The 96,504-nt window shown below is 69.5% G+C and carries 94 protein-coding genes and 1 pseudogene; 55 read left to right on the top strand and 40 right to left on the bottom strand.

Annotated features, from left to right (window positions below; genetic code table 11):
• Together ABZX12_RS21660 and ABZX12_RS21655 are read right to left on the bottom strand one after the other, a co-directional pair.
• A partial coding sequence (locus tag ABZX12_RS21660; protein WP_355695633.1) for a DUF222 domain-containing protein occupies positions 1 to 1,578 on the bottom strand: 1,578 nt, incomplete at its 3' end.
• A 433-nt stretch (positions 1,579 to 2,011) separates the two neighbouring features.
• Positions 2,012 to 3,427 (bottom strand): hypothetical protein, encoded by a 1,416-nt coding sequence (locus ABZX12_RS21655; RefSeq protein ID WP_355695631.1) that lies wholly within the window; start codon positions 3,425 to 3,427, stop codon positions 2,012 to 2,014.
• Between the two features lie 127 nt (positions 3,428 to 3,554).
• Between ABZX12_RS21655 and ddaH the strand changes: the two genes are divergently transcribed.
• The 6 genes from ddaH to ABZX12_RS21625 are packed head-to-tail and all read left to right on the top strand — an operon-like array spanning position 3,555 to position 8,933.
• Complete coding sequence (gene ddaH, locus ABZX12_RS21650) at positions 3,555 to 4,433, top strand: dimethylargininase (protein ID WP_355695629.1); 879 nt, start codon at positions 3,555 to 3,557, stop codon at positions 4,431 to 4,433.
• Positions 4,433 to 4,774 carry a hypothetical protein gene (locus tag ABZX12_RS21645; RefSeq protein ID WP_355695627.1) on the top strand — a complete coding sequence of 114 codons (342 nt, stop codon included), beginning with the start codon at positions 4,433 to 4,435 and terminating at the stop codon, positions 4,772 to 4,774. The genes ddaH and ABZX12_RS21645 overlap by 1 nt, the downstream gene beginning before the upstream one ends.
• Before the next feature lie 45 nt (positions 4,775 to 4,819).
• The gene (locus ABZX12_RS21640; protein WP_355695625.1) at positions 4,820 to 5,272 is read left to right on the top strand and encodes a cobalamin-dependent protein; all 453 of its coding nucleotides are present in this window, start codon (positions 4,820 to 4,822) and stop codon (positions 5,270 to 5,272) included.
• Complete coding sequence (locus tag ABZX12_RS21635) at positions 5,269 to 6,669, top strand: methylaspartate mutase (protein WP_355695623.1); 1,401 nt, start codon at positions 5,269 to 5,271, stop codon at positions 6,667 to 6,669. Before ABZX12_RS21640 ends, ABZX12_RS21635 begins: the two co-directional genes overlap by 4 nt.
• Positions 6,614 to 7,621, top strand: a complete 1,008-nt coding sequence (locus ABZX12_RS21630; protein ID WP_355695621.1) for an asparagine synthetase A — start codon at positions 6,614 to 6,616, stop codon at positions 7,619 to 7,621. Before ABZX12_RS21635 ends, ABZX12_RS21630 begins: the two co-directional genes overlap by 56 nt.
• Before the next feature lie 28 nt (positions 7,622 to 7,649).
• A complete protein-coding gene (locus ABZX12_RS21625) occupies positions 7,650 to 8,933 on the top strand; it encodes an amino acid permease (RefSeq protein WP_355695619.1) in 1,284 nt (427 codons plus the stop codon).
• Here the strand turns inward: ABZX12_RS21625 and ABZX12_RS21620 are convergent.
• A complete protein-coding gene (locus ABZX12_RS21620; protein ID WP_355695618.1) occupies positions 8,901 to 9,917 on the bottom strand; it encodes a matrixin family metalloprotease in 1,017 nt (338 codons plus the stop codon). The two genes, ABZX12_RS21625 and ABZX12_RS21620, sit on opposite strands and share 33 nt — an antisense overlap.
• Positions 9,918 to 9,977: 60 nt before the next feature.
• Between ABZX12_RS21620 and ABZX12_RS21615 the strand changes: the two genes are divergently transcribed.
• The gene (locus ABZX12_RS21615) at positions 9,978 to 11,300 is read left to right on the top strand and encodes a glutamate synthase-related protein (protein ID WP_355695616.1); all 1,323 of its coding nucleotides are present in this window, start codon (positions 9,978 to 9,980) and stop codon (positions 11,298 to 11,300) included.
• A 36-nt stretch (positions 11,301 to 11,336) separates the two neighbouring features.
• On the opposite strand, the gene ABZX12_RS21610 is transcribed toward ABZX12_RS21615, so the two are convergent.
• Positions 11,337 to 12,107, bottom strand: coding sequence for a BTAD domain-containing putative transcriptional regulator (locus tag ABZX12_RS21610; protein ID WP_355695614.1), 771 nt, complete (start codon positions 12,105 to 12,107; stop codon positions 11,337 to 11,339).
• Between the two features lie 349 nt (positions 12,108 to 12,456).
• On the opposite strand from ABZX12_RS21610, the gene ABZX12_RS21605 reads away from it, so the two are divergent.
• From ABZX12_RS21605 to ABZX12_RS21580, 6 genes are all read left to right on the top strand, one after another.
• Positions 12,457 to 13,740 carry an ATP-grasp domain-containing protein gene (locus ABZX12_RS21605; protein ID WP_355695612.1) on the top strand — a complete coding sequence of 428 codons (1,284 nt, stop codon included), beginning with the start codon at positions 12,457 to 12,459 and terminating at the stop codon, positions 13,738 to 13,740.
• A 24-nt stretch (positions 13,741 to 13,764) separates the two neighbouring features.
• Complete coding sequence (locus ABZX12_RS21600; RefSeq protein ID WP_355695611.1) at positions 13,765 to 15,108, top strand: SidA/IucD/PvdA family monooxygenase; 1,344 nt, start codon at positions 13,765 to 13,767, stop codon at positions 15,106 to 15,108.
• Positions 15,109 to 15,154: 46 nt separating this feature from the next.
• Complete coding sequence (locus ABZX12_RS21595) at positions 15,155 to 16,588, top strand: cation:proton antiporter (protein ID WP_355695609.1); 1,434 nt, start codon at positions 15,155 to 15,157, stop codon at positions 16,586 to 16,588.
• A gap of 240 nt (positions 16,589 to 16,828) precedes the next feature.
• Positions 16,829 to 17,455: a sigma-70 family RNA polymerase sigma factor gene (locus ABZX12_RS21590; RefSeq protein ID WP_355695607.1), complete on the top strand. Its 627-nt coding sequence runs from the start codon at positions 16,829 to 16,831 to the stop codon at positions 17,453 to 17,455.
• A gap of 147 nt (positions 17,456 to 17,602) precedes the next feature.
• Complete coding sequence (gene mgrA / locus ABZX12_RS21585; RefSeq protein ID WP_355695605.1) at positions 17,603 to 18,637, top strand: L-glyceraldehyde 3-phosphate reductase; 1,035 nt, start codon at positions 17,603 to 17,605, stop codon at positions 18,635 to 18,637.
• A gap of 173 nt (positions 18,638 to 18,810) precedes the next feature.
• A complete protein-coding gene (locus ABZX12_RS21580) occupies positions 18,811 to 19,464 on the top strand; it encodes a hypothetical protein (protein ID WP_355695603.1) in 654 nt (217 codons plus the stop codon).
• A gap of 206 nt (positions 19,465 to 19,670) precedes the next feature.
• Here ABZX12_RS21580 and ABZX12_RS21575 read toward each other — a convergent pair whose 3' ends face one another.
• Positions 19,671 to 20,639 carry a TAXI family TRAP transporter solute-binding subunit gene (locus ABZX12_RS21575; RefSeq protein ID WP_355695602.1) on the bottom strand — a complete coding sequence of 323 codons (969 nt, stop codon included), beginning with the start codon at positions 20,637 to 20,639 and terminating at the stop codon, positions 19,671 to 19,673.
• Entirely contained in the window at positions 20,636 to 22,660 is a 2,025-nt protein-coding gene (locus tag ABZX12_RS21570) for a TRAP transporter fused permease subunit (RefSeq protein WP_355695600.1), read from the bottom strand. Before ABZX12_RS21570 ends, ABZX12_RS21575 begins: the two co-directional genes overlap by 4 nt.
• 118 nt (positions 22,661 to 22,778) lie before the next feature.
• On the opposite strand from ABZX12_RS21570, the gene ABZX12_RS21565 reads away from it, so the two are divergent.
• On the top strand, positions 22,779 to 23,444 hold the full coding sequence (locus tag ABZX12_RS21565; RefSeq protein ID WP_012918592.1) for a response regulator transcription factor: 666 nt from the start codon (positions 22,779 to 22,781) through the stop codon (positions 23,442 to 23,444).
• Between the two features lie 36 nt (positions 23,445 to 23,480).
• The gene (locus ABZX12_RS21560) at positions 23,481 to 24,821 is read left to right on the top strand and encodes a HAMP domain-containing sensor histidine kinase (RefSeq protein ID WP_355695598.1); all 1,341 of its coding nucleotides are present in this window, start codon (positions 23,481 to 23,483) and stop codon (positions 24,819 to 24,821) included.
• Between the two features lie 172 nt (positions 24,822 to 24,993).
• On the opposite strand, the gene ABZX12_RS21555 is transcribed toward ABZX12_RS21560, so the two are convergent.
• The gene (locus tag ABZX12_RS21555) at positions 24,994 to 26,112 is read right to left on the bottom strand and encodes a TAXI family TRAP transporter solute-binding subunit (RefSeq protein WP_355695596.1); all 1,119 of its coding nucleotides are present in this window, start codon (positions 26,110 to 26,112) and stop codon (positions 24,994 to 24,996) included.
• 190 nt (positions 26,113 to 26,302) lie between these two features.
• On the opposite strand from ABZX12_RS21555, the gene ABZX12_RS21550 reads away from it, so the two are divergent.
• Complete coding sequence (locus ABZX12_RS21550; protein WP_355695595.1) at positions 26,303 to 29,317, top strand: glycoside hydrolase family 38 C-terminal domain-containing protein; 3,015 nt, start codon at positions 26,303 to 26,305, stop codon at positions 29,315 to 29,317.
• Positions 29,318 to 29,548: 231 nt separating this feature from the next.
• Positions 29,549 to 30,874: a cytochrome P450 gene (locus ABZX12_RS21545; RefSeq protein ID WP_355695593.1), complete on the top strand. Its 1,326-nt coding sequence runs from the start codon at positions 29,549 to 29,551 to the stop codon at positions 30,872 to 30,874.
• A 10-nt stretch (positions 30,875 to 30,884) separates the two neighbouring features.
• On the opposite strand, the gene ABZX12_RS21540 is transcribed toward ABZX12_RS21545, so the two are convergent.
• Entirely contained in the window at positions 30,885 to 31,388 is a 504-nt protein-coding gene (locus ABZX12_RS21540; RefSeq protein WP_355695591.1) for a DUF5709 domain-containing protein, read from the bottom strand.
• Positions 31,389 to 31,456: 68 nt separating this feature from the next.
• Between ABZX12_RS21540 and ABZX12_RS21535 the strand changes: the two genes are divergently transcribed.
• Positions 31,457 to 32,611, top strand: a complete 1,155-nt coding sequence (locus ABZX12_RS21535; RefSeq protein WP_355695590.1) for an FUSC family protein — start codon at positions 31,457 to 31,459, stop codon at positions 32,609 to 32,611.
• Between the two features lie 472 nt (positions 32,612 to 33,083).
• Here ABZX12_RS21535 and ABZX12_RS21530 read toward each other — a convergent pair whose 3' ends face one another.
• The 4 genes from ABZX12_RS21530 to ABZX12_RS21515 form a co-directional block, all read right to left on the bottom strand.
• The gene (locus tag ABZX12_RS21530; RefSeq protein ID WP_355695588.1) at positions 33,084 to 33,494 is read right to left on the bottom strand and encodes a type II toxin-antitoxin system VapC family toxin; all 411 of its coding nucleotides are present in this window, start codon (positions 33,492 to 33,494) and stop codon (positions 33,084 to 33,086) included.
• Positions 33,494 to 33,763 carry a hypothetical protein gene (locus ABZX12_RS21525; protein ID WP_355695587.1) on the bottom strand — a complete coding sequence of 90 codons (270 nt, stop codon included), beginning with the start codon at positions 33,761 to 33,763 and terminating at the stop codon, positions 33,494 to 33,496. Before ABZX12_RS21525 ends, ABZX12_RS21530 begins: the two co-directional genes overlap by 1 nt.
• Positions 33,764 to 33,894: 131 nt before the next feature.
• Positions 33,895 to 34,338, bottom strand: coding sequence for an OsmC family protein (locus ABZX12_RS21520; RefSeq protein WP_355695586.1), 444 nt, complete (start codon positions 34,336 to 34,338; stop codon positions 33,895 to 33,897).
• A gap of 7 nt (positions 34,339 to 34,345) precedes the next feature.
• Positions 34,346 to 35,500, bottom strand: coding sequence for a phosphatidylinositol-specific phospholipase C1-like protein (locus tag ABZX12_RS21515; protein ID WP_355695585.1), 1,155 nt, complete (start codon positions 35,498 to 35,500; stop codon positions 34,346 to 34,348).
• A gap of 87 nt (positions 35,501 to 35,587) precedes the next feature.
• On the opposite strand from ABZX12_RS21515, the gene ABZX12_RS21510 reads away from it, so the two are divergent.
• Complete coding sequence (locus tag ABZX12_RS21510; protein WP_355695583.1) at positions 35,588 to 36,205, top strand: TetR/AcrR family transcriptional regulator; 618 nt, start codon at positions 35,588 to 35,590, stop codon at positions 36,203 to 36,205.
• A gap of 31 nt (positions 36,206 to 36,236) precedes the next feature.
• On the opposite strand, the gene ABZX12_RS21505 is transcribed toward ABZX12_RS21510, so the two are convergent.
• Together ABZX12_RS21505 and ABZX12_RS21500 are read right to left on the bottom strand one after the other, a co-directional pair.
• Positions 36,237 to 36,629, bottom strand: coding sequence for a DUF3592 domain-containing protein (locus ABZX12_RS21505; protein WP_355695581.1), 393 nt, complete (start codon positions 36,627 to 36,629; stop codon positions 36,237 to 36,239).
• Positions 36,630 to 36,821: 192 nt separating this feature from the next.
• Positions 36,822 to 38,681, bottom strand: a complete 1,860-nt coding sequence (locus ABZX12_RS21500) for a DUF5107 domain-containing protein (protein WP_355695580.1) — start codon at positions 38,679 to 38,681, stop codon at positions 36,822 to 36,824.
• A 36-nt stretch (positions 38,682 to 38,717) separates the two neighbouring features.
• Between ABZX12_RS21500 and ABZX12_RS21495 the strand changes: the two genes are divergently transcribed.
• From ABZX12_RS21495 to ABZX12_RS21485, 3 genes are all read left to right on the top strand, one after another.
• Positions 38,718 to 40,373, top strand: coding sequence for an FAD-binding dehydrogenase (locus ABZX12_RS21495; RefSeq protein ID WP_355695578.1), 1,656 nt, complete (start codon positions 38,718 to 38,720; stop codon positions 40,371 to 40,373).
• A gap of 75 nt (positions 40,374 to 40,448) precedes the next feature.
• Positions 40,449 to 41,096, top strand: a complete 648-nt coding sequence (locus ABZX12_RS21490; protein WP_355695576.1) for a tannase/feruloyl esterase family alpha/beta hydrolase — start codon at positions 40,449 to 40,451, stop codon at positions 41,094 to 41,096.
• Between the two features lie 9 nt (positions 41,097 to 41,105).
• Positions 41,106 to 41,615: a hypothetical protein gene (locus ABZX12_RS21485; RefSeq protein ID WP_355695574.1), complete on the top strand. Its 510-nt coding sequence runs from the start codon at positions 41,106 to 41,108 to the stop codon at positions 41,613 to 41,615.
• Here ABZX12_RS21485 and ABZX12_RS21480 read toward each other — a convergent pair.
• The gene (locus ABZX12_RS21480) at positions 41,599 to 42,480 is read right to left on the bottom strand and encodes an RIO1 family regulatory kinase/ATPase (RefSeq protein WP_355695572.1); all 882 of its coding nucleotides are present in this window, start codon (positions 42,478 to 42,480) and stop codon (positions 41,599 to 41,601) included. The genes ABZX12_RS21485 and ABZX12_RS21480 overlap by 17 nt on opposite strands.
• A 150-nt stretch (positions 42,481 to 42,630) precedes the next feature.
• Positions 42,631 to 43,344 (bottom strand): NIPSNAP family protein, encoded by a 714-nt coding sequence (locus ABZX12_RS21475; RefSeq protein ID WP_355695570.1) that lies wholly within the window; start codon positions 43,342 to 43,344, stop codon positions 42,631 to 42,633.
• Between the two features lie 169 nt (positions 43,345 to 43,513).
• Between ABZX12_RS21475 and ABZX12_RS21470 the strand changes: the two genes are divergently transcribed.
• From ABZX12_RS21470 to ABZX12_RS21455, 4 genes are read left to right on the top strand one after another with little or no spacing between them, the layout of a single operon-like run.
• A complete protein-coding gene (locus tag ABZX12_RS21470) occupies positions 43,514 to 44,308 on the top strand; it encodes a sigma-70 family RNA polymerase sigma factor (RefSeq protein WP_355695568.1) in 795 nt (264 codons plus the stop codon).
• An 18-nt stretch (positions 44,309 to 44,326) separates the two neighbouring features.
• Positions 44,327 to 45,190: a hypothetical protein gene (locus tag ABZX12_RS21465; protein WP_355695566.1), complete on the top strand. Its 864-nt coding sequence runs from the start codon at positions 44,327 to 44,329 to the stop codon at positions 45,188 to 45,190.
• 36 nt (positions 45,191 to 45,226) lie between these two features.
• Entirely contained in the window at positions 45,227 to 46,147 is a 921-nt protein-coding gene (locus tag ABZX12_RS21460) for a Ku protein (RefSeq protein ID WP_355695565.1), read from the top strand.
• A 24-nt stretch (positions 46,148 to 46,171) separates the two neighbouring features.
• Positions 46,172 to 46,897, top strand: a complete 726-nt coding sequence (locus ABZX12_RS21455; RefSeq protein WP_355695563.1) for a sulfite exporter TauE/SafE family protein — start codon at positions 46,172 to 46,174, stop codon at positions 46,895 to 46,897.
• Here the strand turns inward: ABZX12_RS21455 and ABZX12_RS21450 are convergent.
• Positions 46,866 to 47,528, bottom strand: a complete 663-nt coding sequence (locus ABZX12_RS21450) for a hypothetical protein (protein WP_355695561.1) — start codon at positions 47,526 to 47,528, stop codon at positions 46,866 to 46,868. The genes ABZX12_RS21455 and ABZX12_RS21450 overlap by 32 nt on opposite strands.
• 164 nt (positions 47,529 to 47,692) lie before the next feature.
• On the opposite strand from ABZX12_RS21450, the gene ABZX12_RS21445 reads away from it, so the two are divergent.
• Positions 47,693 to 49,783, top strand: a complete 2,091-nt coding sequence (locus ABZX12_RS21445; protein ID WP_355695560.1) for a thiamine pyrophosphate-dependent enzyme — start codon at positions 47,693 to 47,695, stop codon at positions 49,781 to 49,783.
• Here the strand turns inward: ABZX12_RS21445 and ABZX12_RS21440 are convergent.
• Positions 49,776 to 50,252, bottom strand: coding sequence for a DUF1992 domain-containing protein (locus tag ABZX12_RS21440; protein ID WP_355695558.1), 477 nt, complete (start codon positions 50,250 to 50,252; stop codon positions 49,776 to 49,778). The two genes, ABZX12_RS21445 and ABZX12_RS21440, sit on opposite strands and share 8 nt — an antisense overlap.
• An 87-nt stretch (positions 50,253 to 50,339) precedes the next feature.
• Here ABZX12_RS21440 and ABZX12_RS21435 point away from each other — a divergent pair, with 87 nt between their 5' ends.
• The 4 genes from ABZX12_RS21435 to ABZX12_RS21420 are packed head-to-tail and all read left to right on the top strand — an operon-like array spanning position 50,340 to position 54,675.
• Complete coding sequence (locus ABZX12_RS21435) at positions 50,340 to 50,921, top strand: hypothetical protein (protein WP_355695556.1); 582 nt, start codon at positions 50,340 to 50,342, stop codon at positions 50,919 to 50,921.
• 33 nt (positions 50,922 to 50,954) lie between these two features.
• On the top strand, positions 50,955 to 52,496 hold the full coding sequence (locus tag ABZX12_RS21430) for an aldehyde dehydrogenase family protein (protein ID WP_355695554.1): 1,542 nt from the start codon (positions 50,955 to 50,957) through the stop codon (positions 52,494 to 52,496).
• A complete protein-coding gene (locus ABZX12_RS21425) occupies positions 52,493 to 53,665 on the top strand; it encodes an FAD-binding oxidoreductase (protein WP_355695552.1) in 1,173 nt (390 codons plus the stop codon). Before ABZX12_RS21430 ends, ABZX12_RS21425 begins: the two co-directional genes overlap by 4 nt.
• Complete coding sequence (locus ABZX12_RS21420) at positions 53,665 to 54,675, top strand: ornithine cyclodeaminase family protein (RefSeq protein WP_355695550.1); 1,011 nt, start codon at positions 53,665 to 53,667, stop codon at positions 54,673 to 54,675. Before ABZX12_RS21425 ends, ABZX12_RS21420 begins: the two co-directional genes overlap by 1 nt.
• A 611-nt stretch (positions 54,676 to 55,286) precedes the next feature.
• On the opposite strand, the gene ABZX12_RS21415 is transcribed toward ABZX12_RS21420, so the two are convergent.
• The 7 genes and pseudogenes from ABZX12_RS21415 to ABZX12_RS21385 form a co-directional block, all read right to left on the bottom strand.
• Positions 55,287 to 56,030, bottom strand: a complete 744-nt coding sequence (locus ABZX12_RS21415; protein ID WP_355695548.1) for an SDR family oxidoreductase — start codon at positions 56,028 to 56,030, stop codon at positions 55,287 to 55,289.
• Positions 56,027 to 56,506 (bottom strand): SRPBCC family protein, encoded by a 480-nt coding sequence (locus ABZX12_RS21410; RefSeq protein ID WP_355695547.1) that lies wholly within the window; start codon positions 56,504 to 56,506, stop codon positions 56,027 to 56,029. The genes ABZX12_RS21415 and ABZX12_RS21410 overlap by 4 nt, the downstream gene beginning before the upstream one ends.
• Positions 56,503 to 56,817 (bottom strand): metalloregulator ArsR/SmtB family transcription factor, encoded by a 315-nt coding sequence (locus tag ABZX12_RS21405; RefSeq protein WP_355695545.1) that lies wholly within the window; start codon positions 56,815 to 56,817, stop codon positions 56,503 to 56,505. Before ABZX12_RS21405 ends, ABZX12_RS21410 begins: the two co-directional genes overlap by 4 nt.
• A gap of 66 nt (positions 56,818 to 56,883) precedes the next feature.
• The gene (locus ABZX12_RS21400; protein ID WP_355695544.1) at positions 56,884 to 57,516 is read right to left on the bottom strand and encodes a hypothetical protein; all 633 of its coding nucleotides are present in this window, start codon (positions 57,514 to 57,516) and stop codon (positions 56,884 to 56,886) included.
• A gap of 113 nt (positions 57,517 to 57,629) precedes the next feature.
• Positions 57,630 to 58,339: pseudogene (locus tag ABZX12_RS21395) on the bottom strand (class I SAM-dependent methyltransferase).
• A 56-nt stretch (positions 58,340 to 58,395) separates the two neighbouring features.
• Positions 58,396 to 59,808, bottom strand: a complete 1,413-nt coding sequence (locus ABZX12_RS21390) for an aromatic amino acid lyase (protein ID WP_355695542.1) — start codon at positions 59,806 to 59,808, stop codon at positions 58,396 to 58,398.
• Complete coding sequence (locus ABZX12_RS21385) at positions 59,808 to 60,821, bottom strand: ornithine cyclodeaminase family protein (protein WP_355695540.1); 1,014 nt, start codon at positions 60,819 to 60,821, stop codon at positions 59,808 to 59,810. The genes ABZX12_RS21390 and ABZX12_RS21385 overlap by 1 nt, the downstream gene beginning before the upstream one ends.
• 63 nt (positions 60,822 to 60,884) lie before the next feature.
• Here ABZX12_RS21385 and ABZX12_RS21380 point away from each other — a divergent pair, with 63 nt between their 5' ends.
• On the top strand, positions 60,885 to 61,589 hold the full coding sequence (locus ABZX12_RS21380) for a hypothetical protein (protein ID WP_355695538.1): 705 nt from the start codon (positions 60,885 to 60,887) through the stop codon (positions 61,587 to 61,589).
• Here the strand turns inward: ABZX12_RS21380 and ABZX12_RS21375 are convergent.
• The 3 genes from ABZX12_RS21375 to ABZX12_RS21365 form a co-directional block, all read right to left on the bottom strand.
• Positions 61,586 to 61,972 (bottom strand): pilus assembly protein CpaE, encoded by a 387-nt coding sequence (locus tag ABZX12_RS21375; RefSeq protein ID WP_355695536.1) that lies wholly within the window; start codon positions 61,970 to 61,972, stop codon positions 61,586 to 61,588. The genes ABZX12_RS21380 and ABZX12_RS21375 overlap by 4 nt on opposite strands.
• 85 nt (positions 61,973 to 62,057) lie before the next feature.
• Entirely contained in the window at positions 62,058 to 62,426 is a 369-nt protein-coding gene (locus ABZX12_RS21370) for a hypothetical protein (RefSeq protein WP_355695534.1), read from the bottom strand.
• A gap of 19 nt (positions 62,427 to 62,445) precedes the next feature.
• Positions 62,446 to 63,183: a M15 family metallopeptidase gene (locus ABZX12_RS21365; protein ID WP_355695532.1), complete on the bottom strand. Its 738-nt coding sequence runs from the start codon at positions 63,181 to 63,183 to the stop codon at positions 62,446 to 62,448.
• A gap of 176 nt (positions 63,184 to 63,359) precedes the next feature.
• On the opposite strand from ABZX12_RS21365, the gene ABZX12_RS21360 reads away from it, so the two are divergent.
• Together ABZX12_RS21360 and ABZX12_RS21355 are read left to right on the top strand one after the other, a co-directional pair.
• Positions 63,360 to 64,718: a histidine kinase gene (locus ABZX12_RS21360; RefSeq protein ID WP_355695531.1), complete on the top strand. Its 1,359-nt coding sequence runs from the start codon at positions 63,360 to 63,362 to the stop codon at positions 64,716 to 64,718.
• Complete coding sequence (locus tag ABZX12_RS21355; protein ID WP_355695529.1) at positions 64,697 to 65,464, top strand: response regulator transcription factor; 768 nt, start codon at positions 64,697 to 64,699, stop codon at positions 65,462 to 65,464. Before ABZX12_RS21360 ends, ABZX12_RS21355 begins: the two co-directional genes overlap by 22 nt.
• A gap of 148 nt (positions 65,465 to 65,612) precedes the next feature.
• Here ABZX12_RS21355 and ABZX12_RS21350 read toward each other — a convergent pair whose 3' ends face one another.
• The gene (locus ABZX12_RS21350; RefSeq protein ID WP_355695527.1) at positions 65,613 to 66,617 is read right to left on the bottom strand and encodes a transcriptional regulator; all 1,005 of its coding nucleotides are present in this window, start codon (positions 66,615 to 66,617) and stop codon (positions 65,613 to 65,615) included.
• Positions 66,618 to 66,678: 61 nt separating this feature from the next.
• Between ABZX12_RS21350 and ABZX12_RS21345 the strand changes: the two genes are divergently transcribed.
• Both ABZX12_RS21345 and ABZX12_RS21340 read left to right on the top strand, forming a co-directional pair.
• Complete coding sequence (locus tag ABZX12_RS21345; protein WP_355695525.1) at positions 66,679 to 67,845, top strand: epoxide hydrolase family protein; 1,167 nt, start codon at positions 66,679 to 66,681, stop codon at positions 67,843 to 67,845.
• Positions 67,842 to 68,939: a winged helix DNA-binding domain-containing protein gene (locus ABZX12_RS21340; RefSeq protein WP_355695523.1), complete on the top strand. Its 1,098-nt coding sequence runs from the start codon at positions 67,842 to 67,844 to the stop codon at positions 68,937 to 68,939. The genes ABZX12_RS21345 and ABZX12_RS21340 overlap by 4 nt, the downstream gene beginning before the upstream one ends.
• On the opposite strand, the gene ABZX12_RS21335 is transcribed toward ABZX12_RS21340, so the two are convergent.
• Complete coding sequence (locus ABZX12_RS21335; RefSeq protein ID WP_355695521.1) at positions 68,936 to 69,298, bottom strand: MmcQ/YjbR family DNA-binding protein; 363 nt, start codon at positions 69,296 to 69,298, stop codon at positions 68,936 to 68,938. The two genes, ABZX12_RS21340 and ABZX12_RS21335, sit on opposite strands and share 4 nt — an antisense overlap.
• 43 nt (positions 69,299 to 69,341) lie before the next feature.
• Here ABZX12_RS21335 and ABZX12_RS21330 point away from each other — a divergent pair, with 43 nt between their 5' ends.
• From ABZX12_RS21330 to ABZX12_RS21305, 6 genes are all read left to right on the top strand, one after another.
• Entirely contained in the window at positions 69,342 to 70,412 is a 1,071-nt protein-coding gene (locus ABZX12_RS21330; RefSeq protein ID WP_355695519.1) for an alpha/beta hydrolase-fold protein, read from the top strand.
• A complete protein-coding gene (locus ABZX12_RS21325) occupies positions 70,372 to 71,118 on the top strand; it encodes an alpha/beta hydrolase-fold protein (RefSeq protein ID WP_355695517.1) in 747 nt (248 codons plus the stop codon). The genes ABZX12_RS21330 and ABZX12_RS21325 overlap by 41 nt, the downstream gene beginning before the upstream one ends.
• Positions 71,119 to 71,128: 10 nt before the next feature.
• Positions 71,129 to 72,364 (top strand): hypothetical protein, encoded by a 1,236-nt coding sequence (locus ABZX12_RS21320; RefSeq protein ID WP_355695516.1) that lies wholly within the window; start codon positions 71,129 to 71,131, stop codon positions 72,362 to 72,364.
• A 5-nt stretch (positions 72,365 to 72,369) separates the two neighbouring features.
• Positions 72,370 to 73,245: an amidohydrolase family protein gene (locus tag ABZX12_RS21315; protein ID WP_355695513.1), complete on the top strand. Its 876-nt coding sequence runs from the start codon at positions 72,370 to 72,372 to the stop codon at positions 73,243 to 73,245.
• 9 nt (positions 73,246 to 73,254) lie between these two features.
• Positions 73,255 to 73,707, top strand: a complete 453-nt coding sequence (locus ABZX12_RS21310; RefSeq protein ID WP_355695511.1) for a GNAT family N-acetyltransferase — start codon at positions 73,255 to 73,257, stop codon at positions 73,705 to 73,707.
• A gap of 162 nt (positions 73,708 to 73,869) precedes the next feature.
• Positions 73,870 to 75,678, top strand: coding sequence for a sugar-binding domain-containing protein (locus ABZX12_RS21305; protein WP_355695509.1), 1,809 nt, complete (start codon positions 73,870 to 73,872; stop codon positions 75,676 to 75,678).
• On the opposite strand, the gene ABZX12_RS21300 is transcribed toward ABZX12_RS21305, so the two are convergent.
• Complete coding sequence (locus ABZX12_RS21300) at positions 75,663 to 76,769, bottom strand: putative sulfate exporter family transporter (protein ID WP_355695507.1); 1,107 nt, start codon at positions 76,767 to 76,769, stop codon at positions 75,663 to 75,665. The genes ABZX12_RS21305 and ABZX12_RS21300 overlap by 16 nt on opposite strands.
• 86 nt (positions 76,770 to 76,855) lie before the next feature.
• On the opposite strand from ABZX12_RS21300, the gene ABZX12_RS21295 reads away from it, so the two are divergent.
• Positions 76,856 to 77,635, top strand: coding sequence for a GntR family transcriptional regulator (locus ABZX12_RS21295; protein ID WP_355695505.1), 780 nt, complete (start codon positions 76,856 to 76,858; stop codon positions 77,633 to 77,635).
• Here the strand turns inward: ABZX12_RS21295 and ABZX12_RS21290 are convergent, their stop codons facing one another.
• Positions 77,636 to 78,538, bottom strand: coding sequence for a LysR family transcriptional regulator (locus ABZX12_RS21290; RefSeq protein WP_355695503.1), 903 nt, complete (start codon positions 78,536 to 78,538; stop codon positions 77,636 to 77,638).
• 116 nt (positions 78,539 to 78,654) lie between these two features.
• Between ABZX12_RS21290 and ABZX12_RS21285 the strand changes: the two genes are divergently transcribed.
• Genes ABZX12_RS21285 through ABZX12_RS21265 form a run of 5 tightly spaced genes read left to right on the top strand, consistent with a single transcriptional unit; the run spans position 78,655 to position 82,019 of the window.
• Positions 78,655 to 79,365 (top strand): SDR family oxidoreductase, encoded by a 711-nt coding sequence (locus ABZX12_RS21285; RefSeq protein ID WP_355695501.1) that lies wholly within the window; start codon positions 78,655 to 78,657, stop codon positions 79,363 to 79,365.
• 1 nt (position 79,366) lies between these two features.
• Positions 79,367 to 80,443: a YbfB/YjiJ family MFS transporter gene (locus tag ABZX12_RS21280; RefSeq protein WP_355695499.1), complete on the top strand. Its 1,077-nt coding sequence runs from the start codon at positions 79,367 to 79,369 to the stop codon at positions 80,441 to 80,443.
• Positions 80,440 to 80,802 carry an SgcJ/EcaC family oxidoreductase gene (locus ABZX12_RS21275; protein ID WP_355695498.1) on the top strand — a complete coding sequence of 121 codons (363 nt, stop codon included), beginning with the start codon at positions 80,440 to 80,442 and terminating at the stop codon, positions 80,800 to 80,802. The genes ABZX12_RS21280 and ABZX12_RS21275 overlap by 4 nt, the downstream gene beginning before the upstream one ends.
• Before the next feature lie 11 nt (positions 80,803 to 80,813).
• The gene (locus tag ABZX12_RS21270) at positions 80,814 to 81,209 is read left to right on the top strand and encodes a VOC family protein (protein WP_355695496.1); all 396 of its coding nucleotides are present in this window, start codon (positions 80,814 to 80,816) and stop codon (positions 81,207 to 81,209) included.
• Positions 81,210 to 81,233: 24 nt separating this feature from the next.
• Positions 81,234 to 82,019: an arylamine N-acetyltransferase gene (locus ABZX12_RS21265; RefSeq protein ID WP_355695494.1), complete on the top strand. Its 786-nt coding sequence runs from the start codon at positions 81,234 to 81,236 to the stop codon at positions 82,017 to 82,019.
• A gap of 100 nt (positions 82,020 to 82,119) precedes the next feature.
• Here the strand turns inward: ABZX12_RS21265 and ABZX12_RS21260 are convergent, their stop codons facing one another.
• A complete protein-coding gene (locus ABZX12_RS21260; RefSeq protein ID WP_355695492.1) occupies positions 82,120 to 82,728 on the bottom strand; it encodes a flavin reductase family protein in 609 nt (202 codons plus the stop codon).
• A gap of 672 nt (positions 82,729 to 83,400) precedes the next feature.
• On the opposite strand from ABZX12_RS21260, the gene ABZX12_RS21255 reads away from it, so the two are divergent.
• Both ABZX12_RS21255 and ABZX12_RS21250 read left to right on the top strand, forming a co-directional pair.
• Positions 83,401 to 84,066 (top strand): helix-turn-helix domain-containing protein, encoded by a 666-nt coding sequence (locus tag ABZX12_RS21255; RefSeq protein ID WP_355695490.1) that lies wholly within the window; start codon positions 83,401 to 83,403, stop codon positions 84,064 to 84,066.
• 63 nt (positions 84,067 to 84,129) lie between these two features.
• Positions 84,130 to 84,369 carry a hypothetical protein gene (locus ABZX12_RS21250; RefSeq protein ID WP_355695488.1) on the top strand — a complete coding sequence of 80 codons (240 nt, stop codon included), beginning with the start codon at positions 84,130 to 84,132 and terminating at the stop codon, positions 84,367 to 84,369.
• Positions 84,370 to 84,700: 331 nt separating this feature from the next.
• Here ABZX12_RS21250 and ABZX12_RS21245 read toward each other — a convergent pair whose 3' ends face one another.
• The 5 genes from ABZX12_RS21245 to ABZX12_RS21225 all read right to left on the bottom strand — a co-directional run bounded on the left by ABZX12_RS21245 (position 84,701) and on the right by ABZX12_RS21225 (position 87,693).
• On the bottom strand, positions 84,701 to 85,363 hold the full coding sequence (locus tag ABZX12_RS21245; RefSeq protein ID WP_355695486.1) for a zf-HC2 domain-containing protein: 663 nt from the start codon (positions 85,361 to 85,363) through the stop codon (positions 84,701 to 84,703).
• Positions 85,360 to 85,869, bottom strand: a complete 510-nt coding sequence (locus ABZX12_RS21240) for a sigma-70 family RNA polymerase sigma factor (RefSeq protein WP_355474656.1) — start codon at positions 85,867 to 85,869, stop codon at positions 85,360 to 85,362. Before ABZX12_RS21240 ends, ABZX12_RS21245 begins: the two co-directional genes overlap by 4 nt.
• A gap of 49 nt (positions 85,870 to 85,918) precedes the next feature.
• Positions 85,919 to 86,293 (bottom strand): DoxX family protein, encoded by a 375-nt coding sequence (locus ABZX12_RS21235; RefSeq protein ID WP_355695484.1) that lies wholly within the window; start codon positions 86,291 to 86,293, stop codon positions 85,919 to 85,921.
• A gap of 98 nt (positions 86,294 to 86,391) precedes the next feature.
• Positions 86,392 to 87,219 carry a hypothetical protein gene (locus ABZX12_RS21230; protein ID WP_355695482.1) on the bottom strand — a complete coding sequence of 276 codons (828 nt, stop codon included), beginning with the start codon at positions 87,217 to 87,219 and terminating at the stop codon, positions 86,392 to 86,394.
• A gap of 63 nt (positions 87,220 to 87,282) precedes the next feature.
• Positions 87,283 to 87,693, bottom strand: coding sequence for a MarR family transcriptional regulator (locus ABZX12_RS21225; RefSeq protein WP_355695480.1), 411 nt, complete (start codon positions 87,691 to 87,693; stop codon positions 87,283 to 87,285).
• A gap of 52 nt (positions 87,694 to 87,745) precedes the next feature.
• Here ABZX12_RS21225 and ABZX12_RS21220 point away from each other — a divergent pair, with 52 nt between their 5' ends.
• The 3 genes from ABZX12_RS21220 (at position 87,746) to ABZX12_RS21210 (ending at position 89,357) form a co-directional block, all read left to right on the top strand.
• Entirely contained in the window at positions 87,746 to 88,333 is a 588-nt protein-coding gene (locus tag ABZX12_RS21220; protein ID WP_355695478.1) for a TIGR03086 family metal-binding protein, read from the top strand.
• A 68-nt stretch (positions 88,334 to 88,401) separates the two neighbouring features.
• Positions 88,402 to 88,788, top strand: a complete 387-nt coding sequence (locus ABZX12_RS21215) for a PASTA domain-containing protein (RefSeq protein ID WP_355695476.1) — start codon at positions 88,402 to 88,404, stop codon at positions 88,786 to 88,788.
• Positions 88,789 to 89,024: 236 nt separating this feature from the next.
• Positions 89,025 to 89,357 (top strand): hypothetical protein, encoded by a 333-nt coding sequence (locus tag ABZX12_RS21210; RefSeq protein ID WP_355695474.1) that lies wholly within the window; start codon positions 89,025 to 89,027, stop codon positions 89,355 to 89,357.
• A 661-nt stretch (positions 89,358 to 90,018) separates the two neighbouring features.
• Here the strand turns inward: ABZX12_RS21210 and ABZX12_RS21205 are convergent.
• Both ABZX12_RS21205 and ABZX12_RS21200 read right to left on the bottom strand, forming a co-directional pair.
• Positions 90,019 to 92,544, bottom strand: a complete 2,526-nt coding sequence (locus ABZX12_RS21205) for a S8 family peptidase (RefSeq protein ID WP_355695472.1) — start codon at positions 92,542 to 92,544, stop codon at positions 90,019 to 90,021.
• Positions 92,537 to 93,505: an ATP-binding protein gene (locus tag ABZX12_RS21200; RefSeq protein ID WP_355695470.1), complete on the bottom strand. Its 969-nt coding sequence runs from the start codon at positions 93,503 to 93,505 to the stop codon at positions 92,537 to 92,539. Before ABZX12_RS21200 ends, ABZX12_RS21205 begins: the two co-directional genes overlap by 8 nt.
• 533 nt (positions 93,506 to 94,038) lie before the next feature.
• On the opposite strand from ABZX12_RS21200, the gene ABZX12_RS21195 reads away from it, so the two are divergent.
• Together ABZX12_RS21195 and ABZX12_RS21190 are read left to right on the top strand one after the other, a co-directional pair.
• Positions 94,039 to 95,499, top strand: a complete 1,461-nt coding sequence (locus ABZX12_RS21195) for a helix-turn-helix domain-containing protein (RefSeq protein ID WP_355695468.1) — start codon at positions 94,039 to 94,041, stop codon at positions 95,497 to 95,499.
• A 327-nt stretch (positions 95,500 to 95,826) separates the two neighbouring features.
• A complete protein-coding gene (locus ABZX12_RS21190) occupies positions 95,827 to 96,432 on the top strand; it encodes a hypothetical protein (RefSeq protein ID WP_355695466.1) in 606 nt (201 codons plus the stop codon).
• The last annotated feature ends 72 nt before the right edge of the window (positions 96,433 to 96,504 follow it).

Here is a 96,504-nt window from a genome sequence, read left to right as displayed (position 1 = left end):
CGTGAGCTCCGTGAGCTCCGTGGGCTCGGTGAACTCGCCGGGCGCGGTCGGCTCGGTGGGCTCGGTGGGCTCGGTGGGCTCGGCGGGCTCGGCGGGCTCGGCGGGCTCGGACTCGCGTGAGCCTGTCCCGCTGCCTGGTGGCCGGGCGCGCGGAGGCGCGGTGCGTCGGGCTGTGGCGGGGGTGGGTGCGGGTTCGGCCCAGGTGGGGCGGGCGACGTGGACTTCGCCGTTGGTGATGGTGATGTGCCAGTGACCCTTGTGGAGGTCGGTGTGGTGCCGGCGGCAGAGCAGGGCCAGGTTCGAGACCTTGGTGTCGCCGCCGTCGATCCAGGAGATCAGGTGATGGGCGTCGCACATGACCGGCGGGGCTCCGCAGACCACGCAGCCACGGTCACGGACCTCCAAGGCGCGGCGCATCGCCTTGGTGACCAGCCGCACGCGCCGCCCGACGTCCAGCGGTTCGGAGTTCGAGCCCAGTACCAGCGGGATGATGTTCGCGTCGCAGGCCAGCCGACGGATCGTGGCCGCGGACAGCCCGCCGCTGTAGACGGTGCGCCCGACGGCGTCCGCGGTGGCGGCTTTGAGGTCGTCGAAGTCGATCGTGACCGTGATCGTCGCCTTCGCGCCGAACCCGGCCACCCGACCACCCGTGCCCCCGCTCCCGGTATTCCCGGTACTCCCCGCACTCCCCGCACTGCCCGCACTGCCCGCACTGCCGGCATTGCCGGCGCTGCCCGCGGCGGCCGTGGCTGCCGCTGCGGGTCCGGTAGGTCCGGTGGGCGCGGTGGGCGGGGTGGGGCTGGTGGTGTCCCACGCGGCGGCGGCGATGCCCAGGGCGGTGGACAGGGCGTCGGCCTGGCGCTTGTCGCGTGGGCGCGGGTCGTGTTCGCCGTCGACGGTCTTGTGCGGGCGAGCCCCGGCATGCACGACCGCGCGCAGCAGTTCGGCGTTCTCGTTGGCCAGGAAGCCCTTGAACTTCACGCCGTTGTCCGCGGCCGACAGCGTCAACGACTCCCGTTCATACGCCTTGTGCTCGTCGGGTTCGGGGCCGTCGGAGTCCAGCAGGTCGGCGATCTCCTTCGCGGCCGTGCGCAGCTCGCCGGGCGACAGGTGACCGGCCAGCCCGACCAGCTGCTCCGCGGCCGCGTCCAGATGCTCCACCGGCACCCGGGAGCGGACCCGGTCCAGCCCGAACACGATCGCGGCCGCCTGCGCCGGCCGCACCAACCACCCGCCGTCAGATCCGTCGTCGCCCGATCCGCTGTCGTCGGGGGCGTCGGTTGGTGCGGAGGATGCCGTGCGGTCCAGGGCGGCCGCCACGGCCGGGTAGTGCGGGGCGGTCTGGGCCAGCCGGAGGGTGCGGCGGGCGGCCGGGGCGTCCAGGCGGTACCGGAAGCGTAGGAGTTCGGCGGTGTCGCGGGCGCCGAGCTCTTCGGCGTACCCGGTGGACTCGATCGCGGCGATCACGCTCAGCCGGTACGCCTCCCGGCGGGCCAGCTCGGCCTCCAGCGTGTCGAGAGTGGACAGCAGTTCGCTGCCGCTCATCGACCACACCGGCCGCTCGCCCAGAAGTTCCATACCGCCGACTCTAGACGGCGCCACCGACAGTTTCCGAGCGGGAATCCCCTTATTTTGTGGGCTGTTCGTGGGCCCACACCAGCAAACACCACTCGCCGTACGAGGGCACCCGCTTCGTCCACTCATCAACCCAGCCATGCTCCGCACCGACTTGCCACGGGAGGAGGATTGCGGGCCGGCGGGCGCGCTACCGTCTGACCGCTGCGGCTACCGCCCCGGCGCCTTCAATCCGTTCGAGATGGCGACGCCGCGGGGAAGTTGTCGTCGGCCACTGCGACGAACTGGATGTTGCGGCCTTGCTCCCGGCCCGCCGCACGGAGGCGGCAATGCAAACCGCACCTGCACGCCGAGGCGACCACGCACCCAGCCGCTTCCATCGGAGCACGACGAACCGGCGCGGCGCCCAGCAGGCACCGCGCCGGTTCGATGTAGGTCAGCCTCGGCGGACCGGGAGTGCCGTGCCGGGCTCGACGTCGGAGTCCTCGGGCAGGACGTGCAGGCAGCAGCCCGCGGATGCGCCGGCGAACAGCCGGATGACCTCGAGATCGGACTCGACGGTCGCGGCCCGGGTGAAGACGCCGCCGTACCCGTTGACGACGGTGAAGACGCCCCAGTTGACGATCCACGGCACCGGGTCGCCGTCGGGCATCGGGAACAGCTCCGGCACCGGGCGGATCCGGCGCTGCACGATCCACGGTTCGTCCAGGGCCTCCCGGACCCGCTCCTCCCACAGCTCGGCGCTCGTGTCGTCGCGCCAGCCGAGCAGCACTCCTTCGCCGCTGTGGCGTGAGGTCGGCTTGAGCACCAGGTCCTCCTGGTGGCTCAGCACGTAGTCGAGCAGTTCGACCTGCGAGCCGTCCTCCAGCGTCACCGGGCCGGAGCGCACCATCCGCGTCCACGGCAGGATCCGGTCCAGGCTGACCAGGGTCTCCTGGTCGAAGTACTTGCGGTTCTCCTCGTCGGACAGCATCGCGAGCGCCGCCTTGCTGGCGAACATCTCCGAGTCCATCGGCGTGAAGATCTTCACCTCGCCGCGGGCGGCGGCGTCCAGGATCGGATCCATCAGCGCGTGCGCGTCCGGGTCCTCCAGCAGGTCCTGCAGCATGAACAGCCGCTGGATGATGTCGATCTTCAGGTCGCCCAGCCAGACGCCGCCGTCGCGGACCTCCAGTTGGCCGATGTGCCCGACGTGAGCGTCGACGCCCATCTCGTGCAGCCGCGTCGCGAAGTGGTGCATGTACGGCTCGAGGGTCTCGTAGCTGCTCGGCCAGTCGATGGTCGCCAGCACCGGCCGCGACCCGTACTCGAAGCCGCACTCGACGAACATGTTGTTCACCTGCTCGCGCATGGTGTCGACATAGCCGAGCCGGTGCGTCTGCGCGAACTCCGCGAGCACCGGCTGGTCCAGCAGAGCCCGGGCCATGTCGGACTGGTCGATGCCGCCGAGCGCGCTGCCCATGTTGAACTCGAGCAGCTTGAAGCCGGACTCGTCCATGTACAGGTCGGCGCGGCTCTGCTTCGTCACGGTCGTCCCGCGGCTGCGCAGGACCGCGGAGACCTGTACGTCGGTCAGCCCGACGGCGCGGCCGAACGCGGCCAGGTCGCCGCCGTACAGCTTGTCGGGCAGGCTGATCAGCGCGGCGTGCATGGTCAGGATGTCGTTCGCCAGCTGTTCGCACTCCTCGGCCCCGAGGAAGACCGGCCGAGGCAGGTAGCGTCCGCCGTAGAACGACTGCAGCCCGACGGACTCGGGCTGGGTGCTGACGAGTTCGGCGGCGGAGATCCCGCGTCGCTTGATCTCGTCCAGGTACTGTGCTGTGAGTTCAGCTCGGCTCAAGCCGGTCTGCATGATCGGGACCTCCGGGGGTCGACGCGGAATCAGAGCGCTCCTGCTCGGTCAGAGGCAGCCACCGGCGGCCGGAAATACACTCATGTTCGGAGGTATCTGATCGCGGCACCCGCGCGCTCTTGTCGGCATGAACCTCATTTCCGACGCCGGCACCGCGACCGCCACCGCCGACCTGCCGAGCAACGCCGCGATCCGGCGAAGCACCCACCGCCGGTACCTGATGTGCCCGCCGACCTACTTCGACGTCACCTACTCGATCAACCCCTGGATGAATCCGGCCAAGCCCACCGATCAGCCGATCGCGATGGCGCAGTGGCAGCGGATCCACGACCAGCTCGTCGACCTCGGCCACACCGTCGACCTGATCCCCCCGGCGCCGGGGCTGCCGGACATGGTGTTCGCCGCGAACGGCGCCACCGTCTGGGGCGACCGAGCGCTGGTGGCCCGCTTCCGGCACGCCGAGCGCGACGCGGAGTCGGCGTCGTACCTGGAATGGTTCCGCAGCCGTGGTCTGCAGGTCCAGCAGGCCGCGACGGCGAACGAGGGCGAGGGTGACTACCTGACCGCCGGCCGCTGGCTGCTGGCCGGTAGTGGTTTCCGTACCGACCGCCGGGCGCATCTGGAGAGCGAGCAGTACTTCGATCGCCCGGTGATCGGCCTGACCCTCGTGGACGACCGGTACTACCACCTGGACACCGCGCTGGCGGTGCTGGACGCGGAAACGGTCATGTACTACCCCGGCGCCTTCACCGCGGGCAGTCAGGCGATCCTGCGGGAGCTCTTCCCGTCCGCAATCATCGCTGACGCCGACGACGCCGGTGTGTTCGGCCTGAACGCCGTGTCCGACGGCCGTCACGTGGTGATGCCCGCCGGTGCGACCAACCTGGTCGCGAAGCTGCGCGAGGCCGGCTTCGAACCGATCGGCATGGACGTCTCGGAACTGCTGCGGGCCGGCGGCGGCGTGAAGTGCTGCACCCTGGAGCTCCACGATCCGGCGGGTGGCTGATGATCGACTACAACGGCAGACAGTTCTCCCCGGCCGGCCACGAGGCCGGGGACGGCGAGGCGACGGTCGCGTCGTACCGCCAGCACGGCGACCTGCTCTGGGCGGACTTCAGCGGCGGCCGGGTACGGCGTGGTGCGCTCACCGGCCTGTGCCGCCCGGACGACACGCTGGAGTTCAGCTACACCATGGTGCTGTCCGACGGCGAACTCGTCGTCGGACGGTGCGAGAGCACGCCCGAGGTGCTGCCCGACGGCCGGATCCGGTTGCACGAACGCTGGGAGCGGTACGGTCCGCAGGCCGCGACCGGTGTGTCCGAACTGGAAGAGATCGACCCGGGCTGATCGCCGGGATGTATCAGACCGGCGCGGATCGCCGCTCTGTTCGTCATGGATCACGCCGCGGGGAAGGAGATCAGTGTCGACGGCTTGTCCGTCGTACTGACCAGCGTGTCGTCGGACTCGCACACCTGGAATCTTGTCGTCCTGCAGTTGCTGCTCGAGGAGCTCGGCCATCAGGTCCGCAACCTCGGCGCCTGCGTCCCGGACGACCTGATGGTCTCGGAATGCCTGCGGCTGCGGCCCGACCTGATCGTCGTGAGCACGGTGAACGGGCACGGCTTTCACGACGGGCTGCGGCTGATCGGTCAGGTCCGCAACCACCCGGAGCTGGCCGGCACCCCGATGGTGATCGGCGGGAAGCTGGGGATCTCCGGGCCCGGGAGCGAGCGCAGCCGGGCCCAGCTGAAGGCCGCCGGATACGGGGCGGTCTTCGAGGACGGCACCGGACTGACCGCCTTCCGGTCGTACGTCGGTCGACTGACCACCGGCCGGGCTTCGTGAGCGGCCCGGGCACCGGCTCGTTCGGTGACTTCGTCGCCCGCGCGCATCGGTCCGGCCGGCTGGTGGTGCAGCCGCGGATGGGGGTGAGCGATCCGGTCGCGATGCGGGCCGGCCTGCTGGCCACCAAGAGCGCGGCGGCCACCACCGTCGGGACGATCACGCTGGACAGCTACACCCGGATGGGTGACAACGTGAACGCGCAGGCGGCGCTGGCGAGCGGCATCGAGCTCAACGGCTATCCGATCGTCGCGCACGATCCGGCCACCACCCGCAGGGTCCTGGACGGTGTCGTAGAACCCGACTTCCCGGTCCAGGTCCGGCACGGTTCGCCCTGCCCCGAGCCGATCGTGGCCGCGCTGATCCGCGCCGGGCTGCACGCGACCGAGGGCGGCCCGGTCTCGTACTGCCTGCCGTACAGCCGGATGCCGTTGTCGGAGTCGATCCCGAACTGGGCCCGCAGCTGCGATCTGCTGGCCGAGGTCAGGTCCACCGGAGCCGAACCGCACGTCGAGAGCTTCGGCGGCTGCATGATGGGCCAGCTCTGCCCGCCCAGCCTGCTGGTGGCGTTGAGCGTGCTCGAGTGCTTGTTCTTCCGACAGCACGGGATCCGCAGCGTCTCACTGAGCTACGCCCAGCAGACCAACCCGGACCAGGACGTCGAGGCGCTGCTGGCCCTGCGCCGGCTGGCCGCCCAGTGGCTGCCGGACATCGAGTGGCACATCGTCGTCTACACCTACATGGGCGTGTATCCCAGGACGCCGGACGGCGCCTCGCGGCTGCTCGAGGAGGCCGCACGGCTGGCAGTCCGGACGGGCGCGGGCCGGCTGATCGTGAAAACAGTTGCCGAAGGCTACCGAATTCCCACCTTCGCGGAGAACATCGCCGCCCTGGAGACCGCGGCGCTGGCCGCCGAGCACTGCCTCACGATCGCCGGCGAGACCGACGACACCGGCATCCACGCCGAGGCGAGCACCTTGATCGGGGCTGTGCTGGACCTCAGCCCGGACATCGGGACCGCGCTGGCCACCGCCTTCCGCCGCGGCTACCTGGACGTGCCGTACTGCCTGCACCCGGACAACGCCGGCCGGGCCCGCAGCTACCTCGACAGCGCGGGCCGGTTGCAGTGGTCCTCCGTCGGGTCGATGCCGATCCGCGGTGCGGTCGGCCCGACCGACCCGGCAGACCTGACGGCGGCGGGGCTGCTGGCCTCGTTGTCGTACGTCGAACGCACCTACGACAGCGCCAGCCTGGAGCACGAGTATCGCGCCGCACCCGCGGCCACGCACCTTCCGACACCGACCGCACCGCCCCTACCGGGCGCCTCAGCAGGGAGCACAGGAGATGACCGAGACCCGGATCCCGGAGACCGAAGCCCGGCTGCCCGCCAGTCCGCGTGAGCACCTCACCTCGCCGGTCACCCGGTCGGTGCTGAAGATCCAGCACCGGATGCTGACCGCGGCCCGGCAGTACCTCGGCGCCCAGGGCTTCATCGAGTTGCTGCCGCCCGTCATCGGTCCGGTCACCGACCCCGGCGCCCGCGGCGCCAAGCAGGTCGACGTGGACTACTACGGGCACCGCTACAAGCTGATGACGAGCGCGATCCTCTACAAGCAGGCCGTGCTGACCTCGTTCGACAAGATCTTCTTCATCGCGCCCAACATCCGGCTGGAACCGCTCGAGACCGCGTCGACGAGCAGGCATCTGGCCGAGTTCCACCAGATCGACATCGAGATGGCGAACGCGTCCCGGGACGACGCGATGACGGTCGCGGAGGAACTCGTCCGCCACATCGTGCAGCAGGCGGTGGAGCACCTGCCCGGTGAGTTCGAGGCGCTCGGCCGGGACACCTCCGAGTTCACCGAACTGCTCACCGAGCCGTTCCGGCGCCGGACGCACGCCGACGCGGTCGCGGACCTGCAGGCCATGGGGCACGACCAGAGTCCGGACGCCGAGCTCGACTGGGAAGGCGAGGCGAAGCTGTCGGCGAAGGCGAGCAGGCCGTTCTTCGTCACCGACTACCCGAAGGGGTCGCGCGGCTTCTACGACCGGGAGAACCAGGACCTGCCCGGGATGCTGCGGAACTTCGACCTGATCGCGGCGGAGGGGTACGGCGAGCTGTGCAGCGGCAGCGAACGCGAGCAGGACTACGCGACGATCATCGCGCGGATGCGGGAGACCGCGGAGAACCCGGCGAAGTACGCGTGGTACCTGCAGATGCTCAAGGACGGCGTCCCGCCGAGCGCGGGTTTCGGACTCGGCCTCGAGCGGTTCACCCGGTACGTCGCGGGGCTGGATTCGGTCTGGCAGGCGAGCGCGTTCCCGAAGGTGCCGGGGATCGCCTCGCCGTGACCGCCCGGTTGCCGCGAAGATGTCGCCCATGACAGAAACCTCGTCGGCGCCGGGCGGCCGGCTCAGTCTCGGACAAGGTACGGCGTTGTACGTCGGCGCCGTGCTGGCGACCGGCGTCATCGCGCTGCCGGCGCTCGCTGCCGACGTGGCGGGCCCGGCCTCGCTGCTGGCCTGGCTGGGACTCGCGGTCGTGTCCGCGCCGCTGGCCGCCACCTTCGCCGCGCTCGGCGCTCGCTACCCGGATGCGGGCGGGATCGCGACGTACGCGCGGCTGGCCTTCGGCGACCGGGCCGCGGCGATCGTCGGCTGGTGCTTCTACCTGTCCGTTCCGGTCGGCGGGCCGGCCGCCGCGCTGTGGGCGGGCGGCTATGTCGAAGGGGCGCTGGGCGGCGGACGGAGCACCGTCGTCGCCACCATGGTGGCGCTGTTGGTGATCGTGCCGGGTGCGAACGCCTTCGGCATCCAGGTGACGGGACGCGTCCAGATCGCCCTGGCCGGATTGCTGACGGTCTTCCTGGGTCTCGCGGTCGCGCTGTCGCTGCCGCACGCCGATCTGTCCAACCTGGAGCCGTTCGCACCGCATGGCTGGCAGGCGATCGGACCGGCCGCCGCTTTGCTGGTCTGGAGTTTCGTCGGCTGGGAAACAGTCACCTACCTGACCGCGGAGTTCCGGCGGCCGGCCCGCGACGTCCCGCGTGCCACCGCCTTCGCGGTGATCGTCGTCGGCGTGATCTACCTCAGCGTCGCCTTCGCCACGATCACCGTCCTGGGCCCGCGGGCCGGCGACACCGCGGCGCCGCTGGGCGATCTCCTGGCCATCGGCCTCGGCGGCAACGCCCGGGTACTGGCCGCGATCGCCGCGCTGCTGCTCACCTTCGGCGCGATGAACGCGTACTACGCGGGCGCCGCCAAGCTCGGCGCCGCCCTGGCCCGCGACGGCGCGCTGCCCGCCTGGCTGGACCGCGGCAGCTCAGCAGGTGAGGTTCCCCGACGCAGCCTCGCCGTCCTGAGCGCGATGTCGATGACGACGGCCGCGATCGTGGTGGCGGCACGGCTGGAGCCGCAATCCCTTGTCCTGCTCACCACCGGGCTCTTCGTGACCGTGTACGCCGTGGGCGTCGCGGCAGCGGTGAAGTTGCTGCCGCGACGCAGCGGAGCACGGTTCGCCGCGCTCGTGGCGCAAGGAGCTGTTGTGGTGCTGCTCCTGATGGCCGGGGTCTACCTCATTTGGCCGTTGGTCGTCACCATCGGCGCGTTGCTCTATCTGCGACTGACGCGTTCAGCGAGACCCGTAGAGCGCCCGCAGCCCTAGGACGTCGCCGCGGCCGAGGGTGCGCATGTGGCCGGTGCAGCGTCGGACGCCTGGGTACATCGTCAGATTGACGTCCTCGGCCGCGCTGAGGTTGACCAGTCCGTAGACGTGGCCGATCTCGTGGGTCAGCACCGACTCCACGTCGTACCGCCAGCGATCCTGATCGGGCGGCAGCGCCGGCCGGCAGGCGGGGTCGTTGACCGGATCGTAGGTCCACTTGTAGTCGGTGTCGTTCATCCTGATGTCCGCCGAGACGGCCATCGTGACGCCGTGCCGGGTCTCGGCCCAGGTGCACGTCCAGGCCAGTGTCGCTTCGAGGAAGCCGCCGGGCAGATCCCCCGCGTCGATCACGTTGCGGCCGTCGGAGTCGCCGCACGTGGTCTCACCTTCGGCATACACGAAATTGCCACGCTCGTTGGTGTGGCCCACGAATGCGCCGGCCGCGTGGATCCCGCCGCGCAGACCGCAGGTGTTGCGGCCTTGCGTCATGGTGGCGGTTGCCCTGCGGGCGGCTGCGTCGAAGGCGGCCTGGCTCTGGTTCGCGAGCGCCGTTCCTCTGGTGGTACGGAACAGCCAGGGTTTGTACCACTTGTAGGAACGCAGGCTGTACGTGTCCCGCTCGCAAGCCCCCGGCCCTGGCAGGTCCGGGAACTTGCTCGCCTGGTGGTGCGAGTCGGTCGTCACCACGCCGCGGGCGTCGGTGGCGAGGGTGAAGGTCCGGGCTCCGTCCGGATACAGCATGTCGAGGGTGACGCTGCGGCCCGGCTGCTGGACCGGGAGCGGCACCCCGTTGCCGGCGTCGACGAGCCGTCCGACGGCACCGCACTCGATCGCGGACCTGGAGGCCAGGTCGGCGAGTTTCAGGACGCCTCGCGGCAGGCCGCACGGATCGGCCGCGACGGCTGCTGTTGTGGTCAAGGGCGGTGCCGAGCCGACGCCGAGCGTCGCGCTCACGAGCACCACGATGGCACGCGTGTACTTCATGATGTTCCCCCCTTGGCGCTGCTACGCCGTATATCCGTGAGAGGCTCCGCGCGCGGTGCGGTGATACGGCGTATTTTCGGCGGACCGCCGCCGCCTCTTCCGGTCAGAGACCGATCGAAGGAGGGCATCCTGTACGCCGATGGGTTCCCCGAAGCAGCGATCCGCGAACGCGCCAAGGCCGGCGCCGCCGACGCGTTCCCACCCGCCGACGACTACGGGCAGGCGCTGTTCGGCGCCGGCAGCGGTGCCGCCGAACCGCAGTTGCCCGACGACCCCATCGACCGGCTGCGGCTGGTCCCGCCGGTCTTCGTTCCGCAGCGGCTCGCCCAACTCATCGAGTTGGCCCGCGAGCCGGTGTACCGCGACGTGCGGCTCGAGACGACCGTCGGCGGATTCCGCTCGGCGGTTCCGGTGTACGTGTCGGCGTTCGGGTCGACCGAAGCAGCGAGCGTAGCCCTCGGCGTGGCCGCCGCGCGGCAGGCCGGCCGGCTCGGCATCCCGATGGTCATCGGCGAGAACGTGATGCCGGTCAACAGCTACGGCCGCCTCGAGGCCGACGCGGAGCGTTCACTGCTCGGCCGGATCCGCGCGTACCAGAAGGAGGCGCTCGACTCCTACGGCGGTGTGGTCGTCCAGCAGAGCACCGAGGACGCCGATGCCGAGGTCTGGAACCTGGTGTACAGCGACCCGAATGTCCTTCCGCTGCTGGAATCCGGGCGGCTCGCGTTCGAACTCAAGGTCGGTCAGGGCGCCAAACCGGGACTGGGCGGGATGACGCTCGTCGACGCGAACGCCGCTGCGCGCCTGACGAGCGCGTACCTCATCGACCCCGTGTTCGGTGGCGAGCAGGTCCTGCGCAGCAGCAGCCCGGGAACCTTCACCGAGGAGATCCTGCGGCAGCAGATCCGCTTGATGCGGAACAACTACCCGCGGGCCCGGATCTGGGTGAAGCTACCGCCTGCCCGCGACGTGGCGGCGGCGGCGCGGGTCGCGTGGGCAGCCGGCGCGGACGCGGTCTCCGTCGACGGCGCGGAGGCCGGCACCGGCTGGGCGCCGCGCGCGTTCCTTCGCCATGTCGGGCTTCCGCTCGGCGAGTGCCTGCGGCGGATCGGTCAGGACCGAAACGACGCGGATCCCTCGTGCCTGCTGGTCTCCGGGCGCATGTGGGAGGGTGCCCGGGTCGCCAAGTGCCTGGCCCTCGGTGCGACCGCGGCCGGCCTGGGCCGGGCCGCGCTCATCGCGGTGGACACCGACCCGGAGCAGGGCCTCGTCAACCTCGTCGAGTGCCTGGCGCTCGAGCTGCAGTTCCTCGTCAGCTCGCTCGGCAAGTACCACGTGAAGGAACTCGGCGCCGAGGATCTGTGGAGCCCGGCCGGTCGCTGACGTTCCGCCAGGGCTCCACAGATCCAAGCGATTGCTCTAGGCCAAGGTCCTTCGGGACGCGAGGAACCGGCTCTGGTCCAGCCTCGGCAGGTCGGCCACGTTGGTCCGCGGACGGGCCCGGACCTGCCGGCTGCGCACCAGGTTCACCAGGTCCGCCGAGGGCTCGACGCCGAGCTCGGCCGCCAGGCTCCGCTCGAAGAACTCGAGCCGGCGGATCGCCTCGACCACGTTGTCCTCGGCCAGATGGACCTCGATCAGCACCCGGGTCGCGCTCTCCCGCAACGGCTCCAGGCGGACCGCGGCCATGGCTGCCTCGATCGCCTCGGCGTACCGCCCTGAGCAGGTCAGCTGCTGGGCCGTCAGCTCGAGCGCGTGCAACTGGAGCTGGCGCAGGCGTTCCCGCCCGAGCAGGACCCAGTCGTCGTACCAGCCGGGCAGCAGCTCTCCCATCGCCGCGAGTGTCGGCAGCAGGCCTTGGTCGGCTCCGCATTCGCCGTCGTTGATCACCCGGCGAATGGCGGTGATCAGCGTGTTCACGTCGACGTCCACGGACTCGTCGACGCGGAGCGTCTCGTCGCCGGTGACCAACGGCTGCACGCTCAGCTGACGTAGCCGCCACAAGGCGGTCCGCAGACAGGCCTGCGCCTTGGAGTCCGACACTTCCGGCCAGAGCGTTCCGGCCACTTCGGCACGGCTGGACCGTCCGCGGAGTGCGACGAACGCGACGACCCGGCGCGCGCTGAGCGGAATGGACAAGGTCTGTTGACCATCGACGACCCAGAAGCCGTCGAGCATGCGAAGCCGCACGGACGGGTGGGCTTCATCAGGTGGGTTCGCCGGATCCGGACGATCCGTCGGTACGGGCTGCGCGTGCATCTATCGATCTCCCCCACTGGATGCGTATTCCTCACGACCGCCACCGATCGACAATGCTCTCCCCCAGCGAGAACCTTGGGCGGGCAGGCTCCCAGGTGCAGGCATAGACGCCTCCTCTTTGCGTGGCTGCCGAGCTACCTTCCGTGAAGTCTGAGCCGTCAACTACTCGAGTGCAAGCCGTCAGGACGACGGATATCCCCTGCCGACGACGGCACTTGGTGTATCACCAACCACGGGTCAGCCGCTCTCGTTCGTCAGTAACAGCTCCCGGGAGGACGGCGTGACCGACAACACCGAAGGTGTCGTGCTGCAGTTGAGCAGTGGCTTCCAGCCGTACCGCGAGTACCTGATGCGCGGCGCGGCCGCCCGCGGGCCGCTGTGGCTGATCGACGACGAACCGGCCGGCTGGCAACAGCCGTACATCGCCGGCAGCTCCGTCGTCCCTCCGCTCGAGGGCGCGGGACTCGCGCTCGACATCGATCGTTTGCTTGCGGTCGCCGACTCGATCGCTCGTATTCATGGGGTTCGCGGCGTCTTCACCTACGACGAGCCGTCGGTGGTCGCGACCGCGTTGATCGCGGACCGGCTCAAACTGCCGGGCCTGACCGCGGAGGGCGCGCAGGGTTGTCGTGACAAGGCGCGGACCCGGCAGGCGCTCACCGACGCCGGGCTGCCGCAGCCGAAGTTCGCGGTCGCCACAACGGCCGACGAAGCCGCGACCGCCGCCGCGACGATCGGCTACCCGGTCGTGGTCAAGCCGCGCGGGATGGCCGCGAGCATCGGCGTCGCGGTGGTGGACGACGCGTCCGGAATCATCGAAGCGTTCGAAAGAGCGGACAGTTCCAGCCGCAGCGGTCCGGCCGAGTACCACGGCGGGGCGCTGATCGAAGAGCTCGTCGACGGTCCGGAGATCAGCGTCGACGGAGCGGTCGTGGCAGGTGAGTACCAGCCGTTCTTCGTTGCCCACAAGCAACTCGGCGCACCGCCGTACTTCGAGGAGATCGGCCACATCGTCGACGGCGCGGACCCGTTGCTGACCGATCCCGAGCTGCGCAAGCTGCTGCAGACCGCACACGAGGCGATCGGCACGCCGTACGGCATCACGCACACCGAGATCCGGTTCAGCTCCCGCGGGCCGGTCGTGATCGAGGTGAACGGACGCCTCGGCGGCGACCTGATCCCGTACCTCGGCAAGCTCGCGACCGGTATCGACCCCGGCGCGATCCTGGTCGACGTGGCGCGCGGCAACCGCCCGTACCTGGAAGCCGATCACCGCACGTGTGTCGGGATCCGGTTCTGCTACCCGCCCGAGGACGCCCGCGTCGTGAAGATCACCGTCCCGGAGCCGGGAGCCGTGCCCGGCCTGGTGGAGGCGCATCCGATGGTGGCCGAGGGCGCGACGGTCCGGCTGCCACCGCGGGCGCACATCGGGCGGCACGCGTACGTCATCTGCACCGCGAACGATCCCGCGACCTGTGCCGACCGGCTGACCGCCGCGGCAGAGCTCGTCGAACTGAAGTACGACGCACTGAACGAGTCCGACTACTCGGGCCGGCCCTGGTAAGCCACGACCCTATTTGGAGCCCTCATGACCAACCACGAGGTCGAACTGCTCGCCGTCGGCGCCGGGCCGGCCAACCTCGCCCTCGCCGTCGCACTGGAAGAACTCGGTGTCGACGGCCTGGCCGAGAACTCGCTGTTCATCGAACGCGGTCAGACGGTCGAATGGCAGCGCGGTCTGCTGCTGCCCTGGACGAAGAGCCAGGTGGCCTTCGCCAAGGACCTGGTGACGCTTCGGAACCCGCGCAGCAGGTTCACCTTCCTGAACTACCTGCGCAGCGTCGGCCGGCTCGACGACTTCATCAACATGGGCAGCTTCACGCCGTACCGGGTCGAGGTCTCCGGGTACCTGAGGTGGGTGTCGGAGTCGTTGCGGAAGGTCCGGCTCCAGCTCGGCTGCGACTGCGTCTCGATCGAACCGCAGCGCAACCCGGCCGGCGCCTTGACCGGATGGCTCACCCGGCTCGGCGACGGCAGCACGATCTCCAGCCGCTATCTGGTGATCGGCGCCGGACGCGACCCGTACGTCCCGGCCGAGTTCGCCAAGCTGCCGGCGGAGCGCGTCATCCACAGCACGCAGTACCGCAGCCGGATCGCGGCACTCGACAAGTCCGAGCCGCACCGGGTCGCGGTGGTCGGCGCGGCGCAGAGCGCGGCCGAGATGTTCCGGGCGACGCAGATCGACCTGCCGAACAGCGACGTCAGCTGGGTGATGCGGTCGATCGGGTTGCGCGCCTACGACACGAACAAGTTCACCAACGAGCTCTACTACCCGTCGTACATCGACAAGTTCTTCGAGGCCCGGCCGGAGGGCAGGGACCAGATCCTGCGGGAGATGCACCTGACGAACTACTCCGGCGTCGAGAGCGATCTTCTGCAGGAGTTGTACACGAGCATGTACCTGGACCGGCTGGCCGGTGTCGACCGGCGCCGGCTGGTGCCGATGACCGATATCGTCGGCGCCCGCACCGACGGGGACGAGGTCGTGCTGGAGCTGAGCGACCGCAAGACCGGTACCGTCAGCGAGCTGCGCCGCGACCTGGTGCTCCTCGGCACCGGGTTCGTCCGGGAGATGCCGCGGCTGGTCCGTGGGCTCAGCGACGCCATCGGGCTCGACCGGATCGAGGTGAACCGGCAGTACCGCCTGCAGCTCGACGAGCCGTCGGACGCCGCCTGCTACCTGCAGGGCGTGAACGAGGCGACGCACGGCATCGCCGATTCGCTGCTCAGCGTGCTCGGCAACCGGGCCGGCGACATCGCGCAGGACATCCTCGCGCACCGCGCCGGACGGCGGACCAACGGCGTGCACCGGCCGGCGGCCGAGCGGCTCACCGCGGTTCCGGTGTCCGCCGACGGCGCCGTCCCGGCCTGACCGGGTAGCAAGCCCGATGCAGCGGCGGGGCGGTTCATTGTTTCCCATGCCCGGCCGCGCCACGGCGGTCGGTGCCCTTCTGGTGGCCGGCGCGGCCGCCCTGGTCGGCGTCGGCTACGCCGCCGGCTGGCTGCGCCCGGACCACACGTCCACGGCGGCGTCCGTACCGGGCGCCGCCGGACCGAGCGCCGCGCAACAGATGTGGCGGCTGCTGCTGGCGGTCGCGGTCATCTGCGCGCTGGCGACCCTCTGCGGCCGGCTGGCCCGGCGGATCGGTCAGCCCGCGGTCGTCGGTGAGATCGTCGCCGGTCTGGTGCTCGGCCCCTCGGTGATCGGCTCGCTGGCGCCCTGGTTGTTCGACGCCATCCTGCCGGCCGAGGTCCGGCCGAACCTGGGTCTGCTGGCGCAGGCCGGGCTGGCCGTCTTCATGTTCACCGTCGGGAGCGATTTCGGCCGGGACCGGATCGGCCGCGACCGCGGTGCGATCGCCGCCGCCAGTCTCGCGATCATGGCGGTCCCGTTCGCCCTCGGACTCCTCGCGGCGCTACCGCTCTACTCGACGCTGGCCGGTCCCGGCGTCCACCGGCTGCCGTTCGTCGTCTTCATCGGTACGGCGCTCAGCATCACCGCGTTCCCGGTCCTGGCCCGGATCGTGCAGGACTGCGGACTGCAGGGCACCCGTCTCGGCTCGCTGGCCATGCTGTGCGCGGCAGCGGCCGATGTGCTCGCGTGGTGCGCGCTCGCCATCACCATGGCGATGATCCGGTCGGCCGGGCCCGGTGAAGCACTACTCGCGCTCGGCCTGACGGTGCTGCTCGGCGCGGCGGTCCTCCTGGTGCTCCGGCCGCTGCTGCAGCGACTTGCCCAGCGGTTCGCCGGGTCCCTGCCCACGCCCATCCTGGTGCTGCTCGTCCTCGGCCTGATCCTCGGCCTGGCCGCGGCGACCGACCACATCGGCGTGCACGCGATCTTCGGCGGTTTCCTCGCCGGCCTCGTCCTCCCGAAGGACAGCCCGCCGGTGGCGGCCGTGGCCGAGCAGATCGGCGGACTCAACCGCGCGCTGCTGGTCCCGGTCTTCTTCGCCTCGATCGGCCTGCAGACCGACGTCAACGCGGCGATCTCGCAGCCGCAGGTGCTGGCCGCCGGCGCTGTCCTGCTGGCCGTCGCGGTCATCGGCAAGCTGGGCGGCGCCGTACCGGTCGCGCGGGCCGGCGGGCTGCCGGTACGGTCCGCGGCCGGCCTGGGCGTCCTGATGAACGCTCGGGGGATCACGGAGATCGTCGTACTGTCGGCCGGGCTCGGCGTCGGCATCATCAACCACAGCGCCTTCACGGTGATGGTGTTGATGGCCCTGGTCACCACGATGATGGCGGCACCGTTGCTGCGCTGGTTGGGCCCGACTTTGCGCGATCGGAGCGTTACCGAGCAGTCGCCGAGCGACACATATGCAAACGGTGACGCGACAAGCACGATTCCGTGACGAATTGACTACGCCTGCGTGACGGCCCCGGTGATCGAATAGGCGCCGAAGGCAGCACTGACGACGACCACGGGGGCATGGTGAGGCAGAGGGCCGTCCGGAGTTTTGCCGCAGCACGGCTTCACCGAAGCCGCTGATGCCATCGGCTTTCGGGCCGGTGCGTTCGCGCACCGGCCCGATCTTCCCCTGCCCACGCGCGCTCCGTCGCCACCTGCGCGGATCAGCGAAAGGAAGTGAAGCGTGTCGACGATCTCGCTACGCAGCACTGCACGGCCGGCCAACGGAACGCGTCACCACACCGATTCCATCCACTCGAGCACGATCGAGGACGTCCTGAACCGCGCACTCGCCTCGGACTGGTCGGCCTGGAAGGAGTTGGAGCGCCGCTACGGCTCGCTGCTGCTGCACACTGCGCGCCGTGTCGGCCTGAGTCACAGCGACGCCTTCGACGTCGCTCAGCAGACGTGGCTGCGGTTGTGGCAGCACGGCGGCCAGATCCGTGATCCGCAGTGCCTTCCCGCGTGGCTGGCCGCGACGGCACGGCGGGAGGGGCTGCGGGTGGCGATCAGCCGCAAGCGGTACCTGCTGTACGCCGATCCGACCACCGAGCACGGTGACGGCCAGCGGGCGGCCGTGGTCGACGTCTACCCGGCCGACGGTGAGTACGAGCCTTCCACCGAGCGGGCCCTGGCCCGGCTCCCAGGGCGCTACCAGCGACTGATCCGGCTGCTGATGTCGGACAGCTGCCCGTCGTACCTGGAGATCGCCGAGACGCTGAACCTGCCCATCGGAAGCATCGGACCGATGCGGATGCGGGCCCTGCAGATGCTGCGCCGTACCCCCGAGCTGGCCACCGCCGCCCGCTGACCGGCGCCGCCGCGAGCTCCGGTGCCCCGGACCGGGGACACCGGGGCTCGTGGTCCAGAAGACGGGGTTCTAGGTTTGATTGCTGCCGTTTCTGCTTGAAAACAAGGGGTTTCGCACTTGTCGTGACATGGGGCAGACTGGGGTTCCGTGACTGATTATGTGGCGGCCGAGAGCCGGTACGACGACCAGATGAGCTACCGGCGGACCGGACGGAGCGGGCTGCAGCTGCCGGCCATCTCGCTCGGCCTGTGGCATAACTTCGGCGACGACAAGCCGTTCGCGACGCAGCGCGACATCCTGCGCCGGGCGTTCGACCTCGGCGTCACGCACTTCGACCTGGCGAACAACTACGGCCCGCCGTACGGCTCGGCCGAGACGAACTTCGGGACGCACTTCGCGCGCGACTTCCGGCCGTACCGCGACGAGCTGATCATCTCGACCAAGGCCGGCTACGACATGTGGCCGGGGCCGTACGGTCAGGGCGGCGGCTCGCGGAAGTACCTGCTCGCCTCGCTCGACCAGTCGCTGAGCCGGATGGGCCTGGACTACGTCGACATCTTCTACTCGCACCGGTTCGACCCGGACACCCCGCTCGAGGAGACGATGGGCGCGCTCGACGCGGCGGTCCGCTCGGGCAAGGCGCTGTACGCCGGCATCTCGTCGTACTCCGCCGACCGGACCCGGGAGGCCGCGCGGATCCTGGCCGAGCTCGGGACGCCGCTGCTCATCCACCAGCCGTCGTACTCGATGCTGAACCGCTGGATCGAGGAGGACCTGCTGGACGCGGTCGGCGACCTCGGCGTCGGCGTGATCGCGTTCTCGCCGCTGGCGCAGGGCGTGCTCACCGACCGGTACCTGGGCGGCATCCCGTCCGACTCCCGCGCGGCGCAGGGCAAGTCCCTCAACCCGGACTCGCTCACCGAGGACACCCTCAAGCACGTCCGCGCGCTGAGCGAGATCGCGCAGCAGCGCGGCCAGTCCGTCGCCCAGCTCGCGCTCGCCTGGACGCTGCGCGACGACCGGGTGACGAGCGCGCTGATCGGCGCCTCCAGCGTCGCCCAGCTCGAGGACAACCTGGCCGCGGTCCGCAACCTGAAGTTCAGCCCCGAAGAGCTCGAGGCCATCGACGCCGACGCCGTCGAGGCCGGTATCAACCTCTGGAAGAAGAGCTCCGACGCCTGAGCCGTCCTGCGCACCGCCCACGCCCGCCGCGACCTGTCCGCGGCGGGCGTTCGCGTTCCTGAGTACGGGCGGAGCACGGCCGGAGTACGGCCGGGTTACGGAGCGGGGTGAGGCGGTTGCGGTTCGGGTGGGATGGGCACACGCTGGAGGGAGACCCTCTGGAGGTGGTTGTCATGACCGCTTCGACGCTCGAATTGGCCCTGACCTACGAACACGCACGGATCCGGGAGCTGGCCGAGCCGGCTCACCACCCGGACGCCGCGCACCCCGAGCACCGGCACCAGACCGACTGGTTCTACGCGATCGCGGCGCAGCATCTGGCCGCGGCCGAGGACGTGCTCCTCCCGCACGTACGCCGGCTCTCCGACGGGGACGAGCTGATCACCCGGTACGTCGGCAACGCGAAGGAACTCGAACGCTCGCTGCGCTTCCTGAAAGGACGGCAGTACGGCGACAGCCGATTCGTGGATCTGCAGCACGACGACCTGTGGCGGCAGATCGACCGGCTGCTCGACGAGCACGAGACGATGGAGACGACGTACGGCCGCCGGATCTCCGAGCAGCTCGACGGCGCAGACGTGAACCGGCTGACCGAGAACCTGCTGGAAGCCGAGGAGATCGCCCCGACGAGGGCGCACCCGTACTCCCCGCACACCGGGTCGGCGGGCCGGCTGGCGCACCGGATGTGGCGGTTGGCCGACGCCGCGTGGGACAGCGCCGAGGGACGGGTCATACCGACGAAGTACCACGCCCATCCCAAGCGCGACTCCGCGCTCTCGCACTATCTGTACGGCACACCGATGCCGCACGAGGAGGAACACCAGTAGAGCCCGGCCCCGGCGGATGCCTCCGCCAGGACCGGGCCCGGTTGCCGACCGTCACTGCGCCTGGTTGTGGGGCCGGCTGGGTCCCGTCCCCGCTGCGCCTGAGGTGCGGAGCCGGGGCCCTGCGTCCTCCCCCGCTGCGCCTGGTGTGCGGGGGAGGACGGTCCGTGAGCCTGGGTACCGCAACAGCTACCGGTACCCAGGACCTGCTATTTGAGTCCGTCGAGCGCCTTCTTCGCCCCCGGGTGCAGCGGCACCGGGTCGGTCTTCGTCGCGTTCTCCAGCGTGATGCCCTTCGCCGCCGCGTTCACCGCGACCAGGGCGTCCATGTTCTCGTACAGCGTCTTCGTCAGCTGCTCGGCCAGCTCGTCGTTCATGTTCTTGCGGACGAGCAGCACGTTCGGTACGACGATCGTCGCCACGTCGGCCGGTTGCTTGTACGTCGCCGCCGGGATCGGGGCCTGCGAGTAGACCGCGCCGTACTTCTCCTGCATCTTCGGCAGCAGGTCCGCGATCGGCAGCAGCTTCACGCCCTTGCCCATGCTGGTGGTCAGGTCGGTGATGCCGCCGGTCGGCAACCCGCCGGACCAGACCAGCGCGTCGATCGACCCGGACTTCATCGCGTCCACCGACTCCGGCAGGCCGAGCCGCTGCGCGGTCACGTCACTGGCCGGGTCCAGCCCTGCCGCCTCGAGCAGCCGGCGCGCGATCACCTCGGTCCCCGAGTTCGGCGAACCGGTCGAGACCCGCTTGCCCTTCAGGTCCGCGATCGAGGTGATGTTCGCCGACGTCCGGACGGCGACCTGGGTGTAGTTGTTGTACAGCCGGGTCAGCGCGACCACATCCTGCTTGGTCTTGAAGCTGTTCGCGCCGTTCACCGCGTCCGCCGCCGAGTCGCCGAGCGAGAACGCGATGTCGTAGTTCCCGCCGACCAGGCCCTGGATGTTCTGCACCGAGGCGCCGGTCTCGCTCGCGGTCGCCCGGTAGCCGGACATCTTCTGCGAGATCACCGAGGCCAGCGCGCCGCCGAGCTGGTAATACACGCCGGTCGTGTTGCCGGTGGCGATCGTCAGCCGGCCGCCGGACTCCGTACCGGATCCGGACGGTTCGCGCTGGCCTCCGCAGGCGGCCAGCGCCAGCACGGTGACGAGTGCCACGGCAACAGATCGGAGTCTCATGAGGCAACGGTTCCTTCCTCGGCAGCGGCCTGGCGTTGCCGCCGGACCAGATTGATGACGACGGCAACAAGTAGCAAACAGATTCCGGCGGTGATGGTTACGGGCGCGAGGTAAAGCAGCAGCGCGGCGGCCGGTACGCAGAACGCCCGCTCGATCCAGGTCGTCCGCACGAACACCCAGCCGCCGGTGACCACGGCCAGCGCGGCCACCGCCAGCATCGACACCAGCGTGGTCCAGACCATGCCGGCGAACGAGCCCTGACCGAGCAGGTGCGCGCCGTTGTCGGTGAGCACGAACGCGAACGGCACCAGGAAGGCCGGCAGCGTGTACTTCCAGGCCTGCCACATCGTCGGCATCACCTTGCCGCCGGTGATCGCGGCGGTCGCGACCGCGGCCAGCGCGGTCGGCGGCGACACCTCGGACAGGACCGCGTAGTAGAAGATGAACATGTACGCCTCGGGCTGCGTCACGCCGAGATTCACCAGGGCCGGCGAGATGATCACCGCCGCGATGATGAACGACGCGGTCACCGGCACCGCCAGACCGAGGATCAGCACGGCGAACGCGGACAGCACCACGGTCAGGATCAGCACCGCGGTGTGGTTGTCGGTCAGCCCGCGGGCCGCGTTGACGATGATCTCCGCGAGGTTCAGCCCCAGGCCGGTCTGGGTCGTGACCGCGACGATCACGCCGGCCGTCGCACAGGTCGCCGCCACCGGCAGGACCGAACGGGTGCCCTGGGCAAGCGCCTTGAACAGCGGCCGTCCGGTCAGCCGGTGCTCGCGGTCCAGGAACGACAACCCGAACTGCACGATCACCGCGTAGACCACGGCCTTGAACGGCGGGACGTCGACCGCCATGAAGCCGATGATCACGAACAACGACAAGAAGTGGTACCCGAACCGCAGGAACAGCCGCCACGCCGACCGGTCGGACACCTCGGTCGACGTCGTCCCGTGCTTGCGGGCGTCGATCTCGATCGCCAGCAGGATGCCCAGGTAGTACAGGATCGTCGGGATCACCGCGAACCCGAGGACCTTCAGGTACGAGACCTGGAGGAACTCGGCGATGATGAACGCGGCCGCACCGAGGGTCGGCGGGGACAGGATCGCGCCGATCCCGGACGCGGCGAGCATTCCGCCTGCCGGTTCGGGCGGGTAACCGGCCCGGCGCAGGATCGGCCACGAGACGGTGCCCAGCGACACCGCGGTCGCCGTCCCCGACCCCGAGACACTGCCGAGCAGGAAGCCCGCCAGCGTGACCGTGCGGCCGGGTGCGGTGCGGCTGCGCCGGAAGGCGGCGAACGACAGGTCGATGAAGAACTTGCCCGCGCCCGAGTAGTCGAGCACCGCGCCGTAGATGGTGAAGAGCACGATGTACGACGCGGCGACGTTCAACGGGGTCCCGTAGAACCCCACCGTGCCCATCGTGAACTGGGCGATGATCGCGTCGAAGTTGAAGCCTTGGTGCGCGAGCGACCAGGTGTAGGGAAGGTAGCCGCCGTAGTACGCATAGGCGATGAAGACCAGGCTGAACACCGGGAGCACCCAACCGGTGGTGCGGCGGCACGCTTCGAGCAGCAGGACCAGTAATACAGCACCGGCGACCACGTCCATCGCCGATGGGGCCTGCCGGCGCTCGAGGTAGCCGTCGAAGTCGAGGAGCGGATAGACGCACACCGCCAGCGCCACCAGCGCAAGGACCCAGTCGGCCAAGCCGGGGTCGTCATGGGCGCGGGCCCGGAACGGATTGACGACCGCCGGCACCTTCCAGCCCCGGTAACACAGCAGCGTGATCGGCAGAACCGCTGCGAGAAAGATCACCAAGTAGAACTGCGTTCCTTGTGGTAAAGGCGCGAACACCTGCACCAGGACGCCGACGCTCACGATTGCGCACCAGACCGAAATCAGCAGGTCCAGGGCAGGTCGCAGCCGCCGAGCGGGGCGTTCCTGCTCGTACTCGGCCAGTTCTTCCTCGGAGGGCACGGTCGCGCCACCCCCGGTGCCAACACCGACAGTCATCTAGCGGTTCCCTCCTGTGTCCGGAAGGCTAATGTTGCCGAACACTGCGTGGAGTCGCGTGATTACGTCTTTACCAAGATCTGACACATCGGGCCGTGACCTGGCCTACGATCACCGCATGAGTGGCGCGGTGCGGATTCTGCTGGTCGAGGACGATCTCGATATCGCCAATGCACTGATACCCGCCTTGCGGCGTTACGGCCTGATGGTGACGCACGTCCGCACGGCCGCCGACGCCCTGGCGGCCGACCCCGGCGACCTGGTCCTGCTGGACCTGGGACTGCCGGACGGGGACGGTATCAACGTGTGCCGGCAGATCCGCACGGTCTCGGACGTGCCGGTGATCGCGGTGACGGCGCGCGGCGAGGCCGCCGACCGGGTCCGCGGCCTGCGCAGCGGCGCCGACGACTATGTGGTGAAACCGTTCGCGATTTCCGAGCTGCTGGCCCGTATCGATGCTGTACTTCGTCGTACCGGCCTCTTGCAGCCCCGCCCCCGGGTGACCGTCGGCGACCTGACCGTGGACATCGAGGCCCGGACCGTTCAGGTGGCCGACAAGCCCATCAGTCTGACCCGCAAGGAGTTCGACGTGCTCGCAGTGCTGGCCGCGCACCACGGCCGGGTGGTCCCCCGTGAACAGGTCGCGCTGTACGCCTGGCAGTCGGTCTTCGAGGCGTCGTCGCGCACGATGGACGTGCACGTCGCCAGCCTGCGCGCCAAGCTCGGCCGGCCCGAACTGGTGCAGACCATCCGCGGCGTCGGTTACCGCCTGGGTTCGGACTGACCGTTGCGCCGTCGACTACTGCAGTCCCTCGTCCCGATGGTCGTCGCACTGGCGATCGTCGCTGTGATCCCGCTGGCGAACTTCATCGCCACGAGTACGTCCCGCACGCTCTTCCTGTCCCGCAGCAACGACGCCGACTGGTTCGCCGCGATGGCCGAGTCGCCGTTGCAGACCGGCGACATCGCGAACCTGCGGGAGCTCGCGGTCCGGTACCAGGAGCTCTACAACACCCCGGTCTTCGTCGTCGACGTCGACTCCCGCGTCGTGGCCACCTCGGTGTCCGGTGTGGACGTCAAGGAGGAGGACATCTCGGCCGCCCTGCACAGCACGCTGGCGGGCCGGCTGCCGGCCGAGCCGCCGCCGCTGTGGCCATGGCGCTCCGGCGAGATGGTCGTGTCCCGCCCGGTCGTCAACAACGGCAGTGTGCTCGGTGCCGCCGTCCTGCGGGTGCCGACCGACAAGGCCCGCGACCAGGTGCAGAGCGGACTGCTGCTACTCCTCGGCGGCCTGCTGATCAGCATCGGCGCGATCATCATCGGTATCGTCCGGCCGATCACCCGCTGGGTGCTGCGGCCGCTGCAGGACCTCGACAACGCCACCCACCAGATCACCCGCGGCGCGCTCGACACCCGGGTCTCGACCGACGGACGCGCACCGGAGCTCCGCCGGCTGGGCGACAGCTTCAACTCGATGGCGCTGAGCCTGCACCAGGCACGGCAGCGTGAGCGTGAGTTCGTCGCGGACGCGTCGCACCAACTGCGGACGCCGTTGACGTCGGCCCGGATCCACATCGAGGGCCTGTCCCGGTTGTCGCCGACCGCGCGGTTCGCGCTCAGCGACATCGACCGGCTCGGCCGGATCGTCCAGCGGCTGTCCCGGCTGGCCGGCTCGGACCGCCCGTCGGCCGATGCCGAGGGCAACGAAGAGCCGCTGGACCTGGCCCAGGCGGTGAAGGAGCGCCTGGTCGGCTGGAAGGCCGTGTACGCCGCCGACGACCTGGAGCTGATCGTCGGCGAGATGGTGCCGGGCGGTGTCGCCCCGGAGCTCGAGGTCGACGACATCCTCGACGTCCTGCTCGACAACGCGTCGAAGTACGGCGCGCCGCCGGTGGAGGTCTCGGTCACCCGGGACGGCACCGAGGTGGTGATGTCGGTCCGCGACCACGGCCTGGGACTCGGCTCCCGGGACCTGAAGAAGGTCGGCGAGCGGTTCTGGCGCAGCGCGCACCACCGCGAGATGCCGGGCACCGGCCTCGGTCTGGCGATCGTCCGCTCCGAAGCGGCCCGCGTCGGCGGCCGCGTCGTGGCCCGGCCCCCGATCGGCGGCGGCCTGGTCATCGAGGTCCGAGTCCCCCTGATCGACGACTACGACGCCTGACCCCCACCACCCGCCCCGTACCACCCGCCCCACCCGACCTGACCCACCCGACCTGACCCACACGACCTGACCCACACGAGGGGATATCCCCTGGTGTGGGGGGTTCTCCCCTCGCACACCAGCGGAGAAGGCCCAACACGAGCGGATATCCGCTCGTGTTGGCAGGGGTGGGTCAGATGTGGTTCTGGCGGTACCAGCGCTCGGCGGCGGGGTGCAACGGCACCGGCATCGTGGCGATCGCGGAGCGCGGGTCCAGCGCACCGGCTTCGGGGTGACCGCCGGTCCCCGGGCTGGCTCCGGGCGACGGCGTGCCCTTGATCAGGTCGTTCTGCCGGCGGAACAGCGTGTTGACCGTCCACCAGGCCCACGAGTCCGACAGGTTCGGCTTCGCGATCAGGTAGTTCGGGATCGCCAGCGTCGGCACCGACTGGGCCAGCCCGTACTGCGAGGGCGGGATCGCCGACACCATGAACCCGCCGAACTCCTTCAGGGCGATCGTCTCCGCGACGCCGCCGATGTCCAGCAGCCGGAACCCGATGGTCTTCTGCAGCGCGACGATCGGATCCGTCGGCACCCCGCCGCTCCAGATGAACGCGTCGATCGACCCCTTGCTGGCACCGGGCTTGGGCTGCAGCGCGGCGACCATCTCCCCCAGCGTCAGGTTCTTCCGGGTGACGGCGACCGTGGCCGGGTCCAGCGTCGGATTCTTCTGGATCACGTCGGCCCGGGCCCTTTCCAGGATCAGGTCCGCGACGATCTCGGTCCCGGAGTCCTTGGGGCCGACACCGACGACCGTCCGCCGTGTCGGGTTGTCCTTGCTCGGGAAGAGGTCGTCCAGGCTCTTCGCCTTCGACGCCATCGGTACGACGACGTGCACGTAGTTGTCGTACACCCGGGCCAGCGCGGTGAACCGCAGCGGCACGCCGGTGCTGAACTGGCCGGTGCCCTCGTACGCCGCGAGCGCGGAGTCCGACGTACACAGTCCGAGGTCGGCTTTGCGGCCTGAGACCTTGTACAGGTTGTCCACCGATCCGTCGGTCACGATCGGCTTCAGCTCCATGCCGGTGACCTCGCTCACCAGCCCGCTGAGCGCCGTCCCGAACGTGTTGTAGACGCCGTTCAGGTTGCCGGTCGCGAAGATCCCCGCCTCCGAGGGCGCCGGCTCGTCGGCACGGCCGCGCGAGCAGCCCGGCAGCAGCAGTCCGGAGGCCGCGGCGGCGCCGAAACCGAGGAAGCTGCGGCGGGTCAGCCCGGTCGGCCGGGCAGGGGTCAGCAGGCGGGGGCGATCCATGCAGGACAACCTAGACAACAATGAGGCCTCCGGGGTAGCCGCGTCGGCGCCCCGCAACCCAACCGCTACGCAGCGAAATTCCACACAGCGAGAGACAAACTGCGTCTGGACGCGGCCGGGGTCGGTGTGACAGCGTTGTCATCCGCGGCCTGGTCGGCCGCGTGAGGATCCTTTCCCGGAGGCTGATTTCGTGCACGACGACCGTCAACTCATCGAGGAGCGGCTCAAGCGCGCCCTGCGGGAGCGACTCCGCCCCGCGATCTACGGCGCGGCGGTCCCGCTGGACATCGAGGTGTGGCACGCACCCGGTGAGCCGGTGTCACCCGCCGAGGCGCTCGCCCAGACCTACGAGCCGGCCGCGATCGGCCTGCCGTGGGGCCCGGCCTGGGGCACCGCCTGGTTCAAGTTCAGCGGCCAGGTGCCTGCCGAGTGGGCCGGCCGGGAGATCGAGGCGGTCATCGACCTCGGCTTCAGCGGCGGCCCCGGCTTCTCCGCGGAGGGCCTGGTGCACACCACCTCGGGCCGGCCGCTGAAGGGCCTGCACCCGCGGCAGACCTACGCCCCGCTGTCGATCCTCGGCCCGGACGGTACGGCGGCCTCGCCCGGCGACCGGATCGAGTTCTACGTCGAGGGCGCCGCGAACCCGGAGATCCCGCTCGACAACGCCTACGCGAAGGTCGACATCGGCGCCAAGCTCGGTGAGACGCCGATCTATCGGCTCACCCGCGCCGACCTGGCCGTGTTCAACGCCGAGGTGTGGGACCTGATCCTGGACCTCGAGGCGCTCGACGGCCTGCAGCGCGAGCTGTCCCTGCAGGACCCGCGCCGCCGGGAGATCCTGCGGGCGCTCAGCCGTTCGCTGGACGCACTGGACTACGAGGACGTGGCCGGCACCGCCGCCGACGCCCGCGCCCAGCTGACCGATGTCCTGAGCCGGCCCGCGCACGCCAGCGCGCACCAACTGTCGGCGGTCGGCCACGCGCACATCGACTCCGCCTGGCTCTGGCCGCTGCGGGAGACCCGCCGCAAGGTCGCCCGGACGGTGTCCAACGTTGCCACCCTGGCCGAGGAGTACCCGGAGCTGGTGTTCGCGTTCTCGCAGGCCCAGCAGCACGCCTGGGTGAAGGAGAACTACCCGGAGGTCTGGGAGCGGCTGAAGAAGGCCGTCGCCGAGGGCCACATCGTCCCGGTGGGCGGCATGTGGGTCGAGTCCGACACCAACCTGCCCGGCAGCGAGGCGCTGGCCCGGCAGTTCGTGCACGGCAAGAAGTTCTTCCTGGACGAGTACGGGATCGACACCCAGGAGGTCTGGCTGCCGGACTCGTTCGGCTACACCGCGGCGCTGCCGCAGCTGGTGAAGCTGTCCGGCTCGAAGTGGTTCCTGACCCAGAAGATCTCCTGGAACAAGGAGAACAAGTTCCCGCACCACACCTTCTGGTGGGAGGGTCTGGACGGGACGCGGGTGTTCACCCACTTCCCGCCGATCGACACCTACAACTCCGACCTGTCCGGGCGCGAACTCGCGCACGCGCAGCGCAACTTCCAGGAGAACGGCGCCGCGACCCGCTCGCTGGTCCCGTTCGGCTACGGCGACGGCGGCGGCGGACCCACCCGCGAGTTCGTCGCGACCGCGCGCCGGGTGGCGAACCTGGAGTCCTCGCCGCAGGTGACGATCGAGTCGCCGACCGAGTTCTTCACCGCCGCCGAGGACGAGTACCGCGAGCACGCGCCGGTCTGGTCCGGTGAGCTCTACCTGGAGATCCACCGCGCGACCTACACGTCGCAGGCCAAGACCAAGCAGGGCAACCGGCGGACCGAGCACCTGCTCCGCGAGGCCGAGCTGTGGAGCGCCGCGGCGGTCGTCGCGGGCAAGCTCGACGCGTACCCGTACGAGGACCTCGACCGGCTGTGGAAGGTCGCGCTGCTGCACCAGTTCCACGACATCCTGCCGGGCTCCTCGATCTCGTGGGTGCACCGCGAGGCCGAGGCGACGTACGCGCGGATCGCCGACGAGCTGAACGCGATCATCGCCACCGCGCAGCAGGCGCTGGCCGGCTCCGGTGACGCGCAGATCGTCTTCAACGCGGCGCCGCACTCGCGCAGCGGCGTCCCCGGCCTGGGCGCAGGCGTCCCGGCCGGCGAAGGGCAGGCCGTCACGGTCGAGAACGGCGTCCTGGACAACGGCCTGATCCGGGTCACGATCGACGAGCGCGGCCTGATCACCTCGCTGTACGACGTGGAGGCTTCGCGCGAGGTGATCGCACCGGGCGCCGTGGGCAACCTCCTGCAGCTGCACGTGGACACCCCGAACCACTGGGACGCGTGGGACGTCGACTCGTTCTACAAGAACAACGTCCGGGACGTGACCGAGGTCGACAGCGTCGACTTCAGCACCGTCGACGGCGTCGCGACCGTGGTCGTGAAGCGGTCCTTCAACCGGTCCACGGTGACCCAGACGCTGCGGGTCCGCCCGGGCGCCAAGCGGGTCGACATCGAGACCGAGATGGACTGGCACGAGGCGGAGAAGTTCCTCAAGGCGGCGTACCCGGTCGACGTGCACGCCGACCGCTCGGCCTCCGAGACCCAGTTCGGGCACATCTTCCGGCCGACCCACCAGAACACCTCGTGGGACGCGGCGAAGTTCGAGATCGCGGCGCACCGCTGGGTGCACGTCGGCGAGCCCGGCTACGGCGTCGCGGTGGTCAACGACTCGACGTACGGCCACGACATCAACCGGACCGCGCGGGAGGACGGCGGCACCACGACCACCATCCGTACCTCGCTGATCCGGGCGCCGCGGTTCCCCGACCCGTTGACCGACCAGGGCGTGCACACCGTGAACCACGCGCTGGTGGTCGGCGCCGGGATCGGTGAGGCGATCGAGGAGGGCTACCGGATCAACCTTCCGGAGCGGGTCGTCACCGGCGCCGAGGGCGTCGCGCCGATCGTTGCTGTCGACAACGACAGCGTGATCGTCGAGGCGCTCAAGCTGGCCGACGACCAGTCCGGCGACGTGGTCGTCCGGCTGTACGAGTCGAGCGGCGGCCGCTCCCGGGCGACGGTCACCCCGTCGTTCCAGGCGGCCTCCGTCACCGAGGTCGACCTCCTCGAGCGCCACCTGGCGGACCGGGACCTGCAGGACAACGGAGTCACCTTCGAGCTCCGCCCCTTCCAGATCCTCACCCTCCGCTTCCAGCGTTCCTGACCCGGGCTCCCGGCCTCCACCCCTCCCCCCACCCCGGAGGCCGGCCCCACCCCAGGAGGTTCCACCTCCTACCACCCGCGCCCGGCGCCGCACAGCGGTGCCGGGCGCGGGTGTTTGTTCGGGGGACGTCGTACGGAGTCATCGTCGGCCGTCTACCAGCTGCCTCGGATCGGCGCGGCACTTGTGGCGTTCGATGCCCGGCGTTCACCCGGCTGACGTAGCGTGAACAGCATGGCTCCGACACCCTTGCTCGGTTCCCGTACGCTCGACCGTCAGACCGCCCGCACGCTGCCGCCCGGCCCGAGGCTGCCGACGCTCGCCCAGACCGCGCTGTTCGCGAGTCACCGCCGCACGTTCTTCCCCCGGATGCGGGAGAAGTACGGCGATGTGTTCACGATCCGTCTGGTGCCGTCGAGCCGCGTCTGCGTCGTGCTGAGCCGCCCGGAGCACATCCGGGAGGTTTTCGGCAGCCCGCCGTCGGTGATGCACGCCGGTGAGGGCAACACCGTGCTCGAACCGATCATGGGCTCACACTCCCTGCTGCTGCTCGACGACGAGGACCACGTGCGGATGCGGAAGCAGTTGATGCCGGCGTTCTCCGGCGCCGCGCTGCGCGGGTACGCCGCGATGGTGCTCGAGCTGGCCCGCGCCGAGGTGGCGAAATGGCCGGTCGGTGAGCCGTTCAAGGTGCACCACCGGATGCGGAACCTGACGCTGGAGATCATCCTGCAGGTGATCTTCGGCGTCACCGACCACGACCGGCTGAACACGCTGCGCCCGCTGCTGGACAAGATCGTGTCGGTGTCGCCGGTGATCATGCTCGGCGGCTTCTACCCGCAACTGCTCCGCGTCCGGCCGTGGAAGACGTACCTGGACACCCAGCGGCAGGTCGACGAGATCCTGTACGACGAGATCGCCGCGCGCCGCGAGACGTTCGCCGGCCGCACCGACGTCCTCTCGCGGTTGCTTGCTGCCGGCAACTGGTCGGACGTGGAGCTGCGCGACCAGCTGGTGACGTTGCTGCTGGCCGGGCACGAGACGACGGCGACCGCGCTGGCCTGGACGTTCCACGAGTTGGCCCGGCGGCCGGCCGAGCTGGCGTTCGGGCAGCGCGCCGCGGACATCGGGGCCGACGACGAACTAGAGGCGATCGTCAAGGAGGCGATGCGGCTGCACCCGGTCGTCTACCAGGTCGGCCGGCGGCTGACCGAGACCGCGGACATCGCCGGCTACCGGCTGCCGCGCGGAACGACGATCATGGCCGCGATCGGCCTGGTGCACCGCGACGGCGAGCACTTCCCGATGCCGCAGGACTTCCGCCCGCAACGCTTCCTGTCCGACGATCCGCCCGCGCCCGGCACCTGGATCCCGTTCGGCGGCGGGGCCCGGCGCTGCATCGGCGCCGGCTTCTCGCTGATGGAAGGCACCGAGATCCTCCGCGCCGCCCTGGCCGCGTACGACTTCCACGCGCCGCACCCCAGGCCGGAGCCACCACAGGCCAAGAACGTCACGCTGGTCCCGCGCCACGGCGCGGAGGTCTCGGTCACACGCCGCTGACCCGCGGCGGTCAGTCCTCCAGGTCGCCGACGTCGCCGAGGTCGACGTCGCGGTAGTTCTCCAGGTCCTGCTCGTCGTCGTCCTCGAGCTCGAAGTCGTCCTCGTCGTCGACGACGTGCACGGCCGCCTCCTCCGCGCCGGCGGCGGCGCCGTCGATGCCGACGTCCTCGGCGTACAGCTCGCTGTCGTCGTCACTGTGCGCGCCCTCGTCGGAGGCGACCAGGCGGCCCGAGCGTTCCGTGCCGACCTGCGGCCCGCCGACGTCCTCGCCGTCCTCGGCGTACGGGTCGACGTCCGGGACCTCCTGGGCGATCCGCTGGTCCAGGGACTCGCCCTGCAGCGCCTCGTCCGCGGTCGTCCCGAAGCCTTCGCCCGCGGACCACTTCTCCGGCGGCGAGTAGCCCTCGTCGAGCAGATCCTCCACGCCCCGGTCGTCGAGCGTGTCCTCCGCCTGCAGCTGGTCCTCGTCGTCGACGGAGTAGCTGCCGTAGTCCTCACGGTTGTTCTCGGTCATGGGGCAACACTGACCCCGACAGCACGGGTGAATCAAGCTGGGCGCTCACATCCCGCAGAATGGGGCGCGTGGATCCGGTCAGGCTGACGTTGGACCAGTTGCGGGAGCTGCGCGACGACATCGCGCCACAGGCCGCGCGGCGGTCCCGCGCGTCGATCGACCGCCGGATCGAACGCTGGCGCAGCCGGGTGTTCTTCATCGCCCAGTGCGCGCTCGCGGCCGGCGTCGCGTGGACCCTCGCGCGCTATGTCATGGGTCACAAGCAGCCGTTCTTCGCGCCGGTCGCCGCGATGGTCTGCCTCGGTTTCAGCTTCGGTCAGCGGCTGCGCCGGGTCGCCGAGGTGATGGTCGGGGTGGCGGTCGGCGTCGGCGTCGGCGACCTGTTCGTCAAGGTCTTCGGGACCGGCATCCTGCAACTGGTGTTCGTGATCGCGCTCGCGATGAGCATCGCCGTCCTGCTCGGCGCCGGCAACCTGATGACCACCCAGGCGGGCGTCCAGGCCGCGATCGTCACCACGTTGCTGCCCAACCCCGGCGCCGGCTTCAGCCGCTGGCAGGACGCGGCGCTCGGCGGGCTGGTCGCGCTCGCCGCGGCCACGATCGCGCCCGCGGCGGCGATCCGGCGCCCACGGCAACAGGCGTCCGCGGTGCTGAACGAGCTGGCAGAGATTCTGGTCGAGACCGCCGACGGTCTGCGGACCCGCGACGAGGAGGCGGTCACCGACGCGCTCCGCCGGGCGCGGGCCAGCGAGTCCCGGCTCGACGACCTGCGCAGCGCCGCCGACGAAGGGGTCGCGGTCGTGCGGCTGTCCCCGTTCCGCCGCCGGCACCGCGGGCGGGTCCAGGAGATCGCCGATCTCGTCGTACCGCTGGACCGCGCGATCCGGAACACCCGGGTGCTGGTCCGCCGGTGCGCGGTTTCGGTGTGGCGGGACGAGGCCATGCCCGCGGAGTACCCGATGCTGCTCGACCGCCTAGCCGACGGCGCCCGCCTGATCGGCGAGTCACTGTTCGAACCGGCCGCCGACGTGGCCGCGCACCGCGTCCTGGGCGAGCTGGGCCGGCGGACGGCGGACCTGCCGCTGCCGGCCGGACTGTCCGCGGTCGTGGTCCTCGGTCAGCTCCGCTCGACGATCATCGACCTGCTCGAGCTGAGCGGCACGTCGTACGACGAGGCCCGCAAGCTCGTCCCGCTGCGCCCGGACGGGCTCGACGAGAAGTAGTGACTCAGGTCACAGACCGGATCGCCGTCATACCTTCGCGACCGCAGCGTCTCACCGGCATGACGATCCACCGACTGATGACCACGATGGCCACCGAGCAGGTCCGTGAGCTCGAGGACCTGCTGGCCCGGACCACCGACGACCGGACCGACGCCGCCGCCGAGCAGTAAGGCGCCAGCCGGACGAACGGATCCGGGCGGCGCACCCGGACGGTCTTGCCCACCGAGCCAGACCGCACGGAAGTCGCACACAAACGCAGAGGCGCCCCAGTGCGAAGCGCCCCCCGGATCCGTTACCGGTGCACCGCCACAGAGGTGCACCCACCACCCGCCGACCGTCCTGACGCCGTTTGCGCGAGGCTCAGGCCGGTCGGCGGGTGTTTTATTTGCCAAACAGAAGTAGCTGAGTGAAGAAGGAAGATGCTCGTCACCCGGTGCGAACCGGACAACCCAGCGGCGTGCAGCGACAACTGTCAGTCGCGCCCCGGCGACGCGACCGCGAGCGCGTTCCGGCGGCAGGCGTCGGTCAGGCGGTCGTCGTACGTGACCACCAGGTCGGCGTCGATCAGCACCGCGGTCGCGAGATGCAGTGCGTCGAGACTGCGCAGGTTCAACGGCTCGATCCGCCGGGCGACGCTGACGACCTCACCCGTCATCGGGCGCTCGTCGATGCCGGACATCGCCCCCTCGATGAGGTCGCCGGCATCGGCAGGCTTTCTGACTCGGGCCAGGACGACGCGAGAGACCTCGACCCAGGCTAGTGAGGACGACGCCAGTACGTCGCCCTGCTCGTACCGGCTGTCCAGGAACTCCACCAGGTCGTCGGATTCGTCCTCGGCGACGACTCGCTTGATCAGCGCGCTGCTGTCGAAGTAGATCCGCATCAGAAGCGGTCGTCGCGGTCGAGCAGGTCGAGGCTGGTGGCGCCCTTCGGCAGCCGCAGGCGTGGTGTCACCTTGCGGTACGGCACTCTGGCCGGCTGGACGGCATGCTCGGCCCGGGCACGCTCGCGCTCACCAGCCGGGTCCGCCGTATCGATCAGGTGCAGCCGCCGGCCGAGCGCGTCCCGGACGATCTCTTGCTGCGACAGGCCAGTCCGTGCCGACTCCGCCTGAAGCGCGGTCGTCACGTCAGGTGGGAGTCGCAGGTTCATGGCCATGGACGATGGTACCACGCATGACACCATGCGTGGTACCGCTCAGCTGAGCGACCCGACCGCCGAGTGACGCCGGCCCACCGAAGCCGCCAAGCACCCAACCAGTACTTCTATTCTTCTTTGATCCGTCAGCCGGCAACTGTGATCTCGGTGGTGACCGAGTTCGCGATGAAGCACTCGCGGTGCGCCAACTCGTGGATCCGCTCGATCGTCGCGGCGTCCGGCTCGGGGCCGTTCCAGACGATCGTCGGGTGCAGGGTCACCTGCGTGATCGCCAGCCGGCCGGTGGCTCCGACCGCCATCACGCCGACCGCGTGATCGTCGTACGAATCGACGACCAGTCGCTTCCGGGCCGCGATCGCCAGGAACGTGAGCATGTGGCAGGACGAGAGCGCAGCCACGAACGCCTCCTCGGGGTCGACCGGGCCCGGGTTCCCCAGGTACTTCGGGTTCGCCGAGCCCGGCACCGTGACACCGCCGTCGAAGCGCCACTCGTGGTCGCGGTCGTAGGTGTCGTAGGTGAACTCGTGCCCACCACGGCTCCAGCTGACATCGACCACGTGCTCCGACATGCTCAGGTCACCTTCCCGCGACGTCTCCGTGGCACCAGGTCGGCGCCGTCACCGGATTGCATCGTACGGCGGTGTGCCCGGGCAGTTTGGCGACGAAGTCGCTGTCGTACCGTGCGGCCATCCCGGCGACCGGCCAGTCGGTCGTCACCGCTTGCGCGCCGCTGGCCAGGGCGATCCCGAGCCGGCTGTAGTCCTTGTCCCGGATCGTCGCCATCGGCTCGTCGGACCGGGTCCGGATCAGGTAGCCCTTCGCGACCAGCCGCTGGATCTCGGCCTGGTTCGCGCCCCGCGGGTCGTTCACCTGCGTGATCGCCGCGTCCGGCTCACCCTCGGGACCGCGGGTGAAGACCGCCCGGCCCTCGAGGTTCTCGTGACCGGTCCGGTAGAGGTCGCGGATCGCGCCCGGGCCGCCGTTGTCGAAGTAGAACAGCACCTGGCCGCGGACGTCGTCGAGCTTCGGCCAGCCCTTGGTCAGCACCGACTGCTCCAGGGTCAGGCCGGGCTTGCGGACGTCGTCCGGCGTCAGCAGGTCCTGCTCGGAGAACACCGACCGGATCTCGCGGTCGACGCCTTCCAGGGTGGCCGCGTCCCACGGCGGGGACTGCACGCCGCCGGCGGCGACCACCTTCGGGTCGGACTGCTTCAGCTCGAGGTTGATCGTGATCGGCACGTGGTTCGGGTGCTGGTCCGACCACGCCTTCACCTGCTGCAGGCACAGCACGAAGGTGTCGCAGGTGGTGTTGTAGTCGAAGTCCGGGATGTGCATGACCTTGATGCCCGGCTGCGCCATCGCCGGGTCGGTGAGCGGCCCCTGCCCGGTCAGCTTCCGGATCAGCGGATACGTGTACAGACCGCCGTCCGGGTCCGGCAGCAGGTCGAGCTCGAGCGTGCGGACGTTCTGGTCCTCGAGCTGCTGGGTGATCGGCGCGTGCGAGTACCAGAGGTCGACCGATCCCGGGTTCTGCGCCTGCTGCACCTTCTGCTCGGCCGGGCTGAGCTCACGGTGGTACGAGTTGTGCGAGCCGATCATCTGCACCTGGTTGAAGCGCAGACCGCCGCCGTTCCCGCTCGAGTGATCCCGGCTGAGCGCCGTACCGGCGACCCCGGACGCGGCCAATGCGACGGACGCGAGGCCCGCAACAGCTGTCTTGTTGATGCGCATACGAGTTACCCCTCCTCATGACCAACTGTCGGCAATCTGTCACAAAGAGGTGGCAACGTTGTCCCCCCGAGCGTGGACAATGAATGAATGGTGACTTCGGGGGCCTATCCGCTGCGCCGGACGCCGACCCAGGACCGGGCCAGCCGGCAGGTCGAGCGGATCCTGGATGCGGCGTGTGCCGAGGTGGTCGAGCGCGGGTACGACGCGGCGTCGACGAGCGGGATCGCGAAGCGGGCCGAGATCGCGGTCGGCAGCGTGTACCGGTACTTCCCGGACAAGCGCAGCCTGATCCAGGCGATCGAGCGGCGGAACCAGGCGCGCTACACCGACGCGGTCCGGGAGCGGCTGGCGGACGTGACGAGCTGGCGCGCGGCGGTCGACGTCACGCTGCAGACGTTCCGGGAGATGCACCGGACCGACCCGGGGTTCAAGGCGGTCGTGCTGAGCGGGCTCGGCGACCCGGAGCTGGAGGCGAAGCCGGGCGAGTTCGACGACCAGCACGCCGGCGAGTTCGCGGAACTGCTGGCGGCCCGGTTCGGCGCCCGCGATTCGCGGGACTTCCGCCTGGCGGTGACGCTGAGCATCACGATGGGCGAGGCGCTCGCTCACCTGGCGGACCGGTTGTCCGCGGACGAGGCGGAGCACGTCCTGGATCAGGGCCGGCCGGTGCTGTACGACCTGCTCGCCCCCCACCTTCCTGCTTGAGCCGGAGAGGCAGGCTCAAGCAGGTGTTCCGTCAGGCCGCGGACGGCAGGCCCAGGGCCGGCCAGTGGCTGACCCGGCCCGCCAGGCGCGCCCGGCGCGGGTTCCGGACGTCGTACGCGACGATCACCCGGTCACCCTTGGCGTAAGTAATCCTGCTCCCGACCGGGAACTTGCGAGCGACCTCGTACGGCCCCTCACCCCGGCGGGTGTAGTACTCGACGATGACCTCGGTGTAGACCGCCGGGGCACCGCTCTGCAGTTGGCCGCGGACCGGGCCACGCACCCGGATCACTCGTCCCGCGGTCTTCTCTTCCGTGCCGGTGGGGATCTGGGCCGGCCGGAGACCGGCCAGAACTTCGGTCACGATGAAGGCCGCGACCACCAGCACCAGGCCGAACCCACCGAGTACAACGATCGTCAACATGGCACTCACCCCCGACGCGCCGCCCGCGAGCGACGCGGTCGTTGTCGAAACTGCCTTGCGCGGCCCTTGCCGCACACCGGTGGGACGCCACCGGACTCCACTTGGTTCCAGGTAAGTACAAAACTTTTTCTACAGGACCATAGTAGAGTCCGGTGGAGTGGTGTTGCTAGAGGTAGAGTTGACCTGAAGTTGTCAGTTTCCGCCCATGCCGAACTGGTACTGCGGCGGTACTGGCCGGTGCGTGCCGAGTGCCTCCTCGGCGGCCAGCCAGTAGTCGGTCAGCGGGTTCGCCCCTTCCCGGACCGTGGCCAACTGGATCCCGGCAGCCAGCAGGTCGTGTGCCGTCGCCGGGTCACCGGTCTCCAGCGCATGCCGGACCCGCAGCAGCTGGATACGCGGGTCGTCGGGCGCCTGCGCCAGCATCCGCTCCGCGCGCGATACGTCGGTGTCGAGCGCGGCCGCGACCGCCTCCACGACAAGTGGCACCAGGTCGGGCCGGAAGGCGACAGCGCGCTCGTAGTACCCCAGCTCCCCGGTGACGAGACCCAGGTTGCGCAGCGCCCACACGTTCTCCCCTGACTGCCGCCACGCCTCAACCGCACCGTCGACGTCACCGTCGTAGTGCCGCGCCACGCCCCGGTGGTACCAGACGAGCCAGTTGTCCTCGGCCGCTTCCAGCAGGTCCCGCCACGCCACCAGAGTTCCGTCCGGTACGTCGTCGTCCACGGCAGGCAACTGCCCGTCGAGCAGAGGCAGCCAGGCCTGCTCGCGCGACGTCAATGTGTCCTCGCTGAACGGCGTACCGTCCGACACCGTCCAGCCGGTCCGCCGCAGCTCCAGCGCGCCCCACCCGGACCCGACGGCAAGCCGTTCCGCCGGCGCGGCGTCAACAACCCCCAACCACGCCTGCTCGCGAGCCGGCAGCTCGTCGAGCAACGGCCGCAACGCCTCGGCACCCGCCGCCCGAGCTGTCTTCCAGTCCTGGGAGTGCGCACGTCCGGCGTCCATCGACAGCCGTCCGTACGCCTCCAACCAGTGCCAGGAAGTCTGACCAGGCAGTCTCAGATGCTCCATCTGGGTCCGCGCGAGCCCTGCCTGGATCTCGGCGTACCCATCCCCTTCCAGCCCCGGCGACAACCACTCCTGCCACCGGCGCCCGCCGTCTCCTTGCCCCCACACGAAGAGTTTCCGGCCACGCAACCGCCCGGTCGACGCCTGCACGAGCCCGTCACCGGCCCCGTCGACGGACGCGATCCACGACCGCTGCCCGGCCAGCGGCTCGAAGAAGTAGTCGATGGCCCGCGGATGCCGCATCGGATAGGTCAGGTCCGTCGTCACGTCGACGAGGTCGAGGCGGCTGCCGTAGCCGAACTGCCAGGCCTGGTCGGCCGGCACCAGTACACGGTGGTCCGGGGACTGCGGGACCGCGATGTTCGACCACCAGTACGCCGGGACGTCGGCGTCGGACGGGTTCTGCAGCCGGACCCCGACGTACAGGAACTCCGAGTCCTCCGGCAGCCAGAAGTCGAGCTGGGTGACCAGGTTCCGAGTGCGTTCGAGCTCCCACAGCCGCAGAACCGGCGTACCGTCCGGACCTTCGACGCGGGCGGCGTGCATCGGCGCGCAGGTGCCGGTCCAGTGGCCGGTGCTGCCGACGTTCCACTCGACGCCGCCCGCGAACCAGGCGTTGCGCAGGGCGAGGTTCGCGGGCTGGAAGACCGGGTTGCGGTAGAGCAGCTCCTGCCCGCGGTGGACGAGCGAGTAGAGCCGGCCGCCGAGGCTCGGCAGGATCGTCGCGCGCACGTGGTCGTTCTCCAGCACCAGCGCCGGGAGCGCCGTCTCGACCAGAGTGCGGTCGTACCCGTCCTGGTTCAGGCAAGGCAGCGGGCTGTGCAGGCGCCCGTACTCCACGTTCGCCCGCAGGTCCGCGGGAAGCTCGGCGATGTTCTCGACGTGGTGCGGCTCGCGCTGGGTGCGGAGCGGCGCCAGCGGGTTCTCCGAACCGAGCGAAGCTGCGGGAAGTACGACGTTTTGAACAGAAAAGATCGTCACTGCCACATCTTCCCAAGTGCGCTATACATGGTCGACATGGACGCTGATGTGATCGTCGTCGGGGCGGGACTGGCCGGCCTGGCCGCGACCGCCGAGCTGGCCGACGCGGGCCGGAAGGTACTGCTGCTCGACCAGGAACCCGAGGCGTCGCTCGGCGGACAGGCGTTCTGGTCGTTCGGCGGGCTGCTGTTCGTGAACTCCCCGGAGCAGCGCCGGATGGGGATCAAGGACTCCCGCGACCTCGCGCTGCAGGACTGGCTCGGCTCGGCCGGTTTCGACCGGTTGGACGACGAGGACAAGTGGGCCCGGCAGTGGGCCGAGGCGTACGTCGATTGGGCGGCCGGCGAGAAGCGTCCGTGGCTGCACGCGCAGGGCGTGCGGTTCTTCCCGGTCGTGGGCTGGGCCGAGCGCGGCGGGTACAACGCCGACGGCCACGGGAACTCGGTGCCGCGGTTCCACATCACGTGGGGCACCGGGCCGGGGCTGGTCGCGCCGTTCGAGCGCCGCGTCCGGGAGGCACACGCGTCGGGGCTGGTCGAGTTCCGGTTCCGGCACCGGGTGGACGAGCTGACGATGACCGGCGGCGTCGTCGACGGTGTCGCGGGCAAGGTGCTGGAGCCCAGCGACGTAGCCCGCGGGATGCCGAGCTCGCGCGTCGAGGCCGGCGACTTCCAGCTGACCGCGCAGGCCGTGATCGTCACGTCCGGCGGGATCGGCGGCAACCACGACCTGGTCCGCGAGCAGTGGCCGCAGCGGATGGGGCAGCCGCCGAAGCGGATGATCAGCGGCGTACCGGCGCATGTGGACGGCCGGATGCTGGCGATCACCGAGCAGGCCGGCGGCCGGTACGTGAACCGGGACCGGATGTGGCACTACACCGAAGGCATCCAGAACTGGGACCCGATCTGGCCGATGCACGGCATCCGGATCCTCCCCGGGCCGTCGTCGCTGTGGTTCGACGCGACCGGGAAGCGGCTGCCGGTGCCGCTGTTCCCGGGATTCGACACGCTGGGCACGCTCGAGCACATCATGCGGACCGGGTACGACTACACGTGGTTCGTGCTGACCCAGAAGATCATCGAGAAGGAGTTCGCGCTCTCCGGCCAGGAGCAGAACCCGGACCTCACCGGCAAGGACATCCGCGGCGTGCTCGGCCGGGCCCGCGGCGGCCCGACCGCGCCGGTGCAGGCGTTCATGGACAAGGGCGCGGACTTCGTTGTCCGCGGCAACCTTCCGGACCTGGTCCGGGGGATGAACGACCTGACCGGCGAGGGGCTGATCGACCTCGACGACCTCGAGCGGCAGATCCTCGCGCGGGACCGGGAGCTGACCAACACGTTCACCAAGGACCTGCAGGTGACCGCGCTGCGCGGCGCCCGCAACTACCGCGGCGACAAGCTGATCCGGGTCGCCTCGCCACACCGGATCCTCGACCCCAAGGCCGGTCCGCTGATCGCCGTCAGGCTCAACATCCTGACCCGCAAGTCGCTGGGCGGCCTGCAGACGGACCTGGAGTCCCGCGTCCTGCGGGCCGACGGCAGTCCGCTCCCCGGTGTCTACGCGGCCGGCGAGGTCGCGGGCTTCGGCGGCGGCGGTGTCCACGGCTACCGCTCGCTCGAGGGCACCTTCGTCGGCGGCTGCCTCTTCACCGGCCGTACGGCGGGACGCGCGGCCGCCAAGGCAGTGTCCTGACGGACCACCGCGGACACCGTGGTTGTGTGCCGCGACCCGATGTCCGGGCGGAAGGACGGCTTCTAGCGTGACGCCATGCGCCGCCTTCTCGCCTTGTCCTCCGCCGTCCTGTTGCTGGCCGGGATGACCGTGCCCGCCAGCGCCCATCGACAGCTCCACGTCCCAGGTGCCGAGTATCAGGAACTCGCGCACCTGGACGACCTCACCACCGCCGGGACGGTCGCGTCCGGCCATACGAATCCCGTCGACTACGCGGGCCTCACCCACTCCGGGTTGCCGCAGCAGTCCGGCGTACCAGGGGTGCAGATCGACGGGTACTTCCCGGACACCTCGCACACGAACACCAACCACGGCTGGAACCACGACGCGCAGTTCGTGATCCGGCTGCCGCAACGGTGGAACGGCGGGCTGGTCGTCTCCGGCTCACCCGGCGTGCGCGCGCAGTACGCCAACGACAAGTCGATCTCGGACTACGTGCTGTCGCTGGGCTACGCGTACGCCGCGACCGACAAGGGCAACACCGGCGCCGCGTTCTCCACCGACGGCGTCCGCCCCGGCGACGCGATCGTCGAATGGAACGTCCGTACGACGCAACTCGCCCGTGCCGCACGCGCCACCGTCGCGCAGCACTACGGCCGCCCGGCGCGCGAGGTGATCGCGGCGGGCATCTCGAACGGCGGCTACCTGGTCCGCTGGCAACTCGAGAACCACCCCGAGCTCTAAACCCGCGGCGTGGACCTGGAAGGCACGCTGTGGACGGTCGACGGACCGAACCTGTTCACGTACTTGCCGCAGGCAATCACAGGCTACGAGCAGCACGACGCCGCCAAGATCGTGGCAGCCGGATTCAACCCGAAGTCCGGCTTCCTCTGGGACTACCACTACACGGTCTACTGGAAGCTGACCCAACGCATCTACGCGGCGGAGCTGGATCCCACCTACACCAGCGCCGAGGCGGACTACGACTACGCGCAGCGCCCCGAAGCTCACAAGGCCATCGCGCGGATCGCTCTGACCGGAAACATCCGCCGGCCGCTGACCACGATCCACGGCACGTACGACAGCCTGCTCCCGATCACCCAGGATTCCGACGTGTACGCCGAGCTGGCGAAGCACACCGGTCTGCACACGTACCAGCGGGTCGAGGCAGGCAACCACGTCGACGGTCTCGTCGACACCTATCCCGACCAGCTGGTACCGCTCGTCCCGTACCTGCAGCGGGCGATCAGAACACCATCGTGAGGAGATCGGCGAACAGTTCCTGTTCGTCGATCTCCAGGCCGCGGTTCGTGAACCAGGTGGCCATGTTGTGGCAGTCGCGCAGCAGGAAGTCCATACCCTTGGGATTGCCGACGATGTCGATCACCTGCGGGAGATCGATCATCACGATCCGGTCGTGCTGCGCGAGCACGTTGTACGGCGAGAGGTCGCCGTGCGCCAGGCCCGCGCGGGCCAGTTCGCGCATCCCGTCACGGAGCTGCTCGAAGTACAGGTCGAGCAGCTCCTTCGACGGCCGGACCTGGGCGAGCCGCGGCGCGGCGCCGCCCTCGCCGTCGTCGATGAACTCCATCAGCAACTCGGTGCCGTCGACCTGGACCGGGTACGGCACCGGGACGCCGGCCTTCCACAGCCGGTTGAGCGCGTCCCATTCGGCGTACGCCCACTGCCCGGCCGCGACGGACCGGCCGTGCGAGGTCTTCTTCGCCATCGCCCGGGTGTCGCGGCTGTTGCGGGTCCGGCGCCCCTCGACGTACGCCGTGCTGCGGTGGAAGGACCGGTGCTCCTCGGTGCGGTACCGCTTCGCGGCCAGCAGCGAGGACTTCGCCGGGTTGTCGCCGATGGCTTCGACGGCCCGTTCGAGCAGGAAGACGTCGGCTTCCTTACCGGTTTTGAGGACGCCGAGCTCGGTATCGATCGCGGCCTGTTCCGTCACCACCCAGTCCGGGCGGGGATCAGGCCCGCGAGAGCCGCGCTCGACGTCCAGCCAGGTGGACCACCGCTGATCCGGGCCCAGCTCCTCGTCCACCGCGTGGAACTTGAAGACGAAGGCATCGGCCGGGTCGGGGTCTGAGTAGTTATCGGTGAGTTCGTACTCGGGAAAAGACAACGGAGTTGCTCCTGAACCGTGAAGTGGGACTGATGCGGACATGCCGCAGCACAGTGATGGCCATCCGTCAGCCCTCCTTAGGTCCAGGCAGCGCGCGTCGCCGCTCGGGTCAAACCAGGATGGCGGGCGCTCCCGCCGCCCGCAACGTATTTACCGGAACTGCGATCCCGCGGTCGGCCGCAGCCGCAACTCCTGGACCGGCTTCGCCGAGCGGCAGACCAGCTCGGGCTGCACCTGCTGCCGCCACACGCGCGACGCGGCGAGCCGGCGCCGGTGGTCGTCGTACGCCGCATCGTCCGCGAACCGCGCGAACCAGGTGAGCACTACCTCGTCCCGCAACGGCAGCTGCGGGAAGTTGTTCTCGGCAACCAGGCTCTCGAACACCGCGACCGGCTCGGCGCCGGTCGCGGTGAGCACCGGGGCGACGTGGTCGGTGAAGAACTCGACGAACTCGTCGTCCTCGCCGGCGCGGTGGTAGACGGCCCCGGCGATCACCGAACCTGCCGCCTCGCCCGTCCTGGGCGTGTCCAGGGCCGGGTAGCCGGCGCCGAGCCGCACGGGCCGCAGCAGCAGGGCGTTGTCGGAGTCGATCATCGTCGCGTTGGCCGTCGCCGCGTGCGCGCGCCAGTCCGGCCCGAAGTAGAACGCGTTCAGCGCGTCCGCGCGGGCCGGCAGGTCCCGGAAACCGCGGATCCAGACGAACCGGTCGGGGTCGTCCAGATCGCGGAACTGACCGACGATGTGCATCCCGGTCCGCTCCTGGCCGTCGACCAGGTGGGTGTCGAAGACGTCGATCAGATCGTCCCGCTTTCCGGGGTGCAGGGTGTACTGGCGCAGGTCGACCACGGCGCAACACTCGTTCATGAGTGTGAGCAAACCATTGAAACCTGACAGTTACTGTCAGGCGACAAGCGTTTCAAACACCCGTAACAGGCGGGCACTTGAAAGCTCCGGCCGAGTTTGATCTGGTGGAGACAGGTGGTTCAGCCCCCAAGCCACCCGACCTGCACGACGACACGACGAGGTATCTCCCGTGACGATCGCAGCTGCCGAAGTCTCCAAGCAGAGAATTGCCGATGCCACCCACGAGCTGCTGCTCGAGGCCGACACTGTTCCCGATCCCCGCCACCAGGAGTGCCTCGACGAGGTCATCCTGCTGAACGCGCCGGTGGCCAGATCGATCGCCTCGCGCTATCGCAGCAAGGGCGTCGACGCCGACGATCTCGAACAGGTCGCGTACCTCGGCCTGGTGAAGGCCGCGAACGGGTACCGGCTGGACGCGTCGACGGCCTTCCTGTCGTACGCCGTGCCGACGATCCGCGGCGAGCTGAAGCGGTACTTCCGGGACTGCGCCTGGACCATCCGGCCGCCGCGCCGGGTGCAGGAGATGCAGGGCAGCATCGCCGCGGCGGAGCCCGAACTGATCCAGCGGCTCGGTCATGTGCCGACCGACCAGGAGACCGCCGAGGCGCTCGGCACGCACCCGTCCGAGGTCGCCGAGGCCACCTCGGTCCGGGGCTGTTTCAGCACGCTCTCGCTGGACGCGCCCGGGACGACGGACGGCGGGACGAGCCTGATGGAGACGGTCGCCGACGCCGAGGACGGCTATGACCTGGTCGAGAACGTGCACACCCTCTCGCCGGCGGTCGCGAACCTCGGCGACCGGGACAAGCGGATCCTCCAGCTCCGGTTCTGCAACGGCTTCACCCAGGAGGAGATCGGCAACGAGCTCGGCGTCAGCCAGATGCAGGTCTCCCGGCTGCTGCGCGGCATTCTGGAGACGCTGCGCACCGAACTGGCCGTGCAGCCGCCTCCGGCGGCCGGCTGATTCGGGTACCGTCGCCTGGTGGACTTCGAGGAGGCGGCGGATGCGGTGTACGCGGCGCCGGCGGCCGACTTCATTGCTACTCGCAACGAGCTGGCCAAGCAACTGAAGGCCGACGGCGACGCGCTCGCGTCGACCCGGCTGAAGGCGCTGCGCAAGCCGACGGTCGCGGCCTGGATCGCGAACCTGGTCGCCCGCAGGCTGCCCGACGAGCTGGACGACCTGCTCGCGCTCGGCGACGAGTTCCGGGAGGCGACGGCCGACCTGGACGGCGAGCGGCTGCGGGAGCTGACGCCGAAGCGCCACCAACTCCTGGACAAGCTGTCCAAGGAGGCCGCCCGGCTCGCGGGCGAGGAGGGCCAGAAGGTCAGCGCGGACGTCGGCCAGAAGCTCCGCGAGACCCTCGACGCGGCGCTGGTCGATCCGGCCGCGGGTGACGCCGTCCGCGAAGGACGACTGAGCAGCGCGCTGCGGCACGTCGGTTTCGGCGTCGTCGACGAGAGCGGCGAACCGTCCAACGTCACCCCACTCACCGACGAGCGTCGCAAGGCGGCCCGGGACCGGCGGAAAGCACAACAGGCCGAGACCGACGAGAAGGCAACGGCCGAGCAGAAGCGTGCGGCCGCTCAGCGCGAGCAGGACGAGCGGGAGGCCGCCGAGAAGGCCAAGGCGAAGCAGGCCTTCGAGGACGCCGTCGCCGCGGCGCAGCAGGCCGAGGCCGAGGTCGAGGATCTGGACACCCAGCTCGACAACGCCCGCGAGGCGCTCGCCGAGGCCCAGGCCCTGGTACACCGCTTGGGCGGTGAGCTCGACGAGGCACGTCGTACCGCCCGGGAGGCGCAGAAGGAGAGCCGCGAGGCCCGGAAGCGCTACAACCGGCTCTGACCTGGGTACCGGCCGGGGCGGCGAGAGGAGCCGACCATGGCGCGGGCGATCTGGAGCGGGTACATCAACTTCGGGCTGGTCTCGGTACCGGTCGGCCTGTACAGCGCGACCCAGGAACACGAGATCGACTTCCACCAGTTCCAGAAGGGGACGTCGGACCGGATCCGGTACAAGCGGGTGAACGAGCGCACCGGCCGCGAGGTCCCGTACGACAAGATCGTGAAGGGTCACGACGTCGGCGGCGGCGAGTACGTGATCGTCGAGCCGGACGAGCTGGACGACATCGCGCCGGGCAAGTCCCGGTCGCTGGAGATCGACACGTTCGTCGACCTCGACGAGATCGACCCGATGCACTTCCAGAAGAGCTACTACCTCGGCCCGACCGACTCCGAGAACGCCTCGTCGTACGCGCTGCTGCGGGACGCGCTGGCGAAGACGAACCGGGCGGGGATCGCGAAGTTCGTGATGCGCGGCAAGGAGTACCTGGCGACGATCCGGGCCGACGACAAGGTGCTCGTGCTGGAGACGATGTTCTTCGCCGACGAGATCCGCGACCCGGACGAGGAGCTCGGCACGCTGCCGCGGAAGTCCGGGGCCGGCAAGCAGTTGTCGATGGCGGTCGACCTGATCGAGGCGATGAGCGGCGAGTGGAAGCCGGCCGCGTACGAGGACACCTACACCGAGCGGGTCAAGGAGCTGGTGAAGTCCAAGCACCAGGGCAAGGAGATCGTGTACTCCGAGGAGGAGCCGCAGGCGACGAACCCGACCGACCTGGTCGCCGCCCTCCGCGCCAGCGTCGAGGAGGCTCGCAAGTCCCGCGGCGCCCGCAAGAAGACCGGTCCGGCGAAGAAGACCACCGCGAAGAAGACCCCTGCGAAGAAGACCACCGCGACAAAGACTGCGGCCAAGAAGAGCACGGCCAAGAAGTCGGCCCAGGGCAGGAAGAAGGCGGCCTGACAGCCGGGGTTAGAGTCGGCGGGCGTGACTGGGCTTCTGCTGGGTGGCGTCGTACTGCTGGGAGCGTCGGTCCAGTGGATGACCGGGATGGGGTTCGCGCTGGTGGCGGTCCCGGCGCTGGTCCTGGTTCTCGGCCCGCACGACGGGGTGTCGCTGGCCAACTGCGGTGCCGGGCTGATCTGCCTGGCGGGACTGGCTGAGGGCTGGCGACAGGTCCGGCTGCGTTCGATGGTGCCGCTGATCGTCGCGGCGGCCTGCACGGTCCCGCTCGGCGCCTGGTTCGCCCGCCGCCTGCCCGAGCCCGTCCTGCTCGTCACCATGGGCGCGCTGGTGACGATCGCCGTACTCCTGCTGCTCCGCGGTTTCCGCCTGCGCGCACTGACCGGTCTCGGCGGCGCGGTCGGCGCCGGCGCGGTCGGCGGTTTCATGAACGCGTCGGCCGGCCTCGGCGGACCGCCGATGTCGCTGTACGCCGTCAACGCGGGCTGGACGATCCGCGAATTCGTCCCGAACGCGCTCTGCTACGGCGCCGTCGTCAACGTGTTCTCGGTCGCGACGAGCGGACTCCCCGACCTCGACGCGGGTCGTTGGGCCACCGCCGGCGCCGGGCTGGTGGCCGGAGCGGTCGTCGGGCGCACGCTCGCCGGGCGGGTGTCCGAGCCGCGGGCGCGGCTGCTCGTGCTCATGCTGGCGCTGATCGGCGGCGCGACGACTCTCCTCAAAGGGGTGTGGGGCCTTCTCCCGGCGTAGGGAGCAGGTAGCGGCTCGGGTTCGCCGGGGCGCCGGCGTCCAGCCAGCGGTGGAAACCGTCGGGGTTGCGGCGCTCGAACTCGTCGAGGCAGATTCGGCGTACCTCGGCGACGGCCTGGCGATCGCGCAGCCCGGCGCCCTGCGTGAGCTGCGTCGCGGTCTCGGACCAGACCCCGCAGAGCTCCTCGATGCTGAGCGGGCAGTGCAGCGAGGCAATCAGCCGCTCGTCCTCCGCGAGCTGCGCCTCGGACAGACGCTTCAGCTTGCGCTGCCGGCGCGAGGGTCGCGGGCCGCGGTCAGGGACGGCGAGATCGATCAGCACGAACACCGCGGCGAGGATCAGCGCCGCCGTCACCCCGAGGGCGCCCCACGCCAGCAGCCGGACCATGCCCGGCAGGCACAACACCGCGGCCGCCGCCGTCGCGGCGACCAGGACCGCCGAACCGTACGGCGCGTCGTCGCTCACGTGCCGGACCACCGCGGCCAGCGGCCAGACGAGCACGAACACCACGACCAGGAGGAGCGACGCCGCGAGCGGACCGAGCAGCAGGACACCAGCCAGCGCGCCGGCTGTCCCGATCCCGAGACCGGCCGCGAATCCGGCCCGCCGGACGACGCCGGGAAGGTGCATCACCACAGCTCACTCACCGTCACCACACCCCACAGAGTCCCCCTCGCTCCCACAACGAACAAGGCCTTCGTACGGTTCCCCGGCCGGCGCCGCGGCAACCAGGTGACCTGTTCAACCCGTGGTCGGAGCTGTGCTCGGCCGGGCGATCCCGGATCATGGATGAAATGAGGACCTTCGCCGACCGCGTCCGCGGCCTCGCCCCGGCCCCGTGGGAGCACGACGCGGAGCTGCTCCGCGGCCTGTTCGACGCTCAGCTCGGCAGCCGGCACGCGGACCTCGCGGCCCGCTGGATGCAGTCCCAGGGCACCGGCTTCTACACGATCGGATCCGCCGGGCACGAGGGCAACGCCGCGGTCGCCGCCGCGCTGCAGCCGACCGACCCGGCCCTGCTGCACTACCGGTCCGGCGCCTTCTACCTGACCCGCGCCGCCCAGTGCGGCTCGAAGGAGGGCCTGCGCGACATCCTGCTCGGCGTCGCCGCGGCGACCAGCGAGCCGATCGCGGGCGGCCGGCACAAGGTGTTCGGGCGGCACGAGCTGTCGATCATCCCGCAGACCTCGACGATCGCCTCGCACCTGCCGCGCGCGATGGGCGTCGCGTTCTCGATGAACCGGTCGGCCAAGCTCGGCGTACCGTCCCCGTGGCCGGCCGACGCGATCGTGGTGACCAGTTTCGGCGACGCGTCCGCGAACCATTCGACCGCGACCGGCGCGATCAACGCGGCGCTGCACGCGTCGTACCAGGGGCTGCCGATGCCGTTGCTGCTGGTCTGCGAGGACAACGGCATCGGGATCAGCGTGCGCACCCCGGACGGCTGGATCCGGCAGGCGTACGGCTCCCGCCCCGGTCTGCGGTACTTCGACGCGGACGGCACCGACCTCGACGCGGCGCTGTCGATGGCTCGTGAAGCGGCGACCTTTGTACGGCGGAACCGCCGACCCGCGTTCCTGCGGCTGCGCACGGTCCGCCTGCTCGGCCACGCGGGTTCCGACGTCGAGACCGCCTACCGATCGCCCGCGGAGCTGGCCGCCGACGAGGAGCTCGACCCGCTGCTCGGTACGGCGCGCTACCTGCTCGGAGCCGGCTGGACCGCCGACGAGATCATCGAGCTGTACGAGGAGAAGCAGGCCGAGACGCTCCGGATCGCGGCCGAGGTCGCGGGCCTCCCGCAGCTCACCTCGCCAGAGGCCGTCGCCGCGCCGTTGCGCTTCCCCGAGCCGGCCGCCGTGGCCGACGCGTTGCCGCGTCCGGTCACGACCCCGGAGCCGCTGACGCTCAGCCAGTCCATCAACCGCGCGCTGAGCGACGTGCTGGCGTCGTACCCGGAGGCGATGGTCTTCGGCGAGGACGTCGGCCGCAAGGGCGGCGTGTACGGCGTGACGCGCGGACTGCAGAAGGTCTTCGGGCCGGCCCGCGTGTTCGACACGCTGCTCGACGAGCAGTCGATCCTCGGCCTCGCACTCGGCGCCGGCGTCTCGGGTCTGTTGCCGATCCCCGAGATCCAGTACCTCGCCTATCTGCACAACGCCGAGGACCAGTTGCGCGGCGAGGCGGCGTCGCTGAAGTTCTTCTCGCAGGAGCAGTACGCGAACCCGATGGTGCTGCGGATCGCCGGCTACGGCTACCAGAAGGGCTTCGGCGGCCACTTCCACAACGACGATGCGATCGGCGTCCTGCGGGACATCCCGGGCGTCGTGATCGCGTCCCCGTCCCGGCCGGACGACGCGGCGTCGATGCTGCACGCGTGTGCGGCGGCGGCCCGCTCGTCAGGCACCGTCAGCGTGTACCTCGAGCCGATCGCCCTCTACCACCGGCGCGACCTGTACGCCGACGGCGACGAGCAGTGGCTGGCGCCCTACGGTGCCGAACCCGTGGAGATCGGGCGCGGCCGGACGTACGGCGACGGCACCTGGCTGACCATCGTCACGTTCGGCAACGGCGTCCCGATGAGTCTGCGGGTGGCGGCGCGGGTGCCGGGGATCCGGGTGCTCGACCTGCGCTGGCTGGCGCCGCTGCCGGTCGAGGATCTGTTGCGCGAGGCAAACGTCACCGGGCGGGTGCTGGTCGCCGACGAGACCCGCCGCTCCGGCGGGGTGTCCGAGGGCGTGCTGGCCACGCTGATCGACCACGGGTACGCCGGGCGGCTGGCCCGGGTGACGAGCTACGACTCCTACGTCCCGCTCGGCGCGGCCGCGCACGAGGTCCTGCTCAGCGAACAGACGATCGAGGACGCCGCCCGCGCACTGCTCAGCTGAACAGGCGCTGCCAGAAGGACTTCTTCCGGGGCGTCGACGCCTCGGCGGGTTGCGGGACCGGTGTGCGGGACGGGCGATCCATCCGCCACTGGGCGACGACGGCGTCCTCGTTCACCGGGCCTGTCGGCACAACCGGTCCGGTGGTGTCGCGGATGGCGAGCCGGATCCGCTTGTTCAGGTCGGCGAGGTACTCGCGGACCTCGGACTCGCGCCGCATCCCGCGGACCTTCTCGTGGACCTGCTGCTTCTCCTTGCGGAGCTGCATCGCGGACGGCAGCAACGCCTCGGTCTCGACGTCCTCGCGGCGGAGGAAGTCCTTGACCCACCAGTCGGGGTCGTGTTCCTCGGCGAGCTTCAGCGGTTTGCCGGCGCCGGGCAGGTCGTCGAACTCGCCCTGGTTCTGGGCCAGCTTGATCTGGGACTCGACCCATTCCTGGTTGCTCATGCCCGGCGGTCTGCGCTTCGTCATGGCCACACCTCGTCTGTCGTGGTCGACAGTTGCTCCGAGACCTCAGCCTACCGGCTTGTGATTGCATTCACAAGGCATACTCGATACGTGCAGCTGACCGACGAAGAGATCGCGGCGATGACGCCGCAGGAGCGGCGGGCCCTGATCCTGCGGCTCGCACCGCGGCCCGCCGGGCTGCCGTCGCGGCGGACGATCGACCGGATCCGCAAATGGCGGACGGTCCTGATGCTGGTCTGCGCGGCCGCCCTGATCCCATGGACCGTGTACCTGGCCATCACCCTGCCCAGCCACTACGTCGCCCGGAACTGGGTCGCGACCTGGGTCGGGTTCGACATCCTGCTGCTGACGATGCTGATGCTGACCGCACTGGCCGGCTGGAAGCGCAAGCAGTTCGTGTTCCCGACCGCGTTCGCGTCCGGCGTGCTGCTGATCTGCGACGCCTGGTTCGACGTGATGACCAGCCAGCGCGGCGGCGACCTCACCCAGGCCCTGCTCAGCGCGTTCCTGGTCGAGCTCCCGCTGGCCGTCGTCCTGATCGCCGGCCCGCTACGCCTGCTGCGGTACGTCGCGATCCGGCACGGCATGATCCACCCCGACTCCCACCTGTGGCGGATGCCGATCCCGATCCCGGACCTCTACCCAGACCAGAAGATGCCGCGGGCGTCATAAGGTGGTGGCCCAGCGTCGGGAGAGGGGTGGCGGATGTCCGAGGTGCTGTCCGTTGTCGGTGGCGAACGCGTGGCGGAAGCGGTACGGCGTACTCCGTCGACCAACCCCGCGCGGCTGAGTGAGGTCGTCGGGACTGTCGGCAGTGCCGGGCCGGAGGTGTTCGTGCGGGCGGCTTCCGCGGCGCGGGCTGCGCAGCCGGGGTGGGCCGGGACGCCGGCACCGCAGCGGGGTCAGGTGATCTCGAACGTGGGCCGGCTGATGACTCTGAACAAGGAGCGGCTGGCCGCGCTCGTCACCCGGGAGATCGGGAAACCGCTGGCCGAGGCGCTCGGCGAGGTGCAGGAGATCATCGACACCTGCGACTTCTTCCTCGGCGAGGGCCGCCGGCTCTACGGGCAGACGGTGCCGTCGGAGATGCCGGACAAGCAGCTGTTCACGTTCCGGCGGCCGGTCGGAACGGTGGCCGTGATCACAGCCGGAAACTTTCCGGTCGCCGTTCCGTCCTGGTACATCGTCCCGGCGCTGCTCTGCGGAAACACCGTGCTGTGGAAACCGGCGGAATATTCCGCGGTCGTTTCCGACGCGTTCTACGAGATCTTCGCGCATTCCGGCGTACCGGCCGGCGTGTTCAACGTCGTCCACGCCGACGGCCCGGACACGTTCTCTGGTCTCGAGCAGGCGTTGCAGGCGGGGCTGATCGACAAGGTCGGGTTCACCGGGTCGAGCGCGGTCGGCGTGCAGATCGGTGAGCTGTGCGGGCGCCACCTGCAGACACCGTGCCTGGAGCTCGGCGGGAAGAACCCGATGGTGATCACCGAGGACGCGGACCTCGACCTGGCCGTCGAGGGCGCGTTGTTCTCCGGTTTCGGCACGGCGGGACAGCGGTGCACGTCCTTGGGTACGGCGATCGTGCACCGGTCCGTGTACGACGAGTTCCTGGATCGCTTCGCCCGGGCGACCGCCGCGGCGGCGATGGGCGATCCGACGCAAGCTGTGCTGTTCGGGCCGTTGCTGGACGAGAAGTTCGCGGCCGGGTTCGAGAAGTCGCTGGGCTGGATCGCGGCGCACCACCGGGTGATCGGCCGGGTCGGCCGGGTGACCGCGGAGAACCCGCGTGCCGGGTTCGTGGGCGATCCCGGCGCCGGATTGTTCTACCACCCGACGATCGTGGCCGGCGTGCGGCCCGACGACGAGCTGTTCCTGAACGAGACGTTCGGCCCGGTGGTCGGCGTCACGCCGTACGGCACGCTCGACGAGGCGATTGCGTTGGGCAACAAGTCCGGGTACGGGCTGTCCAGCTCGATCTACACGACCGACCCGAACAAGGCGTTCCGGTTCGCCCAGGGCATCTCGGCGGGCATGGTGAGCGTCAACAACTCGACGTCCGGCGCCGAGGCGCATCTGCCGTTCGGCGGGAACGGGAAGTCGGGCAACGGGTCGCGGCAGAGCGGCGTGTGGGTGCTCGACCAGTTCACCCGCTGGCAGTCGATGAACTGGGACTACTCGGGCAAGCTCCAGAAGGCCCAGATGGACACCGAGACGGTCGAGGCCGACCTCACCTTCCAGCTGCCGTGACCGCCTCGGGCCTGCCGGAGTCGGCCGAGGTGGTGATCGTCGGCGGCGGCGTGATGGGCACGAGTATCGCGTTCCACCTGGCCGAGGCCGGCGTGCGGAACGTGCTGTTGCTGGAGAAGGACCAGCTCGGCTCGGGCTCCACCTGCAAGGCGGCCGGCGGCGTCCGGGCGAACTTCTCCGACGAGGTGAACATCGCGCTCGGCGCCCGCAGCCTGGAGGCGTTCGCGCGGTTCGGCGACCGCCCCGGTCAGGAGATCGACCTGCATCGGGTCGGCTACCTCTTCCTGCTGGAAACCGCCGAGCAGGTCGAGCATTTCCGCGAGAGCACCGACCTGCAGAACAGGCTGCAGGAAACCGCCGGGCTACCGACGCGCATGGTGTCCGTGGACGAAGCAGTTTCCCTGGCGCCGATCGTCGCTCCGGACGGGCTCGTCGGCGCCTGCTTCTCGCCCACTGCCGGACACTGCACGCCGGAGTCCGTCGTGCTCGGCTACGCCTCGGCCGCCCGGCGACTGGGCGCACGGCTGGTCACCGGCTGCGAAGTCCTGGGAATCGATGCTGTGGGCAACCACATCTCCGTGGTGCGGACGAGCGGCGGCGAGGTCCGGACCGGGACGGTGATCTGCGCCGCGGGCGCCTGGTCGGCGCGGATCGGCGAGATGGTCGGCGTCGGACTGCCGGTGGTCCCGCTGCGGCGGCAGATCGTCGTCACGGAGGCGATCCCGGGCCTGCCGGGCAGCTTGCCGATGACGATCGACTTCGGCACGACGTTCTACTTCCACCGCGAAGGCCCCGGTCTGCTGGTCGGGATGTCCGATCCGGACGAGGAGCCCGGCTTCCACCTGAACCGGACCGACACCTGGATCCCCCGCCTGACCGAGGCGATGACCCGGCGGGCGCCTTCGCTGCTGGACGTCGGGCTGAGCGGTGGCTGGGCAGGCCTGTACGAGGTGACGCCCGATCACAACGCGCTGATCGGCGAGGCCGGCGCCGTCTCCCGATTCCTTTATGCCACAGGCTTTTCCGGTCACGGATTCCTGCAGGGCCCTGCTGTAGGTGAGGTGATCCGGGACCTCTACCTCGGCCGGCAGCCGGTCGTCGACGTCGGCCCGCTGGATGCGCGACGGTTCGAGCGGTCCGGCGCGCGCGCCGAGCGGAACGTCGTCTGATGACGCTGCTGCTCACCCGCTCGGACATCCTGCGCTCGCTCGAGATCCCTGCCGTTCTCGAAGCGTTGCGAGCCGGCTTCCGCGCCACCGCCGACATCGAGCCGCTGCGCATCCGCACGGACCTCCCCGGCCCCGGTACGGCGACCGCTCTGCTGCCGGGGCTGATTCCGGGGATCCCGGCGTACACCGTGAAGGTCAACGCCAAGTTCCCGGAAGCCACGCCGGCGCTGCGCGGTGTCGTCTGCCTCCACGATCTGACGGACGGCTCGCTCCTCGCCCTCCTCGACAGCTCCACCATCACCGCCTGGCGCACCGGCCTGGCAGCCGCTCTCGCCACGGATGTCCTGGCCCCAGCAGGAACGCTCGAGGGCACGGGCGCTGTGGGTCCAGGCGATCGCACGGCAGTACGCGCTGAGCAGCCCGACCAACGCCGTACGCGTGGTGTCGCCGTCGGGGTAGTCGGGGCCGGCGCGCAGGCCGCCATGGTGCTTGCCGGTCTGATCGCCCTCCGGCGGGTCGATCGCCTCGTCGTGCAGGACGTCGCACCAGCGCGGGCGGCAGAATTCCTCGCCGGCCAAGGGATTCCAGGTGTTGTGGTGAATGACCCGAGAGCGGTCGCCGCGGCGGCGGATGTCGTTGTCCTCGCCACCTGGTCGCGCGAGCCGCTGCTCACGGCGGCCGACGCTCGGCCCGGCCTTCACCTCACCACGTTGGGCGCCGACGAGCCCGGCAAGATCGAGCTCGGCGCCGACCTGTTGTCGACCGCACGCGTGGTGGTCGACGACCGCGCACTCGCCGTACAAATGGGTGCCCTGGGCAACGTCGGCCTCGGCGCCGAAGTCGCCGTGACGCTGACTGAAGTGCTGACCGGCGCGGCCGTGGGACGGCAGTCGGCAGCGGAGATCACCGTCTACGCACCGGTGGGCCTCCCCTGGCAGGACCTCGCGATCGCATGGCCTGTATACCAAGCCGCATCCGGCCACGGCCGCACCATCGACTTCCTCAGCTGAGCCTCTCCAAGGCAGGTTCGGGTCCCCACTCGCCCGGCCCAGCGCTCGAGCTGAGCCAGCCATCTGAGGGGTTGACCCCTGAGCTTGCCGGTTGTCCCTGCGGCAGGCGAGCGGTCAACCGGCCAACTGAGGGGTCAACCCCTCAGTCGTCCCCCGATGCCGTGCAGTGGCGGGGTCGCCGCGCCGTCGGCTCGCCGGCTCGTTCTGGTCGCGGTGCGGGTCAGGCGCGGCGCGACAGGACACACCAAACCGGGCCTGAGACAGGCAACGGTAACCCGAGATAAGCAATATCAGGTCCCCAGACACCACGGCTTGTCTCAGCCCACCGCGACGTGGCGACACCGTCCCGCGCGCGTCAGCGAAACGGGCAGTGGGAGCGGCTCCCCAGTTGGCTCACGCCACGAGCTCGGCGCCGCGTAACAACCTCGGCCTCTCTGGCGAGGGCACTAGGGCATGTCTGATAATCCAGCGCCGTCGCGAGGAGGTGCTCGGTGCGGTAGCTCGGCGTGCGGGAGCGAAGGTCTCGATGCGGCGCATCGTGGCCTTTGCTCACGTGCGGCGAGGTGCCGTGCCGAGTGCCCCGCAGTAGGCGCTGGATTGTCAGACATGCCTCAGTTGACCACCGCGCCGGCGGTGATGTTCAGGGCGGTGCCCGTGATGGAGCGGGCGAGGTCGGAGGCGGCGAAGACGGCGGTGGCGCCGACGTCGGACAGGGTGGCGGCGCGGTTCAGCATCGTCTGGGCGGCGGTGTGCTCCGCGACCTCGCGCCGGAAGTCCTCCGGGTAGGTGTCCGGGTTCGACTCCGGGATGCCGTTGGTCTGCAGCGTGACCACCCGGATGCCGTGCGGGCCGAGCTCGGCGGCCAGCGTCCGCCGCATCGCCTCGACGGCGCCGAATCCGGCCTGGAAGGCACCGAGGTTCGGCGCCGGGTCGCCGTACCCGCCGAAGGTCAGGATCACGCCCGAGCCCTGCTCGACCATCCGCCGGGCAGCCGCCCGGGACGTGAGGTAGTACGTGCGCAGCATGTTCCGGACCGGTTCCTCGACCTCGGCGAGGGACAGCTCGATCAGCGGCTTCCCGAAGTACTGCCGATGGCCGATCAAGTTGAACGAGATGTCGATCCGGTCGAGGGTCGCGGCGTGTTCGTCGACGGAGGCCTCGTCGAGGGCGTCGACGACCGCGATCTCAGCCTTGCCGTCGTTCGCGCGGATCTCGTCGGCGACCCGTTCCAGGCGTTCGGCCGTCCGTCCGGCGAGGTGGACGGTCGCGCCCGCGGCGGCGAACGCCTTCGCGACCGCGCCGCCGATCGGTCCGGCCGCGCCGTACACGACCGCGGATTTGTTCTCGAGCATCATGGGTGGGCCTCCTCGGCCAGTTCGGTGACGAGGGCGTCGAGGTTCCGCATCGAGGCGCGAAGACCGCGCTCCATCCCGCCGTCGACGTACAGGTCCCGGTCCTCGACGGCGAAGAACACGGTGTTCTGCGTCAAGGTGGTGACCCCGTCGGCCTCGTCGAAGGTGATCAGATTCAGGTAGACGGTGCCGGGCGCCTGGTCGAACTCGTACGTCTGCACGATCCGCTCCGGCGTCGGCGACCCGTGGTACAGCCCGTGGAAGGCGTAGCCCTTGCCGTCGCTGTCGTAGTGCGTCCACCGCCAGCGCCCGCCGTGCCGCGGGTCGAGCTGGTTCACGACCAGCTCGAGCCCGGCCGGCCCGAGCCAGCGCTTCACCAGCTCGGGCTCGGTGTACGCGCGGAACAGCAGGTCCCGCGGCGCGCGGAACTCCCGGACGACGACGACCTGCGGCACGCCCGGCTCGGCGACGATCTTCACGACTCCCCCTGCAGGTCGTCGAGCAGGTCGTCCAGACGGTCGAAGCTCTCCGTCCAGTAGCCGCGGTAGTCCATCAACCAGCCGACGGCCGCCCGGAGCGGCTCCGCCTCGAGGTGGCTGAGCCGGGCGGTCGCCCGTTGCGAGCGACTGATCAGACCGGCCTGCTCGAGCACCTTCAGGTGCTTGGAGACGGCCGGCTGCGACATGCTGAACGGCGCCGCGAGCTCGGCCACCGTCGCGTCGCCGCGCTTGAGCCGGGTCAAGATCGCCCGGCGGGTCGGGTCGGCGAGCGCCGCGAAGACACCGGTCAACCCATCTTCATAACCAGTTGGTTTCAGAACCATGTGGTTAAGGATGCGTGCCGACCCCGGCCGGCGTCAAGGGCGCCGGTGCTCCCAGTTGGCCGGATCGCACCAGGACGGGTCGATGCCGCGGTCGATGCAGTACTGCCGGAGGATCTGCTCGCGGGTCGACGGTCGGCTGGTCGCGCGCGGCGGTGTCACCGGCGTACTGACGGTCGCGCGGGTCGGCGTCGGCGCGCTCCGCTCGGGCGTCCTGGTGGTCGACGTCCGGGTCGGGCGCGAGGTCGGCCGCTCGGCCGGCCGGGACGTCGCGGCCTTCTCCGGCGCCACAGTCGTCCGCGGTGGCGTTTGCTGTCCGACGGGAGTCGTCGTCGAGCCGGCGGCCGGACCGGCGGACGGCGTTTCCGCCACGAACGTCACGGCCGCGGGGTCGTCCGATCCGCCACCGAACAGGCCGATCACGGACACCGCCCAGATGTTCACCGCGATGAAGACGAGCAGCGACGCGGCCCCGGCGTACGCGGCCCGGCGGGACGGGGCGCCGTACCGGCCGATCGGGCCGAGCACCGCCTTGCCGTTGCCGTCGCGCCAGAAGTGCCAGCCCGGCGGCGCCGGCGGCCAGGACGGATCCGGGCGCCAACTCTCCGGCGGGATCCAGTTGCGCCCGGGCGGAATCGGCCAGTTCGGCGGTGCCACGAACCGCTTCAAGAGAACTCCTCCACTCCACCGACACGACCCTCGCACCATGCCAACGACACAAACCCCGCGCGGGCTACTTGCAGCTTCACCACGAACTGCCTGTCGACTGGACGAGGCGCCTCTCACACGGACTGGCAGATGCAGAGCTGAAGCGACGCACCGGCGGCGAACGGAGTGCCGGACCAGTCGCCGAGGCGGTCGACGAGCTGGAGACCGCCGCGGGCGACGAGCAGTGGCAACTCCTGCGGGAAAATACTTCTGATCTCGAGTGGTACGACGACGAAGTCGGGCTCGGAGTCGGTCGAGAGGTACCACGTCCCGCGGGTGACCTGCGCGGCCGCATCGTATGTCTCGGCGACGTCGACGCGGACCACGCCACGGCTGGGATCCACGAACGACAACGACTCCCGCGTGCGCCGTACGCCGTCGGCTTCGGCGAGCAGGGACACGCTCGGGTTGAAGACATCGAAGACGAACCGCGCTCCAGGAGCCAGGTGCCTGCGCACCGACCGGAAGCAGCTCACCAGATCCTCGGCCTCCTGCAGATGCAGCAGGGAATTGGCGGTGCTGAACACGAAGTCGAAGGTGCGGCCCAGATCGAAGGACCGCATGTCGCCCCGCACCCATTCGACCGCTGCGCCACGATCGCTCGCCTTACCCTCAGCCTCAGCAGCATGTCCGTCGAGAAATCCAGGCCGACGCACGAATGCCCGTCCGACGCGATCGGGATCAGCTTGTCCCCGGTGCCGCACCCGAGCTCCAGCACGCGCCCGCCGTGCCGAGCAGCCGCGGCCCGGTAGAAGTCGACCGCCGGCCCGCCACCGGGAAACATCAGGTCGTACAACCGCGCGTGGGAGTAGAACTCTCGACTCACCGAACACCTCCTCCTCAGTTGCCGTGCATGACGTTGCTGAGCAGGCGGGTCAGGTCTTCGCCGAAGGGGCGGTCGGTGGTGATCGGGGGGACGGCGGCGTCGACCGCGTGCATCAGGTTCTGGAGGCCTGGTGGGATGTCTCGGGTGGACAGGGCGAAGGCTTGGCGTACGGCGAGGAGTTCGCAGGCGAGGGTGATGCGGGTCAGGCGGATTGCTTCAAGGAGGTTGCCGGCGGCTTCCCAGGAGAAGGTCTGGACGTCCTCCTGGCCGTTGGACGTCTCCGCCGTACTGATTGCCGTCGGCAACGTCAGGCGGCGGAGCTGGTGCGTGGTGGCGACGGCGCGTTTGTGGACGGCGACCAGGCCGGCCTGCGGACCGGGATCGTGGGCGAGCTGCGCGGGCAGGCCTGTGACCGCCGGGTCGAGCAGGCGGTGCAGCCGCGCAGCCGAGACTTCCGCGGCGTGCGCCAACGCGGCGGTCAGGTGATCGCAGTACGCCGCGAGCTCGATCCCGTGGAACCCGGCGGTGCTGACGAACTCGCCGTCGAGGTACGCCGGGGAGTCCGTCACGCCGGTGAACGCTCGCTCGATCGCGCCGTCCAACTGCTCCACCGTGCGTCGCACGTGCGCCACCACGTGTCCCGCCACCCGGAACGAGACCGGCGCCTGCAGACTCCGCGGCTCCGCCTCGGGACCTGCGAGCTCCCGCAAGCGCGCCAGCTCCGCCGCCAGTACGTCGTCCCCACGCCCCGCGGCCCGGCGGTACGGATCCCGACTGGCCCCGATCACCGCGATCGCCCCCGCCCCCACGGCCGTGAGCTGATCAGCAAGCTTCCGCGCGCGCTCCGCGGCAAGGGCCGCGCGCCCGGTCGCCCCGGGGATACCAGCCAGCAAGGCGATCCCTTCCTTGGGGCCGAGCTCGAACCCCGGCAACACACCGGCCGCGGACCGCACGCCCGGACCGTCTTGAACCCACCCGAGGCCGGCCAAGGGGCCCGCGGCGTGGGCCAGCGGGATGATCTCGCCGGCGGACCCGGCGCCCTCTGCGGGGATGGCCGGCGTGAAGCCGCTGTTGATCAGGGCTGTCAACTGGTGGAGGAGTTCGACCGAGACGGCGGCGTCGCCGGTGAGGAAGGTTCGGAGGCGGGCGATCAGGACCGCGCGGGCCTCGTCGGGCGGGAGCCAGGGCGGGCCGCCGACCGCACGGCCGAGCAGCAGGTTGTGTTGGTGGACGCGCTGTTCGGCCTCGGTCAGGCGGATCTTGCTGAGGTTGCCCATGCCGGTGTTCACGCCGTACACGGGCTCGCCGGACCGGAGCGTTTCCAGCGCGGCGCCGCGGATCGCGGCCAGCCGGTCGAGGAGGGCCGGCGCCAGCTCGATCGGTTCCGGGCTCGCCGGATCCAGGTCGGCGGGATCGTCGACGATCATCAGTGGAACCGCAGCATCGTGCCGGCGTCGGCGGCTTCGGCGCGGCGCAGGATCAGGTGGGCGATCGCGACGTCCAGCAAGGACAGGCCGCGATGCCAGAAGAGGTTGCGCTCGGCATCGTTCTCGCGGCCGGGTTTGCGGCCCGCAACGATCTCGCCGATCTCGGCGTACAGCGTCTCCGGCGACAGCCGCCCGCTGTCCACGTGCCGGCGCAGCGACCCGAACCGCCCGGACTGCGCCTCGCGCCAGTCGTCCACGACGACCTTGTCCATGACGTCGAGCAGGTCGAGCTCGACCGCCGACACGGTCCCGTACGGTACGACGAACGCGCCCGGCCGCACCGCCGCCGTACGCAGCAGCGGCTCGGGCTCGGTGAGCCGCGTCGCCTCGACCAAAACGTCGGCGCCGTCGAAGGCCTCTTCCGCGGTCGCGCACACCCGCACCGGCGTGGTCAGCTCCGCCGACAGGTCCGCCGCGAACTTCTCCCGCGACTCCGGCCGCCGCGACGTCACCCGGATCTCGTCGAGATCGAAGAGGTCGTCGAGCATGGTCACGTTCCACCAGGCGGTGCCGCGGGCGCCGGCGTGCGCGAGGATCTTGCTGTTCCGCCGCGCGAGATGCCGGGCGCCGACGGTCGTTATGGCACCGGTCCGGGCCGCGGTGATCATGGTCGCGTCGAGAACGGCCAGCGGTACGCCGGTGGTCGGGTCGAACAGGGTCGCCATCGCGAGCTCGCTCGGCAGGCCCTTGCGGTAGTTCGGCACGAAGTCGCCGACCACCTTCACGCCGGAGATCCCGTGCTCCCCGAGGCCGTCGAGGTGTCCGCGGAGGATGTTGAAGTGCCCGATCCCGCCGTTGTCCGGGGTGAGGTGCACGCGCGGCTCGAAACTGGTCCGCCCCTCGCCGTGCTCGCGTACCGCGTCCTCCACGGCGTCGACGATCTCCCGCCGGGTCAGCCCCAGCCCGTCGATGTCCGGACCGCTGAGGAACCGCAGCCAGATCCCGTCCGTCACGTGGCTCCTTCGGTTGCCGTCGGTCGATACTGTAGTTTCACGCCGTCACGCTACGTTCGTGCCATGGGGTCGACGACTGCGGATCGCACGGTGATCGGGCACTCCGCCGCGGACAAGGCGCTGCTGTTCGGCGGGCTGCCGCTGGCCGGGCTGGTGCTCGGGTTCTTCCTGCCGCGGATCGCCGAGTGGGCGGAGGGGCGCGAGTGGGTGCCGTTCCAGGGCCCGTTGCGGTTGATCGCGGCCTGGGACAGCTGGTGGGTCGTGGTGATCTGCGTGGCCGCCGGGCTCGTGGGCGGCGTCCTGCTCGCCGGGATGGCGCTCGACGACACGTTGAAGGTCACGATCACCGGCCGGTCGGTCGAGTTCCTGAAGAACCAGACCACCGTCACCGTGCCGCGCGGCAAGGTAGCGGTCGCGTTCCTGGACGGTAAGGAGATCGTGCTGCAGGACGCATCGTCGAAGGAACTGGCCCGCGAGAAGCACGACCAGTTCACCTCCGAGAGTCCGAAGATCGCCGCCGCGTTCCGCGCGCACGGCTACCCGTGGTCGGAGGCCGGCGACCCGCACGCGTCCGAGTTCCGCCGCTGGGTCGAGGCCGATCCGGACCTGTCCCCGGCCGCCAACGCGCTGCTCAGGGCCCGGTCGAAGGCGTTCGACCAGGGAGACAAGGGCAAGGCCGACCTGCGAGAGCTCCGCGGAGAGCTCGCGGGTCTCGGCTACAGCGTCAAGGACAAGGACAAGAAGCAGTACTGGCGCGCGACCGGCTAGGCGTCCAGCAGTTGGAGGACCGCTTCGGCGTAGGCCTGCTCGGCGTCGTCCGCGGTGCAGGAACCGCTGGTCAGATTGACCCGGTAGCCGTCGGGCGTGGCTTCGAGGGACCGGAAGTGCGGGCCGAGGAGGGCGCGCAGCTGCTCCTCGCGCGGAAGCCAGATGACTTCGCGCTGCTCGATGCTGTCCAGGGCCCACTCCGTGGTGCCGTTGAAGCCGATCACTTTGCTGCCCTGATAGTCGTGCACCTCGACGGTCATGTCGCTCACCACGAACACGTCGTCGTCCATGTCGCGGTCCGGTACGACGAAACGATCCCCGGCCGACGGTGTCCACAGCACCCCGGCCTTGCGCAGTCGTCCGGCCTGCTCGATCGTGATCACCCCTCCATCCTCCCCACGGCACGCAAACCGCGCAGGTCCACGCGAGCCGCCACCACCGAGACGCGGCTCGCGCGGAGGGCGCGGGTCAGCGCTCGAGGGCGGCGCGGAGCTCCTCGGCACGGTGCGCGATCCGATCGCGGCACTCGGTGGTGAGCGGCAGGTCGATCAGCGCGGTCGCCTGCAGGTGGCTGAGGCCGAACTCGTCACGCAGGCGCCGTACGGCGGTCGCGCGGTCGGCGGCGGCCCGCAGCACCGCGGCGACCTCGTCGCGACGCTCGAACGCGGCCAGGATGCCGTCGTAGATCTCCAGTTGGGTGTACGCGGAACGATCCGGCTCCGGCATCGTGTGCTCCGTCTTGTCACCGGTCCGGATCACCTGGCGCCACAGGGCGGGTACGGCGAGCCGGGCGCGCGTGTAGCGCCGGGTCAAGGGCTGGGCGTAGGTCATGGTCATTCGAAGATCCCCCTAGTCATCAATCTGCCTTGGCCACCGCGTGCGGTTCGCGCGGCGGGCACTTCGTGCCGGGCGTTGTGAGCGCCTCGAAGTGCCACGGTTCGTTGTCGTACCGGCGGCACACGCCGTACCGCCAGCCGTTCTTGTTCAGCCAGGTCATGGCGGCCGTCGGACCGATGTCCACAGCCTTGCCCTGCACATGGGCGGAGTACTTCGGCGGCAGCACCCAGCGCGTCGCCGCCTTGTACGAGCCGTACTTCTTGATCGCCTCGTTCAGCAGCCGCTGCTGCTTCGCCGCGCTGCGCCGGCCGGAGGTGATCCGGATCGTGACGCCGTCGGCCTTCGCGGCCGCGATCGCCTTCGTCAGCCGCTTCTTCAGCGTCGGCGAGAGGCCCTCGATGCTCTCCTCACGCGAGGTCTTCGCCGGCTTCTTGGTGGGCTTCTGCGTCGGCTTCTTGGTGGGAGTCGTGGCCGTCCTGGGCGGAGTCGGCTGACTCGTAGGCGTCGCCGGCGTCTTCGTCGTACGGCGCGACGGCGTCGGAGTGACGAGCGTCGTCGCGGGAGGTCCGCCGATCGCGGGTGCACCGACCGTCGACACCACGGGCGTCTTGTCCGCGCCCAGGCCCAGCACGTCGGTGACCTGCCCGTGCCACAGCAGCAACGATCCGGCGACCGCACCGACCCCGACCACACCGATCACGGACAGCAACCGGGTCCGCGCCGCACCGTCCGGGCGCGGCGGCAGGTCGTCACTCATGGGGTACAGCCTTTCGGATCAGGGCGGCGGGCACATCGGTCCCAGGGACCGTTCTGATGCCCCATCTGTAGCCCCTGAGTATCAGTTCGGACGCCGAGCCTCCTCCAAAAGTTGGAGCGAGCGCCCGTCCGGGCAGATGAAGCTTTGGCGAACACAGGCTGACTACCCTGGGCGACGTGAAGGGTATCTGGCGCCGATTGTCGCAGGGGCAGCAGGATGTGCTGCTCGCTGCGCTCATCGGGCTGGTCTGGTTCGTCACGCTGAACTTCGTCAACGGCACCGGTCTGCGCCCGCACAACCCGGCGGTCTCGGTGGTGACAGGCGTGTTCCTGGTCGCCACGGTCGCGTTCGTCCGCCGGATCCCGCGCGCGATGCTCGTCATCGTCTCTGTGCTCTACCCGTTCCTGTACGCCGCGGTCGGGACCGGCCTGGCGGCGCAGCTCGGCCTGACGATGTTCGGTCAGCCCGAGATCAGCGACGCGGCGCTGCAGTCCGAGATCCATCTGGTGCCGCTGCTCGTCGTCGGGTATCTGGCGGCGTCAGCGGGCGTCCGGCGGTTCACGTGTCTGTTCTTCACGATGGGCAGCCTGGCCGGGTTGATGATCGGGCTGCCGACCGTGGTCGCGATCGTCCTCAGCCGCGTCAACCGGGCGATCCTGTACGGCGACCGGTACCGGAGCCTCCCCCGGGACGTGTCGAGCCTGTACTCGTACATCGACGTGTCACTGTTCGTGTTCGCGGAGGCACTGATCTGCGGGATGGTGCTGCTGGGTGCGGACGCGCGCCGGCGCCGCAAGTCCGTCGCACTGCTCGAGCAGCGCAACGCCGAGCTGGTCCGGCTGCGCGCGGTCGAGGCGGAGCGGGCCGCGGTGGCCGAGCGGACCCGGATCGCCCGCGACCTGCACGACGTGATCTCGCACCACGTGAGCGCGGTCGTGATCCGGGCGCAGGCCGCGGACCGGGTGGCCGACCAGCGTCCCGAGGTACTGCGGGAGGCGATCCGCTGGATCATTGCCAGCGGCAAGGAGGCGCTGACCGCGATGCGCGAGACCGTTCGGGTGCTGAACACAGCCTCGCCGCAGATCGCCGGCGACACCGGATCGGGCGGCGGGACCGCGCCGGTGCCGGACCTGGCCGACGTGGCGCGGATGGGCGAGCGGCTGAAGGCGGTCGGGATCGACGTCACGATGGACCTTCCGCCGCGGCAGCGGCAGCTGACGTCGGCCACCGACCTGACCGCGGTGCGGATCATCCAGGAAGCACTGACCAACGTGATGGTGCACGCCAAGGCGACCGCGGCGCGGGTCACCTGGCAGAGTGGTCCGCAGGGCGAGCTGCTGACCATCGACGACAACGGGAACGGCGGGCCGCCGCCGGTGAACGTGCTGGAGACCGCGCGCCGCAAGGAGAGCGGCCGCGGCAACGGACTGATCGGGATGCGGGAACGGGCCACAGCGGTCGGCGGCACGCTCGCCGTCGCGGCCGGCCCCCTGGGTGGATGGAGAGTGCAGGCATGGCTGCCGCCGCAGAAGTGACCTCGGAACCAGGGCCGATCCGGATCCTGGTGGCCGACGACCAGGGCGTGATCCGGATGGGTCTGGCAATGATCCTGGACCACGAGCCGGACCTGACCACGGTCGCGCAGGCAGAGAACGGCGAGGAGGCGCTCCGGCTGATCGAGCAGCACGACCCGGACGTCGTCCTGATGGACATCCGGATGCCGGTGATGGACGGTCTGGTCGCCACCGAGCGGATCACCAGCGCGAACCGGGAGGCCGGGCGGTCGCGGCCCGCCGTTCTGGTGCTGACGACGTTCGACGACGAGGCGTACGTGCTGGCCGCCGTTCGCGCGGGAGCGTCCGGGTTCCTGCTGAAGGACACCGATCCGGATCTGCTGGTGTCTGCCGTCCGGGCGGTGCACCGCGGCGACTCGCTCGTCGATCCGGCCTCGACCCGGGTGCTGCTGGAGCGCTGCATGGAGCTGGAGCGCCAGGTCGACGGCGGTCCGACGGTCAGCGCGCCGTCGCGACCCGACGCCCGCTGGGCCGGACTGCTGTCCCAGCTGAGCGAACGGGAACGCGAGATCCTGGTGTGGATGGCCCGCGGTCTGTCGAACCGCGACCTCGCGACCAAGTTGTTCGTCAGCGAGACCACAGTCAAGACCCACGTGAGCTCGGTGCTGGCGAAGCTCGGCCTGTCCAGCCGGGTCCAGGCCGTCGTCGTCGCCTACGAGGCGGGCGTGGTCCGGCCCGGCGAGGCCGACGTGCGCTGGGACACCTAGGCGAACAGCCAGAGGCCGACCGCGGCGGCGGCGAGCAGGATCACGACGGTCACGGCTTGGCTGAGCACCGACGCCTTGCGGCGTTGCGGCAGGAAGTCCCCGGTCATGATTCCAGGGTGCGTCGCGAAGACGCCGTACCCATCGGCCGTCAGGATGGTTCCGGACTACTACCAGAGGATGACCGGTCGTTGCCAGGGGCACCCGAAAGAGCCGCCCGGCGGAGACGATCGGACAGGGCGAGGAGCGCGGCCGAGAGCTCGGGCGCGTCGAGGACCTCGAAGTCGACGTCCAGCAGCCCCAGGTAGAGCGTCAGCATCTGCGGCGTGTCGGAGCCGAGCCGGATCAGGCAACGGTCCGGGCCGAGCTCCTCGATCTCCACGGGCAGTGGGAGCTTGGCGCGGATCTCGGCGGCCGGCCCGTGCAGCAACACGCGGGCGACGTACCGCCAGGTCGCGGTGCCGACGCCGCGCTGCAACCTCGCGGTGACCTCGGCCTCCGGCAGCTCCCGGGGCGTGAACCGCGGACCGCCGGGGATCTTCGGCGTGATCCGGTCGGCGCGGAACGTCCGCCAGTCGTCGCGGTCCGGGTCCCAGGCGATCAGGTACCAACGGCGTCCCATGACGACCAGCCGGTGCGGCTCGACCTCGCGGCTGCTCGCGCTCCCGTCGTGGCTCGCGTAGTCGAAGCGCAGCCGGTGCTCGGAGCGGATCGCGGCCGCGATCGCGATCATCACGTCGGCGTCGACCTTCGGCCCGGTCGCCGGTACGGCGAGCGTCGCCGACTGCATTGCACTCACCCGATGGCGCAGACGTGGCGGCAGCACCTGCTCCAGTTTGGCCAGGGCCCGGATCGAGGTCTCGCCGATGCCCTCCACGCCTCCGTTGGCGGCCGTCCGCAGCCCGATCGCGACCGCCACCGCTTCGTCGTCGTCCAGCAGCAGCGGGGGCAGCGCGCCGCCGGCGCCCAGCCGGTAGCCACCGGTGAGACCGGGCGCGGCCTCCACCGGGTAGCCGAGCTGCCGCAGCCGGTCGACGTCGGTGCGGATCGTCCGGGTGCTGACGTCCAGCCGCTCGGCCAGCTCGGGACCGGTCCACAGGGCGCGGGTCTGGAGCAGGGACAACAACCGGAGCAGACGAGCCGACGTGTTCAGCATTTCTCCAGAATGACGCACATTGCGGAAGGAAGTCTTCCGCAGTGGCTTCTACGGTCGAAGCATGACGAACACACCGCAGATCCACCCGTTCCTGATCGACATCGACGACGCCGAGCTGGCCGACCTGAAGTTCCGGCTCGAGCACACCCGCCGGCCGCGTCCGGTCCCGGGCGACAGCGACGACTGGAGCCGCGGTATCCCCGGCGGCTACCTGTACGACCTGGCCGAGTACTGGCGGACGTCGTACGACTGGCGGAAGGCGGAGCAGGAGCTCAACAGCTATCCGCAGTACACGACCGAGATCGACGGTCAGGTGATCCACTTCTTCCACGTCCGCTCCCCCGAGCCGGACGCGACGCCGTTGCTGATCACCCACGGCTACCCGGGGTCGGCGGTCGAGTTCCTGCGGCTGCTCGGGCCGCTGTCGGATCCGGTCGCGTACGGCGGCGACGCTGCCGACGCCTTCCACGTGGTCGTGCCGTCGCTGCCGGGGTTCGGGTTCTCGACCCCGTTGTCCGGCGGCGGCTGGGAGCTGGGGCGGACCACGGCCGCGTTCGCCGAGCTGATGACGCGGCTCGGGTACGAGCGGTTCGGCGCGCAGGGCGGTGACATCGGTGCCGGCATCACCGGGCATCTGGGCGCCACGGTGCCCGACCGGGTGATCGGCACCCACGTGAACAGCGACCGGGGGACGCTCAGCCTGGCCGGCGAGTTCGTACCGCTGCCGGACGGCCTCGACGAGCAGGATCTGGCGGCCGTCCAGGAGGCCAAGGCGGCGTGGCAGGCGGGACGTGGCTACCTGGATCTGCAGAACCACACGCCGGACACGATCGCTGCCGGGCTGACCGATTCACCCGTCGCGCAGCTGGCGTGGATCGCGGAGAAGTTCCAGACGTGGACGGATCCGGCGAGGTCACCCGAGGAGTCCGTCGACCGGGACCAGCTGCTGACGCTGGTCAGCATCTACTGGTTCTGCCGTGCGGGTGCGAGCGCTGCCCGGTTCCTGTACGAGGCGGCGCACTCCGATCTCGGCTGGGGTGCGGAGTCGTCGGTGCCGTCCGCCTGGGCGGTCTTCAACAGCAGCCCGGTGGTTCGCCGGATCGCCGATCCGGAGCGCCGCGTCGCGCACTGGTCGGACTTCGCCGTCGGCGGCCACTTCCCGGCGATGGAGTGCGGCGAATTGCTGGTCGAGGACGTGCGCGCCTTCTTCCGTACGCTTGCCCGATGAACGCATCGATCCGCGTGCTGAGCCGGCGGGACCTGAACCGCGCGACCCTCCAGCGTCAGCAGCTGCTGCGCCGCGAGAGCGGACCGGTCGCCGAGCTGATCGAGCGGCTGGTGGGGCTGCAGGCGCAGGCCCCGCTGGCCGCGTACGTCGCGCTGTGGTCGAGGCTCGAGGGCTTCGACCCGGCCGAGCTGTCCACGCTGATGACCGAGCGCCGGGTCGTTCGCGCCTCGCTGCTGCGGTCGACGATCCATCTCGTCACCGCCGAGGACTGCCTGATGATGTGGCCGCTGATTCATCCGGTCGCGGACCGCGGCCTGCGCGGCGCGTTCGGCAAACAGCTGGCCGGCGCCGACATCGACGCTGTCGTTGCGTTCGGCACGGATCTGATGAGCCGGCAGCCGTACAGCCGCAGCCGGCTCCGGGAGGTGCTCGGCGAGCGCTGGCCGGACTGGGACGCGAACGCGATGGCGTACGCCGTCAGCTATCTGGCCGGCACCGTCCAGGTGACGCCCCGCGGTGTCTGGGGCGAGACCGGTCCGGCCGCACTGCAGACGATCGAGAGCTGGCTCGGCCGGGCGCCGGTCACGAACCCGTCGATCGACGGTCTGGTGCTGCGGTACCTGGCGGCGTTCGGTCCGGCGAGTGTCGCCGACGTCCAGATGTGGTCGGGGCTGACGAAGTTGCGTGAGGTCGTGGACCGGCTCCGCCCCGGGTTGAAGGTGTACGCCGATGAGGACGGGCGGGAGCTGTTCGACGTACCGGACGGGCCGCTGCCGGCCGCGGACACGCCCGCGCCGATCCGGTTCCTGCCGGAGTTCGACAACCTGCTGCTGTCGCACGCGGACCGGCGGCGGGTCAACCCGTTCAAGCGAGCGGTGCCGCTGCCGCCCGGCAACGGCGCCGCGATGGGCACGGTCCTGATCGACGGCGACTACGCGGCCGACTGGCGGCACCACCGCGGCGCCGACGCGAGCCTGCGGGTCACCACGCACGCGCCGGTCACGGCCGCCGTACGAGACGCGATCGAGGCCGAGGCGGTCGCCCTGCTCGGGCTGATCGGCAGCAAGGACACGCCGGTGGTGGTGACGTCCTAGCTGCCGAAGAACTCGGCGCGGACCTTCTTCGGGACGCACAGCGCCCAGGCGTCGATGATCAGCTCGCGGAGCTCCTCGCGGTCGAGCGCCGCGAGGCGGACCTGGATCCACTGGTAGCGCTCGTCGGACGGACGCGGCGCGAAGAACTTGTCGGGCTCGGCGGCCAGCGCGGCGGCCCGCTCCTCGCGAGGGAAGCCGATGCCGATCGTCTCCTCGTCGCGAGAGACCGCGAGATAGACGATCTGGCCGACGCGGAACTTGATCTGGTCGCGGACCAGCACCTCGTAGCTGCGCGGGAGCTCCGCGGTGATGTCGCGGATATCGGTGAGATCGACCACCTTCCCACGATAGAACCCCATCGCTGACAGCTGGTGACAGTGTTTGCGTGGGTACCGTGGTCGGATGGTCGTGAGCGCAGTCGAAGGTGCCGAGGTGGTTTTCCGCCTCGGCGATGCCGCACATGCGTTCACGGGCGTCCGCCTGTGGCAGGAGCTGGGGCTCGCGGCGGAGATGCTCGAGTTCAAACCCGTCGACTACGGCTGGGAGCTGCGGCTGCCGCGCCCGTCGGTGCACCGGATGGAGTACCTGTTCGACATCGCCGACCTCGGCATGCGGACGGACCCCACCAACCCGCGGGTGGTCGGCGGCGCGTTCGGCGACCACTCGTGGCTGCCGCTACCCGGATACGTCGAGCCGGCCTGGATCGCCGTACCGCCGCTTCCGTCGACGCTCACGCCGCTCGCCGTCGACTCGCCGGTCGGGCCGGTCGACGTCCAGGTGTGGGCGCCGGACGGGATCGCGCCGGCGTTCGAACTGCCGCTGCTGCTGTCCCACGACGGGCCCGAGTTCGCGTCGTACGCCGGTCTGACGCACTACGCCGGCGCGATGGTCGCCTCCGGTGCGCTGCCGGCGTTCCGGCTGGCGTTGCTCCGGCCGACGTCCCGCAACCTCTGGTACGCCGCGAACCCGCAGTACGCCGAGGCGCTCACGCAGTACGTCGTACCGGCCGTGCGGGAGCAGTACCTGAGCCGGCGGCCTGTGCTGATGGGCGCAAGTCTGGGGGCGCTCGCGGCGCTGCACGCGGAATGGCAGTTTCCGAACACGTTTTCCGCGTTGTTCCTGCAGTCGGGGTCGTTCTTCACGCCGCAGACCGACCCGCAGGAGTCCGGGTTCGAGTTCTACGCCGAGGTGACCGGGTTCGTCGAGCAGGTGCTGACGGCAACCACGGCGCCGAGCACCCCCAGCATCGCGATGACCGCGGGAACCACCGAGGAGAACGTGCACAACAACCGGGTGATGGCCGCCCGGCTGGCCGAGCTCGGGCTGGATGCGACGCTCGACGAAACTCCCGACATGCACAACTTCACAGCCTGGCGGGATGTGCTGGATCCTGATCTGACGGAGCTACTGCGACAGACCTGGGGTGGGGCTGATGGAACGGGAACAGGTCGAGCTGGAGGCGCCGGGGCTTGACCGCCGCGGCACCCTGATCCGGTACGGCCACTACGGCCGGCCGGTCCTGGTCTTCCCGAGCGAGCAGGGACGCGCCTGGGACTACGAGAACAACGGCATGGTCGACGCGGTCGCCCCGCTGATCGAGGCAGGCCGGGTGAAGCTGTACTGCGTCGACTCCTACGATCACGTGAGCTGGTCGGACCGCAGCATCCAGCTCGAGGACCGGGCCCGCCGGCACGAGCTGTACGAGTCCTGGATCGTCGACCAGGTGGTGCCGGCGATCGGGTCGGACTCACCGGGCGTCAGCGACATCATCACCACCGGCTGCAGTCTGGGCGCGTTCCACGCCCTGAACTTTGCGTTCAAGCGCGCCGACCTGTTCCCGATCGCGATCTGCCAGTCGGGCAACTACGACGCGGCCAGCTGGCACGCGTGGGGCGAGCGCGGCGACGCGACGTACTTCAACAACCCGGCCGACTACCTGCCCAACCTGTCCGGCGACCACCTGGAGTGGCTACGGAGCCGGCTGTTCATCCTGCTCACCGTGGGCCAGGGCGACTGGGAGACGCACCCGACAGGCTCCCTGCCGTCGGCCCGCGCCACGGCCGCCGTACTGAAGGACAAAGGCATCCCGCATGAGCTGGACCTGTGGGGGTACGACGTAGCACACGACTGGCCCTGGTGGCGGCAGCAGATCGCCCACCATCTGCCCCGATTCTGCTGAGGAGACTCACGTGAGTGATCGTTCGCGTCATCTGATCGGGTTGTTGCTCGGGGCCGAGGAGGACTGGCCGCAGGCGTTCGAGGCACTGCTGCAGCGGGTCGGGCCGGTGACGATCGACGGGCGCGAGCACGAGTTCGGGTCCCGTCGGCTGACCATCGAGCCGTTCGACCTGAACGACCCGGTCCGGGTCGGGCTGGTGATCGACCGGCTCGCGTACTGGTACTACCACCCGCGCGAGTGGCTGAAGAAGGCCGCGCTGATGAACGGCACCTACCTGCTGAACTCGCCGTTCACGTTCCAGTCGATGGAGAAGCACTCGGCGTACTGCGCGATGCTCCGGCTCGGTCTGAAGATCCCGCGGACCGTGCTGGTGCCGTACAAGAATCCGGTCGACAACGTGCGCTGGGCGTACACGTCGGCGAAGTACAACCGGCCCTTCGACCTGGACGCGATCGCCGAGGACCTCGGGTACCCGCTCTACATGAAGCCGTTCGACGGCGGCGGCTGGCGCGGCGTGTCCCGGATCAACAACAAGGTCGACCTGCACCAGGCCTACGACCAGTCCGGCGAGATGCTGATGCACCTGCAGGCCACCATCGAGTACGACAAGTTCGCGCGGGCGCTGTCGATCGGCGCCGAGACGATGGTGATGGACTTCCGCCCGGACGAGCCGATGCACAACCGGTACGCCGTCTCGCACGACTTCCTCAGCCCGGCCGCCGGCCACGAGGCGGTCGCGATCAGCCGGATCGTGAACGCCTTCTTCGGCTGGGAGTTCAACTCCTGCGAGATGCTGGTCAAGGGCGACGCCGTCCACCCGATCGACTACGCCAACGCCTGCCCCGACGTCGCCGTCACCTCCTTGCACTACTACTTCCCGTGGGCGCTGAGCGCGCTGGTGAAGTGGTCCGTCTTCTGCCTGGCGACCGGCCGCCGCTCGTCCGTCGACCTGCACACCGAGCGGTACTTCGAGATCGCGGACGACGAGTCGCTCGACTACGAGGCCAAGCTGAACGGGTACCTCGCGCTCGCCGACGAGCACTTCGAAACCGCGAAGTACCACGAATGGTGCGCCTCGCACCTGGGCGACTTCGACCTGCGGGTCCGGGACTGGGTGGCCGGCCCCGACTTCGACCGCCTGCTCCGCGAGACCGTCACCTCGACGTACCCGACCCACGAGCACGACAAGTTCTTCAACCACTTCAAGGGCCTCACCAACCTCTGGCTGGCCGATCAGGCAGGCTAGAGGGCGTGCGAGATGCGGAGGTACCGGCGTGGTGGCGGCGGCTCGGGCTGGACGGGCTGGTGGACGTGCATGTGCACTTCCTGCCGGACCGGGTGCTGAACGCGGTCTGGGCATACTTCGACCAGGCGTCGTCGCACTACGGGACGGAGTGGCCGATCACCTACCGGACCTCGGTGGAGGAGCGGCTGAAAACGCTCGATTCGCTGGGAGTGCGGGCGTTCCCGGCGCTGGTGTATCCGCACAAGCCCGGGATGGCGGCCTCGTTGAACGCGTGGGCGCGGGACTTCGCGGCCGTGACACCCGGCTGCGTGCCGAGCGGGACGTTCTTTCCTGAGCCCTCCGCGGCCGACTATGTGCGCACGGCTTTGGAGTTGGGGACGCGGATCTTCAAGGTCCATGTCCAGGTCGGCGACTACGACCCGCGCTCCGGTGAACTCGACGACGTGTGGGGCCAGCTCGCCGAGGCCGGCGTCCCCGTCGTCGTCCACTGCGGCTCCGGCCCGATCCCGGGCCGGCACACCGGTCCGGGGCCGATGGGCGAGGTCCTGCGGCGGCACCCGCGGCTGACCGCGGTCATCGCGCACCTGGGCATGCCGGAGTACGCCGAGCACCTGGCGCTCACGTCGTACCCGAACGTCCACCTGGACACGACGATGGCCCTGACCCCCTTCACCGAGGCGATGATGCCCTTCCCCCGCGACCTGATCCCCCGCCTCGCCGACCTCCAGGACCGCATCGTCCTCGGCTCCGACTTCCCCAACATCCCCTACGAGTACGCCGTCCAACTCGAAGCCCTGGAATCGCTGGACCTGGGCGACACCTGGCTCCGCGCCGTCTGCCGCACCAACGGCACCCGCCTCCTCGGCCTGACGAGCACGTAGGCGGCTGGCGTGAAGGTTGAGGAACGCGAGGCGGACGACGCTGAACTGGGGGTGCTGCTGGCGGCGGCGTTCGACGAGCTTGTCGGGCGGTATGGGGCTGAGGGGCGGTCGCAGGTCAAGGACGGGGCGCGGTACTTCGTGGTGCTCGACGACGAGCGTCGCGCTGTCGGATGCGGCGCCGTGCAGGTCTTCGGTCCGGGCACCGAGCATCCCGGGGACGCCGAGGTGAAGCGGATGTACGTCGCTCCGGCAGCCCGTGGACGCGGATACGCCCGGGCGCTGTTGGCCGGTCTGGAGGACGCCGCTCACGCGGCTGGGCACTCGACCATCCGCCTCACCACCGGTCACCTCCAACCGGAAGCGATCGCGCTCTACGAGTCGAGCGGCTACACCCCCACCGAGCCTTGGGGAAAGTACGTCAGCCAGCCCGGAACCCACTGCTACGCAAAGGAGATCCGGTAGATCGCGCGGTGAGCGCGCGACCTTCGGCTCCCTGAACCCGGTCGAGGTCCGCGCGGTCGACCCGGGCCGGGCCAGAGCAGGCTGGAACTGACCGTTGCCCGACCCATTCCAACGTTGTAAAGTGCTGCCGTCCCGCCATCGACCAGCATCACGGGAGAGCACATGTCACAGCCTCGTGCGGAGTACCCGCGTCCGCAGTTCGTCCGGCCCGAGTGGGTGAATCTGAACGGCGAGTGGCAGTTCGAGATCGACCGGTCGGACTCCGGACTGGAGCGCGGCCTGCGCGAACGCGAGCTCCCGCAGCGGATCGTCGTGCCGTTCGCGCCGGAGACCGAGTTGTCCGGGATCGAGGACGTCGACTTCATGGAGGCGGTCTGGTACCGCACGACCGTGACGATCCCGGCGGACTGGGCCGGCAAGGACGCCGTCCTGCACTTCCAGGCCGTCGACCACGACGCCACCGTCTGGGTGAACGGCGAGGAGGTGGTCCGGCACCGCGGCGGGTTCACCCCGTTCAGCGCGAACCTGCGCCACGTCGCCCGGCCCGGCGAGGAGGCGACGATCGTGGTCCGCGCCCGCGACAGCCACCGTGGCCCGCAGGCCCGCGGCAAGCAGAGCCAGCTGTACTTCAACCACAGCTGCCTCTACACCCGCACCACCGGCATCTGGCAGACCGTCTGGCTCGAAGCGGTCCCGACGGTGCACCTGAAGCGGCCGCGGATCACCCCGGACGTGGCCGGCTCCAGCTTCCACCTCGAAGTCCCGGTCTCGGCGAACAAGACCGGCTACACGATCAAGGCCACCCTGAAGGACGCCGACGGCGAGATCACCACCGCCGAGGTCCGCGCCGACCTCGATCTCGCCCCACGCCTCACCCTCCAGATCCCGGCCGGCCGCGTGCGCCTCTGGGACACCACGGACCCGCACCTGTACGACGTCCGCCTCGAGCTGATCGATGCCGACGGCAACGTCGTCGACGGCGCCGACTCGTACGCCGGCCTGCGGTCGGTGAGCATCAACGGCAAGGCGATCCTGATCAACGGCAAGCACGTGTTCCAGCGGCTCGTGCTCGACCAGGGGTACTGGCCGGAGAGCCTGATGACGGCCCCGTCGGAGGAGGCCATCGTCCGCGACATCGAGCTCAGCCTGGCGGCCGGGTTCAACGGCGCGCGGCTGCACCAGAAGGTGTTCGAGGAGCGGTTCCTGTACCACGCGGACCGGCTCGGCTACCTGGTCTGGGGCGAGTTCGGCGACTGGGGTTCGGGCGTCGGCCACACCGACACCGACAACCAGCAGCCGACGGCGTCGTACGTCGCGCAGTGGCTCGAAGCGGTCGAGCGCGACTACAGCCACCCGAGCATCGTCGGCTGGTGTCCGCTGAACGAGACGCACCAACTGCTGCACGACCGGATCACGCAGCTCGACGACGTCACCCGGGCGATGTTCCTGGCCACGAAGGCCGCCGACACCAGCCGCCCGGTGCTGGACGCGTCCGGCTACAGCCACCGCGTGCCGGAGACCGACGTCTGGGACTCGCACAACTACGAGCAGGACCCGGCCGAGTTCGCGAAGCAGATGGCGGACCTGGTGAACGACAAGCCGTACGGCAACACCGGCGGCCCCGAGGGCAAGCCGATCTCGCTCGCGTACGACGGGCAGCCGTACTTCTGCAGCGAGTTCGGCGGCATCTGGTGGAACGCCGAGAAGGCGGCCGCCGGCAAGAGCGGGAACTCCGCGGACTCCTGGGGCTACGGTCAGCGGGTCGCGAACGAGGAGGACTTCTATGTCCGCTTCGCCGGTCTGATCGACGCGCTGCTCGACAACGAGTTGATGTTCGGCTACTGCTACACGCAGTTGACCGACGTCTTCCAGGAGGAGAACGGCATCTACAACTTCGACCGCAGCAACAAGCTCGACGTGCCGCGCATCAAGGCGGTCCAGGACCGCCAGGCGGCCTACGAGAAGGACTGAAGCACCAGCGAGCCGACAGCGACCAGGGCCCAGAGGATCGCTCCGAGCAGGAGCGGCCTGGGCCCTGCGTCGCGGAGCTCACGCGGGCGCAGGGACAAACCGATCGCAGCCAGCGCGGCGGTGATCAGACAGGTGCCGATCACGGTCAGCGTCGGCAGCCAGGACTCCGGTACGGCGCCCGCGGAGCGGAGGCCCGCGGCGGCGACGAAGCCGATCAGGAACAGCGGCACGAGCTTGCGCCACGGCAACGGCTGACGGATCGAGGCCGTGGCGCCCTGGTACGACCCATCGCCGACGGCGTCGAGGGCCCGCGCCGCCCGGTTCTCGCGGCGGATCTTCAGCGCGGCCAGTGTCAGCACGATCGGGATCAGGGTCAGCGACCGGGTGAGCTTGACGACGATCGCCTGGTCACCGGCCGCCTGGCTGTACGCGTACCCGGCCGCGACGACGGACGACGTGTCGTTGACCGCCGTACCGGCCCACAGGCCGAAGGCCTCCGAGCTCAGGCCGAGTAGATGCCCCAGCGGCGGGAACGTCAGCACCGCAACGATGTTGAAGGTGAAGATCGTCGCCAGCGCATAGGCGACCGACGAACGTTTGGCGCCGATCGCGGCGGTCGCGGCCGCGATCGCGGAGCCGCCGCAGATCGCCGTACCGACGCCGATCAGCGTCTGGGTGTCCCCGCGGACGCCGAGCAGCCGGCCGAACACCCACGCGCCGCCGAGGGCGAGGGCCAGTGTGCCGAGCATGACCGGCAGCGACGAGACGCCCACCCGGGCGACCTGCTGCAGCGACAGCCCGGTCCCGAGGACGACGATCGACAGCTGGAGCAGTGTCTTCGAGGCGAAGTCGTACCCGGGACGCCAGACGTCGGAGCGCAACGCCGGGATCACGCTGCCCGCGATCACGCCGAGCAGGATCCCGAAGACCGGCCCACCGACCAGCGGCACGAGTCGCCCGAGCGGCACCGCCACGGCGGTCACCAGCAGCACGATCCCGAGGCCGCGCAGGCGCCGTACGACCGGATCCAGGCGGCGCTGTGCGGCAGAGAGGGCGGCGCGGGTGCCAGGTGTCCTAACCTCGAGCTGCACCACTAGCCGGTCCCCTCCTGCGAGAAATGTACGTACATTGAAGGTAGGAGATGACCGGACATTTGGCAACTCTGGAGGGAACCCGCGTGCGCAAGCTCGAACGTGGCGGCGGCGAGCCGCTCTGGAAGCAGTTGCAGGCGGACCTGGTCCGGCGGCTGCGGTCCGGGGAGTTCGACGACGCGTTCCCGGGTGAGCTCGCGCTGGTCGAGGAGTACGCGGTCAGCCGGCACACCGTCCGCCAGGCGCTCGCGCAGCTGCGCACCGACGGCCTGATCCTCGCCGAGCGCGGCCGGCAGCCGCGGGTCGCGACGGCGCCCGAGATCCGGCAGCCGATGGGCGCGCTCTACAGCCTGTTCTCCTCGGTCGAGGAATCCGGCCTGCCGCAGCACAGCGTCGTCCGCGCGCTCGACGTCCGCGCCGACGGGGTGATCGCGGCCCGTCTCGACCTCGAGGCGTCGATCCCGCTGCTCTACCTCGAGCGCCTCCGGTACGCCGGCGACGAGCCGCTCGCGCTCGACCGCGTCTGGCTGCCCGCCACTGTCGCGGAGCCGCTCCTGGACGCGGACTTCACGCACACCAGCCTCTACAACGAGCTGGCCGAGCGGGCCGGCATCACTCTCGACCACGGCCGCGAGGACATCCGCGCCGTCGTCCCCACGACGGCCGAACGCGCGCTCCTGCACTGCCCGCCCGAGGCCGCGGCGTTCTCGATCATCCGTCAGGGCACGTCACAGAACCGCCCCGTCGAGTGGCGCCACACTCTCGTCCGCGGCGACCGGTTCGGCCTGTCCGCCGAGTTCTCGGCGCACACCGGCTACCGCCTCACGCCGTCCCCGAACACCACCGCCCTGACCCAGGCTTGGTGATCAGCGGAACGGGTCGTCCGCCGGCAGCCAGGCGTCCGGGTCGAACTCCACCTTCACATCCCGCGTCAGCGCCTCGACCGCCGCGAGTACGGCGGGGCGCTCCTCGTCGCGGCGCGCCACCAGAGCCCAGGTCCAGACCGGGATCGGGTCGACGACCTGCCGCCGGGCGAAGTCGCGCGGCAGCGGCGTCGCGTCCCGTTTGGGTGAGCTGACGACCGGACGGCGCAGACGGCGTACGTGCTCGTAGAACCCCGGCCCGGTGATGCCGTGGTCGTCGATGCGCTCCACCGACGCACCGGTCGCGCGGGCGAACTCGATCGCGTAGATGTTCCAGGAGGCCCAGGCCTCGGTGTCCGCGTCCACCAGCACCACGGTGTCGCGCGCTCGCACCGGCGAGTCGTCGCCGACCGAGACCGCGAACAGCCGGTCCGCTCCCAGCAACGAGCCGGACAACTCCTGTTCCGCGAGGTCGGTCGCGCGCACCCAGCAGATCGCCAGGTCGATGCTCCCCTCCGCGACCCGGCCTGCCTGCGTGTGCGACGGCATCACCCAGGTGTCGACGAGCAGTTGCGCGACCCCGGAAACCCGCTCGGCCAGATCGGGCGGCCGCCAGCTGACGTACCCCAGCCGCACCGGCTCGCTGGCCGCGAACCCCCGGGCCGTACGCCGGAGCGCGTCGGCCTGCTCGAGCAGCGCTCGTGTCTGCGGCAGCAGCGTCTCCCCGAACGCGGTCAGCCGCACGGTCCGGCGATCGCGTTCGAACAGCGGTACGCCGAGGTCCCGCTCGAGCGACTTGATCTGCTGCGACAGCGACGGCCCCGCGATGTGCAGCCGCGCGGCGGCCCGGCCGAAGTTCAGCTCCTCGGCGACCGCCACGAAGTACCGCAACTGGCGCAGCTCCACGCCCCGCAGCCTAGTAGGCCGAGCCTCCCAGGTGAGAGCAAACCGGTCGTGGAAAAGCCTGCATGGTTCGACAACTATCGAACTACAAGCAGCACCATTTCCCGAACAGGAGCACCATGAACCACCAGAAAGTCGCCGTGATCACCGGAGCCTCCCAGGGCATCGGCGCCGGACTCGTCACCGCCTACCGCAAGCTCGGCTACGCCGTGGTCGCGAACTCGCGCACGATCACGCCCTCCGGCGACCCCGACGTCCTGACCGTTCCCGGCGACCTCGCCGAGCCCGGCACCGGCGCCCGGGTGATCGAGCAGGGTCTGGAAGCGTTCGGCCGGATCGACACCCTGGTCAACAACGCGGGCATCTTCGTCGCGAAACCGTTCACCGAGTACACCGACGAGGACTACGACGCCGTCACCCGCCTGAACCTGCGCGGTTTCTTCGACGTCACCCGGCGCGCGATCGCCGCGATGCTGGAGAACCCCGACGGCGGTCACGTGGTGAGCATCACCACGACGTTCGCCGACCGCGGCTTCAGCAGTGTCCCGGCGGCGCTGGCCGCGCTGACCAAGGGCGGCATGAACTCCGCCACGAAGTCGCTGGCCACCGAGTACGCCGCGCGCAACATCCGCGTGAACGCGGTCGCCCCGGGCGTCATCCGGACGCCGATGCACCCGGAGGAGACGCACGAGTTCCTCGCGGCGCTGCACCCGGTCGGCCGGCTCGGCGAGATCGAAGAGATCGTCGACGCGGTCACGTACCTGGAGACCGCCAAGTTCGTCACCGGCGAGGTCCTGCACGTCGACGGCGGCCAGCAGGCAGGTCAGTGACATGAAGCAGTGGCGCCTGGCGGGACAAGGCGCGGCGGCACTGGCCGGCGGTATGGGCCTCGGCCGGTTCGCGTACACGCCGATCCTGCCGCTGATGCACTCGCAGGCCGGCCTTTCACCGCGTCTCGGAGCAGCACTCGCGACAGCCAACTACACCGGCTACCTGGCCGGTGCGTTGGCGGCAGTCGTCGTACCGAGGCTCCTGCACTCCCGCTGGGCGCTCCGGCTGTCACTGCTGATCCTGGCCGCGACCCTCGCGCTGATGCCGCTGAGCCCTTCGCTCTGGCTCGGTCTGCGCCTGGTCGCGGGAATCGCGAGCGCCTTGGTGTTCGTGATCGCCGTCAGCGCCGTACTCCCCCGGCTGCAGAGCCATCACGTCGGCTGGACGTTCGGGGGCGTCGGCGCGGGCATCGCCGTGTCGGGCATGGTCCTGGTCGGCGGCAGTTGGCGTACGGCTTGGTGGATCACCGCCCTGCTGACGGTCGCCTGCGCGATCCCGGCCTGGCACCTGACCGGTTCCTCGGCACCTGCCGCTGTTGCCGGCGGCACCAGGTCACGTCACTTCACCGCACTGCTCACCAGCTACACCCTGGAAGGGATCGGCTACATCATCGCCGGCACGTTTCTTGTTGCCGCGATCAACGAAACCGCCTCCGGGCCGGTCGGCAACAGCGCCTGGATCGTCGTCGGGCTGGCCGCCGTACCGTCGACCGCGCTCTGGGCGCGGCTCGGCCGGCGCTGGTCACGATCGGCGCTGCTGCTGGTCGCGTTGCTGGTCCAGGCAATCGGTATCGCGTTGCCGGTCGTCCTTCCCAGCGTTGCCGCGGCGCTCGTCTCCGCCGCACTGTTCGGCGCCACGTTCCTCGGCGTCGCCAACCTCGCGATCGCGCTCGGCGCCGAACTCCGCGTGCCGCACGCCGTCGCGATCCTCACCACCGGCTACAGCCTCGGCCAGATCGTCGGCCCGCTGGCGGTCGGTCCGCTGTTGCACAACGGATACCACCAGGCGCTCCTCGTCAGCGCCGGCGTCGTCGCCCTGGCCGCGATCGCCGCTCACCCCCTCAGGAGAATCGCATGAACCACGTCCTCACCACCGTCCTCACCACCGTTCTGGACCAGTGGAAGTCGGGTATCGACGACCACGATCCGTCCCGCGTTGCGGCGCTCTTCACGAAGGACGCCATCTTCCAGGGCTTGCACCCGTACGGCGTGGGCCGCGACGCCGTCGCCGAGTACTACGACTCGCAGCCGCTCGGCCTGTCGCCGCAGTACCGGATCCTGGAGACCCGGGAGCTCGCCGACGATCTGATCCTCGGCTACTTGTCGGTCGACTTCACCTTCACCGACCGGCCCACACTGACCGTGTGGCTTGGCGTCCTGCTGCGCCGGACCGACGAAGGCTGGCTGATCGCGCACTATCAAGTCTCGCGGTTGTAGATACTGGCCGCATGAGTGCCAAAGAGCTTCGGCTGGTTGTGACGGTTGACGACTACGACGCCGCGGTGGCGTTCTACCGGGACGCGCTCGGACTGGCCGAGCGCGAGTCCTACACGACAGGCGATGCCGAGGTGATGATCCTCGAGGCCGGGCGCGCGACGCTCGAGATCGCGAATCGCGCGCAGGCCGACTACATCGACGAGGTCGAGGTCGGGCGGCGGGTGGCCGGCAAGTTCCGGGTGGCGCTCGAGGTCGACGACTCGGCCGCGACGACGGCCCGGCTGGCCGCGGCCGGCGCCGAGGTGATCGCCGAACCCACCCGGACACCGTGGAACTCGCTGAACGCCCGCCTCGAAACTCCCGGCGGCATCCAGCTCACCTTGTTCACGGAGCTTGACCTCAAGTGAACTGGAAGTGCTGAGGTAGCAGGCATGTGGAACATCGAGACCCTCGACCTGGACGCCTACCTCGCCCGGATCGGGCACGACCGTGTGCAGCCGTCGGCCGACGCACTGCGCAGCCTGCACCGGGCGCATGTGCTGGCGATCCCGTTCGAGAACATCGACGTGATCCTCGGCACCCACCCCGGCATCGGCCTCGACGCGATCCAGTCCAAGCTCGTCGGCCGGCAGCGCGGCGGGTACTGCTACGAGCACGCGCTCCTGTTCGGCGCCGCGCTCGAGCAGCTCGGGTACGACGTCGTACGGCGGGTCGCCCGCGTGCAACCGCACAAGGCCGGGCCGCGGACGCACGCGCTGCTCAAGGTGAGCGTCGACGGGCAGGAGTTCCTGGCCGACGTGGGATTCGGGGCCGGGCAGTTGTACCCCACGCCGCTCAAGGACGGCGCCGTCGTCGACCAGGCCGGCTGGGACCACCGTTTGGAGCTGGACGGCGACGTCTGGACCCTGTCCAAGAAGACCGCCGACGGCTGGATCCCCCAGCACGCCTCCAACGACGAACCGGTGCGGCCGATCGACTACGAGGTCTACCACCACTACGTCTCGACCCACCCGAACTCGCCCTTCACCGGCCGCCCCGTCGTCATGCGCGTGGCCGAAGGCGTCGTACGCCGCCTGGTCGGCGACACGCTGACCGTCGAACACGCCGACGGCCGCAACACCTCCCGCACCGTGCCCGCCGCCGACCTCCCCGACGTACTGAGATCCCTCGACGTAATCCTCACCGACGAAGAAACCGACCGCCTACGCCTGATGTAGGGGCCGTCATCGCCGAGTCGTGAGAATGGGTTGCGCCGGACGACCACAATCCACGACTCGCCGGACAGGCCCGGAGCCAATCGCCACGACTCGGCTCGCGTCAGGCGTGTCTTGGGGTCTCGGTGCGGAAGGATTCGCCGAGCTCGGGGCCCAGGCCGTAGTAGTGGCGGAAGTTGTAGATGAGGGGTGACCAGGCGGCGGGGTCGACGTAGGAGGTTCCTGGTACGACGATGTGCTCGGCGGCGTGGACTCGCCGGACTTCGGCCTGGGCGATCAGGAAGTTGCCGCTGGCATCGAGTTGCTCGTGGACGACGGTCGCTTCGAACTGGAGCGGGCATTCGGCGACACGGGCCGGGGTGACGAGCTCGGAGGCGGTCGGCGTGAGGCCGGCTGCTTTGAACTTCTCGCGTTCCTGGTGGAAGCGGGCACGTTTGTGCTCGGGGACCGGATGCGCGGCGGTCAAAGGGGCGAGGCGTTCGACGGCTTTCCACTGGTCGGGCGACGGGTAGTTGATCACGACGTCCGGGCGCTCACGCAGGTTGATCGCCGTCTGCCCGGAGGCACCGACGCCCAGGACCACCACGTCGCCGAGCGCCCAGGCGGACGACATCGGCGCGAGGTTGACGGTGCCGTCCTCGTTCTCGGTGCTGAGCAGGGCGACCGGCGTCCCGACGTACAGGATGGAGGGTTCGATCGTCAGGTGCGTCACGAAGATCGAGGCTAGGCGCGGCTTTGTTCGGTAGACGCCTAACCGTTGCAGGCATCAGCCCGGCGGAGCCGGTCGGCCCTACAGCAGGGCATCCGACCAGGGACGAAAGCGAGCCCCGCGAGCAACACCGGCACCAGCCCGAACCACGAGCCCCCGAGCCACACTCCGGCGCCGGGTTGATGCTCCGGCGTCGGCCGGGGGTGGGCGGGAGCGCGCGTAGCGGGAGAGGACGAGGAGCGAAGCGACGAGGTGGCGGCTGCGTAGCACTCATGGGCTTCCGCTCACACCCAAGCCTCACACTCGAAGCTCATCCCACCCCCAAGCCCTCCCACACACCCGAAGCCCACCTCACACCCCAAACCCACCCACACACCCGAAGCCCACCCCACACCCCAAACCCACCCACACACCCGAAGCCCACCCCACACCCCAAACCCACCCCACACCCCAAGGCCTCCCCCACCCCCAAGGCCTTCTCCACACCCCCAAGCCCAGCCCACACAGCAGCCCTCCCACACCCAAGCCCAGCCCGCCCACACCCAAGCCCAAGCCCAGCCCGCCCCCACACCCACGGCGCACGACGCACCCGCGCATCCGTTCTCACGCCCGGCGTTTGCCGGGTGGCTGGATGGTTCGGTGCGGGGCTAAGTGTGGGGGCGGGATGATGGGGTCATGAGTGCCGAAGGTGAGGAGTTGGCGGGCTGGGCGCGGATGTTGGCTGATGGGACGCGGGCGACGGTTTGTCTGGCGTTGCTGGACGGACGGGCGTGGACGGCGAGTGAGTTGGCCAAGGTGGCGAAGGTGTCCCGGCCGACGATCAGCGAGCACCTGAATCTGCTGGTCGGCGGCGGGCTGCTGACCGAAGTACGACAGGGCCGGCACCGGTACGTGAAGCTGGCCGGACCGGACACGGCCGAGCTGCTCGAAGGGCTTGCTGCGTTGGCGCCGCGGCGGACCGAGGTGGTGAACAGTCTGGCGGCCGTGAGCAAGCGGGACGCGTTCGCCCGGGCGCGGACGTGCTACGACCATCTGGCGGGCAAACTCGGCGTCGCGCTGGCCGACGCGATGACGGAGCGGGGCCTGGTCGACTGGTCCGAGGGGATCAGCCTGACGCCCAAAGGCCAAGCCTGGCTGGACGATCTCGGCATCGAGCTCAGCACCCGCCGCGGACGCTCGGCAGTCAGGTCCTGCCTGGACGTGACCGAACGACGACCGCATCTGGCAGGCGCGGTAGGCGCGGCATTGTGTGAGCACGCGCTGCGCAACGGATGGGTGACGCACATCCCAGGTGGCCGCGCTCTCAAGGTGAACGGCGCGGTCCAGGCGTTCGGATTCTGAGAACCGCCTGCGGGAACACGCTTTCAAGAGGCGCCGCGGCCGTTTTGCACCTAGCCTTCGGCCATGACTGAGTTCGAGCCCGGCACCGATCTGGTGTCCCGACTCCCTCTGCCCAGCCATGTCGTCGTCCTGGTGGACGGCACCTGGCGTCGCGGCTGGCTGATCGGCCGCGACCACGAGGAATCGGGATGGACCGCTCTGGTGCAGTACGAGGGCGACGACGGCAACGAGCGGACGGAACGCCTCCCGGCCGACCGGATCGCTCTGCCCGCGTCGGAAGGCCCGACTGAGCAAGCGTCCTAGGGAGGGTACGCAACGCGAAGGCCCCCGGTGGTGATGAATCACCGGGGGCCTTTGCACGTAACGCTGCCAGGGCGCCTCAGAAGCATCGAGCACCCCGGCCCAGGCCCTTCGGGCGGTTGACCTGGGACGGGGTCCTCAGTGGCGTTACACAGGGTGTATCGGTGGTGACGGCGCGAGTGTTACAGATTCCACAGAACTTTCTTGCGGCCCGGTCACGACGTACGGCGACCCCGGCGCACGTCCCTGAACACCGGGGTCTAGGACGACGGCCTCTCGAGCGACTGTCGCCCCTTCACCTCTAGGTGCCCCGACAGCGCGTGTGCATTCGTGTTCAGAAACGAACTGCCAGCAACACTCGTCCGGTCTCGGAGCTGCGGATGTCCAGGGCCCGGATCTCATTGCGCTGCAGCTTGGTCGTCGCCGCCGGTTTCACCGTCGTCCCCGGCGCGGACGTCCAGCTCGCAATCAACTGCACCTTGCCGGACGTGTCGGTGACGTACAGCTCATATCCGCGGGCGCGTTCGCTCGGCGTCGCGAGCTCGTCGTACCGGCAGCTGATCTCGATCGTCGTCCCCCACGGCTCGGGCACCAGCCGGGCGTCCGCGGACAGCTTGCTGGACACCGTCTGGGCGAGCACGACATAGTCGCCCTTCGGCTCGTCGCGGGTCAGCGGGAGCACGACGAGTGCGCCGATCACGGCAGCGGCGACCGCGATGCCGGCGGTCAGCGCACCGAGCCGGATCCGTTGCCGGCGCCGGTCGCGCTGGACGCTATGGACCAGGCCGGGCAGCAGGTTCGGCGGGTCGGCCGCGACCGCGGCCATCGCCCGCTCGGCCGGCAACGCGGCCAGCACACCGGGCACACCGGCCAGCGACGCGACTCCCGCCGAGCATTCGGCACAGGTGTGCAGATGCTCCTCGTACACACGCCGGTCCTTCGCCGACAGCGCGCCGAGCAAGTACGCCGCGTCCCAGTCCCGGTACGGGTCACTCACTGGCTTGTCACCCCCTTCTCCTGCAGCGCGAGCTTCAACGCCCGCAGCCCGTAGTGCAGCCGCGACTTCACGGTGCCTGACGGGATGTCCAGCTCTTCGGCGATGTCGGTGACCGTACGGCGTCCGTAGTACGCGCGAACGATCACCTGCCGGTGTTCCTCCGACAGTTGCGCCAGTGACTCGGCCACCAGCCAGGCGTCGAGTACGGCGTTCGCGTGGTCGGCGCTCGGGTTCTCCGGGAGGTCGTCGCTGGCGACCTCGCGGCTGACCCGGGCGCTGCGCCGGTCGTCGATGACGAGGTTGCGCGCCACCGTGAACAGCCAGGCCCGGGCCCCGGCCTCGTCCTCGGTCAGGATGTTCGGCCGCCGCCACGCGCGGAGCAAGGTCTCCTGGACGACGTCCTCGGCCAGCCGGTCGTCGCCGGTCAGCCGGACGACGAACCGCCACAGCGCAGGCGCGTGCACGTCGTGCAACTCACGCAGCAGCGTCGCCCGGTCGTCAGCCATCGGCGCTCCTGCTCTGTGGACAGCGGGGTGGAAAGTCGGGTCGGACACGTCACTTGGTCGCTGCGGCTGCCTCCGCTGTCGCCACCCGCCGCACCGACCAGGCGCCGTTGCCGAGGAACGCGATCAGCAGGAAGGCGAAACAGAAGAGCGCCGCCTTCTCGCCACCATTCTGCACAGGCAGCAAAGCACCCGCCTGGTGCACTGTGAAGTACGCGTAGGCCATCGAGCCGGAGCACAGCAGCGCCGCGTACCGGGTGCCGAGCCCGATCATCACCAGCGCACCGCCGACGGTCTGGATCAGCGATGCCCACCAAGACGGCCAGACGAACAGACCGACCTGTTCGGTTCCGAGGACGCCGAACAGCGCGGCGGCGCCGTGGGTGGCGAACAAGAACCCGACGACGATCCGGAAGATGCCGATCACTTCCCTCTGATAACGCTCGAGCACCTGCACAGGGCCTCACTCCTCGCGGTGTGGTGTGGTCGTGTGCCTGGTTCGAACGATTGAACGCTCTACATGGTTCAACGGTGAGTGATTTCTAGATCACACTCCGGATCCATTGCCTTCCGGGTGGCGAATTGATATCCGCGCGTGGCGACGGTCAGCCCGGCGCCCCAGACGACGTACGCCGGGACCGCGACCCAGAAGAAGCTCTCCGGCAGACCGACGTCGCCGTACGCCGGCTCTCCCTGGAGCACGTTGACGACCATCTGGATCAGCCCGACGGTGAAGTACGCCGTGATGCCGGCGCCGAGCATGTAGCCGGGCAGCAACAGGAGCCAGCGCGGGAAGTACCGGCCGATGCGGTGCACGAGGAGGAAGGGCAGGAGCGTGCCCGTCAGGACGAAGCCGCCCTCGAAGAGGAGGATCGACAGGTTGCCGCCGAACGGCATCTTCTCGAAGCCGACGACCGCCTGCGCCGCGAACCTGGTCAGGAAGCCGGCGACGGCCAGGCCGGCGCCGGCGACTGAGACCCAGTGCGGCCACGGCTGGGCCGCGGCCTGATGGGCTTTCGCGAGACGGCCGAGCAGTACGGCGCCGGCGACCGCGCCGAGACGGCTGAGCATCCCGGGCAGGTCGAAGGGGATTCCGAGACCCGGCAGGACCAGTGCGACCAGGTCGAGCAGGATGAATCCAGCCGCCGCGAGCCAGCCCGCGGCCAGCGCCCAGAGCAACCGCGGCCGGACACGGATCACCGCCAAGGCCGTGACGAGACAGCCGATCGCCGCGACCCAGTTCGGAATCAACAGGTCGCTGCCCGGCAACTTCCACTCGAACGCGTGGCCGGTCGCGAACCAGACCCGCAGACCGCCGTACGCCACTGCCCACACCACGACCGCTCGCCTCATGCCGCCAGTCTGTTGAGCTCCGGAGACGATCGGATCACCCGCGCGAGGGAACGACCTCCACCGTCAGCGTGAGTGCAATTCCTGCAGGATGCGGAGGAAGGCCTTGCGATCGGCCGGCGTGAGTGCGGTGAGGACCTGCTCCTCCTGCGCCTGGATCTCCTTGCGGACGGCACGGCGTACGCGCCGGCCCTGCGGCGTGATCGCGAGCAGCCGGACACGACGATCGGCGGGGTCCGGGGTGCGGTCGATCAGCCCGGCCTGCTGGAGCTCGTCGAGGGTCCCGATGATGCGGGACTTGTCCGCGCCGATCGCCTCGGCGAGCGCGGCCTGGGTCCGGACGGGGGTGTCGTCCAGCGCGGTGAGCACCGAGTAGCCCCACATCGAGACGTCGTGGGCGGCGAGCACCGGCAGCTCGAGCGCGATCAGCTCCCGCACCAGCGGATACAGCATTGCTGCCAGATCGGGACGCTCCATGTTCGGAAAGGTAGCACTGGCGCAATCATATGCTGGGGCATACGATAAGCGCATGCACACTATTGATTACGTACCGCTCGACGCCGAGGCCGTCCGGGCCAGCATCGAGCTCGTCTCCGCCGCGACCCCCGCCGACCTGTCCAGGCCGACGCCGTGCCGGGCCTGGACCCTGTACGGCCTGCTCGCCCACATGGCCACCCAGCACTACGGTTTCGCGGCCGCTTCCCGCGGCGAGTCCGATCCGGCAGTCTGGAAGCTGCGCGACCTCGGCGACGACCCCGTGAAGGTCTATGTCTCCTCGGCCGAGCACGTCCTGGAGGCCTTCGCGGAGCCGGGGGTCGCCGAGCGTACCTTCCCGCTCGTGGAGTTCGGCGCCTCGTTCCCCGGAGCGCAGGCGATCAGCTTCCACTTCATCGATTACGTCGTCCACAGCTGGGACGTCGCGAAATCCCTCGGTACGACGGTGACCTTCGGGGCGGCCACGCTCGAGGCAGCCGAGGCGGTAGCCCAGGTCGTCCCCAGCGGCGACGTCCGCCTCGCCCCCGGGACGCCGTTCGCACCCGACATCGCGTGGTCCGGAGACGACCCACTCGACCGCATCATCGCCCACCTCGGCCGTAACCCAGCCTGGCCGCACTGATCACGCTTGGTGATTTCCCCGGCGAATGGGTACCAGACTTGGGGAGAGCTCGGCGGACGGGGAGTGCGATGGTGACTCAGAGGTGGCTGGCGGTCGGGCTGACCGGGTTCTTGCTGGTGGCGTGCGGTGGTCCGGGCTCGGCCGACTCCAAGCCCACGCTCACAACGACCGCAACAACCACCGTGACTGCCGGCCCATCGCCATCGGAAATCACCCCGCCGCCTTCCACCCAGACCGGCGTAGTGCCGAATGTCGTCGGCCTGAATCACCAACTGGCTCAGGACACGATGCAAGCAGCAGGCTTCTACTTCCTCACAGAAGAAGACGCCACCGGCCAAGGCCGAGCCCTCCTCAACGACCGCAATTGGGTAGTAGTAACCCAATCCCCCGCCCCCGGCACCCAAGCCCCTCCCGACACCAAGATCACCCTCCGCTCGAAGAAGATCGGCGAATAACGCCCCACGTTGAACTGAGCGCGATGCTTCGTTCTCTCTTGTCGCCGCGCTCGCTCATACCGGCGTACCGCCGGCGGAACAGGGGTGTGAAGCTGAAGTGCGCGCGACGACCGGTCTGCCCGTGGGACCGCAATGGTCCAGGTGCTGACCCCGGATCGGTGCGGTTCTCCCTCTCGAAGGGAGCGCACGCAGATCACCACGAAGATCCCCTTCATGCAGTGTGGCACCATGCGGAAATGCCAGAGTTCCGCGTTCACAACGGCTGTCACTATGCCATCCAATTCCACTACGCCTTACCGGATGACGCATGGTGCGTGGAGCTGAGCGAAGCCACCCCGGCACCCGACACGTGGGCCGACAATCCCGACGCACCGACCCACCTCCCTGGGCCCGCCTTCCTGGTCGCCGTGATCCCCGACGAGGACCCTGACCAAGAACCCGCCATCCACATCCATGACGAGCACGTCATCCCGTACGAGATCATGCACTGGTTCATGGACAACGCCGCCGAGGAGGTCAACCGCCGCCGCCTCACACTCAAACAAAACCACCCCGAAGCCAAGGACTGAATCCGCCTTCCCCGCGGATTGTCGACTCCTCGCCCTCGACCGTCGACAGTCAAGACCCGACCGGGCCTAAATCCGAGCGAAACGAGAGCGGCGCCACTCGCTGAGCTACATCACGCACCCGCGAGCACCAGGGCGAAGCCAGCACCTGTCGGCATACACTCAACCGACGGCTGAGGCCCTAGTCGCTCCGGAGCCGACTCAACCAACGTGGCTGAGTAACAGCGGACCTTCACGCTCCCCGCGGAGCCGGCAGACGCCTGACCTGGGGATTAGTAGGCCCGGGAGGGCGCGACCCACAAACCGCGGACTCTGCCAAAAATGCGCTCATCGTTCGTCATCAATTGCCAAACCTACCCGTGACCTGCGGAATCACACCGCCTGGCTTCGCGTCCGTGACCATTCACAGTCATCGTCTTCTGTTGATTGTGCTGAGTAAAGACCGACGGTCGCCTCGACGAGAGCCTCGCTTCCGAAGAAGTAGAGGTTCGTCGTTTATCGACGAACGGCACGTAACCAGACGGCTGGCTCACAATCAATCCTCAGGTCGGTGTTTGCCTGTGCAGTGCCGGTTCCAACCTGCGGGGACCCATCGGCAGCCGACAAGTGAGGTAGCCAGCCAAGCCAACAGGGGCCTCAAAGCTGATCCGCCGGGAACGCCTTATTACTCCGCCTGAATCGGCACCGGGATCGACAGCAGGTTGGCGATCGGCGTGTATAGATCGACGTTCTCCTCGGAGGTGCGCAGCGAGACCAGAAGCGCGTATCGGATCGGGAGGTCGGATCGGTCTCGCCGCCGGTTGTTCTTCCACCACCCGCCGACCGGATAGACGGCGATCGAGTTGCAGCGGGCGAGCTCGGCGCCCGTGCCGTACCAGTCGTCCTGGTGCAGCGACCCGAGGTGCCGCTGGTTGGCGCCGACCAGCCAACGATCCGAGGTGGTCGCGGCTCCCGCGCCGTTGCCCTCCTCCGACTGCGCATCGCGGTTGACCCGCTGGACGAACTCCTGCCGAGTCTCCAGCGTCCCCTGCAGATCGAACCGCAAACCGTGCGAAGCGTAGGCGTAGCGCTGCCGCCAACCCCGACGCGACGCCGACGGCTCGACGAAGTACGAGAGCGTGACACGAAGCCGTACGTCGGTTTCGCCTAGCGCAAGCAGCACGTCGCTCGGCCACGGCAGGGTGTGCAGACGAAAGCGCCGCACGCGAAGCTCGTCTCCCTCGAAGGGGACGAACTGGTCCTGGCTGACCATTGTGACCGCCTGGCCGCTCGAGGCTAAAACTGACTCCTCGGATGGGACGCCCCATCCATACCGACGCAGCAGCTGGAGCTTTTCCCGCTTCCGGCCAGCCGCGTTGATCTCAGCGCGCATGGCAGGCGTCCACTCGGCGGCGTGAGTGAGCAGGCCGCGGATCGTCTCCGGCCAGTAGCCCGGATACCGCGCGATCGCCTTGGCCGCCAGCCGGGCAGCCTGGGCGGTGGCCGCACTGGTGGCGTTCGCGGACGTGAGCGCGATGTCGTTCGCGATGCCGGTACTGCGAAGCGACAGCAGCGGATGCCGATTCTCGAAGCCAGTCGCGCCGTCGGTCAGGACGTTCCCGCCCTCCATGCAGATGTCGGGCTTGATCGGCCACTTGCGCTGGTCGAACAGAACCGACGTTCGGCTGTGCGGCGAAAGCTCGCCTTCGCCGGCCTGGGGCTTCCAGCCCTGGTACTGCGGATCGTCCGGGACGTCGACGAGGTTCGTATGAGCACCGACTGTCAGCACGTTCCAGGCCTGCGCCGGATCCTCGACAGCTGACGTGTCGGACTCGGTCCGGAAGTCCGCCTGGCAGCTGTCGACGTTGCCGGTGGCAACGAGGATCAGCCTGGCCGCGTCGGGGTCCGGAGTCGCGATCAGCTGAAGGTCCTCGCCGTCGCGGGTCACCGCCGTGCCGGCCGCCATCGCGTCGATTGTGGCCGACCAGAGGGTCGGCTCCCCCGCGCGATCCGGCGGTGCGCTGATCGGCAGGCAGAACACGCGCCTCCGGCGAGCGGTGATCTCGGGCAGCATGACCGCCTCGACCGTGGCGGAGCCGTAGTCACGCGGATCATGTTGCGGCTCGCCCCTGGCCGGGAGCATCTTGACAGACTCCAGGCGGTGGTTTAGCTCGACGACATCGTTCCCGATCAGCAGGTCATCCAATGATTCCCCGAAGAGGGCTAGGCCGGCCATCGAGGTGCCATGTCCCTGAAGATCGTTGCCGGAAGCGCCGATGATGGTGTGGTGGTCGGCCTCATCGAGCGAGTCGGTCAGGAGCAGGTGAGTCCGACTGACCCCACTGTCGAGGTGGCAGACGGCAGGCGCATCATCGGGCGCCGGCACCAATCTAGCGGCGAGATCTTGGACGTACTCGCCCTGCTCGACGGCGGAGAGATCCTCGATGGTGTCGACGAACTCGGGACGCCGGATCTCCGCGATCGGGATGTTGGTCACAGGGAGGATCTCGAGTTGGGCCCAAGTGGATTCGATCCACAGCACGCGACGGTCGCGCAGGACGATCGACCGCGGGATCAACCGAAGGTCGTAGGTGCGCCCGAATCCCTCGATGCTCTCGTGGTTCGGGCGCGTCGTGTCGAGCCAGAGCTCCCACCACCGCCTCCCGTCGCGCGGCGGCTCGCCGTCCGAAGTCCACAGGTCGTCGAGGAGAACCCGGCGGATCCGGGCGATGTTGGCCACCAGGGCCTGGTTGCGGGGATTACCACCCGCGCTGGTCTTCTCGAGGTAGTCCTCGAAGAGCCTCAGGAACTGGGACCTGTAATCGTCAGACACCCAGACGGTGGCGCGTTCGGGCTCGTCGCCGGTCGCGGGATGCACGGACAACAGCAACCACTGGGGACGCTTCGGTGTCTTCCGGTGCTTGCTCATGGCCGTGAGAGAGTCAAGCCGAAGCGGATAGGAAGCCTCAGCACCCTCGAGGACGATGATGGTGCCGACGGCGCGCAACTCCTCGATATCGAGTCCGGCGTCCCGTCGCGCCTGGCGATCGTCGCCGAAGGCCTGGTTGAACTCGCCCTGCAGCGCGAGCCCGTGGGCTCGCCGCTCGACCGGACGGATGCGTAGGTTCCCACGGCCTGGGCGGTGGAAGTCCTCGTCAGCGGCGTGCTCGATGACGAGGAGGTGATCGAGGTGCCGCAGGTCCTCAGCCAACGCTGGATGAGCGTCGGGCGGCCAGGGCCGCGATCAGATCATCTCTGTCCACGTGGGCATCGCCACGCATCAGCGCCGCTTTCGCTGCAGCCTCGGCGCCCTTCACCAGATCAGCGTGGCTCAGCCCGTCGCAGTACTCGCCGAGCTTGGCGAGGCTGGTGCCCTTGACCAGGGATCCCAGGCGCGCCCGAATCACTGCTATCGCCTGCCGCGCGTCCGGCCGCTCGTAAGTGAGCACCAGGTCGAAGCGGCGGAACAGGGCATGGTCGAGAATGGCACGATGGTTGGTGGCGGCAACGACCAGGGACTCGGGGCCGGCATTCTCCAGGAAGACCAGAAAGGAGTTAAGGATGCGGCGAGCCTCGCCGACGTCGTTGCCTGCTCGGTCGGCGCCCAAGGCATCGAACTCGTCGAAGAGATAGACACCGCGACGAGTCTCTACTTCGTCGAAGACCAGGCGGAGCTTGCTAGCCGTCTCACCCATGTACTTGCTCATCAGTGCATCCAGGCGAACCGTATGCATCGGCAGAGCCAGTTCGTGAGCGAGCACTGAAGCGGTCATGGTCTTCCCCGTGCCCGGTGGCCCTTCAAGCAGGAGCCTGTGTACCGGCGAGAACCCGCTGTCCAGCAGACGCTTGCGCTGCCTCTGCTCTGCGATGACCTGCTTGATCTGCGCCGCCAACTCCACCGGCAGGACTAAGTCTCGGAGACTGATCTCGGGATGAGAGGTTTGGATGAGCTCAGCCAGATCACCGCGCGGCTGTGCAAGCTTGGTGACGTTGCTGCGCGGGGTAGCCTGCCGCGACGCATCGACCGCCTTCTTGATGTCCGCGGCGAGAGTATGATGGCCCTGCTTCGCCTCACGAGCGGCGATCTGCAGTGCGACTGCGTAGAACGCTGAGTCGTCACCCGAAGCATGGCTGCGCACCATCGCAGTGATGTGCTCCCCCAGCCCAGCCACTGGTCTCCTCCTGACGTTTGGCGACGTACGCCATTTCTATCCTACGGGTCCGGCAGCCATGAGTGCGGGCGACGCGAGTCCAAGATCACCAAGCTCGACGGCTGCTCGCCTACACGATGCGTTGGAGCCAGGACACGCAGCAGCGGCGTCGAAAGCCGCTCAGCATGGCCATCATCTCCATTCGCACATCCGGGTCAACGCCTGATCGCGGGCTCACTGAACGCTGGGCATCCTCCTCGGTCATCTCGGCTTCAGCGCACCTGTCCGCAGTCATCTCAATGAAATACTCCGCCCATCGCCAGCGTGCGCGCCCAGGCTGCTCACCTTGATCATGCTGAGCTGGACAAGCACACGCTAGAAGGACAGCACAGCGGCCGCCGATCGTCGCGCCGCCGATGGAGCGGAGCCTGCAATCACGTGGGCACCCACGGGGTGACGCACTCGGCAACTCGATGACGTGCCACACCCCTTGGATTGCCCTTACGGATGCGTTAGAGTAGACGCTAACGGATCCGTAAGAGTGGAGGCTATGGGTGGACGACCGAGTGTTTATGGCCGATGTCGCTCGGGTGCTTGGAGTGTCGCGGCCTCGGGTCTGGCAGTTGCGGAAGCGGGATGACTTTCCGGAGCCTGCGGGACGCGACGGTGGCCGGGACTACTACTACGAGACAGCGATTCTGCGGTGGGCCGCGCAGGCTGGACGGGATCTGCAGGGGCGCGCGCCGTTGCTGTTTCAGCGTCCTGATGATGGGCGAGTGTCGCGGTTCGAGAACGCTCTTGTTTCCAGCGGGAACACGGTCCTGATTTGGGATACGAGTCTGGGGAGGCTGGGGCTGATCTATCCGTCGTACGCGGTGTCTGGGCTACCCGATCAGCGTCTGGTTCGGCGGGTGCTCGACGACACGCGTCAGTTGGATGCTGCAGTGGTTGTGAGGGACGGCTACGACGCATATGGGCCCGAGCTGATCGCCGTTGATACTCAAACGCCGGACCGAGAGTACTCGCCAAACTGGGAGGATTTGGCTGAGATCTTCGGCAGCCCAGTTCCATGGTGGCCGACAGCTCTGCGGAAGCCGAAGGAAGTCATCCGTTGGCGGCCCGGGGCAAAGCAGGTGACATCGGCGCCACTGAATGACGTCGATGTCGATGTCTTCTCCAATGCTGCGCTGGATGAACCGGCAGACTCACCCATCGCGCGGACTCTGACGGCATTCACCCGCGAGATGCGCCGGGGATCGCGGCGCCTCTGCGAACACGATGTCGCTCTGGTATCGGAGTGCCTCGCATACCAGAACGGACATCTTCAGATCGCTGCGATGCCGATCCAGGCCGACGATACCGAAGCCGAAGTACCCGAGGTTGTCCGTCGTGCGGCTTGGATCGAGATGCTGAAGCGCACAGACATGACAGCGCACGACTGCGTTCGCGAGATGATCGCCTGGAATGGCGGCGCGGACTTTCCGTACGCCGCGATCACCTCGATCAACCCCCATGAAGACAAGAGCGCAGCAGAGTGGGTTAGAAGCCTTGAACCCGGCGATTCCGAGATGGCGGCCTATGCGCTGTTCGACGACGCCGATCAGGCATTGGCTCACCTGGTGGACCCACGCACCGATGTCCCAGTCGTCCAGTTCGACGATGAAGATCAGCCTTACAAAGTGGCCGCGCCCATCCGGCTTCCCGCACGATCGGCACTGATCGAAATCATCCTCGGCGCGAACAACAACATCTGGATACGGACCGAGGACGGGGAGCTTTACCCAGCGCCTCACCGATGGGGCGCCGGGCTCAGCTACGGGTACTCCGGCGGCGGGCCGAGCAACTTGGCGATCCTGATCGAGCACCTACTGGACGACATCGCGGCCGCTGCCCCGGTTGGCAACGAGGAGTTCAATCGCGACCTCCTCGCGCTCATCGCTAGAGACTGGCCAGAGGGAACGGTCCTTACCCGCACACAGCTGACGTCTGCGCTGAAAGGCAACCTCGAGCAGTAGCCCGAGGCAAGTCTGCGGGCCGGCCAACGCGCGCTGGAGAGGTGAGACGGACATGCAAGTCAAGCCAAATCACACGTCGCTGACAACAACCGAGGCGTGCACGAACCAAGGGTCGCTCGCTCCAAGTGCCCATGGGCGGCGTGCAGCGAAATCAGGGGACGGTGCGACCAGGACATGTCTGGAGATCCTCGGCGTTTGAGCCGAAGTCTGCTTCCATCAGCCTGCCGTTGACGGTGACCGCAACCACGACCGTGAAGTCTGCGAACGCAACGCGAAGACGAGAATCCCTGAGCCATCGATCGACCTTCTCTCAAACAGGAGCCTTGGTTGAGCCGCATCGCCCCGATCGAAACGCACTACGCTGGCTGCCACTTCCGTTCCCGACTTGAGGCACGCTGGGCAGTCTTCTTCGACAGTCTCGACATCCCGTGGCTATACGAACCGGAGGGTTACCACCTTGGCGACGCCGGCGCGTACCTGCCGGACTTCCTTCTGTACCCAGACACCACAGATGCGGTCTGGTTCGAGGTGAAGGGCAGCTTCCCGCGCTCGGACGAAATCCGCAAGAGCCAGGCACTCAGCGTTGGAACAGGGATCCGAGCCTTCATCTATTACGCCCCGCTCGGCCTGCCCGCGCCGGACAGCTTGAAGTCGATGTCAGCTGACGAGTTCACCTCTCGAGAAGACCTGTGGCACTGGGACGACCAGGACGGATGGTTCTCCTTCGCTGGCGGACCGATGCGGTGGGCCACCAGCTTCGCCCCGACTGCCTTCATGTTCAGTCCTGACGACACTGGAGCGCCACGAACGAACTCGTGGTGGTGGACCGACTGCGACCACTGCGGTCTGCTTCTCTTGAAGGTCCACGGCCAAGTGGGACGCTGTCCCGACCTCGGTGAGAATCCCCCCGTGTCGGCGGCGCTCGAAAACTGAACACTTTCGGCGGTGAAAAGTGAGCACTCGACGATGGGAGAGTGATCACTTTGGAGGACTGGGCGCTGATCA

The sequence above is a fragment of the Kribbella sp. NPDC003505 genome (genome assembly GCF_040610875.1).
Taxonomy (GTDB): domain Bacteria; phylum Actinomycetota; class Actinomycetes; order Propionibacteriales; family Kribbellaceae; genus Kribbella.
Note: the sequence above shows the minus strand (reverse complement) of the source record. Positions and strands in the feature narration are given on the sequence as shown.

Bases quoted from the DNA above. Each gene is read 5' to 3' on its own strand.
- ABZX12_RS21475 (WP_355695570.1), bottom strand. From the start codon at position 43,344: ATGAACGAGTGTTGCGCCGTGGTCGACCTGCGCCAGTACACCCTGCAC.
- ABZX12_RS21210 (WP_355695474.1), top strand. From the start codon at position 89,025: ATGCCAGAGTTCCGCGTTCACAACGGCTGTCACTATGCCATCCAATTC.
- ABZX12_RS21575 (WP_355695602.1), bottom strand. From the start codon at position 20,639: ATGAGACTCCGATCTGTTGCCGTGGCACTCGTCACCGTGCTGGCGCTG.
- ABZX12_RS21510 (WP_355695583.1), top strand. From the start codon at position 35,588: ATGGTGACTTCGGGGGCCTATCCGCTGCGCCGGACGCCGACCCAGGAC.
- ABZX12_RS21630 (WP_355695621.1), top strand. From the start codon at position 6,614: ATGACCGAGACCCGGATCCCGGAGACCGAAGCCCGGCTGCCCGCCAGT.
- ABZX12_RS21335 (WP_355695521.1), bottom strand. From the start codon at position 69,298: ATGGGGTTCTATCGTGGGAAGGTGGTCGATCTCACCGATATCCGCGAC.
- ABZX12_RS21345 (WP_355695525.1), top strand. From the start codon at position 66,679: ATGACGAACACACCGCAGATCCACCCGTTCCTGATCGACATCGACGAC.
- ABZX12_RS21340 (WP_355695523.1), top strand. From the start codon at position 67,842: ATGAACGCATCGATCCGCGTGCTGAGCCGGCGGGACCTGAACCGCGCG.
- ABZX12_RS21600 (WP_355695611.1), top strand. From the start codon at position 13,765: ATGACCAACCACGAGGTCGAACTGCTCGCCGTCGGCGCCGGGCCGGCC.
- ABZX12_RS21350 (WP_355695527.1), bottom strand. From the start codon at position 66,617: ATGCTGAACACGTCGGCTCGTCTGCTCCGGTTGTTGTCCCTGCTCCAG.
- ABZX12_RS21520 (WP_355695586.1), bottom strand. From the start codon at position 34,338: ATGTCGGAGCACGTGGTCGATGTCAGCTGGAGCCGTGGTGGGCACGAG.
- ABZX12_RS21530 (WP_355695588.1), bottom strand. From the start codon at position 33,494: ATGCGGATCTACTTCGACAGCAGCGCGCTGATCAAGCGAGTCGTCGCC.
- ABZX12_RS21545 (WP_355695593.1), top strand. From the start codon at position 29,549: ATGGCTCCGACACCCTTGCTCGGTTCCCGTACGCTCGACCGTCAGACC.
- ABZX12_RS21640 (WP_355695625.1), top strand. From the start codon at position 4,820: ATGGATCACGCCGCGGGGAAGGAGATCAGTGTCGACGGCTTGTCCGTC.
- ABZX12_RS21505 (WP_355695581.1), bottom strand. From the start codon at position 36,629: ATGTTGACGATCGTTGTACTCGGTGGGTTCGGCCTGGTGCTGGTGGTC.
- ABZX12_RS21275 (WP_355695498.1), top strand. From the start codon at position 80,440: ATGAACCACGTCCTCACCACCGTCCTCACCACCGTTCTGGACCAGTGG.
- ABZX12_RS21450 (WP_355695561.1), bottom strand. From the start codon at position 47,528: ATGCACCTTCCCGGCGTCGTCCGGCGGGCCGGATTCGCGGCCGGTCTC.
- ABZX12_RS21445 (WP_355695560.1), top strand. From the start codon at position 47,693: ATGAGGACCTTCGCCGACCGCGTCCGCGGCCTCGCCCCGGCCCCGTGG.
- ABZX12_RS21560 (WP_355695598.1), top strand. From the start codon at position 23,481: ATGGTCGTCGCACTGGCGATCGTCGCTGTGATCCCGCTGGCGAACTTC.
- ABZX12_RS21325 (WP_355695517.1), top strand. From the start codon at position 70,372: ATGGAACGGGAACAGGTCGAGCTGGAGGCGCCGGGGCTTGACCGCCGC.
- ABZX12_RS21220 (WP_355695478.1), top strand. From the start codon at position 87,746: ATGCACACTATTGATTACGTACCGCTCGACGCCGAGGCCGTCCGGGCC.
- ABZX12_RS21460 (WP_355695565.1), top strand. From the start codon at position 45,227: ATGGCGCGGGCGATCTGGAGCGGGTACATCAACTTCGGGCTGGTCTCG.
- ABZX12_RS21255 (WP_355695490.1), top strand. From the start codon at position 83,401: ATGAGTGCCGAAGGTGAGGAGTTGGCGGGCTGGGCGCGGATGTTGGCT.
- ABZX12_RS21355 (WP_355695529.1), top strand. From the start codon at position 64,697: ATGGCTGCCGCCGCAGAAGTGACCTCGGAACCAGGGCCGATCCGGATC.
- ABZX12_RS21570 (WP_355695600.1), bottom strand. From the start codon at position 22,660: ATGACTGTCGGTGTTGGCACCGGGGGTGGCGCGACCGTGCCCTCCGAG.
- ABZX12_RS21525 (WP_355695587.1), bottom strand. From the start codon at position 33,763: ATGAACCTGCGACTCCCACCTGACGTGACGACCGCGCTTCAGGCGGAG.
- ABZX12_RS21380 (WP_355695538.1), top strand. From the start codon at position 60,885: ATGGGGTCGACGACTGCGGATCGCACGGTGATCGGGCACTCCGCCGCG.
- ABZX12_RS21270 (WP_355695496.1), top strand. From the start codon at position 80,814: ATGAGTGCCAAAGAGCTTCGGCTGGTTGTGACGGTTGACGACTACGAC.
- ABZX12_RS21430 (WP_355695554.1), top strand. From the start codon at position 50,955: ATGTCCGAGGTGCTGTCCGTTGTCGGTGGCGAACGCGTGGCGGAAGCG.
- ABZX12_RS21645 (WP_355695627.1), top strand. From the start codon at position 4,433: ATGATCGACTACAACGGCAGACAGTTCTCCCCGGCCGGCCACGAGGCC.
- ABZX12_RS21365 (WP_355695532.1), bottom strand. From the start codon at position 63,183: ATGAGTGACGACCTGCCGCCGCGCCCGGACGGTGCGGCGCGGACCCGG.
- ABZX12_RS21215 (WP_355695476.1), top strand. From the start codon at position 88,402: ATGGTGACTCAGAGGTGGCTGGCGGTCGGGCTGACCGGGTTCTTGCTG.
- ABZX12_RS21230 (WP_355695482.1), bottom strand. From the start codon at position 87,219: ATGAGGCGAGCGGTCGTGGTGTGGGCAGTGGCGTACGGCGGTCTGCGG.
- ABZX12_RS21565 (WP_012918592.1), top strand. From the start codon at position 22,779: ATGAGTGGCGCGGTGCGGATTCTGCTGGTCGAGGACGATCTCGATATC.
- ABZX12_RS21555 (WP_355695596.1), bottom strand. From the start codon at position 26,112: ATGGATCGCCCCCGCCTGCTGACCCCTGCCCGGCCGACCGGGCTGACC.
- ABZX12_RS21580 (WP_355695603.1), top strand. From the start codon at position 18,811: ATGACCGCTTCGACGCTCGAATTGGCCCTGACCTACGAACACGCACGG.
- ABZX12_RS21250 (WP_355695488.1), top strand. From the start codon at position 84,130: ATGACTGAGTTCGAGCCCGGCACCGATCTGGTGTCCCGACTCCCTCTG.
- ABZX12_RS21625 (WP_355695619.1), top strand. From the start codon at position 7,650: ATGACAGAAACCTCGTCGGCGCCGGGCGGCCGGCTCAGTCTCGGACAA.
- ABZX12_RS21240 (WP_355474656.1), bottom strand. From the start codon at position 85,869: ATGGCTGACGACCGGGCGACGCTGCTGCGTGAGTTGCACGACGTGCAC.
- ABZX12_RS21620 (WP_355695618.1), bottom strand. From the start codon at position 9,917: ATGAAGTACACGCGTGCCATCGTGGTGCTCGTGAGCGCGACGCTCGGC.
- ddaH (WP_355695629.1), top strand. From the start codon at position 3,555: ATGAACCTCATTTCCGACGCCGGCACCGCGACCGCCACCGCCGACCTG.
- ABZX12_RS21595 (WP_355695609.1), top strand. From the start codon at position 15,155: ATGCCCGGCCGCGCCACGGCGGTCGGTGCCCTTCTGGTGGCCGGCGCG.
- ABZX12_RS21515 (WP_355695585.1), bottom strand. From the start codon at position 35,500: ATGCGCATCAACAAGACAGCTGTTGCGGGCCTCGCGTCCGTCGCATTG.
- ABZX12_RS21440 (WP_355695558.1), bottom strand. From the start codon at position 50,252: ATGACGAAGCGCAGACCGCCGGGCATGAGCAACCAGGAATGGGTCGAG.
- ABZX12_RS21390 (WP_355695542.1), bottom strand. From the start codon at position 59,808: ATGATCGTCGACGATCCCGCCGACCTGGATCCGGCGAGCCCGGAACCG.
- ABZX12_RS21420 (WP_355695550.1), top strand. From the start codon at position 53,665: ATGACGCTGCTGCTCACCCGCTCGGACATCCTGCGCTCGCTCGAGATC.
- ABZX12_RS21415 (WP_355695548.1), bottom strand. From the start codon at position 56,030: ATGATGCTCGAGAACAAATCCGCGGTCGTGTACGGCGCGGCCGGACCG.
- ABZX12_RS21265 (WP_355695494.1), top strand. From the start codon at position 81,234: ATGTGGAACATCGAGACCCTCGACCTGGACGCCTACCTCGCCCGGATC.
- ABZX12_RS21330 (WP_355695519.1), top strand. From the start codon at position 69,342: ATGGTCGTGAGCGCAGTCGAAGGTGCCGAGGTGGTTTTCCGCCTCGGC.
- ABZX12_RS21490 (WP_355695576.1), top strand. From the start codon at position 40,449: ATGCGCCGCCTTCTCGCCTTGTCCTCCGCCGTCCTGTTGCTGGCCGGG.
- ABZX12_RS21280 (WP_355695499.1), top strand. From the start codon at position 79,367: ATGAAGCAGTGGCGCCTGGCGGGACAAGGCGCGGCGGCACTGGCCGGC.
- ABZX12_RS21285 (WP_355695501.1), top strand. From the start codon at position 78,655: ATGAACCACCAGAAAGTCGCCGTGATCACCGGAGCCTCCCAGGGCATC.
- ABZX12_RS21495 (WP_355695578.1), top strand. From the start codon at position 38,718: ATGGACGCTGATGTGATCGTCGTCGGGGCGGGACTGGCCGGCCTGGCC.
- ABZX12_RS21305 (WP_355695509.1), top strand. From the start codon at position 73,870: ATGTCACAGCCTCGTGCGGAGTACCCGCGTCCGCAGTTCGTCCGGCCC.
- ABZX12_RS21370 (WP_355695534.1), bottom strand. From the start codon at position 62,426: ATGACCATGACCTACGCCCAGCCCTTGACCCGGCGCTACACGCGCGCC.
- ABZX12_RS21225 (WP_355695480.1), bottom strand. From the start codon at position 87,693: ATGGAGCGTCCCGATCTGGCAGCAATGCTGTATCCGCTGGTGCGGGAG.
- ABZX12_RS21655 (WP_355695631.1), bottom strand. From the start codon at position 3,427: ATGCAGACCGGCTTGAGCCGAGCTGAACTCACAGCACAGTACCTGGAC.
- ABZX12_RS21540 (WP_355695591.1), bottom strand. From the start codon at position 31,388: ATGACCGAGAACAACCGTGAGGACTACGGCAGCTACTCCGTCGACGAC.